The 97,077-nt window shown below is 43.7% G+C and carries 89 protein-coding genes, 1 pseudogene and 2 riboswitches; of the genes and pseudogenes, 5 read left to right on the forward strand and 85 right to left on the reverse strand.

Going from position 1 to position 97,077, the window contains the following annotated elements:
* Positions 1–14: 14 nt before the first annotated feature.
* A complete protein-coding gene (locus DSOL_RS11335) occupies positions 15–533 on the reverse strand; it encodes a hypothetical protein (RefSeq protein ID WP_075364971.1) in 519 nt (172 codons plus the stop codon).
* 148 nt (positions 534–681) lie between these two features.
* On the opposite strand from DSOL_RS11335, the gene DSOL_RS27935 reads away from it, so the two are divergent.
* The gene (locus tag DSOL_RS27935) at positions 682–858 is read left to right on the forward strand and encodes a hypothetical protein (RefSeq protein WP_170871493.1); all 177 of its coding nucleotides are present in this window, start codon (positions 682–684) and stop codon (positions 856–858) included.
* Positions 859–1,070: 212 nt separating this feature from the next.
* Here DSOL_RS27935 and DSOL_RS11340 read toward each other — a convergent pair whose 3' ends face one another.
* From DSOL_RS11340 to DSOL_RS11390, 11 genes are all read right to left on the reverse strand, one after another.
* On the reverse strand, positions 1,071–2,312 hold the full coding sequence (locus DSOL_RS11340; protein ID WP_075364972.1) for a (Fe-S)-binding protein: 1,242 nt from the start codon (positions 2,310–2,312) through the stop codon (positions 1,071–1,073).
* 26 nt (positions 2,313–2,338) lie between these two features.
* The gene (locus tag DSOL_RS11345) at positions 2,339–3,181 is read right to left on the reverse strand and encodes an FAD/NAD(P)-binding protein (RefSeq protein WP_075364973.1); all 843 of its coding nucleotides are present in this window, start codon (positions 3,179–3,181) and stop codon (positions 2,339–2,341) included.
* Entirely contained in the window at positions 3,181–4,197 is a 1,017-nt protein-coding gene (locus tag DSOL_RS11350) for a 4Fe-4S dicluster domain-containing protein (RefSeq protein ID WP_075364974.1), read from the reverse strand. The genes DSOL_RS11345 and DSOL_RS11350 overlap by 1 nt, the downstream gene beginning before the upstream one ends.
* A 10-nt stretch (positions 4,198–4,207) precedes the next feature.
* On the reverse strand, positions 4,208–5,158 hold the full coding sequence (locus DSOL_RS11355; RefSeq protein ID WP_075364975.1) for a 4Fe-4S dicluster domain-containing protein: 951 nt from the start codon (positions 5,156–5,158) through the stop codon (positions 4,208–4,210).
* Positions 5,151–5,633, reverse strand: a complete 483-nt coding sequence (locus tag DSOL_RS11360) for a hydrogenase iron-sulfur subunit (protein ID WP_427854398.1) — start codon at positions 5,631–5,633, stop codon at positions 5,151–5,153. Before DSOL_RS11360 ends, DSOL_RS11355 begins: the two co-directional genes overlap by 8 nt.
* Positions 5,634–5,656: 23 nt before the next feature.
* Positions 5,657–8,689 (reverse strand): FAD-dependent oxidoreductase, encoded by a 3,033-nt coding sequence (locus DSOL_RS11365; RefSeq protein WP_075364977.1) that lies wholly within the window; start codon positions 8,687–8,689, stop codon positions 5,657–5,659.
* A 128-nt stretch (positions 8,690–8,817) separates the two neighbouring features.
* Positions 8,818–12,975, reverse strand: a complete 4,158-nt coding sequence (locus tag DSOL_RS11370; protein ID WP_075364978.1) for a UvrD-helicase domain-containing protein — start codon at positions 12,973–12,975, stop codon at positions 8,818–8,820.
* Between the two features lie 56 nt (positions 12,976–13,031).
* A complete protein-coding gene (gene addB, locus DSOL_RS11375; protein ID WP_075364979.1) occupies positions 13,032–16,691 on the reverse strand; it encodes a helicase-exonuclease AddAB subunit AddB in 3,660 nt (1,219 codons plus the stop codon).
* Positions 16,692–16,834: 143 nt separating this feature from the next.
* A complete protein-coding gene (locus DSOL_RS11380) occupies positions 16,835–17,596 on the reverse strand; it encodes an ABC transporter permease (protein WP_075364980.1) in 762 nt (253 codons plus the stop codon).
* Entirely contained in the window at positions 17,593–18,333 is a 741-nt protein-coding gene (locus tag DSOL_RS11385) for an ABC transporter ATP-binding protein (RefSeq protein ID WP_075364981.1), read from the reverse strand. Before DSOL_RS11385 ends, DSOL_RS11380 begins: the two co-directional genes overlap by 4 nt.
* Entirely contained in the window at positions 18,330–19,238 is a 909-nt protein-coding gene (locus DSOL_RS11390) for an amidohydrolase family protein (RefSeq protein ID WP_083642490.1), read from the reverse strand. The genes DSOL_RS11385 and DSOL_RS11390 overlap by 4 nt, the downstream gene beginning before the upstream one ends.
* A 140-nt stretch (positions 19,239–19,378) precedes the next feature.
* On the opposite strand from DSOL_RS11390, the gene DSOL_RS11395 reads away from it, so the two are divergent.
* On the forward strand, positions 19,379–20,104 hold the full coding sequence (locus DSOL_RS11395) for a polysaccharide deacetylase family protein (protein ID WP_083642492.1): 726 nt from the start codon (positions 19,379–19,381) through the stop codon (positions 20,102–20,104).
* Positions 20,105–20,109: 5 nt separating this feature from the next.
* On the opposite strand, the gene DSOL_RS11400 is transcribed toward DSOL_RS11395, so the two are convergent.
* The 16 genes from DSOL_RS11400 to DSOL_RS11475 all read right to left on the reverse strand — a co-directional run bounded on the left by DSOL_RS11400 (position 20,110) and on the right by DSOL_RS11475 (position 35,673).
* A complete protein-coding gene (locus tag DSOL_RS11400) occupies positions 20,110–21,507 on the reverse strand; it encodes a sensor domain-containing diguanylate cyclase (RefSeq protein WP_075364983.1) in 1,398 nt (465 codons plus the stop codon).
* Between the two features lie 39 nt (positions 21,508–21,546).
* Positions 21,547–22,395, reverse strand: coding sequence for a YitT family protein (locus DSOL_RS11405; RefSeq protein WP_075364984.1), 849 nt, complete (start codon positions 22,393–22,395; stop codon positions 21,547–21,549).
* 215 nt (positions 22,396–22,610) lie between these two features.
* Complete coding sequence (locus DSOL_RS11410) at positions 22,611–23,747, reverse strand: pyridoxal phosphate-dependent aminotransferase (RefSeq protein ID WP_075365047.1); 1,137 nt, start codon at positions 23,745–23,747, stop codon at positions 22,611–22,613.
* A 4-nt stretch (positions 23,748–23,751) separates the two neighbouring features.
* Positions 23,752–24,669: a GHMP family kinase ATP-binding protein gene (locus DSOL_RS11415; protein WP_075364985.1), complete on the reverse strand. Its 918-nt coding sequence runs from the start codon at positions 24,667–24,669 to the stop codon at positions 23,752–23,754.
* Positions 24,669–25,226 (reverse strand): cob(I)yrinic acid a,c-diamide adenosyltransferase, encoded by a 558-nt coding sequence (locus tag DSOL_RS11420; RefSeq protein WP_075364986.1) that lies wholly within the window; start codon positions 25,224–25,226, stop codon positions 24,669–24,671. The genes DSOL_RS11415 and DSOL_RS11420 overlap by 1 nt, the downstream gene beginning before the upstream one ends.
* Positions 25,223–26,593, reverse strand: coding sequence for a cobyrinic acid a,c-diamide synthase CobB (locus DSOL_RS11425; protein ID WP_075364987.1), 1,371 nt, complete (start codon positions 26,591–26,593; stop codon positions 25,223–25,225). Before DSOL_RS11425 ends, DSOL_RS11420 begins: the two co-directional genes overlap by 4 nt.
* Positions 26,594–26,714: 121 nt before the next feature.
* Positions 26,715–27,686, reverse strand: coding sequence for an adenosylcobinamide-phosphate synthase CbiB (gene cbiB / locus DSOL_RS11430; RefSeq protein WP_075364988.1), 972 nt, complete (start codon positions 27,684–27,686; stop codon positions 26,715–26,717).
* Between the two features lies 1 nt (position 27,687).
* Complete coding sequence (locus tag DSOL_RS11435; protein ID WP_235838786.1) at positions 27,688–29,292, reverse strand: cobyric acid synthase; 1,605 nt, start codon at positions 29,290–29,292, stop codon at positions 27,688–27,690.
* Between the two features lie 91 nt (positions 29,293–29,383).
* Positions 29,384–30,022 (reverse strand): precorrin-8X methylmutase, encoded by a 639-nt coding sequence (locus DSOL_RS11440; RefSeq protein ID WP_075364990.1) that lies wholly within the window; start codon positions 30,020–30,022, stop codon positions 29,384–29,386.
* Positions 30,019–30,387 (reverse strand): sirohydrochlorin chelatase, encoded by a 369-nt coding sequence (locus DSOL_RS11445; RefSeq protein WP_075364991.1) that lies wholly within the window; start codon positions 30,385–30,387, stop codon positions 30,019–30,021. Before DSOL_RS11445 ends, DSOL_RS11440 begins: the two co-directional genes overlap by 4 nt.
* Positions 30,384–31,160, reverse strand: coding sequence for a precorrin-6A reductase (gene cobK / locus DSOL_RS11450; RefSeq protein WP_075364992.1), 777 nt, complete (start codon positions 31,158–31,160; stop codon positions 30,384–30,386). The genes DSOL_RS11445 and cobK overlap by 4 nt, the downstream gene beginning before the upstream one ends.
* A complete protein-coding gene (cobJ, locus tag DSOL_RS11455; protein ID WP_235838778.1) occupies positions 31,157–31,846 on the reverse strand; it encodes a precorrin-3B C(17)-methyltransferase in 690 nt (229 codons plus the stop codon). Before cobJ ends, cobK begins: the two co-directional genes overlap by 4 nt.
* The gene (locus tag DSOL_RS11460; protein ID WP_075364994.1) at positions 31,843–32,955 is read right to left on the reverse strand and encodes a cobalt-precorrin 5A hydrolase; all 1,113 of its coding nucleotides are present in this window, start codon (positions 32,953–32,955) and stop codon (positions 31,843–31,845) included. Before DSOL_RS11460 ends, cobJ begins: the two co-directional genes overlap by 4 nt.
* On the reverse strand, positions 32,952–33,740 hold the full coding sequence (gene cobM / locus DSOL_RS11465; RefSeq protein ID WP_075364995.1) for a precorrin-4 C(11)-methyltransferase: 789 nt from the start codon (positions 33,738–33,740) through the stop codon (positions 32,952–32,954). Before cobM ends, DSOL_RS11460 begins: the two co-directional genes overlap by 4 nt.
* Positions 33,737–34,459, reverse strand: a complete 723-nt coding sequence (cobI, locus tag DSOL_RS11470) for a precorrin-2 C(20)-methyltransferase (protein ID WP_075364996.1) — start codon at positions 34,457–34,459, stop codon at positions 33,737–33,739. Before cobI ends, cobM begins: the two co-directional genes overlap by 4 nt.
* Positions 34,456–35,673: a bifunctional cobalt-precorrin-7 (C(5))-methyltransferase/cobalt-precorrin-6B (C(15))-methyltransferase gene (locus DSOL_RS11475; protein WP_075364997.1), complete on the reverse strand. Its 1,218-nt coding sequence runs from the start codon at positions 35,671–35,673 to the stop codon at positions 34,456–34,458. Before DSOL_RS11475 ends, cobI begins: the two co-directional genes overlap by 4 nt.
* A 126-nt stretch (positions 35,674–35,799) precedes the next feature.
* Positions 35,800–35,984: riboswitch (cobalamin riboswitch) on the reverse strand.
* 497 nt (positions 35,985–36,481) lie between these two features.
* On the opposite strand from DSOL_RS11475, the gene DSOL_RS11480 reads away from it, so the two are divergent.
* Positions 36,482–37,399 (forward strand): RluA family pseudouridine synthase, encoded by a 918-nt coding sequence (locus tag DSOL_RS11480; RefSeq protein WP_075364998.1) that lies wholly within the window; start codon positions 36,482–36,484, stop codon positions 37,397–37,399.
* 1,210 nt (positions 37,400–38,609) lie between these two features.
* Positions 38,610–38,825: a small acid-soluble spore protein Tlp gene (tlp, locus tag DSOL_RS11490; protein WP_075364999.1), complete on the forward strand. Its 216-nt coding sequence runs from the start codon at positions 38,610–38,612 to the stop codon at positions 38,823–38,825.
* 702 nt (positions 38,826–39,527) lie between these two features.
* Here tlp and DSOL_RS11495 read toward each other — a convergent pair.
* The 43 genes and pseudogenes from DSOL_RS11495 to DSOL_RS11695 form a co-directional block, all read right to left on the reverse strand.
* Positions 39,528–39,815 (reverse strand): GNAT family N-acetyltransferase, encoded by a 288-nt coding sequence (locus DSOL_RS11495; protein ID WP_075365000.1) that lies wholly within the window; start codon positions 39,813–39,815, stop codon positions 39,528–39,530.
* A 32-nt stretch (positions 39,816–39,847) separates the two neighbouring features.
* Positions 39,848–40,018 (reverse strand): hypothetical protein, encoded by a 171-nt coding sequence (locus tag DSOL_RS27940; protein ID WP_170871495.1) that lies wholly within the window; start codon positions 40,016–40,018, stop codon positions 39,848–39,850.
* 100 nt (positions 40,019–40,118) lie between these two features.
* Positions 40,119–40,640, reverse strand: coding sequence for a GNAT family N-acetyltransferase (locus tag DSOL_RS11500; protein ID WP_075365001.1), 522 nt, complete (start codon positions 40,638–40,640; stop codon positions 40,119–40,121).
* A gap of 168 nt (positions 40,641–40,808) precedes the next feature.
* Positions 40,809–41,084: an aminoacyl-tRNA deacylase gene (locus tag DSOL_RS11505; RefSeq protein WP_235838779.1), complete on the reverse strand. Its 276-nt coding sequence runs from the start codon at positions 41,082–41,084 to the stop codon at positions 40,809–40,811.
* Complete coding sequence (locus DSOL_RS28815) at positions 41,074–41,352, reverse strand: hypothetical protein (RefSeq protein ID WP_235838780.1); 279 nt, start codon at positions 41,350–41,352, stop codon at positions 41,074–41,076. The genes DSOL_RS11505 and DSOL_RS28815 overlap by 11 nt, the downstream gene beginning before the upstream one ends.
* Positions 41,349–41,849, reverse strand: a complete 501-nt coding sequence (locus DSOL_RS30005) for a tyrosine-type recombinase/integrase (RefSeq protein WP_427854399.1) — start codon at positions 41,847–41,849, stop codon at positions 41,349–41,351. The genes DSOL_RS28815 and DSOL_RS30005 overlap by 4 nt, the downstream gene beginning before the upstream one ends.
* Positions 41,800–42,297: a hypothetical protein gene (locus DSOL_RS11515; RefSeq protein ID WP_075365004.1), complete on the reverse strand. Its 498-nt coding sequence runs from the start codon at positions 42,295–42,297 to the stop codon at positions 41,800–41,802. Before DSOL_RS11515 ends, DSOL_RS30005 begins: the two co-directional genes overlap by 50 nt.
* A 332-nt stretch (positions 42,298–42,629) precedes the next feature.
* Positions 42,630–43,559, reverse strand: a complete 930-nt coding sequence (locus tag DSOL_RS11520) for a recombinase zinc beta ribbon domain-containing protein (RefSeq protein ID WP_083642500.1) — start codon at positions 43,557–43,559, stop codon at positions 42,630–42,632.
* A gap of 334 nt (positions 43,560–43,893) precedes the next feature.
* A complete protein-coding gene (locus tag DSOL_RS11525) occupies positions 43,894–44,733 on the reverse strand; it encodes a hypothetical protein (RefSeq protein WP_075365005.1) in 840 nt (279 codons plus the stop codon).
* Positions 44,734–44,982: 249 nt separating this feature from the next.
* Positions 44,983–45,591, reverse strand: a complete 609-nt coding sequence (locus tag DSOL_RS11530; protein ID WP_075365006.1) for a hypothetical protein — start codon at positions 45,589–45,591, stop codon at positions 44,983–44,985.
* 281 nt (positions 45,592–45,872) lie between these two features.
* Positions 45,873–47,027: an ATP-binding protein gene (locus DSOL_RS11535; RefSeq protein ID WP_170871496.1), complete on the reverse strand. Its 1,155-nt coding sequence runs from the start codon at positions 47,025–47,027 to the stop codon at positions 45,873–45,875.
* A 583-nt stretch (positions 47,028–47,610) separates the two neighbouring features.
* Positions 47,611–47,859 carry a recombinase family protein gene (locus tag DSOL_RS11540; protein ID WP_075365008.1) on the reverse strand — a complete coding sequence of 83 codons (249 nt, stop codon included), beginning with the start codon at positions 47,857–47,859 and terminating at the stop codon, positions 47,611–47,613.
* A gap of 34 nt (positions 47,860–47,893) precedes the next feature.
* A complete protein-coding gene (locus DSOL_RS11545; RefSeq protein WP_075365009.1) occupies positions 47,894–49,471 on the reverse strand; it encodes a recombinase family protein in 1,578 nt (525 codons plus the stop codon).
* A complete protein-coding gene (locus DSOL_RS11550; protein ID WP_075365010.1) occupies positions 49,471–51,165 on the reverse strand; it encodes a recombinase family protein in 1,695 nt (564 codons plus the stop codon). The genes DSOL_RS11545 and DSOL_RS11550 overlap by 1 nt, the downstream gene beginning before the upstream one ends.
* Entirely contained in the window at positions 51,166–52,833 is a 1,668-nt protein-coding gene (locus tag DSOL_RS11555) for a recombinase family protein (protein ID WP_075365011.1), read from the reverse strand.
* Between the two features lie 279 nt (positions 52,834–53,112).
* Positions 53,113–53,370 (reverse strand): DUF6870 family protein, encoded by a 258-nt coding sequence (locus tag DSOL_RS11560; RefSeq protein ID WP_075365012.1) that lies wholly within the window; start codon positions 53,368–53,370, stop codon positions 53,113–53,115.
* A gap of 71 nt (positions 53,371–53,441) precedes the next feature.
* Entirely contained in the window at positions 53,442–53,882 is a 441-nt protein-coding gene (locus tag DSOL_RS11565) for a DUF6075 family protein (protein ID WP_075365013.1), read from the reverse strand.
* A 63-nt stretch (positions 53,883–53,945) separates the two neighbouring features.
* Positions 53,946–54,356, reverse strand: a complete 411-nt coding sequence (locus DSOL_RS11570) for a prepilin peptidase (protein WP_235838782.1) — start codon at positions 54,354–54,356, stop codon at positions 53,946–53,948.
* Positions 54,356–57,535 carry a DUF8195 domain-containing protein gene (locus DSOL_RS11575; RefSeq protein ID WP_075365015.1) on the reverse strand — a complete coding sequence of 1,060 codons (3,180 nt, stop codon included), beginning with the start codon at positions 57,533–57,535 and terminating at the stop codon, positions 54,356–54,358. Before DSOL_RS11575 ends, DSOL_RS11570 begins: the two co-directional genes overlap by 1 nt.
* A gap of 10 nt (positions 57,536–57,545) precedes the next feature.
* Complete coding sequence (locus DSOL_RS11580; protein ID WP_170871499.1) at positions 57,546–58,016, reverse strand: hypothetical protein; 471 nt, start codon at positions 58,014–58,016, stop codon at positions 57,546–57,548.
* Positions 58,017–58,046: 30 nt separating this feature from the next.
* A complete protein-coding gene (locus DSOL_RS11585) occupies positions 58,047–58,535 on the reverse strand; it encodes a DUF4320 family protein (RefSeq protein ID WP_075365016.1) in 489 nt (162 codons plus the stop codon).
* A 52-nt stretch (positions 58,536–58,587) separates the two neighbouring features.
* Positions 58,588–58,797: a hypothetical protein gene (locus tag DSOL_RS11590; protein ID WP_075365049.1), complete on the reverse strand. Its 210-nt coding sequence runs from the start codon at positions 58,795–58,797 to the stop codon at positions 58,588–58,590.
* A 160-nt stretch (positions 58,798–58,957) separates the two neighbouring features.
* Positions 58,958–59,221 (reverse strand): hypothetical protein, encoded by a 264-nt coding sequence (locus tag DSOL_RS11595; protein ID WP_235838783.1) that lies wholly within the window; start codon positions 59,219–59,221, stop codon positions 58,958–58,960.
* Between the two features lie 55 nt (positions 59,222–59,276).
* Positions 59,277–60,182 carry a hypothetical protein gene (locus DSOL_RS28820; RefSeq protein WP_235838785.1) on the reverse strand — a complete coding sequence of 302 codons (906 nt, stop codon included), beginning with the start codon at positions 60,180–60,182 and terminating at the stop codon, positions 59,277–59,279.
* A 13-nt stretch (positions 60,183–60,195) separates the two neighbouring features.
* The gene (locus tag DSOL_RS11605; RefSeq protein ID WP_075365018.1) at positions 60,196–61,110 is read right to left on the reverse strand and encodes a type II secretion system F family protein; all 915 of its coding nucleotides are present in this window, start codon (positions 61,108–61,110) and stop codon (positions 60,196–60,198) included.
* Positions 61,111–61,123: 13 nt separating this feature from the next.
* Positions 61,124–62,518 carry an ATPase, T2SS/T4P/T4SS family gene (locus DSOL_RS11610; RefSeq protein ID WP_075365019.1) on the reverse strand — a complete coding sequence of 465 codons (1,395 nt, stop codon included), beginning with the start codon at positions 62,516–62,518 and terminating at the stop codon, positions 61,124–61,126.
* Positions 62,515–63,252, reverse strand: a complete 738-nt coding sequence (locus tag DSOL_RS11615; protein WP_075365020.1) for a CpaE/TadZ family protein — start codon at positions 63,250–63,252, stop codon at positions 62,515–62,517. The genes DSOL_RS11610 and DSOL_RS11615 overlap by 4 nt, the downstream gene beginning before the upstream one ends.
* A complete protein-coding gene (gene cpaB / locus DSOL_RS11620) occupies positions 63,242–63,964 on the reverse strand; it encodes a Flp pilus assembly protein CpaB (RefSeq protein ID WP_075365021.1) in 723 nt (240 codons plus the stop codon). Before cpaB ends, DSOL_RS11615 begins: the two co-directional genes overlap by 11 nt.
* Before the next feature lie 30 nt (positions 63,965–63,994).
* Positions 63,995–66,292 carry an ATP-dependent DNA helicase gene (locus DSOL_RS11625; protein WP_075365022.1) on the reverse strand — a complete coding sequence of 766 codons (2,298 nt, stop codon included), beginning with the start codon at positions 66,290–66,292 and terminating at the stop codon, positions 63,995–63,997.
* A 575-nt stretch (positions 66,293–66,867) separates the two neighbouring features.
* Positions 66,868–67,281: an RNA polymerase sigma factor gene (locus tag DSOL_RS11630; protein ID WP_075365023.1), complete on the reverse strand. Its 414-nt coding sequence runs from the start codon at positions 67,279–67,281 to the stop codon at positions 66,868–66,870.
* Between the two features lie 534 nt (positions 67,282–67,815).
* Positions 67,816–67,905, reverse strand: a riboswitch (cyclic di-GMP riboswitch).
* A 491-nt stretch (positions 67,906–68,396) separates the two neighbouring features.
* Positions 68,397–71,240, reverse strand: coding sequence for an SIR2 family protein (locus DSOL_RS11635; protein WP_075365024.1), 2,844 nt, complete (start codon positions 71,238–71,240; stop codon positions 68,397–68,399).
* A gap of 1,007 nt (positions 71,241–72,247) precedes the next feature.
* Positions 72,248–74,485, reverse strand: coding sequence for a stalk domain-containing protein (locus tag DSOL_RS11640; RefSeq protein WP_075365025.1), 2,238 nt, complete (start codon positions 74,483–74,485; stop codon positions 72,248–72,250).
* Positions 74,482–75,258: a hypothetical protein gene (locus DSOL_RS11645; protein WP_075365026.1), complete on the reverse strand. Its 777-nt coding sequence runs from the start codon at positions 75,256–75,258 to the stop codon at positions 74,482–74,484. Before DSOL_RS11645 ends, DSOL_RS11640 begins: the two co-directional genes overlap by 4 nt.
* 342 nt (positions 75,259–75,600) lie before the next feature.
* Entirely contained in the window at positions 75,601–76,236 is a 636-nt protein-coding gene (locus DSOL_RS11650) for a zinc ribbon domain-containing protein (protein WP_075365027.1), read from the reverse strand.
* 141 nt (positions 76,237–76,377) lie between these two features.
* Positions 76,378–76,899, reverse strand: coding sequence for a zinc-ribbon domain-containing protein (locus tag DSOL_RS11655; RefSeq protein WP_083642503.1), 522 nt, complete (start codon positions 76,897–76,899; stop codon positions 76,378–76,380).
* 57 nt (positions 76,900–76,956) lie between these two features.
* Complete coding sequence (locus DSOL_RS11660) at positions 76,957–77,928, reverse strand: tetratricopeptide repeat protein (protein ID WP_170871494.1); 972 nt, start codon at positions 77,926–77,928, stop codon at positions 76,957–76,959.
* A 126-nt stretch (positions 77,929–78,054) separates the two neighbouring features.
* A pseudogene (locus DSOL_RS30010) lies at positions 78,055–78,120 on the reverse strand (zinc-ribbon domain-containing protein); the annotation flags it as partial.
* Positions 78,121–78,640: 520 nt separating this feature from the next.
* Positions 78,641–79,477 carry a DUF5050 domain-containing protein gene (locus DSOL_RS11665; protein ID WP_075365030.1) on the reverse strand — a complete coding sequence of 279 codons (837 nt, stop codon included), beginning with the start codon at positions 79,475–79,477 and terminating at the stop codon, positions 78,641–78,643.
* Between the two features lie 116 nt (positions 79,478–79,593).
* The gene (locus tag DSOL_RS11670; protein ID WP_075365031.1) at positions 79,594–79,944 is read right to left on the reverse strand and encodes a hypothetical protein; all 351 of its coding nucleotides are present in this window, start codon (positions 79,942–79,944) and stop codon (positions 79,594–79,596) included.
* Positions 79,945–79,969: 25 nt separating this feature from the next.
* The gene (locus DSOL_RS30015) at positions 79,970–80,059 is read right to left on the reverse strand and encodes a zinc-ribbon domain-containing protein (RefSeq protein WP_075365051.1); all 90 of its coding nucleotides are present in this window, start codon (positions 80,057–80,059) and stop codon (positions 79,970–79,972) included.
* A gap of 258 nt (positions 80,060–80,317) precedes the next feature.
* Positions 80,318–80,953, reverse strand: a complete 636-nt coding sequence (locus DSOL_RS11685; protein WP_075365033.1) for a zinc ribbon domain-containing protein — start codon at positions 80,951–80,953, stop codon at positions 80,318–80,320.
* A gap of 190 nt (positions 80,954–81,143) precedes the next feature.
* On the reverse strand, positions 81,144–83,729 hold the full coding sequence (locus DSOL_RS11690; RefSeq protein WP_075365034.1) for a sigma-70 family RNA polymerase sigma factor: 2,586 nt from the start codon (positions 83,727–83,729) through the stop codon (positions 81,144–81,146).
* 76 nt (positions 83,730–83,805) lie between these two features.
* Positions 83,806–84,600, reverse strand: coding sequence for a SecDF P1 head subdomain-containing protein (locus DSOL_RS11695; RefSeq protein ID WP_083642505.1), 795 nt, complete (start codon positions 84,598–84,600; stop codon positions 83,806–83,808).
* Positions 84,601–84,904: 304 nt separating this feature from the next.
* Between DSOL_RS11695 and DSOL_RS11700 the strand changes: the two genes are divergently transcribed.
* Positions 84,905–86,149: an IS110 family RNA-guided transposase gene (locus DSOL_RS11700; RefSeq protein WP_075365036.1), complete on the forward strand. Its 1,245-nt coding sequence runs from the start codon at positions 84,905–84,907 to the stop codon at positions 86,147–86,149.
* Positions 86,150–86,514: 365 nt separating this feature from the next.
* Here DSOL_RS11700 and DSOL_RS29525 read toward each other — a convergent pair whose 3' ends face one another.
* The 14 genes from DSOL_RS29525 to DSOL_RS11750 all read right to left on the reverse strand — a co-directional run.
* Positions 86,515–86,643, reverse strand: coding sequence for a hypothetical protein (locus tag DSOL_RS29525; protein WP_282433543.1), 129 nt, complete (start codon positions 86,641–86,643; stop codon positions 86,515–86,517).
* Between the two features lie 183 nt (positions 86,644–86,826).
* Positions 86,827–86,946, reverse strand: a complete 120-nt coding sequence (locus DSOL_RS30020; protein ID WP_427854400.1) for a hypothetical protein — start codon at positions 86,944–86,946, stop codon at positions 86,827–86,829.
* 172 nt (positions 86,947–87,118) lie between these two features.
* Positions 87,119–88,342, reverse strand: a complete 1,224-nt coding sequence (locus DSOL_RS11705) for a WG repeat-containing protein (RefSeq protein ID WP_075365037.1) — start codon at positions 88,340–88,342, stop codon at positions 87,119–87,121.
* A 251-nt stretch (positions 88,343–88,593) separates the two neighbouring features.
* Entirely contained in the window at positions 88,594–88,920 is a 327-nt protein-coding gene (locus DSOL_RS11710; protein ID WP_075365038.1) for a hypothetical protein, read from the reverse strand.
* 319 nt (positions 88,921–89,239) lie between these two features.
* A complete protein-coding gene (locus DSOL_RS11715; RefSeq protein WP_075365039.1) occupies positions 89,240–89,764 on the reverse strand; it encodes a hypothetical protein in 525 nt (174 codons plus the stop codon).
* 108 nt (positions 89,765–89,872) lie between these two features.
* Positions 89,873–90,187, reverse strand: coding sequence for a hypothetical protein (locus DSOL_RS11720; RefSeq protein ID WP_075365040.1), 315 nt, complete (start codon positions 90,185–90,187; stop codon positions 89,873–89,875).
* 182 nt (positions 90,188–90,369) lie between these two features.
* Positions 90,370–91,134 carry a double zinc ribbon domain-containing protein gene (locus tag DSOL_RS11725; RefSeq protein ID WP_075365041.1) on the reverse strand — a complete coding sequence of 255 codons (765 nt, stop codon included), beginning with the start codon at positions 91,132–91,134 and terminating at the stop codon, positions 90,370–90,372.
* Between the two features lie 141 nt (positions 91,135–91,275).
* Entirely contained in the window at positions 91,276–92,475 is a 1,200-nt protein-coding gene (locus tag DSOL_RS11730) for a zinc ribbon domain-containing protein (protein ID WP_075365042.1), read from the reverse strand.
* Between the two features lie 344 nt (positions 92,476–92,819).
* The gene (locus DSOL_RS27255) at positions 92,820–93,044 is read right to left on the reverse strand and encodes a hypothetical protein (protein WP_139314459.1); all 225 of its coding nucleotides are present in this window, start codon (positions 93,042–93,044) and stop codon (positions 92,820–92,822) included.
* A 64-nt stretch (positions 93,045–93,108) separates the two neighbouring features.
* Positions 93,109–93,582, reverse strand: a complete 474-nt coding sequence (locus DSOL_RS11735; protein WP_075365043.1) for a DUF5050 domain-containing protein — start codon at positions 93,580–93,582, stop codon at positions 93,109–93,111.
* A 79-nt stretch (positions 93,583–93,661) separates the two neighbouring features.
* The gene (locus DSOL_RS11740; RefSeq protein ID WP_075365044.1) at positions 93,662–95,431 is read right to left on the reverse strand and encodes a sigma-70 family RNA polymerase sigma factor; all 1,770 of its coding nucleotides are present in this window, start codon (positions 95,429–95,431) and stop codon (positions 93,662–93,664) included.
* Positions 95,432–95,507: 76 nt separating this feature from the next.
* Positions 95,508–96,302 carry a SecDF P1 head subdomain-containing protein gene (locus DSOL_RS11745; protein WP_075365045.1) on the reverse strand — a complete coding sequence of 265 codons (795 nt, stop codon included), beginning with the start codon at positions 96,300–96,302 and terminating at the stop codon, positions 95,508–95,510.
* A gap of 25 nt (positions 96,303–96,327) precedes the next feature.
* Positions 96,328–96,468: a hypothetical protein gene (locus DSOL_RS27950; RefSeq protein ID WP_170871497.1), complete on the reverse strand. Its 141-nt coding sequence runs from the start codon at positions 96,466–96,468 to the stop codon at positions 96,328–96,330.
* 116 nt (positions 96,469–96,584) lie between these two features.
* On the reverse strand, positions 96,585–97,077 hold a 493-nt coding region (locus DSOL_RS11750), incomplete at its 5' end, for a DUF5050 domain-containing protein (protein ID WP_139314460.1).

Raw genomic sequence — 97,077 nt, forward strand, 5'->3', positions numbered from 1 at the left:
GATAATTATGTTTATCAAGCGGAATTTCGCTTCGCTCTCTTTTTATCAAAATCAGCCCAACGTTCTTCCATTGACATTGCCCTAGTTTTCTTTTTCGTTGGACCTTCCGCGGAGACTTCCTGATTACTTGAAATTTGTTCTTCTTTAAGAGCTTGTTTGGAGTTATCAACTATTTGTTCTTGTGTCTCAACTGTCGTTTGGACGCCTGAAGTTTCGTCAATTTTAACGGAGGGTTCTCTTGAAGTTTGAACTATTTGGGTTCTCTTACCATTAAATTTTGAATCTAATTCTGACTCTGACTCTGACTCTGAGATCGCTGTATAATCAATTTCTGCCGCAACTCGGGCGATTCTGGATCTCCTCTCCCTCACACGTTCATCAATAATACTATCATTCCGAATAGTATTCACGAACCTTCTTACTAAAAGAACAACAACCTTAATGAGTACTAAAATGGTTAAGCCCATAAGTAATTCCAATAAATTGAGTTTGAAATTGACCTTCTGACAAATCTCAAAAATATTAGTAATCATTGATCAAGTCCCCCTCTGTTCATAAATCTATTTTCGATGAATCTCAATGAATCTCCTTCAGAGAACATGCCCAATGGCAATCTTCTCAGCAATTCCTCCTACCCTTGACTTACCTTAGCGGACATTAGATTTTAGGAGGTTAAGCCTCATGGTTGTACGGAAAGAAGATATTCATAACTTGGTTGAGCGCCTTCCTGAAGATGATCAAAAAACTGTTTTTGATTTTATGCAGTATTTATTAAACCGTTCCACAAAAAAACCGGACGGATGGGAAAAAATCGTGTACATTCAGGCCATAGATTCCCGTGGAGGGATATATAAGTAACCAAAAGCCGGTTCTCCTTAGAGTAAGGAAAGCCGGCTTTTGACTTCCAGAATATGTATTAGCGTATATTTTCGTTAAAATGTTGGCGGGACCCCTGACAATTCAAGAAACTGAAGAATCCCTGACGACGTTTTATACCGTCGTCAGGGATTCTCATTCAACTACCTACAAATTCATACTACGCTCACAAATACAACAACTTACAACTATACTTAGGATTCAGTGGTTTCTGCTGCAGCGGCTGCCTCAGCGTCCGAAACTAAGGCATTTTCGATCAAAGTACTGAGATGATGCATTTTCATGCCAAGCTTATAGAATTTATTCATGTCATTAAACTGGTCAATGCAGTTATGACAGGGAATGCAACCTATTTTTGCACCAGTAGCCACTAATTGATCCACTTTAGGTTTTGCTTTAATCATACGCTGCTGCTTGGTGGCCGCTACAGCTAAAGCTCCACCACCGGCTCCACAACAAATGTTATACTTACCATCAGGATTCATCTCGCGATAATCCATTACGACATTTTTAATAACGTAGCGTTGTGGTTCATAGACTCCTTCTTTACGAACCGTATTACAGGGATCATGAAGAGTCACTGGGAGAGGATTTTTAGTTTTATCTAGTTTTAGCCTGCCTTCTTTTATCCAATCGGCGTAAAGCTCGACTATGTGGCGTACAGGAAATTTCTTCCCTTTCCAGAAAGTACGCTCAAACATTTTACAAGAGCGGAAAGCGTGACCACATTCTGTGACGATTAGTTCTTTAGCATTCAATCGCTCCACTTCTTCAAAAAGCGGGCGTGAAATTTCCTGGAATTCATCATTTTTCCCTGTGAACAGACAGATATTTGTAGCGTCCCAGCGCTTACTACTAAGCGTGTAGTTAGCCTTAGCGGCATAGAATACATGTAAAATTGTCTGTAGTTCATTTGGATAATGTTTAACTTCTCTTGCATTGAAGCCAAACATAAAATCAGCATCAGGCTTGTCTATGGGTATCTTATAAGTAGGATCGTTCAGTTCTTTCTGAAGTTCCTCCTCAAGCCATTCTAGAGTCTCATCATAATCAATTTGTTCTACGGCCATTTGGTTACCAGTACGTATATGGTCATCGGCAATAATCTGTAAATGACCGGGAGGAACAGGCGTTTTTCCTCGGAAGGCTCTTGTTATAGCTGCAATATTCACACCCATTGGGCATTCTACAGTACACCGTTCACACATATTGCAATTCCAGACGAAAGGATCATTAGCCAATTCTTCCCGCATACCAAGTGCTACTTTGCGAATGAATTTACGAGGATCCTGATCTTCAATTAAATCGCTGTACTTACAACCAGCAGTACACATACCACACGTGAGACAATTCGAAAAGTCATAGCCTTTCAACAATCCAGCCACTTCATCACGCAAGGTTGGATCTAAACTTTTAATTCTAATGGGTTCACCCATCTTACTATCACCTCCGACGCTAAAAATTAATATTCACTAGGGAGTTCTTTTAGTTGTGCCATAGAAAAGACCGGTCCATCTTTGCAAACATATTCCGTTCCAATATTGCAACGACCGCAAATTCCTAGTCCACATTTCATTCTCATTTCCAAAGAAGTGTAGATCCGTTCAGGCGGGAAATTCAGTTTTTCTAAAACCGGCAACGTAAATTTAATCATAGCTGGTGGCCCGCACACGACGGCATAAGTGTTCACTGAAGATGGAGCTATTTGCTCGGTAATGGATGGAATAAAACCAACGTTTTTGGTCCATCCTTCTGCAGGTCGGTCAATCGTGGTTACAAGGTTAATATTTGGATTCTTCTCCCACTCTGCTAATTCATCTTTGTAGAGTAACAAGCCTGGGTTTCTGGCACCGTAAATTACTGTAATATCTCCATAGTCACCACGATGCTTTTCATCCAGCATATATTTGGCTAATGAACGCAGAGTTGTAAAAGCAAAACCTCCACCGATAATGACGAGATTTTTTCCTTTAAACTCTTCGATGGGGTAATAGTTACCCATGGGCCCTCTTACCCCTACCATAGTTCCCTCTTCCATAAGGTGTAAGGCATTTGAAACGCACCCTACTTTAGCGACCGAGAATTTCAGAATTCCAGGCTCTGTCGGAGATGTGGCGATCCCAAAAGGAGCTTCGCCATGCCCGTAAGCACTTATCTCGGCAAACTGACCAGGCATATATTTAAAGTTTTCTTCATCTTGTTTATTCAAGAACTCTAACGTGAAGGTGTTGATGTTCCGGTCTTCCGTTTCCACTAAGTTTTTAACAAGCTTCATCGTTATCGGTATATAAGGGTTCAGTTCCATTATTCCACCACCAATTCTGCTTTGTTGACACCATCAATGGCCTGCCGAATATCCAAATTAACTGGGCAACTTTTTATACAGCGACCACAGCCTACACAGGCTATATCCCCGTTGTTATGGACAAAATAATTGAACTTGTGCATCATACGCTGGCGCCAACGGGCCTTTTTGGAGTCCCTCGGATTATGCCCGGAACCGTGCAGCGTAAAGAGGGGTGCCATACAACCGTCCCAAGTTCTTACTCTGCTCCCTTCATTATTTCGTACTTCCTCAGAAATATCGAAACAATGGCAGGTAGGACAAGAGAAAGAACAAGCATTACAGCCTAAGCACTTTTCCTGGAGACTGTCCCAATAGGCATTGTTGAACATTGAGTCAAGTTTACTTGTGATCGTAGAGACGTCTACTTCAGACGTAGTTTTGGCATTTTTAATCGATTCGACCAAGGATTGATCTTCGTTCGTTAGCTCTTCAAGACCTTGTAAATTAGCAGCTAAAGCTTTCCCCTTTTCGGTAATAGCTTCGATTTGGTAAGAATCTCCTAGATCAATCAGAAAAATATCTGATCCTTCACTGCTGGCAGGGGAAAGGCCCATAGAAGAACAAAAACAAGTTGGGGCGATTTTATTACAAGCAACACCTATGATGGCGGTATTGTTTCGGCGCTCATAATAATAAGGGTCGGTGAACATATCATTTTTAAAGACTTTGTCTAGAAGCAGCATTCCTTTAGCATCACACGGTCTGATTCCAAATAAGACTGTTTTCCCTACCTTTAGCTCGTTTATAACGGTTACGTCTTTGCCCTCTTTTTTATAAGACAGAAGTTTTTCGTGTTGAGGGAAAAGAAAGGATTTAGGAGGGAGTTTGGAATTCAGATAATCCTGTTTGACTTCTGAGAAGCTCTTTGCTACCTTGTAATTTACTCCCCCTGCATCACTTATTGGAGCAATAATTTGGTATTCTTCTGCTAGAGCATCGAATGATTGGCCAAATTTTTCTTTACTTATCTTCATCTTCTTCACCTCACTCCTTTACCAAGAACGTTTCTGGATCATCAGAGCTGTATTCATTAAGAGCTGGTTTAAGGTCTTCGCTAATACCAGATTCATGGTGATACATTTCCAAAACATCTTTAGAAAGCTTACGGTTTAAAGCACGAATATCGACATTTTGGGGACAAGCACGACTGCAGGCGCCACAATCGACGCAACGACCTGCTAAATGAAGGACACGTCCTGCTTGGAACATAAGGTTTTCAGCGGGGTCAACTCCACCCGTCAGCCATTTAGGAGAATTGCAATCCACAAAACATTCTTGACAATAACACAACGGGCAAGCGTTGCGGCAAGCATAACAGCGAATACACTTACTCATTTGTTCTCGGAAGTATACTTGACGTTCACGGTCCGATTTGTTTTCCATTTCGATGACATCGGCAAAAGGTACAGCTTGCTGAGGAACCTCAACAGACCCTCCAATATGAATGTCTTCAATGATCGGATTAGGATAACGACAGGTTTTACAAGTAGCATCTTTTAGTTCAGAAAACGTAAACTCTTTATCGCAAACCATGCCTTGAGCGGATAGTTTACCGTCAGCAATGCTTGCTGAGATAATTTCTCCGGTTTCAGCTTCAACTTTCTTCTTGTCGATAACCCCTTGGCAGGAAACCCCGATGATATATAAATCATCTCGTACCAACTGGTTTTCTTGCATTAGAACAACTAATGCTCGGCTATCGCATCCTTTAGCAATAATGGCTTTTTTTCCAGGGGTCTTTTTGACATAAGCCGCTAAATTGTTTTCACAAGTTTCATCCCAGATTAATTTAGTGATATCTTGAGGAGAACGTACAAAGCAAGGCGTTGCTTTTAAAGGTAAAGAACCTTTTTCATAGCCGATAACAACGTCAACTTTCCCGTCAGCCAGTAATTGGCGGGCCGTTTCTCGGATATCATCAATCATGTTATTCATCCGTTCCCCTCCCGTCTACTACTTTAAATACGCCATTATTAGGTCCTAGAGCAGTAACTCGCTCTGTAACCCCTTTCACGACTTCAGCAAATCGACCACCCTCTGCAGCGGATACCCAAGAAAAGCTTACACGGCCATCTTCTAAACCAACATGCTTCAAGAGTGACTGGATTAGAGCAAATTTTCTACGAGCAACATAATTACCACTAATATAGTGGCAATCACCAGGGTGGCATCCAGACACCAAGACTCCGTCTGCCCCGTTGGCCATTGCTTTCAAAATATATAAGGGATTAATTCTTCCCGAACAAGGGACTCTGATCGTTCTAATTGTTGCAGGGTATTGAATTCTTCCTACACCCGCCAGATCTGCGCCTGCATAACTACACCAGTTACACAGAAAAGCAGCAATTTTAGGATTAAACGCATTCGTTTCTGGTTGGCACACATTCTCTTGACTTTCTCCCATAATCATCTACCTTCCCATCATTATTCAGTTTATAGGGAGTTCAACATCTCAACGATTTGCTCATTCGTACACCCTCTAAGACTGATGGCACCACAACGGCAGCTTGAAGCACACGCTCCACACCCTTTACACAGAGCATCGTTAACAACAGCAACGCGGTTAACCATATCGACTGCAACGGCTTTAGCCGAGCAAACAGCTTCACAAGTACCACAGGCAGTACATTTGCGTTTATCAACGAAGGCATTTAAGCCTGCTGATTCTACCTGCTCCTTAGACAAGGCTACACCAGCCCGTCCGGCTGCAGCTTTAGCTTGAGTAATGACTTCTTCCATATTCTTTGGACTATGAGCTATACCTGCCATGTATACTCCGTTAGTACTGAAATCGACAGGTCGTAATTTCATATGCGCTTCTAAGAAGAAGCCTTCAGCATTTAGGGGGATTTTAAACCATTTGGAGAGTTTCTTGCCGTCCTCTGGAGCTTTAATCGCAGCAGCCAAGCAAATGACGTCTGCTTCAATTTCAATCGGACGATCTAAGACATGATCGTTTACAGTTACGACAAGGGTGTCCCCTTCTTTAGTAACGACAGGTTTTTGATTCTCACTATAGCGGACAAAAATGATTCCAATACGTCGCGCTAATTCATAATCCTCTTCAAAGTAACCATAGGTTCTCATATCGCGATACAGAACGAAGACATTAGCCTCAGGATTTTTAGTTTTTACTTTTAAAGCGAGCTTGACGGATTTAGTACAGCAAGTACGGCTGCAATAAGGATTTTCTTCACAACGGGAGCCAACGCATTGAATAAAGACATAATTCTTAGCATTTTCGACCTTAGAATCATGACTAACCAAAGCTTCGTCCAGCTCGATTTGGGTCATGACACGAGCGTCTTGGCCGTAGAGATACTCCTTAGGCTTATATTCCTGACCGCCAATGGTAAGAAGGGCAACGCCATGCTCGATCTGTTCTCCATTTTCTAAAGTCGTTGTAAAGCTACCAAGGAAGCCCCCCACATCTTTAATGGCTACACCAACGTGGAGTTTAATGTTAGCATGGTTGCTGACACTTTCAACTAACCCGGCAACAAAGGCTTTCATATCTTCTCCTCTGAAACCGGTCGAGAATCTCCTTGCAATGCCGCCTAATTCCTTATCTTTTTCCACTAAATGAACTTCATACCCTTGATCTGCTAAAGATAGGGCGCTCGTCATTCCAGCTACCCCACCTCCGATAACCAAGGCAGCATGGTTCATAGCCATAAATATTGGCTGGACAGGCTGTTGCATAGAGGCACGGATGATGGCTAATTTGGTCAGATCTTTAGCCTTTTCAGTGGCTAGTTCAGGTTCATTCATATGAACCCAAGAGCATTGGTCACGAATATTGGCCATGTCAAACAGGTGAGCATTCAAGCCGGCTTCTTTCAATGTCTCTTGGAATAAAGGCTCATGAGTTCGTGGGCTACAAGAAGAAACAACGACTCTGTTTAACTTGTGTTCACTAATCAGAGCTTTCATTGAGGCTTGGGCATCTTGCGAACATGCATAGATCTTATCACTGGCATAGACAACCGTTGGCAAAGTCTTGGCATACTCGACGACCGATGGGACATTCACAACGCTGCCAATATTGACCCCACAGTGACAAATAAAGACTCCCGTTCTGATTACATCTCCTGCAACTTGTAGTTCAGGCGGATATTGTTTTTCACTGACGAGACTGCCGCGCTCTTCAGCTAATAAAGCGGAAGCGGCACCGGCTGCTGCGCTGGCTTGCATGACTGTTTCCGGAATATCTCTTGGACCACTAAAAGCTCCTGCTGCGAATACCCCTTCTTTGGAGGTATTCACTCCACTTAGTACTTCAAGTTCAGCAAACCCAAATTTGTTAACTTTGAGATCTAATAATTTAGCCAATTCCTTAGAACTATCCCCTGGTTCAATTCCTACAGATAGGACAACCAGATCGTATTGTTCCGTCGCTATTTGTCCATCTTCAGTGGAGTACCTTATGACGGCATCGCCCGAACCATCTTTAGCCTCTGTTACTTCATAAATACGAGAGCGAATAAAGTTGACACCATGTTGATTCTTGGCGCTATCATAATATTTTTCGAAATCTTTTCCATGGGTTCTCATATCCATATAAAAGATCGTAGTATCAACGGGAATATGGCTGTGTTCCTTAGCAATCACTGCTTCTTTGATTGCATACATACAGCAAACACCAGAACAATAATTTTTATCGATTTTGGCGTTTCTGGAACCTACGCATTGAATCCAAGCAATTCTTTGTGGTTCTTTTTGGTCAAAAGGTCTTACCAAATGCCCATCAAAAGGTCCTGAAGCACTAAGAAGGCGCTCAAACTCAAGGCTGGTAACAACACTTTTAATTTTGCCATAGCCGTAATAATCTAACTTAGAGGCATCAAATACTTTAAAGCCAGGGTTAAGAATCATCGAACCTACTTCGACGTTGATTTCTTTGTCTTCCATCATATGGTCGATAGCTCCAGCCTGACAAGCTTTGAGACACTTTTTGCATATTTCCTTGCCTTGTGCTTTACCACGTGATTGGAACAGACAATTCTTTTCGTCAATAGCATAGGCATTCGGGAAGGCCTGAGAATACTGCTTGAAAGCAGCTTTACGCTTGCCTAAACCTTGATTAAATTCATCATCAACTTTTACAGGGCAAACTGCAGCACACGCTCCACAACCCGTACATTTTTCAACATCAATATAACGAGCCTTTTGCTTAATGGTTACTTTAAAGTTACCTGCCTCACCCTCTGATTTGATAACTTGGGAATTAGTATAAATGCGAATATTAAGATGGCGACCGCATTCAACCAATTTGGGGGACAAAATACACATAGAGCAATCATTAGTCGGGAACGTCTTATCCAACATTGGCATTGTTCCGCCAATTGCCGACGACTCTTCAACCAAATGAACTAAGTATCCCGACTCTGCTAAATCAAGTGCAGCCTGAATACCAGCAATCCCTGCGCCGGCTATCAATACGGCACCGATTTTATTTTGACTCATTTTAACACCTCTTTCATCCTTACTCTTTGTAATAGTTACAACAATCACAAGGAACAAAGTATTTAGTTCGCCAAATAAGTCTAAAATCCTTTCTCAAAACGATAACTATTATAGAAAAATGCGATTATTCAATTAGGAATCTGAAGGGTAGGAATCTGAACGTCTCTGCGAAGCTCATCTGAAATCTCAATTTCCCGCCCAAGAGCAAATGAATAGAGGGTGCAACGTGAAACGCCTAATTTTAGTAAGCGTTCAATTGCTAGGGCATAAAGAGAAAGCTGAAGGGCATATCGTTTTTGTAAGATTTGCCCAAGATCAATTGGGCTATTTGTAGGGAAAGAATCTGTTTTGTAGTCAAGAATTTCTGCCTTAGTTTCCTGACGTTCGTCCTCACTAATAATTACAACATCAATCACCCCTTGAACTAAGATATTTTTTTGGTCTTGAGACGGAAACGTTAAGGTAAAAGGAACTTCTCGAAGCAGTTGCTTTGCGTTAAAAAGTCGCAGTCCTAATGGAGAACTTAGTAAATCGACAATATGCATCGGCTGGATACTCAAGTTCTGCTCGACACTGAGAATTTCAAGTCGTTCGAGCAAACTCAAAAATTTAACAACTTGATTGAATTGTTCCGGTTGCCCCAATGTAGCCCATTGGGTTGCCCATTCTTTAAACGGAATGTGTTGCATTGCCGTGTGCAAGGCAGTTCCCCGCTCTGCCGGGGTAAGTGACTGTGCTGACGATTGAAGAAATTTTGGCCGTCTCATGGCATCAGTCCGGTTCCCGGGCGTCGCAAGCGGTGATGCATCTTCAGTTGCATGCCAGTTGAATTGACGTTTCAGTTCGCTGACACTCGTTTTAGCCACCTGCCGAACAGAATTGCGGTGTGGATACTCCCAGCTTAGCCGACGGTTGACTTCAGAAAACCATGAATCAACACTCTTTACGTCAAGGCCTTTTTCAGCACTCACATCAATGTTCTTGCTACAGTCCTCCCCTGCACTATCACTTCGGGACTTTTCTATGTTTTTCTCAGTACTCTCTTCAATAATATATTCTGTAATTTTATCTGAAATTTCTTCTGTAATATCTTCTTTGAGCTTGAGGTTTGTTAAGCTTCGATGAAGGTGGATTTCCCAGCGTGAATTGACTTCAGGAAAGGATAAGGCTGATCGTTCCTCAGTCTCGCCGAAGAAATGTTGGGGATGTCGGGTCAGCGCAGGACCGATCCAATCCAAAAAGGATTTTGCACCACGGAGTTGAACTTCCGGTAGGGCAATCTCGTCCCATTCAGACGTACGATGCCATTTATGAAGGGTATTATCGAAGTTTTCTAAGTTTCCATAGAGGAATAGTCGTTCTTTGGCACGCGTTAGGGCAACGTAAAGGATACGCAACTCTTCAGCTAAAGATTCTTGAGCCAAACGCTGCTTAACCGCGTATTGGATCAAAGAGGGATAACGCACATTGTTGTCCACATCAATGATCGGCATACCCAGACCTAATTTGGAGTGGAGAAGCATTTTCCCCTTGAGGCTTTGAGTATTAAACGTACGCCCGAGACCGACAACGAACACGACCGGGAATTCCAACCCTTTGCTGGCGTGAACCGTAATCAAACGAACGACATCCTCATTTTCTCCTAAAGCGCGGGCATTTCCCATATCTTTACCTTGGCCTTGGAAACGATCTAGAAAGCGAAGAAACCGAAACAAACCGCGGTACCTTGTTGCTTCAAAGCGACTGGCGCGGTCATAAAGTACTCGAAGATTGGCCTGTCGTTGAACCCCTGACGGCAAGGTTCCAACATAAGCCAAGTACCCGGTCTCTTCATAAAGAGACCAGAGCAAATCAGCCAGTGATATTCGCCGAGATCTCGTTCGCCAAGCTTGAAGTTTAAGCCAAAATTCCGTAACTTTATCCTTCAGCCCTTCAGCAGAGTCCAATAGTTCTTGTGCGGTTTCCAACCGTTGTGGCAAGGATTCCTCGTATAGACTTAAGATTTGTTTAAACTCGCTGGCTCTCTCCGGCGTCAAACCATCGACCATACCTGCCCAGACCGCTAGGGTTAATGCCTCATAGAAGTCTCCTTCAGGGAGCATCATTCGAAGTTTACCTAATTCGCTCCCATTGAGGCCTACAAGTGGAGAGCGCAGGACTGCAGCCAAAGGAATGTCTTGGTGCGGGTTATCGATGATTTTAAGAAGAGACAACATCGTTTCCACTTCACTGGCTCCAAAATACCCAGTGGTTGTTTCAGCATAAACCGGAATGCCAGCACTTTGGAATTCTTCGACATAGATCGGTGCCACTGCTGAGTAGGAGCGCATCAAAATCACAATGTCTGAATAGCGGATTTGGCGAAAATCCTTAAGTTCATTATCATAAATCTGGAATTCCGACCCTTGCACCATGTGCTGGATCCGTTCGCTAACCAGACGCGCTTCGATTCGAGCCTTATCAAGATCTTCTGAAGATATGGTTTCTTCAGTTCCAGAGGACAATTCCGTTTCAGTCCCTGAGTTACCTTCCATAGGGGTGGGTTCTGAGTCATCTTCAATCATTCCAGGCTGGTTTCCGCTACCTGACTTGTCGTTCTCTGAGGAGAGCACGTTCAACGAGCTTTTTATACCTTTGGGGTCAATAAGGTGGACTTCAATCGGTCCTTCTGCCGTGTCAACTTGATCCTGTCCGGAAACAAAGGATGCTCCGTATTGTAAAGCCGCTTGATCGTCATACAGGATTTCGCCTGCACCTTTGGTCATGATCTGACGGAATAGAAAATTAACTCCCTCCACCACTTCACGACGACTTCGAAAGTTGCGATTCAGATCGATCACGGTTTCCAAATGAGATGTATCACCGGGCGAACCAGGGTGCCAATGTGGCAAGGTGCTATATTTGGCGAGAAATAAACTGGGGTCGGCCATACGAAAACGATAAATGCTCTGCTTGACATCTCCAACCATAAAGAGATTGGGGGACTCCTCTTGCCGTGATACTAGTTGCAAGATGCGTTCCTGTACAGGGTTGATGTCCTGATATTCGTCCACCAGGACTTCCGCAAAATACTCCTTTAACCCTTGAGCAATCAAAGAGGCCTCGTTCTCTTCTTCTAGTAAGCGAAGGGCAAAATGTTCTAAATCTGTAAAGTCTAAGACGTTTCGTCGCCCCTTTTCCTTCGCATAGAGTTGAGAAAACTCAATCACTAAAAGCCCGAGTGTCTGTGCCATAGTCCCCATCTCACGTAAGGCGGGAACCTGGCGTTCAAGGGGATAAGCAAAGACCTCATCTTTCAAAAAGTTGAGTTTCTTTTTAGCCTCATCTCTTAATTTCTTACTTTCTTCTCGCAACTCTTTTTGCAAGAACTCGTCAATTTCCAAGGCAGAGTTCTTCTTTGTTTTAGTACGGGCAGCCGGGAGTTTGGGGTAATCGACAGCGGATTGAAACTGTGCTTCGACCTGAGCCCAATCCCCTTCCATTAATGCGCGGTTTAATAATCGAACTCGGGCTAAATCGTCTTGTAAGGTCTCAGCATAGATGGCTGGTCCGTCCGGACGCTGGGCGATTTGTTTAGCTCGTTCGAGTAAGCTTATACTTTCAGACACAAGGTCCACTAGTCCTTGGCGAGCGGCTTGACCCCATTCGCTTTGCATCATAGATTCAATATCATTCCACACATAGGCCTTATCAAGCTCACTCAGCCACACTTCTGGCTGAGGTTGACTATATGCAAACACATAAAGACGCAAAACATGGTCCATCAAGGGTTGGTCATCACGATCCGTACCGAAGGCATCGACGAGTTTTAAAAAGGCGGAGTCTTCTTGTTCATAAAGGCTTTCAAAGAGTTCTTCGATCGCGTCTTGGCGCAGAAGGTCTGCCTCTGCTTGATCCGCCACCCGAAACGCAGGATCAAGTTCAAGCTGGTAGAAATACTTCCGAATTAATTCTAAACAGAACGAATGTAAGGTCGTAATGTTAGCCCTCTGAAGAAGGGAGCGCTGGCGGAGGAGACGCTCGATTTCCCCAGTTTCATGTTCAAGAAATAAGGCATTGTCTAAGGCTTTGCCGATACGATCTCTCATCTCGTTCGCTGCCGCTTTAGTGAAGGTAACCACAAGAAAACGATCGACATCCACTGCTTCTCCGGGGTCTGTGATACGGCGGATTAAACGTTCTACGAGCACGGCCGTCTTACCTGAACCAGCTGCAGCAGCAACTAAGAGTTGGCCTCGCAACGTCATGGCTGCAAGCTGTTCGGGCGTCCATTGAGGTGTACTCACGCTAGATTTCCTCCTTTCAACGTTGTTGCCTTCTCTTCTGTGAACTCTTCTTTCTCTTATTCCAGCCAGTTTAAGCTAAGGTCGTTCGAGCTCTTTGTTTCAGGTGAGGAGGCGACATTTGGCGAGGGGATTGAGACGCATTCCTCCATACCTTCGAGGCGTCTCCAGACCTCCTCTTGTTTTAAGGCAGGCAGGTCTCGGTATTGGTTTTCCTGTAGGTAGGGGTCAAAGTGGCATACAGGTTTATACGAGCAATACTGGCATCCTGTGCTTTTTCCTCGTCGATAAGGGGAGAGGGAAATATCGCCGTCTAATATTTCTTCACCTGTCTGTCGAAACCACTGATGAAGATAGTTACTGAGTAGAGAAAATTGATCTTCAGTCAGGACATTTGATCCTTTTTTGAAATTACCGTCTTTTTTCAATTTGAGCCCTAGTAAATCGGATTGCCCTGAGGAAAAGGAAGAATCCATGGCTTCCAATACTCTAGGATTGGCTAATAAATACCCGCTGACCTTGATAGCTTTGACACGGCGTTGTTCCAACTCTTCTGAACTGAGAGGGATTTTTTCTTCTAACTGGGGTTCCAGCACAGGAAAATACAGAAAGCCCGCAGGAATCTTCTGAGGTGAAGGGTTGTCTATTCCTGCTGCGATCTCATTAAGAGCGTACGGTGGACTAGTTTCGCCTAACGAAGACAAAGTCGAAGTTGTATTTAACAAGACCTCGGCTCCCTGCAAGGCGACATTTAGATATGTGAGCAATTGGAGATTTAGCCCATAATAAATTGAATCCAAACCTAAGGATAGTTCACGGGATTTGTAGTCGAGAATACGTAAATACACTTTACCATCCAAGAACGCAGCATCGACACGGTCAATTTGACCGCATAAAAGAAGGGAATCATCCTCAGTTAACGGAATCTCGACTCCAGGGAGCATTTCATTTGGGCCAAAACTCACTTCCAACTGGATAGGAATAAATACCCCTTGGCGGGCGTGCTCTGCCAGCACTCGCACAGCATGATGTACGGTCCGTTTGAGTTTACGGGTTAAATAGCGGTAGCGCGCGCTACTAAGGAGAATTTCATGCTGAAGACTTGGGACAAGCTGATCCGCCAGTTCACTGACAAGTGCCCAAGATTCTTCCTTCGTCAATTTCCCCCAAGCTAAGCCCCGTTCCTGTAATTGAAGGGCGAAATCATGCAAGAGGGCATGAAAGAATTCCCCCATATCGGGGCTTGACAACTGGTAGGTGGGCCTTTCACGCAGCTTCAGACCGTAACGTGCATAATGTCCAAAAGGACACTTGGCGAATTGTTCTAAACGGGAAATACTGGCCTTCAAGCGTTTACCGTATAGACGGCGTGCTAGGGGGCGTTGAATTCTATCTTCCTGATTTTGGGTCAGGAGACTGGACCGCAACCGCTTCGTTTGATTTTGTCGAAGGGGGTTTTGTGTAAGCCATGTTTCAGTGGCTTCCCAAAGAGGGGAAAGCGGTTCTCCCTGGCGCAAAGAGCGCAGTTGTTCGGCGTAGGCCTGAAGGGCAAAATCGGGCTGACTGATGCGGTGAATCTCCTCCTGATTCCCAAGAAACCACTCAGCGAGTGTTGGGAAAAGGTGTGAAAGCCGTGTGACGACAGGAGAAACCGTCAATCCTTTCCCCTCTTCATCGGTCAGGGGATAACAAACCACAAGTTTTTCGGTAGCCCGGGTGAGTGCCGTATAGATAAAGAATTGTTCTTCATACATTTGCGACTTTCCCTTGGGGGCAAGGGAGACACCGGCTTTTTCTAATTGTTCCCTTTCCTCCGCGTCGAGAACGCCATCCGTAGTCGGTCGGGCAGGAAGAACCCCTTCATTAGCACCAAGGAGAAAGAGGGCCCGGACTTCCGGATTCCGAGAACGATCCAATGATCCTACTAAAACCTGGTCAAGCCCAGGAGGAATTAGCCCCAGTTCGATCCCCTCGATCCCAGATGCTAGAATCAGGGCATACTCCTCAAGCTCCAAACATTCGTCTCCTAATCCAGAGACCATTTCATCCAACACTTGGATCACGGCATCCCAGATTTGTTCATGTAATTTACCTGCGCTGAGTTCGCCCTCTTCTTGGGCCTTTTGCGACCAATTCTTTAATGTCGCTGGAACCTCAAGCCTTTCTAGGAAGGCATAAAGCATTTCAGTAATTTCCCGTACTGTTAACGCCCCTGCTTTGCCGCGTGGTGAGACCCCTTGAACAAATCCGACCACAAGGTCATAAACGATTTGGCGAGAGGTATTCAGCTCAGCTTGAAGTTTGAGCTCAGTGGCCCGTTGTTCCTCGTTTTGCCCCAGAGACCACTGACGATGGTACCGCCATGTTATATTAGCATTCCAGCCTTCTCCATGTATTCCATGTTCGAGCACGTAGTTTTCCAGACAATCAATAGCATCCCTTTGAAGTGGGAAAAAGTCCGTCTTCAAACAACGAAATAAGGGTTCATAGGCCCAATGGCTCTCCGCCACTTCAGAGATGGATTGCACTAATTCAATCAACGGATGATGAAGAATGGAGCGTTTATGATCTAAAAAATGTGGGATCTCATAGGACGTGAACACTTGGGAAATCAGCTCATGATAGCCTGAGAGGTCACGAGTCATGACTGCCATTTCATTCCAGCAGAGTCCTTCATCCCTGGCTAAACTCCGTAGTTCCCGCGCAACCCCTTCCACTTCAGCACGTCGGTTTACCGCTGATAAGATCTGAATTCCGTCGCTAAGCGAACGTTCTGGTTCCGTAGGGGATTTTATTCTTTCCTCGTAATTCACGGTCGGAAAAACAGAATAATATTTTTCCAAATGCCAAAGCCAGGGATGTTTATATCGTTTTACGTTTTCTAGCACGGTGGGAGAGTGTAGACGGATACCCGTTTCCGTGACAATCCGCAGTAAATCCTGATAAGTCTGCCAAGGTCCTGTGAATAGTTCCTCACCGGCTTTAAAAATCCTTTCTTCCCGTTGACGTTCCTCTGCAAGCAAAGAAGGATCTAGTGGGGACGTAATAACCACTTCTTTGGCCGTGAGCATAATGATTTTTAAGACCTCTAATTCCTGAGGAGTAAATCCCGTAAACCCATCAACCCATACCTGTGCCCCTTGAAGAAGGGGTGCAAAAGGGATTTTTTCCGCTAGAGCCGGCAATTCATCATCAGGGTCACCAATTCCTTGTCCTAATGCTGCTTGGAATTCTTCGTAAATAAGAGCTAAGTCTTGGAGTTTATCTGTCAAAATTCCAGTTGTATGTTTAACCTGTCGTAAATCATTCGAGGTTATTCGGTACGTTTTGAATTCTCCAATCGCTTGAGCAAGAAGATCAGCCATGCCTGGTCGGGAAGCAGAGCGGGCGAAGGCTTTCAAATGAAGACGATGCTTCAAGAGGATTCGACGCAGGAGCATCCGTTTGCCTGTTGCGCCGATCAGAACTTTTTGCCCCCCTCCAGTTTCGGAAAAAACGCGCCAGCCTAGCCGCCGAAAGCTCAAAACCTGGGCCCGTAAACTTCCACCTAAATCAGGCGTATTGGCTAGGGCCATTTCCATCTGATAAGTTGCTTGCTCGGGTACGAGGAGGATCAGTGACTCTCCCCATGGCTTCATCCGCAGTTCGGCACGGATTTCTTCCAGACATAGAGTACTCTTGCCACTTCCTGCACGACCGAACACGAAACGGAAACCCAAATAAATCCCTCCATTCAAAAGGACATGTTGGTACTATTATAGCATGGGCAAACGATGAAATTGTTCATTCTCTTTATAAGTATAACAAAGCATTAAGACAAAACTATGTGAAGAATGCTTTCTAAACTAGAACAAATAAGTTCCTAGTCATTAAGGCTAGGAACTATTAGCTGCGCCGCTGGAGTGAAATAGGTGCGATAACCTTGTAATACAACGATGAGGCTGGCAATAGCTGTAGCCCCAGATATCATAAACATGACTAAAATCTGATAACGAACGGCTTGAATGGGATCGGCGCCAGCGAGAATCTGTCCTGTCATCATGCCAGGTAGTTGTACTAAACCAACTGTCTTCATAGAATCAATGGTGGGGATCATTCCAGCCTTGACAGATGCTTTGACAACGGACAGTGACGCTCTCTTGGGGTTAGCTCCTAGTGAAAGTGCTAACTCCACTTCCCCACTCCTAAGTGTAAACTCGGAGCTTAGACGGTTTAAAGTCACCCCACTGGCGACCATACTATTCCCGATAATCATTCCGCTTAAGGGAATAACGAACTGGGGTGTTCCAGGTATGATTCCAAAGAGGAGTAAAAGCGCGAGAGTAAGGGCTTCGCTGATCACAATACCTATGAGGACGATGCGAAGAGCTCCTGGAATTCCTTTGCCCCGCTTCGCGGCATTTTGTGCGGCTACCCCCATCATAAGTGCCAGCATTAGCCCCATGAAAATGAGGTGTTGGGAGGCAAACACATAGGCTAGTACATACCCTGCGATCGTCAGTTGGATTAGCGTGCGAACAATAGCAATGGCTAATTCTTTTTCTAGGCCAAGTTCTTGATACCGCGATACTATCGCAGCCAAACCCACAAAACCCAACGATAGGCTTAAGGCCATCCAACTCATAACTCGCCCCCTAATTTCCCTGCAAGAAAGCTTCTGCCTTCTTCTGTGCTAGGACCGCCGAAGAAACGCTTTGCTTGCCCCTGTTCCACTACTCTCCCACGGTAAAGGAGCGTCACATCGTTTGCTATGCGTTCAGCCTGGTGTACATCATGTGTTACCCAGATGACGGTTAGTTCCCGTTCCCGGCAAAGGTTTGTAATCAACGTTTCAAGGTGTTCACTGGCCTGGGCATCCAAGGCAGACGTTGGTTCATCAAGCAGTAGAACTTCTGGGTTATTAGCTAAGGTGCGGGCAAGGGATACGCGCTGTTGTTGCCCACCTGAGAGCGTATTCGGATCACGTGCTACCCAATCTGGATCCAGCCCGACCATCTCAAGATAATGTTTTGGATCGGCTAAAGTCAAGTGATCCTTGACCCACAATCGAGGGCCAAACAAAATATTATCTCCAACTGTTCCGGGGAAAAATCTGGGTTTTTGTATCACCAGTCCGATTCGGCGACGAAGTTCATAAACATTAATTTGCCGGATATCTTCCCCCTCGAGGGTGATTTCTCCCCGCTGAATTTCACGTAATCGATTGATAGCATAAAGCAACGTGCTCTTTCCACTGCCGGAAGGTCCAAGCAGAGCATGAATTACGCCAAGACGCACTTGCAAGCAAACTTCTTTAAGAATCTCTATAAGATGAGCGTCTTGCTGGATACTTAAACTGACATTGTTTAGCTCGACCTTCATTTTTCAAGCCCCAACAAGGTTGCCCCGTTGTGATAGAAGATAGCATTCATTTCCTCTTGGGACACACCCAGTTCAGTGCACACTTGAGTCTGTAGCTCAAAGTACTTCTTTGCCCAACCGCGTGGGAACCAACTAGAATCTGTGCCGAAAATAATTCGGTTTGGACCGACCGTATCTAAGGCTGTGGCGAAAAGATCTTTCAAGGATAACGGCTTGGGCATCCAACGGATCCAATCGTTGGATCCCGACGTGTCAATGTAGACATTGGGGCTTGACCACGCTAAATGCAGAAGGTCTTGAAAGTAGCCTGCTCCGAAATGCGGAATGATAAAAGGAATATCAGTATATTCCTGTGCTACTTCTGCCAACGTAATTGGGCTTATTCGAGGGTGACGAACGATTCCTCCTGCACCACCTAGCACGCCAAAATGAATCAAAACAGGCACTTTTCGATCCGCTAATAAGCGCCAAAAGGGTTTCAACTCTGGTGCCTCAAACGGTAGCGTGGTTAAAGGGCCGAACCATTTGTACCCTATCAAACCTAGATCATTAAGAGCATGCTGCATTTCCTCAACGGCATTTGGGGCACATAGGTCATGATGCGCAAAGCCCAAAAATTCTTGCGGATGCTGACGCACAACGTCGGCGAGAACGTTGTTCCCTCCTCCGGTCATGAAAACGACCTTTTCCAAACCGTGATTCTTTACTTCTGCAGCCCAACGTTCCCCTTGTGCTTGATTTCCACGCTGTTTTTTCTCAGGTTCGGGAAAATCGAACACTTCCCGCCAATGCTCTCTTAATTCCTTGGCGTAGGCTTTAACTTGAGGGTGAAGTTCCCGCATAGCCATGCCGGTTTTCTTTGCTGGAAAATGTGTATGAAAGTCTAAAATGTGATCCGGTTTCATGGCAAACTCCTCCTTATAATCAATGAGACGTACTTGGTAAGATCCACCTCAAGGGACTTTAGCATAGATATGTTAATTTAATAGGCATGGAACATGGAGTTCATCCATAGGTATATATAAGCAATTTGGGGGTGAATGATTTGTTCATTTATGTGTTAACACGCCGTAAGTTGGTTTTTGCGTTTTTGTTTCTTGTCTCGGTAGGAGGTCTTCTCACCATGATTCAACATTCACTAACGACTCCATCGCTGGTCCGGGCACCTGGAACCTATTATATGGCTCATACTCAGGAAAAAGTAGTCGCTCTAACCTTTGATGATGGACCTGATCCGATCGATTCACCTGCTGTTTTGGATATCCTTAAAGAAAAGGAAGTCCGGGCGACATTCTTTGTTTTGGGGCAGGCGGCTCAATCAAACCCATTCTTGTTAAAGCGCCTAGTTAAAGAAGGGCATGAAATTGGAAACCATAGTTTTAACCATGATTACCAGCAGCGCCGTCTCGTTGAGGAAATGAATCAGACAGACCGTGAGGTCTTTGCTGCAACAGGGACCCACACCTATTTCTACCGTCCACCGGGTGGTTTTTTATCCAAAAACCAATTAGAAATCATTAAAAACAATGGCCATATTGTAGCACTTTGGAGCGTAGATAGCAAAGACTGGCGTAATCCTGGTGTCAAGCAGATTGTGGATAATGTTGTGAAAAATGTATTTCCTGGAGCTATTATCCTCCTGCATGATGGCGGCTATCAACGTACACAAACCGTCAAAGCGTTGGGGCCGATTATTGACGCTCTCCGAAATCAAGGCTATCGTTTGGTCACTTTAAGTGAGCTCAAAACGATGGATTCAGACATTAAATAGCAATTTTAAGAACAAACACTTTCATAACTTGGAATATAAACGTTCAATTGGTCTTTCCCGTTTCGTTTTGAAGAATATAGAGCATCATCGGCATGTTTGATAAGTTCCTCAGCCGACTTGGCATGCTCAGGATAAGTGGCTAATCCCATTGAAACAGTGGTATGTAAGCGTGGATTATTCTCCATGATCCTTACCCTAGTCGTCTCAATTAGACGTTCCCCAACACTCTTGGCAGCTTCTAGGTTTGTATTTGGAAGGAGAATGACAAATTCATCTCCAGCATACCGGATCACCACATCTCCCTCTCGAACACCTTCCAATAATTGGCTCGCAAAGAAGCGCAAGAATTGATCCCCGACAGGATGACCAAAACAATCGTTAATTTTCTTAAAGTTATCACAATCAATAAAGAAGAGGGATACACACCCTCCGGTTGTCTGAGCATGATTTATGGCTCGTTCGGTCAAATCCAGCAAGGAGCGCGAATTTAAAAGGCCAGTTAGGCCGTCGGTTTCTGAAAGGTGCCGAACGTGTTCATACAAGCGGGAATTTGCTAAGGCCACACTGACTTGATTCGCAAATATTTGAGCTAATCGAAGGTTTTCATCACTAAAAGCGTTTAAACCAAGTTTGTAAATCCAAAGGACCCCGAAGGTTTCTCCTTCGGCTTTAAGGGGAATGCCCATCACGGACTCGTCGTCAAAAGGCGTGCCCGGGATGTGCAAGGCTCGAGCGTCATGTTCAGCATCCCCAGATATAATGGGCTCTCCAGTTGCAGCAATCCAACCGACCATTCCAAATCCCACCCGAGGTTGACTGCTTAGAACTTGGTCCAGAATTTCAGGGTCATCTTGATTTTCCCGTGCACTGATCACCCGTAACGTTTTCTTCTCTTCGTCCATCAAGAAGATTGTGCAGCCGTCTGCTAGGAAAAGAGTGAAAATATGATCGACAACCTGGCTCGTCAATTCGTTTAAATTTAACGTTTTGGTTAATGACGTTGAAATGTGAGATAACGCTGTCATTTCTTCGTTGTGACGTTGAATTTGGCGTATGGTAGCGACTTCCCGGTTTACCGCCATACCGACGCCAAGATAAACTAGGGTATTCACAAACCATTGCGAGAGGAGTAACTGATGAGTGTCTTGATACAGAACAATCCAGGTTAAGATTGAGGCGACAGTAACTTGGATGACGATTAATCTCAAGGGTAAATAAAGGGCGGCTAAAGCAACCATTAAGTAAAAAAACGACACGAAAAAGATGCTTTCATGCCCGAGGAGGATCATTAAAACAGTCAAACCCAGCATCAAGCTGATCATGCCAAAGGACCAAATTCTATGATTTGAAACAGAGGATATCGTCTTGACTTTCTCAGTTCTGGGGTTCTTATTTTCTGCCATTAATGTGCTCCTCCTTTCCCTCAATAGTCGTAAGAAAGTTTATTCATTTGACACAAACCCTCTGCCGAGAACTTCGCCAGCGTTTTGAACAATCATGAAGGCCAACGGATCGACTTCCCGTACTGCCTGTTTTAGACGACCAATTTCGGGCAGACTGACGACACAAATAATGACATTTTTGGGTTCGTTAGAGTACGCGCCTCTTCCCTGTAAAAACGTCGCTCCACGGCCTAAATCAATCATAATTCGGTCAACTAAGGCCTCGGATTGGTCTGAAATAATGGTTATCGATTTAGACGGAACTCCACTCTGTATTAAATCGAGTACACGTCCATATACGAACAGGGTAACTAAGGTATAAAGAGCAACTTTTGAACCCAGGATAGCCCAAGATATCATGATAATGACGCCGTTAATAGCAAGTGCTGAGTTCCCCATAGGTACACCATACTTTCGCTGAATGACCTTGGAGACGATGTCTGTGCCGCCTAGGCTACCACCAAAGTGGAATACAATACTTGAGGAAATCCCTGAGATGACCCCTCCATAAAGTGCACCAAGGAAAATGTCATCAAAGGCTATGGGCTGAATCCCTTTAAAAAGATCTAAAAAGGCAGAAAAAATTACCAAACCCCATATAGTTTTAAAAACAAAATGTTTATTCACTTCACGCCAACCTAGAATAAACAACGGGATATTTAAGACAAAGGTCATAAGTCCAATGGGAATGTTTAGTTTATAGTAAAGAAGCAAGGCAATCCCGCCAACCCCTCCACCGCTTAACCCAGAAGGAACAATAAAGCCCTGAACACCATATGCCGCTATGATCGCGCCGACGGCAATCCCAATGATCCCTCCTATAAACCTAAGCCTCTTTGTCAACTTCAAAAGGTTACCCCCTATTACTGATGTAACTACTTAATATCATACTTCATTATACAGACATTTGTGTTTTCAGTAAAGAATACTGCGAATGGAGGGGATGCATATTTTTGTCGATGCTCAAAAAATGGTTTCCGTTAAAAGAGAGCAGTAGACTCAAACGGTCTACTGCTCTCTTTTAGGAAACGACTTCTGGAAAGCATGTCTGGCTTCTTTGATGGTTAAGGGATTAGAGGAGGATGGTGTCCCAGTGCCGATCCAATAGGCCTCCCATCAACCTCAAGATAGAATTTCTTTAAACCCTCAATGAGCCTCTCCATGACAAGAATATCTTTAATCGCGACTCGGATAAATTCACCCGAGAGTCCTGAAAAGCTGGCACAGTTTCGTACAAGTATTCCAAGACGTCCCAAGTGTTGAATCAATTCTCCTGACGAATGGTTCAGTAGTTCGATTAAGGCAAAATTCACAGAGGTTGGCCAGAGTCTCAAATCCGAAAAGCCGCAAAGTTCAAATTCACGGTAGAAATAGGACCTACTCTCCCTCAATTTTTCTCGCACCTCATCCGGATACCTCAAATCCTGAAGGGCTGTGATCCCAGCGCGCTGAGCAAGAACATTCACGGACCAAGGATCGCGGAATTGTTCGCAGAGAGTAAGCAAGGGTTGATGCGCAAAAACAGTGCCTAAACGCAACCCTGGTAGACTGTAAAATTTCGTCAAAGAGTACAGAACAATGAGGTGTTCATTAGCCCCTAAATAAGCGCGAGTGGACTTGCGAGACTCGTCCGGAAGAAAATCTAGGAACGATTCATCGAAGAGGATGCGACATCCTGATTCTTTGGTTATGGTTAAGATTTGTTCGAACGTCCTTTTCTCAAGGACACTCCCAGTCGGATTATGGGGTGAACAAAGAAAGAGCAAATCACACCCTTCTAAGTATTCGCGCCACATTTGATCTACTTCATCAATTCTATTATACTTCGCCCAGCCCTCCGCACCCAAAGGGATATAGCTCACTTCGGCCCCTACTGAATGCGCGGCTCGTTCGTATTCACTAAATGTAGGTATAGGAATCGCAACTTTTTTAGGTTTTAACGCTTGCACGATCGTGAATATTAATTCCCCTGCTCCATTACCTACCATAATCATCTCAGCCGGAAGTCCCAAATAGCGTGAAAGTGTCTTTTTTAAGGCCTGACATTCAGGATCAGGATAGTTCACAATATCCTTCATACCCTCTTGTAAGGCAGCCCAAACTCCTGAGGGTGGTCCAAATGGGTTTATATTGGCAGAAAGGTCAATAAATGAATCCAAGCCATAGATTTCTTGGGCTCTTCGCAGATTTCCACCGTGCATAGTTTCACCCCGCATTCTCAGTTAGTTCTAATTTTGTTGCCACGATTCCTCCAGAATGACTGTGAAAGAGATCAAGGTAAGCAGGAGTAAACCGTTGCTGCGCTTCAAGACGCAAGTTCTTTTCTTCATCTTGACTGGTAAAGCTGTCTTGAGGAAATACTCCGGCTAATAGTGTACCACTATGGGCAGTTACAACACCGAGTCCGCCTTTTTGACGAACCCAAGTCAAGAAGGGCTCAAACCATGATTTTGGATTCATCTCTAAATTACATCGTGCGCTGATCGTCCCGGCATATGCCAATTTTTCTAGATCAGTTTGTTCTATTCCTTCACGGGCCAAGCTATAGGCCCGTCTAATTTCATCTTCATTGCGCCGATAGTGTTCCGCTAACCCCGGCCGAGCATTAAACACCCTTGTATCGATTGTTCCACCCCAATCAAGAGCAAGAAACAGGGCAGGGACCGAAGGGCCAAGCACGCGATGATAATGTCTTTGAACATGTTCTATCTCTGTAATACCAGGGAACATCACGCTGTCACTTGGTTCTATCCTTAAAGCAAAATCCGCTAAGCGCTCAGGAGTGGGTTCTACTCCAAGGGCTATCAGTGTGGCTGCTGCTACGGCAGTAATGTCAGCCGTAGAACTTGCCATTCCCTTTCCTTCCGGAAGTTGCTGTAGAAATTCTACCGTACCACCTAACTTGGAAACACCTAACTCCTCTTCGATTAATTTCAAGACTTGGAGAGCTTTTGTTTTCCGCAGCGGAAGGTCCCAGCCAGTGGTATGCTTGTTTAATTCCACTCTGGCTTCAGAAAATCGGTCAATGGGACAATCCACGAGAAATGGGACTCCTTTTCGGGCCCCTTGTACCCATTCTCCACACGTCCCCGGACAACGGGCCAATCCGACAGCGAAATCCATTAATATTCAATCCCCCTACGACTGCTAACCCCTTTAGTAAAAGGATGTTTTAGCAAGTTTAGGTCCCACCAATTGTCCACCAAAGGTTCCAATAGTTCAGGCATCCCTCGCCCTGTAAGAATCCAGTGCAGAGAAGAATTTGTCAAGAGAAGTTCTTTCAACTGCTCTAAACCCAGAAAACCATGGTTTAGTGCATGACTTACTTCGTCTAAAATAATCACTTGGTAGGTCTGTGCCTTAACTTCGCCAAAGACATAATCATGGGCAAGGTTAACCAAATCCAAGGCGATCTCGGGATCTCTATTTTGTCGAAAACACTCCCCACATCCGGTACAGTGTTTCAGACCCGTTCGGATCATCCCAGCCCAACGACAACCCACCCCAAATTGAATGAGCGGAATTCCAAGACGGCTAAGGCCTACAAGTTCACCGCTATAGGTACTTCCTTTGAGAAATTGTACCATAAGAACGCGCTTACCCCCAGAATGAGCAAGGAGAGCTTCCCCTATGGCTGACGTCGTTTTACCTTTACCCTGACCGGTATAGACAGTGATCATATCTGTTTTCTCCCGGAACGTGACGTAAACCAGTGTTCAAGTAACTCCGGATGTCCCGAGAAATGAAGGTGGAGGTAGGATGCGACGATGTTATCACGAGCATACCCTTCCATTCGATCGACTTGATCTCCTTTGAACAACTCATAAGCGGGAGGAAACTCTCTCTCATACGTAACACGTGAATAGTGGAATTCGTGCCCTTGAACCGTTGTCCCACGAGAACCCAGAAAATTATCCTCGCGAAAGACTCCACGACGATACCCAATGCCTTGTAAGCGTTTGGTCATTTCTGCCTTCATGGGAATTAGACCAGCCAGAGGAGCTTCTCTTCCCTCAAAATCCGTTATGGATTGCCCAAGGTACATGTATCCGCCACATTCGGCGTAGATCTGCTTACCACTTGCCGCATAAGCACGGAGTGATTCCAGAAAGGCGACATTTTCGCTCAAACGATTAAGATGAAGCTCTGGAAAACCCCCACCGAGGAAAATACCGTCGAGATCCTTGGGGAGAGCAAGATCGTGTAAAGGGCTAAACGGGACAATTTCATAATTCAAGCGTTCTGCCAGATCTAAAGCATCTTGATAGTAAAATAGGAAGGCTTCATCCCATGCCAAGCCTAACCGAAACTTTTCACCCTGGGCTAACGGTTGTTGGGCAAGTGGGGTAGAAGCGTGAAAATCTGGTGCACTATTCATAATGGCTTCGACTTGCTCCAAATCGACGTGTTTGGCGATAAGCTCTGAAAGCGTATCAATAAAGCCTTCAAGCAGACCACCCTCCCCCACAGGAACTAATCCTAAATGGCGTTCCGGAAGACGAAGTGTCCCTTCTTTCGGGAGGACTCCGACAACCGGGATCTGGAGATCATACAGAGCTTCTCTAAGTATTTTTTCCTGCGCCGCTGATTTTACGCGATTAAGGATAACCCCTTGAAGGTTGACGTGAGGGTCAAAGGAGTTAAATCCGTGAACTAAAGCCGCTACGCTGCGGGACATTGAGGATACATCGACAATAAGTAAAATTGGGGCGTGCAGGAGTTTGGCCACATCAGCCGTGCTTCCGAAACCCGCAGTTCCGCTCATGCCATCAAACATGCCCATTACACCCTCAATAACTGCCCAATTCTCCCCTGAACTTTGAGCAAAGACGGAAGGGAGATGCTCACCCAAAAGCCAGCGATCAAGATTACGGGAAGCTCTACCTGTAGCAGCTGCATGATAACTAGGATCGATATAATCTGGCCCAATCTTGTACCCCTGAATTGGTCGTCCGCGTTTTTTTAAAGCTGCCATCAATCCAGTAGCCAGGGTTGTTTTACCGACTCCACTATGCGTTCCCGCTAGGACAATCCGAGGAATAGTCATGCTGTCTCTCCCCTCCTATTTATAGGACATCTCGTTTTATAGGAGATGCTTATACCATATATTATAGCTTATAATCTTCAACGTACATTCAACGTTATAATTCAGGAATTAAGGACAACCATTAGGTAAGGTAAGCCAACATGATTGCCGGTACAAGGGATACCCAAGTTGCTGTTTGAACAAGATGGCGGCAATGAACAATGTCCAAGGCGTTTAAAGGATGAAGAATCTCTCCCATTTCTGCTCGATGATGAGTCTGACCATGATAGATATTAATCCCACCGAGCTGGATACCTAGTAAGCCAGCAACAACACTTTCTGGATTCCCACCATTCGGACTTGGATGACCTGAGGCATCTCGTTTCCACATCCGATAAGCATGCCTCACCGACATTCCCCGCAACCAACCTGCGAGAAGTAGAATGGGAACGGATAACCGTGCTGGCACGTAATTCGCCCAATCATCAGTTCGAGCTGAGAACCAACCAAACTCCTCATAACGTTCATTCCGATAGCCGACCATCGAATCCAACGTACTAACTGCTTTGAAGGCCATTGCCAGTGGAGCACCACCAAGGGCTGCGTAAAAAAGCGGAGATAATATCCCATCAACGAAATTTTCAGCGAGCGTTTCAACTGTTCCGCGGACAATTTCACCCTCGGAAAGATTCTCTGTGTCCCGGCTAACCAACCAAGAAAGCCGCTGCCGAGCCGCGCTTAAATCCCGTTGTTTTAAAGGAGCCAATACACTTTGCCCCGCATCCAAAAGAGATTTTCCAGCTAACGTAGTAAATATAAGATACGCACTTATGCCTAGGCCAAATATGGGATGGAGTTTGTTCGCCCCCCAGACCACAGCCCACGTCAGCAGATAACTTCCGCCGACCACAAGGAAGGTTAGAAGCACTCCGTTTCTGCGGCGTGCCTCAGGCGACCCCTGATTAAGATGGCGCTCCGAAAAGGCAATGATGTTTCCAATGCCCACGACAGGATGAGGCCAACTACGGGGATCGCCTAAGATTTGGTCGAGAAGAAATCCGACGAGGACTGCGATTGGGAGAGCTGCGGAAAATAACTTAAGCGTTTCCGTCATACTAATTTACCAAGTCCTGGGCTTTCCCTTCGGCTGCTTCGTTTATACTCATTCCATCGTTCGGCACCAGTTCAGCCTCTAACCCCATGATAGCCCGGACGCGTTCAAGATCTACACTCTGACGTACCAGATCTGCCAACTCATTGAACGCTGATTCGCGCAACGCTGCCTGAGAAAGCGACGCCTCAACAGGTCTGCGTTGACCCCTGCGTTCCCACAGCCAGACTAAAAGTGCTGTTCGCAAACTGTCATTATCAAAGATGCCATGCAAGTAAGTTCCATAAGCTGTTCCGGCTTGCAAACCATCCGCAATGGTTTCTCCATTCGAGGTCAAATTAAAAAGTGGGACATGTCCTTCATCAAACGTGGAGCGTCCCATATGAATCTCATAACCAACCACAGTTTCCCCTGTACATGCTTTAAAAAAGTCGGAATCCGCAAGAATAGTCCCCTTACTTTGGACTGTATGTTTTTGTGGATAAAATTCCGTCACCATTGGAAGAATCCCAAGCCCTAGAACCTCTTCGAGTTCGGACTCCGTATGAAGTGGATCTTTCACAGAACGTCCCATCATCTGGTACCCGCCACAAATCCCAATTAGGGGAACCTCTTCCTCACAAAGCTTATGAATCTGCGTCCCTAAACCGCTTTCATGCAGAAAACGCAAGTCTGCTAAGGTATTTTTACTGCCAGGAAGAATCATCAGATCGGGTTTTCCCAGATTCCCTACTTCCGTGACATAACGCACTGAGACATCGGGTTCGTCTTGAAGTGCATCGAAGTCCGTAAAGTTTGAAATATAGGGAAATCGAATCACGGCGACGTCTAATTGTTCTGCTAAGAAAATCGAGGGTTTTTCATTCGCCTCGTTCAAGGCCACGGAATCCTCATCTGGAATGCGAATTTTAAAATAAGGGACAACCCCAACGACCGGAATTCCAGTTCGTTCTTCAATAAAGTCTAAAGCAGGTTGCAGAAGCTTAATTTCACCGCGGAACTTATTGAAAATAATTCCTTTGATCATCGCTCGTTCTGCGGGTTCCACTAATTCTAAAGTTCCCACGACAGAAGCCAAGGCCCCGCCACGGTCAATGTCTGCCACAAGTAAAACGGGAGAATCGGCTTCCAGCGCGACTCTCATATTGACGATATCGTTCGATTTAAGATTCACTTCTGCCGGACTTCCTGCTCCTTCGATAACCACGATCTCATATTCGTTAATGAGTCCGTGAAGTGCTTCGGTAACATAGGGCCAAGTCATGCGTTGATATTCTCCGTGGTAACGCAGGGCTGTCACATTTCCCTGAGACTGCCCCATGATGACCACTTGAGAACCAGTGGGTCCACTGGGTTTAAGCAAAATCGGATTCATGCGCACTTCGGGTTCCACTCCAGCGGCTTGGGCCTGAACCACTTGTGCTCTCCCCATCTCCCCGCCCGCGGTCGTCACAAAGGAGTTAAGGGCCATATTCTGGGCTTTGAAAGGACTCACTCGATAGCCTTCTTGGTAAAAGATCCGGCAAAACGCCGCAGCTAAGACGCTTTTTCCAACACTTGACGAGGTCCCTTGAATCATAAGTTTGGCAGATACTGGTTTAGCTGACAATGGTTTATTTGAAGACATTTTTCGTCACCCTCTTTTTTTAAGCTGGTGCATTTACAACACTAAAGAACTTGAATGGCGATGGCTAAAAATTCTACATATTGCGTTGCCGTAAAACGGTATAAATTAAGGCATTAACAACCGTTGCGGCGAGCGGGCTTCCCCCCCGCGTTCCTAAGACTGTAATCGACGGAATATCTTGGCGTTCCCAAAGTAAATCCTTGGACTCTTTTGCCCCGATAAAACCAACAGGGATTCCGACGATCAAAGCAGGACGTGTTTCGGGATTCTCCGCTAAACGTAAGACTTCGATCAGAGCCGTTGGCGCGTTACCGATAGCAACGATCGAGCCACGTAAACGTTCTGGATTCAGGCGAAAAGCGGTCATTGAGCGCGTAATTCCCCACGCTTTGGCTTGTTCAGCAACTTCAGGGGAATTAAGAAAGCATTCCACCGTGCCACCTAATGATTTGAGTTTTCCCTTGGAAATCCCCGCACGAACCATTTCCACATCAGTAATGACGTTCGCACCCTCCTGAAGAGCCTTGAGTCCACAGGCAATCCCCTCTGGATGAATCGCAATGTCACGCTCCAGGGACGGATCGCCACTGGTATGAATGATTCGTTCTACTACTGGGATGTCAGCTTCAGTCCACGGACGGATTAGACCAGCACGTATGTGCCGCATACTTTCCGCTTCGATTTGCCCTGGGTCTAAGATAAAATCGTTCATTCGTCCATTGCCTCCTTAATGCGAAGGGTTGCCAAACTCGCAATTCCATCATCTGCACCTAGTTCTTTGGTGTAGATGATTTCGACGTTCGGATGTTGTTCGCGAATTTCGCGTAATTCCTCATGGATATCCACCGATACATGGATCCCTCTGAAGAGAAAGAGTGGCATAATAATAATTCGCAATGCGCCGCTCTGAATTTTTGCTTCCACCGCTTCTGGGAGGCTAGGGTGATCATGTGCCATATAAGCAGGCGTTACCGGTTGCCCGAGTAAGCGATTTACTTTTTCGGCGACAACCAAAAGTCCTTGATTAGCTTCCGCGCGACGGCTACCGTGTCCTAAGAGAATGATTTCTGATTTCATAAAATTTCCTCCAAATGTTTAATAAACTGGGGTATCGACCTCGCCTGTAAAGATTGATTATCTTGAATTTCAGAGGGCGGCCGTTTTAGGAGCACCAAAGGGATGTGTAAGGAGAGGCAGGCCTGCACTTTTTCTAGGGTCCCTCCTACTTTTCCACTCTCTTTGGCAATCACGACCTCAATTCCTAGTTGCTTGAACATTGCTTCATCCCACTCTTGGGAAAAAGGGCCTTGAGCAGCAATAATTTGATTGGGTTTGAACCCTAAGGATTCACAGCGCGCCAACACCTGTGACGTCGGGAGAACGCGAATGTAGAGGTATGTATTTCTCAGAGTGGGTAGAGATACCCATTCTGGCAAGGCATTACTTCCAGTGGTTAACAATATACGTTGCCCTAGCTTTGCTGCAATTTGAGCAGCAGTTGGGATATCCTCGGCCCAATGGATGAGGGGATGAACTTCTAAATCCAGAGATGAACGCTCCCAGCGCAGGTAGGGCAGTGACAGTTCTTCGCAGACCGTTTTAGCCATTTCTTTTACCCTTAGCGCGTAGGGATGGGTGGCATCCACAAGGGCTGCAAAGGAACCACTCTTTAAAAGATCTTCGAGAGATTGAGCATCCATCGCTCCCGAGCGAGCTTGAAGCCCTTGTTCTGAAGCCAAATCCGCTCCATAAGCAGTCAGAGTAGAAACTAAAACTTCATGTCCCCGCAGTTTTAAGGCTTCCGCAAGTTGGCGCCCATCTTCTGTTCCGGCTAAAACCAATAGCCTCACAGCTTATACCCTCGCGGGGTAACCATATAAGGTCCAACAATGCGAGTTTGAGAATTCCCGATAATAACGGTTGTCAGCATGTCAATGGGATGATTTGTGAAATCAGCGAGTGTGGTTATTTCAACACTTGACTCCTCACCCCGCAGTGCTTCTCGCACGAGACCAACGGGTGTATCGGGACTACGGTGGAGGAGCAAGATTTCGCGTACGGTCTCAATGTGTTGTGTGCGACCGTTACTTTTGGGGTTATAAATCGCAAAGATAAAATCGGCTTCAGCCGCCAAGCGAACTCGTTTTTCGATGACTTCCCAAGGGGTTAAGAGGTCACTTAAGCTAATCACTGCAAAATCATGCATCAGAGGAGCACCGAGCATGGAGGCAGAAGCGGAGGCTGCCGTGACTCCTGGGATGATTTCCAGTGGAAGGTCTATAAGCCCCTCTTGCTCGAGACACTCAATAATAATTCCAGCCATGCCGTAGACTCCAGCATCCCCACTACTCACGACGGCTACCCGGTGTCCTTCGGCCGCCAAACGAATCGCTTCACGACAGCGGTCAATTTCTTGGCGCATTCCTGTTGCTACTATTTGTTGGTGAGTTAAAAACGGTCGAATAAGGTTTATGTACGTTTTATACCCCACGATGTATTCAACTTCATTTAACACCGACTGAACCCTTGCGGTCATATGGTCAGGGTCTCCAGGTCCGAGGCCCACGACAAAGAGTTTTCCACGCTGATCGCCACTGTGACTCCCTGCCCCATGATCTTCGGCAGAATTAGCCGCCCCTTGTGTGCTCCCAGTAAACTCGCTGCTTCGCATACTCCGTCCACTCCTATCTTTTCGTTTACAAAGTTTGATTGACTTAAGTGTTCCTGTTCATTAACGGCTTGTAGTTCATCCGCCCGAAAGGTTCGAAACGGAACTCGCAGGTGCTTCGCCGCTTCAATCAGTCCTACTTCATCTGATTTAAGGTCAATACTATAGATTCCGGATATTGCCTTAAGCGAGGCTCCAATTTGTTCCACTGCCGCAGTGATCTTCGCCAAAATCGTTTGCGCAGAAACTCCGCGACGGCACCCAACCCCAATACTTAAGATGGAAGGAATTAAATAGAGACAATCCTCTTTGATATCTGTACTTGGAAAAGCATCTAAGATAACGTTCGCTTTAGCTTTCTCGTTTTCTGACACGAAACGGTAATGACTATCCTTAACCCAAGTGTGTTCCGGATTTAGAGGGTAACTTGTCCAGACGTTGAGAAATCCTTGCTCCAAAAGCAAGCTATTAACCACTGGTAAATGGTTTATAGGTTCCACTTTCCAGCCATACCTGCGGGCGTATTCATCTGGTGCGACCAATCCTCGCCCATCCGTGGCCGTCGTGATGATCGCTTGAGCCCCGATCTGGTGGGCGATCTTATTTGCCCAAGAGTTTGCGCCACCTAAATGCCCGGAAAGCAAAGGGATAACGAACTTTCCTTCTTCATCTAAAACAAGCACCGCCGGATCTCGATCTTTGCGTTCAATTAAGGAAGCAATTTGGCGTACCACAATCCCTGTCGCCATGACAAAAATGAGAACAGAATACTCCTGCCATAGGCTCGGGACGACATCCCCTAAACGCCGAAAGGCGTGCAGCTTTGGCTGAACATGGTTTTCTCGCTGTTTCTCGCCAAGACTGAGTGTCTTTTCATGGATGAAAAACTCTGGAGTCACGGTGTTCGGTAGCCCATCCCCAATGCGCTGGGTCGTGATCATTCCTCGATCCGTCAATGCCAAAAGTGCTATTTTCACGTTTCTGTTCCTTGACGGAATTCGTGGGTAAAGGTCGGGTCATAGAGCTTGGACCGCGCATAACCGTTTGCCGGATCTAAGAAATCTCCAACCAAAATTTGCGCCTGCTTGCGGATTCCAGCCTCTTTAACTTTTTCAACAATTGTTTCCAGGGTTCCTAACAGAACCTCTTCATCCGGCCAGCTGGCTTTAGCAACCACGGCGATGGGGGTGGAGGCAGGATAACCGCCTTCCAATAAGGCTGCGACCACAGAACCCATATCTTGAACACTTAGGAAAATCGCCATACTGGCTTGATGTTGCGCTAATTTGGCAAGTGCTTCACGTTCTGGTACAGGGGTGCGTCCAGCCAAGCGTGTAAGAATCAAGGTTTGGCTGATATCCGGCAAGGTGAATTCACGCTTGACAGCCGCTGCCGCCGCAAACACCGAACTGACCCCAGGAATTACGGAATACGGAATTCCCTGTTTATCTAAATGTTCAAATTGCTCCTTTATTGCCCCGTACATACTGGGGTCTCCGGTATGGAGACGCACAATCATTTCTCCACGCTTGGTTCCCTCGGACATCAAAGCGACGACTTCTTCGAGCGTGAGATGGGCACTGTCATGAAAAGGGGTTCCTAGACGACAAAGTTCGAGTAATGCAGGGTTGACCAAAGATCCGGCGTAAATCACGCGGTCAGCTCGTTCCAACGCACGGGATCCTTTAAGCGTGATCAGTTCGGGATCTCCCGGGCCAGCTCCAACGAAAATTACTTCTCCGTTTACTTTGTTCTCACTCAACCGTTTTCCCTCCCTAACAAATCTTTTTTAACCAGTAAAAGGCTGAGATAATCGATTTTGTCGGAAGCAAAGTCCTCTGGTTTGGGCTCCCAACGGATTTTCTCTCCGGGCTGTCCCAGACGTGTTAATAAGACGGCTTTTTTCTCTCGTTCTTCGAGAAGAGTTAATATTTCTGGAAGTCTACGAGAGACTTTCATCAAAACCAAGTTTGGAAAATCAAGGAACTGTCCCACATCGTCGGTGCTGGGCAAGATAAGGAGGGGTTCGTCCCCTGTGGCGAGGGGTAAATTAATTTTCGCTGCCGCTGCAGACATAGCCGTGATACCTGGCACAGTGGCAATACACTCTTGGGGTAGTTCCTCCTGGAGAATGTTAAGTAGGTAACTGTAAGTGCTGTAGAGCGAAGGATCACCTAGCGTTATAAAGGCCACGGATTTGCCTTGTTTTAGCTCAGCTAAAAGTGTCTGCGCTCCATCTCGCCAAGCCTTGGCTAAAACCTGCTTGTCCGATGTCATGGGCATTTCCAGTTCAATGAGGCGGACGTTAGATGGGCAGTGGATTTTGGCGATATCCCAGGCGACACTTTCCCGTTCTATCTTAGATTTTGGGATAGCTACCAGATCGACTGATTGTAAAACGTTGACCGCTTGTAAGGTCAAGAGCTGAGGATCGCCAGGGCCAACCCCCACTCCATAGAATTTTCCCCACGTTATATTCATGATTTCCCCTCTTTTCGTGCTGATAGTATAAAGACCGGATTTAAAGCTTGGGCCATATGAAGAGTTTGAACCGGCTGCCAGCGGACAGCTTGGATAGAAACGACCTCGATTTCCTGATAGTGAAGATCCTTAAGTAGTTGCAGTCCTTGAGACATCGTTTCGATGGTTACCGCCGTGATCACAATTCTACCTCCCTCAACGAGGGGGACGTTTCTTAAGATTTCTGGTAACCTCCCATTACTCCCCCCAATAATACAAACATTAACAGGAGGAAGCTCTCCAAAAACATCTGGCGCTGCTCCAGAAATCAGACGAAGATTTGAAACCCCAAATTTTTGTTGATTAGCTAGAATAAGTTCTTGTGCCTCTGGCTTATGTTCAATGGCATAAACAACCCCTTCAGAAGCAAGACCTGCGGCTTCAATACTAATGCTGCCAGTACCGGCCCCAATGTCTACAACACGGTCAGATAACGAAATCTGGGCCTTAGCGAGTACTTGCACTCGAATTTCTGCCTTAGTCATGGGAACCTTTCCCCTAAGGAACTCATGGTCTGGAATGCCAATTCTGCAGCCAGTGTTCTGCTTGGTATTTTGCTCGATTGCAGGATACAGGATAACAACGGCATTTTTTAATATTGTCTTTTCCTGAGCCAAATGCACAGCATCCATCGTGTCCCAGACTTCCTCTGGATAGGCAAGGGCATTGCCTACAGAAATATGGGGGTTAGAGTCGAGATCCAAATAAAATTGCGCAATTTTCTGAGGGGTATTTTCTCCACCCGTCAAGACTGCAGTCGGACGAGTTATCACCCGGGGCAGTATGGATAATTCTCGACCATGGACACTCACAAAGCTAGCCTCCTGCCAAGGAAGCCCAGCTCTCGCAAAGGCGAACTGAAGAGAACTGATTCCGGGGTAGACGTCGATTCTCTCCTCAGGGAATTCTTTCTTGAGCCTGGGCAAAAAACTGAAAAACCCAGGGTCGCCGGAGACGAGCACCCCAATAACTTTCTTTTCCGGAAGCGCCTTGGCAATTAGTTCAAGACTATGGGCTAGATTACCGGAAAGGGTATACTGGCGTCCCGAAAAATCTGGAAAAAGTTCAAGTGCTCTAGATCCCCCAATTAAAATGTCGCAGTTTCTTACAAGTTCAGTGATTGCAGGTGGCAACCATTCCGGCCTACCAGGACCGATACCGATCACCCGTAACATTGAAAACCTTCTTCCATTGTTTGATGAGGTATACGTTTGTTATTATAGATGGATAAATAAAAACGAGCCTGAGCGGCTCGTATGGTTTACCCTAAATAAACACACACATCTCCTATCGCTCGTAGGTCTGTGATCTTACATAAGGCAGGTTTCCTGACTTCAAATCATCATTCTCTTCCCCTATCCTAGCATTTGAGCGTAGGATAGGGGAAGAGAACTCCTTGTTTACAGTGGCGGGACCGCGTCGGATTTTCACCGACTTCCCCTGTTTGCACCTCTCTCGAAGAGGAACCTTAAGTATTCAGTATTAAATTGTGAGTCTCGCATACGACTTATGACGTAATATTCTATAAGTATATACTAAATTCCTCTTTTTCAAAAGAATTATATATAAGAAGTTACAGGTTCCCGGGCACAACTATTTCCCAAGTGATTCTTCATTCTTTGTACAATTAGCCGAAAAAATAGCCAAAAAGATAAACGGTCAAAACTTCTTCCTTATCGTCAACGTTTATCTTTTCAATCTTGCCCTTGGGTATCATCCATCTTTTAACCGGTCAGGTCCCGGATCGACATTGGGGATATAGCCAGGTTTAACAAAACTATGGAAGGAGAACGCTTCATTGAGAAGGGATGATATCTCAGAAAAAGTTCCTCTTTGGTAAGCACTACTCCCTTCCCCAACTTCGAATGATCGGGCGACTTATTTTGAAGCAACAGGGCCAGCAGATTTATAAGTCCCTGTCCCTCTGCCTGGCTTTGTGTTAATATTACATTAAAATAATTAATCATAAGCAGTGAGGGGAAATTGAATAATACACAGCTATCATACACAGCAGGTGTACAAGATGAGAATACTTTTTTGCGTGACCTACTTGCCTCAAAACTTTTGTTGTCCAATTCTTTGGTTGTTCACCTTAAACACCAGAACAAAATACAGGTGAACGGGCAGTTGGTTCATACCAACTATCGCATCCAAGCGGGAGATTTTGTCACCATAGATATTGACCTCACCGAGGAGAGTACTATCATTCCAGAGTCGATTCCTCTGGACATCGTTTACGAAGATGAGGACTTTGTGGCGGTGAACAAGCCTGCGGGTATGTCCACTCATCCATCCCACCTGGGGGGCACCGGCACCTTGGCTAATGCGGTAACTTATTACTGGCAAGGGTTGGGAAGGAACATCCTTTTCCGCCCGATTAACCGCCTTGATAAGGACACTTCCGGCTTGGTCCTCATAGGGAAAAGTCAGTTTGCCCACCAAGGCATCTTCAATCAGCTAAAGCAACACACAATTGACCGAAGGTATGTTGCTTTGGTAGAGAGATCGATGGCAAAAGATAATGGTTATATTGACCAACCAATCGCCCGGCTGGATGATAAAAAGCGCCAGCGAATTGTCCATCCAACGGGTCAGTCAGCAACAACCCATTATCAGGTACTTGACAAGTATCCTGACCACACCCTCTTGTCACTAAAGTTAGAGACAGGTCGCACCCATCAGATAAGGGTTCATCTAAGTTTTATCGGTCACCCGGTATGCGGTGACCTCCTGTACGGATTTGCTTCCCCTTTAATAAACCGACAAGCTCTGCACGCCGACAGGATACGTTTCACCCACCCTCGTAGCGGCAAAGAAGTAATTTTAGATATCCCCTTAGCTGAAGACATTCAAACAGTCGTTAACTATCTCAACACGCCATTCAACAAGCCATCATTATGACATAAAGTAAAAATCAGACCCTAAAATTACCAGCATATAATAAAGCGCAAAAGAGCAATATATGACTTTACTGCAGTCTATTTCCGATTGTTTTGAGGTTTGAACTTATCGTAAAAGGTCGAGCTAAGATTTTGCTGGGTGTTGAGTTTTCTTACTCAACCATATGTCGGTAGATGTATGCATGTGTATGAGAGTCGGTTATATACAGCCGAAAGGTTGTATGTAGCTGTGTAGATATCTTGCAAGGTCGAACGAATCATTATTATAGGTAGCGATTTGCTTGATTACGGTCGAAAGATCATAATTAGGTGATAAGTGATCTATATTGGTGTTAGGTAGATCATTACGTGCTCTTATATATACCCGCAAAAGTTACTAGAGAGTGACTTTTTTATTTGACATAATTAGTTCAGACATGTCTACTCTACGCTAACTGCCAAGACGAGTCCAGCAAGGAAAAGGAAACTTTCCTATGTATCGAAAAAAGCAAGGTTTAAGGTTATTAATACCTCGCGTAGTACCGGTTGGAGTAATAGAGTAACACTATTCCCCTCTTATCAAACAATTTTGGGTGGTATTTTTTGCTCGTACCCAAAAAATACCTCGAAAAGGGTAACAAGCTTAAAAACTGCATCAACTTCACGGTTAACACGATAGTGAGAAAAAAGATTATTAAACCTGACACCAAGAAACTTTTTATAGGATATATCTTGTTTAATTTCATCGCCACTGCTTGAAGCACAATAACATTAACAAGCTCAGGATAAGCGATTCAGCAAAGCTTGCTCCTTCCCGCCAGGCATATGCGCCAAAAATATGCTGGGCGACAACGAATACAAAGCCAATCACTCTTAGGACGTCTAATTCTTAATATGTTCTTTGTGCATAAATTAACCGCTTTCTAATAAAAAATTGAGCCTGCAGAGAGACTCTTTCCTTATATACACTTCTTTGTTAACATTGTCCACTTTCCGGCTGATTTTGTTTTTTTCGTCCAATTAATAATCATAATTGAAATCTTGTTATATCGTCAAAACCTATTTTCGCAAACTGATCAGCTGCGTATTACGGCAACAGCCGTGACACTCGAGTTGATTTATTCAATCTGGCATCTGATTGTTCAATGTCTGTTCGTCTAACAAATTGACATAAATTACACCAATTCGGGTCATCATAAATGAGTATCAATGATTTTATAGGAGGGATTCCATTGACTAAACCTGATAATAGGGCGGATAATGAGGCGCACCTGCAAGATCATATCGACCACACTTTTGCTAATTTACGGGAAGCAGAAGATTACTTGGATGAGCATGCAGATGAGATTACAGCAGATGAGAAGCATGACATTGAAGCTAAAAATGAACGGCGCAAAGAAAGCATTGATGGTTTCATAGCGGAAAAAAGAGACGAAGCCCGACGGTAAGAGTATCAGCCTATCTGTTAAGTAAAGGCACAGCTTGCAAGAGCTGTGTTCTTTATTTTTCCCTTCTTCCGAGTAATTTGCTTCCTTATAAATCAAGCCCACCCAGAAATTCACTTAAATTCCCCAGTTCCTCTTTGGTAAGCGTAACACCCTTCCCCATTTTCGAATGATCTGGCGAATTATAACTGCTTTACCTGCCAGACGTAAGTTTCTCTATCATAGCCCTAAAGTTACACTTTCATACAGGCTATTTTACTCGTCCTCATCTACCAACTCATATTTGTACTGGCATTTTTGTCAGTCCGAAAACTCCCCCGTACATTCGGAATCTTTGTCAGTAGATTTTACCTACATTCTTACCATGGGTATTTTTTAGACTTCCGCACTATAGACTACACCATCCACCTCTGGATAGGTTTCCCAAGGATTTTTCCTTAGGGTAGTTCTCACGCGACTTCACCGAGCTTTAGACGTTTCGATGCTTATTCATATACACGCCTATCGGAGTATTAAAGAAAGCCTTTCAAGGCGTTGCCCCATCATTCGACTTTTAAAGATGTTAGTTCTCTCGATATTGCTACCGATGCCTAGGCTTTTATCGACTTAGGAACGTGTCGCACAACACGTTTCGTGAGACAGCCATCCCGGCGGGATATGGGGTAAGGTAGAATATAGAAACGGGGAGGATGAGATGTGAAGACGCTATCTATCATGCACCCCAATGTTTTTCTCTAGAACCATGAACTTTTTAGATAAGTGTGGTTTTATTTCTCCGGTCTCAGCAAAACCCATCTTTTTCCAAAATTTCAGACCTTTTTCATTTCCTAATCGAACCTTATTAAATTGTTGACTAATTACCCACTTTTCCAAGAGGTGGTTTGCTTTGTTTCCGATACCTTGCCCACGGCTGGAAGGATCAATCAGCATTAAGGCTAAACTTAAGGTTCTTGGACCGGCGTAACTCTTTATTAAATCAAAGACGCCGACCAATTGTTTTTGATCATTAAATATGCCTAATATTATTAATTTAGCCTTATCTTCAATTCCAACAGGCCTATATTTAATAAATCTCGAGCAGCGCTCGGTTTTACCGCTTCCTCATCTTGGAAAATAAGATAATCAGAACATTTTTCCAGCAATACCTGAAGTGGGAGCAAATCATCTTTTGTAAGAACTTCTAATGTTACTTCCATTTCTAATCCCTCTTTTGCTTCATGTCTGGGATGCTATACACATCCCCACACACCTGGGTATGTCTTGCAGCGTGGCTTCATCGTTATTTACGTAACATCGTTAACCCCAATCACTCCTGAGCATTGAATAATGCAATTGGTCGTACCTTCTCTCCCTAATCCAGTAGTGTTCGCGCAGTCGACCATCAAGAGTAAATCTATTTCTTTCCAAAAGTCTAATTGAAGGCTCATTATTAGAAGAAGTGGTAGCATAAACCTTGTTTAAATCATGATCTTGTTCAAATACCCTCTCCAATAATAATCTCATCATATTCTGACCTATTCCCTGGCTCCGCAATTCAGCCGGTATGTAATACCCAAATTCGGCACTGCTATTTCTTAGATTAAAATCAAACAGGGTGATTCGTCCCAATGGCTTACTAATATCTTGTTCCGCTGCTATTACATAAACTTGAAGAATTCCCTGAGCAATCTCTTTCTTTAGGTTTTCCGCAAATTCGTGCTTCATCGCCAACTTGCCAACAGGACGACATGTGTACAAATCCCAGTTTGGCTCATTCATCTTCCATCCATAAAGAACATTCATATGGTCACTGGATAATGGACAAAGCAAATACGCCATAGCAACCTCCCTTGTTAACTTCATATATGCCAATAATTTAATAGTTATGGGCTTTAATCGTCCATGGCGGGATACAAGTCACCCACCATATACAAACGCACTAGTTTCCCGAGACGGCCACCCCGGCGGGTTATCGCGAGTGTAGAATTTTACTTTGCTAACGATGGCTTAATCAAGAGTTGCAACAACTCTGTTTACTTTTTCCAGCGCATTTGGGTTAATTTTCAATGTACAAGTTTCTTCTCCTGAGCCGCCATATATAGAAGTGTATTGAAACAACCGTTTGTCGACAACACACGGCAAATTATGTCCCACCATAGAGACACTTCCTATGGTGCAACCAGTTACTTTTTCAACATCTCTTGCCTCGGCTAACTTTACTTTGTTGCATCCTAAAATACTTGCAACTTCATCGAGATCTACATGACCCCGGTCACCGGACACTATTAACGCGAAGAAACCCTTGTCTGTCTTCAGAATTAGTGTCGGAGCAGTTTGTAAGCGTAGCACTATGTTCTGACGGTCGTAGCTCTGCCCAATGCATGCCGATGTCTCTCGTAAGTGTGGTTTCATTGGGATAGTTTTCAATACAGAATCTGTCGAAATTAGCAAGGATGTTCTGATTATCTATATACAAAAACCCTAATGCCTGCTTTTCTTTGATTAGCCCTTCAATTTGAATTTTGAAGTTCCCTGTGAAAGTACGTTTCATCGCATCAATTCCTCCCTTGTCACTTCGATTCCATCGAGACTCAAAGAACAGTTTTTGAGTTTCTCAAGATTCGTTGAGAGATAGGGTCTGGAGGAATTCATATGTGAATGACCAAGTACTTCTTTGATTGTGTCCAAAGGGACTTCGTTCTCTAGCATCCACGTACCAAGACTACGCCGGAAACTGTGAAAACCTTTCTTTTCACCTGGTTTATGGGAAACACCGATTGCATCCATGTACTTGCATATTATAGAATTCAAAGACGAATTACACAGTTTCTTGTGTGGTGGGCGGGTACGAAGAAATATGTAGGGTGAATCGGCGACTGGTCTACCGTGTAGAACGTAGTCGTAGATGGCATTGCCTACATTGGGTTCTAACGGAAGAATTAAAGGCCGATTCGTTTTACGCTGGATAATATGGATCTCATCATTCTTCCAGTCTATGTTAATAAACTGCAGCTTCACGATATCTCCAGAGCGTAGACCAGTTTTCATTGCCAAGAGCAAAATGGCATTGAGTGATAATTACTTTATAGACTCCCAAAGTACTGTCTGCATGACATCCAGCCCTTTTCTTCGATCTTACATAAGTATCTAATATTTCCGTGAAATAGCTATTCAGGTCACCAACTTTCCACTTGGGTAGTTCTCTCGACTCAAGTGTACCAGTCTTATAAACTTCCTCCATCATAGATGCGACTTTCCGAAGATAACTGAAACCCTGATAGTAGAGCTCACCGTCTTCGTATTTCTGGCGTGCCTGAAGAACACAGCATTCCAAGGTTTCAAGTGAAACTATTTCTGGGTTACAAGTCTCAAAATACGAACGGATTGGTCGAAATCCAATCCTTTCATAGTATTCCAAAGTTGCAGTGCTTAAACCGAATGTAACCAATGCCGCCTTAATCTGTTCGAAGAGAACCAAGGGTTCCAATTTCTGCATAGTGAATCGCTTAAAGTCAGGGGGTGTATATTTCCCCTGCTATTATAACTAAGTACCCAAGCGACAGTTGTCTCAATCATTTTGAATGTAACACGCACAATCGATTAAAAATTTCCAAATATAAGAAGAATTGATAAAATATTATCCCGAATTTCTAACGATAACATAAGAGGAAAATCCAGTAAAATAGGTCATTCTGCCGTCAGGTTTCAAAAACTTCGGGATAATAAATCCTTCGGGATAAAGGACCTTATCTCGAATTCCAGATAAGGTCCTTTAATATTGTTCTACAATTTACTCCAAAACTCCGGAACCCTTGCTACAAGCGACTTCTAGCTGTGCTTCTTTACAAGACTTACCACGGTCTCAACGTGCGTGGAGTGCTGTTGACTGCTATATTCAACATCCGCTTCCTGCCCACTTTCAAGGATGAAAAGGAAATGGCTCGGTGATTTTATTATAACCTTATCGATCAAAGCCACAAACAAGTCATCATCGAATTCAGTTAATGGCTCATCCCCGTTGTTGATAATCTTGCCAATGGCATCAAGCTTGTCCCTATATTTTACATCATCCAAATGTTCCATCTCTATTGTAGTTTTCTCTTGGCTCACTGATTCAAGCTCTTCTGTAATCTTTGCGTATTCCTTATTGTAAAACTTATCATCAATTTGCTTTCGAAGTCTCAGTTGCACCAGTTCACTCAAGTCCTGTTCTAATAGCCCTATTCTTTCAGTCAGCTTCTTGATATCAACTACCTTAGATTCCTTGGTCATAACCTTGTTAACATTTTCTAAAAACATCTTAAAGAAAAAGCCTTTATCCTTGACCATATCATTGTACAGTCGGATAAAGGCTTCTTTTAAATCAGTATCATTTACAGCTTTGGTCGGGCAATTCTCAACCCCTTTTACGTAACTATTGCATTGCCATACTATCTTTTCGGATTTCAAGCCAGAGTTCCAATGCTTTCGCTTTAACGTATTTCCGCATTTCTCACAGTAAAGCTTACCGCTGAACCCATATTTATTGGCATATTTGCGCCTATCTGGATTTTTGCCTCTTGTAATTTCAAATCGTCTCTGGCGTTCTAGTTGAACCAAATCAAACATTTCTTTGCTAATAATTGCTTCGTGATTATCCTCAATCCTATACATTGGCTCTAAGTTCTTATTGTCAACGCGTTTCTTCGTGAGGTAATCAACCGTGACCGTCTTTTGAAGCAATAACTCTCCATAATATTTCTCGTTAGCCTGTGTCAAGTCTTACATAAAAAAATAGATGACCTTCCCATGGAATCTTTTTGTGCCACAGGAGAGTCAGATAGAACGAATATCTTCTCTGGAAAGCTTCATGTTGATTCAATCGCAGAATATCTATAGTGGATAAAAGGGAAGCTGGAATCAGAATGGTTTTCTATTATATTGTAAACTCGATGGTCTCTTAAACCATTTTCTAAATGGAAGTTTAGCGAACTTGGTAATCATGAAAATGTATTAGACTTGGATCAACACTCCTAACCACATTCATATTTTCCAAATGTAGAGACTATAATAGCTGACGTACGCCCCCTACAAACCATCTATTAACACGAAGTCATACTCCCAACTTTATATATTCTTCATAGGTTATAGTGCTTTGATAGTTAACTTCACTGCCATAAACTAGGTCTTCTAGATTAATTCTATTAATCCATTCCGATATAATTTTAGCATCTCTATTAAATCTAAACACATGTTCAAGATCAGATGGGTAACACGGAACGGGAAACGTGTCAAACGTCTTCTCGTTAAGATTAACAATATAGTTTGAACCTTTATAGTAGTTAAGTCCAAAATAGTCCTCATCTTGGCTTCTCCTTGGAATCTTCCCTACAATAAGTTCGTAATGTGTATCAGGACTATCTCCAACTCCGATTTCAATAGCAATTAGTTTTCCTATTGTATTCCCGAAGTTCTTAACATCTATGAAAAAGTCTTTATAATATTTGTAACATATGTCTAGGTTATTATCCTCGGCCAAATCCAATTCGATATCATCCCAGAAAACCACGTTAACTATAAAGAGTCCTTGGTTAAGATGATCTACAGTTTTTTGTCTAACAAATTCCTGCAATCGTTGGTCTCTTGGTGCTGTTGTGGCAAAGATATATTCGCTTAATCTAGGATTAAAGGTCATTGCCTTTCGGATTTCCTCTTCCACCTCTGTTTCTGTCAACCTATCCCCCATAGACTTGACCTTGCATTGAATTCCCACCCAATTCATGCTACCGTCTCTTCTTCCAAAAATGTCAACTCCATGTTGCTCTTGCCCACGACGTCCATTTCTCTGTATGTGCTGGTCATTGATTTTTCTTTTCCATATATCCAAACAAAGATTCTCAAATCTTTCGCTTTCTCTAAGAGGAAAAACTTTTACATCCTGTAAAGTAGACATATTTTCCTCCTTCACGTGTCATTTTACGTACTGTACATTCCCGATCATCCAGACTACCTGATTAGCTATTTCTTCTGGAGACATTTAGCAACTACGATACGCATAATGGTTGACGAGCTGAGCTTACGCGCAGGCAGTTCATTTTCCAAAATACATCCAGTGCGTTATAGAAGTTTACAAAATCCTGATTCTTTATTTGTAGCGTAGCTTCCAGCAGTGTAAAATTTAACCATTATGTAGGTGTAATACTTATCTTTGCGCTTTGTAACAATATGTCGAGCTGGTCAGAGGGTCAAAAATAGTTGTCGGATGTGAATGTCCAACTATTTCCTCTGCTAATACCTCCCCATACACTCTAAATCCGCCCGAGGAATCCCGCATACATATTTGTTGATTAATTCCTGAAAGATAGGCTTCAGGAATATTTTGCAGTGGTATATCACAATGAAATATCGTAGGAATTCCCAACCGTTTTAAGTTTGGTTGGCAAAATAATTGCGCTGCCATGCCACATAAAAATTCACTGCCATAAATCAAATAGTGCCCACTACTATTAAAAAACTCATTTTCAGAATAAGTGAGCCATACTGATTTATGTGGATGCTTTAGGGCATCCCAAGATTTATTGAACCTATCAATAACTTTTTCTTCTGTAATCCATTGATCGCATATTCTAAAAATAGCTTCTCGTTTCGCAAATTCTTTTTCAATAGGCTTTATCCCATTTTGATAATAGTTATCTATAGATATCGGACGGCAACCATGATATCCCCTTATGTGAGTGTATTCTCCCGATAAATCAACATTATTTATTCGTTTCTTAATAAGTTCATCTAAAACAGCAACACGCTTATCCAAATGATTATCCACCTCTTTTGTTAAACCACTATAACGCCGATAAACATTAGATTAAAATAGCAAATAGTAGAAATCCTGTCACTGATAAAATCAAGCCGATTTTATAGTTTTTGAATTTTCGTTCTCAGTGAGCATATATAGATTTTTCATAACCCCATCGCCTGAAAATCGGCGGCTTTGGCCACCGCAATACCGAATATCCTATATGATCATACGAATGAAAGCACAATATACTTTGACCATCTTCTAAAATGCAATCCATTACAACCCCACACTTCAAGTTATACCTGTTTCCGAAATTCATTAAGCATTTGTTTTAAAGCAATTCCGGCTTTTATGTCGCCAACGATTTTTTTATGTACCCTTCCATTATTGACTTCAATCCAGCTATAATCGCAATTAATATCCTTTACAAAATTCGTAAATTTACCTTTATTACAATTTGCATACTCTATAAAAGCGTTTTTCTCATTTTCAGTATCAAATACTAAAACTACTTCTAAAAATTTAAACCTTGCATAAGCCGCTTCTTCACTATCCTCTTTAAACAAATAGTTGTGTAGCAGATAGGAAATATCGTCTTCTTCAAAATATTTAAAGGCAACAGTGTCCTGATGATATTCATCAAAATGCAGGAAACCCCATTCTGGAATAGTGGTTTTATATCTTCCGCTATCTAAAAAAACCACCCCACGGCTATATAGCATTGTGCCAAAATAGTTTGCATTAAGAATTGAATTATATGTAGAGCAATTAGTCATAACATATGCATAAAACTCTGGATCATCTTGTTTCTCATAATCTTCAAACGATAACGTAAATTCAGGATTAGTTTTATTATAGTGATGTTGTTCTTCTCTCACCCATTCGGACCTAGTCCGTAACTTGTGCTTGAGCTTTTCATAAGGTGTCATATGAAGGCCAAACCGCTTTTTCCACAGATATTCAACATGGTTGTGGTCGGCGCTTTTATCAATGTCGGTGTTTGTATCAGAAACCCTTGTATAGATATAATTAGCTCTAACTACTCTGTCTTTTCTTTCTTTGTCATGAAAATCTTCTATCAGATAATAGGGCGTATCCAGCGTATTGTTAATTATAAGCACGTCTATTTCGTGATTTTGTATTTCGAGAGTGCGCATCTCTATTTTAGGACGAACACCGCCAGCGAACTTTTTACTTTTGAGTTGATTAATTATCTCCTGCTGATTTCTGCGATTCTCGTCCGTTTCAACGCCTACTATTTCACCGGTTTTGTCGACAATGCCAAATATAATATAGGCATCGCGATCTGCGCGATTGTTCGCCATACAAATAATATCATGCAACAAATCCGCCGTATTTGCGTGGTGTGCTTGTTTAAAATCCCAATAATCATCTTCTCGCTTGGTGAGAATTATGTTTTCAATTTCCAAGCATAAATCGTTATCGTTCAATAATATCCCCTCCGACTCCATCGGTCGTTTAGCTGTAACTATTCTCCTAACTTGCCTTTTTTATCTCCCATCAGCAGGTTTTACTGCATCCTTTGGTATTGCCCAGTGTCGGTGTTGGCAAAACGGACAGCACCGGGAATTTTATCTTGAGCACATAACATCTGCGCTGGCGTGCTGTGATTTCCCATTTTTGGGCTGCCTCTTTCACAGTAAATAGTCCACAAAAACAACCTTCCGGAGGAAAATCCTGTATATTTTATTATATATCGAAAAATGAATAAAACAATGCATTCACCGGAAAAGCAAAATATCCCTCGGAAATTCCAGATAAAAGTCACATATAAATTTGTAGGCAAAGCTTTTATGCACAAAAGCTCCAATATAAGCGATAGGGCATGCTTATATTGGAGCTTTTCTACATAAATGTTCATTACAGAAATTCTTACACTGTCATCATAAAACCTATAATATCATTAGCCGGTTTAAAATTCACCTCGCCATTGTCTGCGGTAATCAGTTTCACTCCATAGCGATTCATCCACTCCACACATTCCATAGCCTTATATACATCGCGTCCAATCCGTCAAACACTTTTTGCCAGCACTATGTCTACCCGTTCAGCTTCAATCGCTTCCATAACCTCTTTTAAGCCCTTACGGTTAAAATCCAGGCCGCTTCCTTGTTCGGCAGTAATGCCAACGACCTCCCAGCCTTGTTTTCTTGCATATTCTACCATCTGCTCTTGTTGAAACATCAAAGCCATGTCATCCAGGTGAGCTACTCTGCAATATATCCAAGCTCGATTGTCCTGCTTTTTTATCCGATTTTTCATCTTATCAGCCTCTCCTTTATCCTGTATCCCGCTTTCATTGCGGGATACAGGTATTGATATAATCTTTAAAATTCCAAACAATCTCTATCGCCCCATTGTTGTAGACGCGAATGACTTGAATAAATTCATCCAGTATTTCCCTAGTCAGCTCTGTTGCAGACGCAAACCTTTGACAGCTTTGCAGTTCAGTATCTTTTTGGATTTGAAGGTTTTCCTGATTAACCGCCTTCTCCCAGCGGAGGATCAAAGCCTCCGCTGACGATATGCTTTCCGAATATTCCTCTTTTCGTTTCAGGTATTTGTCCTTCTGAATTTTCCCGTCGCAGAATTCCTCATAAGCCAGTATCTTAGCCAGCTTCCATTTGTCCAGCATGGCACGCTGTTCCTTGACCTGCTTTTGCAGCTTGGTGATAGCATCGCCGGCTTTTTCCAGACGACCTTCTTTGGAAAGGCTGCACTGGATAAGCCGGATTTGTGCGTCTATGGCCGACAGCAGCGTTTGCGTAAGTGTCTGCTCGGAGAGCTTTACCGATTGGCATTGCTCGTTCTGAACAGCCATTCCTGCTTCACAGCGATAAAAAGGTTCCTTGCGGAGCAGCTTTCTTTGCAGGCTGTGGTTGCAGTGAGCGCATTTCAGTTTCCCGTAAAAAATGTGCTTCGGCTGATTTGTCCAGCCAGTTATACTTTTTGTTTTGGAATTTGACTGCACCTTTTGGAACATTTCCTCGGATACAATGGCCTCATGGGTGTCCGGCACAACAATCCACTCGCTTTTCGGCAGTGCTACGGTTTTTTTGAGGGAAATATCCACCTTTGTCCGCTTGCGGCTGACCAGCTTTCCGGTGTAGCGTTCATCGGAAAGTATCCGTCTGATGGCCATAAATGTCCATACCACCTGTTCTCCCGCGACCTTCCAACCCCGGCTTTTGTCGGTATGGTTCGCCCTGCGGTACATTAAGGGAGAGGGCACTTTTTCCTTATTCAATGTGACTGCAATTTTCCTGAGGGGCGCGCTTTCACATGCCATGGAAAAAATCCTTCTGACCACGGCGGCGGCCAGTTCATCCACTACAAGGCTGTTTTTCTTCTCTGTTGACCTTGCATAGCCGTAAAAGGCAATGGAGCACAGGTATTCGCCCTTTTTGAATTTCGCCTGCTGGACACTGCGGATTTTCTCGGAGATGTCCCGGCTGTAGAGCTCGTAGATCAGTGCTTTGAAGGCTACATCCATTCCAATAGAGCGCCCGTTGCTCTTATTGCTGTCGTAATTTTCGTTCACGGCGATAAACCGCACACGGAGGAAAGGGAATATCTGGTCGAGGTAGTCGCATACCTCAAGAAAATTTCTGCCAAAACGGGAAAAATCCTTAACAAGTATGCAAGGGATTTCCTTCCGTTTTACCATGTCAAGAAGCCGTTTCACAGCGGGACGGTCAAAATTGGTGCCGGAAAATCCGTCGTCGCAAAATTCGAGAACCTCATACTCTGCAAATTCCGCATGGTTTGCAAGGTAGCTGTGGAGCAAGTCCCTTTGGTTTTTGATGCTGTCGCTTTCCCCTTCGTTTTCGTCTTCGGCGGAAAGGCGGATATAGAGGGCGGCTTTTTTTTCCATTACAGACACGCCCCCTCTTTATAAGGAAGGATTTTCTTATATTCGTCGCGGTAGTTCCATACAATTTCTATGCTGTTGTAGTCAGAAACCCAAATGCACTGGATCAGTTCCAAGGCCATTTCTCTGGTAATGGACGTTTTGTCCTCGTATTTTTGAAACGCCTGAATCCACTCGTTTTGAGGGGTCAGAGTTTTTTCATATCTCATGCCTTCCCGTTCCAACGCATCAAGCTTGGTTTGCAGACGTTGGATATCCTCATCATAGCTTTTTTTAGAATACAGATATTCGTCCTCGGACAGCAGATGGTCTGTGTAGGATTCAAACAACGAGCCTTTCAGGGTGCTGATCCGCTTCAGCTTCTGGCGGGCCGCGGCGATTCTTCCTTCGATTTCCTTTTTTGCGGTCTGAAAGCTGTTCTGCCGGTTGAGCCTTTCCAAAACCTTTTCCATATCCACCGTCAGGTCAATCTGCTTTTGGATGGCGCTATGTACCCATTCAAAAAGCAGCTTCTCCCGCACCGATTTATTGGTGCAGGTCAGGGAAAGGTTTTGTGCATACACCCGGCAGATAAAGGAGTAGCTTACCGATCCAGCCTTGGAAACGCCCTTATACCGCACCATTTTGGTTTTGCAGTCGTCACAGTAAAGAAGGCCCCTGAACACGTTCTCTTTATTGGAGATGTCCGCATATTTCCCGTTCAGGGAAACGCGCAGGCGGTTCTGTTCTTCTTTGATTTTCTGCACTTTGCTAAAGGTGTCCTCATCAATGATGGGCTCATGGGTATCCCTTACAACGACCCAATCAGAATGCGGAATCATGGTAGTTGGCAGCCCGTCGTACAGGGATCTTCTGCTTTTCCCCTGCGCCATGTGACCCGCATACATCAGATTGGAGGTTATCAGCTTGATGGCCTGTCCCTGCCAGATGGCGCCGCTCCCGGTGGGTTCCTTTTTGAAAATACCCGATAGATAACGGTATTTCGCAGGGGAGGAAATTCCCTTTTCGTTAAGCCTTCGGGCAATGGTGTTGATTCCTATGCCTTCCGCTTTCCAAAGGAAAATCTGACGGGCAATGTGGGCCGTATCGGGGTCGGGCACCAACCTGTGGTTATCGTCTTTGTCTTTCAGGTAGCCATAGGGAGGAAACGCCCCGATAAATTCACCGTTCCTTTGCTTTACCGCCAACGCCGAACCGGATTTCTTGGAAATGTCCTTGGCATAGATGTCGTTAATCAGATTTTTCAGCGAAACGATGAGGTCGTTCCCGTTTTGACCAGTCAGGCTATCGTAGTCGTCGTTCACGGCAATGAAGCGCACGCCGAGAAACGGAAATATCTTTTCCATATAGTGGCCGGTTTCAATGTAATTCCTGCCGAGTCGGGACAGGTCCTTCACCACAATGCAATCCACTTTTCCGGCTCTCACGTCCTCCATCAGCCGTTCAAATTCGGGCCGTTCAAAGTTGGTGCCGGTTCGTCCGTTATCGCAGTAAAGGGAGTATATACGCATGTCCGGCTGCCCATTGACGTACTTTTGCAGCATATACTTCTGCATTTCGATGGAATCGCCGTCCTCTTTGCGGTTGTTGTCCTCCACCGAAAGGCGCACGTAAATTCCCGTGCTATAGACTTTTTCGAGCTGCTGTACCGGCATGGTGTCTGCGGCAATGGCGGAGGCTCTGCTTTTCCTTGCCATTTACATCGCCTCCCTTACCGGCAGGAGCATGGGGATGGGCTGTATCCGGTCTACATTTCCGATGGTTTCCACCATCCGGTCAAAATCATACTGATACCTGAAGTGAATATCGACGCGCATCTCCTCATGGACCAGGATTCTATCAATGAGCGTGACCACGATTACCCTTGTCAGCTCGGTGATGTCCTTGTACTGCTTGAACCGCTCAATCCATTGGCATTTATCGCCCTTGTATCCTAGGATGGCATCGATCTCCTTCTGGAGCCGTGCTTCGGCGGCCTGTGCGTCCTTCCGCCTGTTTTCATACATCCCTTTCAGTTCCAAATACTCCGCCTTGTCGATCACGCCGCTGATCATGGATTCATAAAGGTTGGCCTTTAGTAAATTGCAGCGTTCGATTTCCTCCCGCTTTTTAATCAGCTGGACGTCAATCTTTTTGACTTCGTTCTGCTGAAAGGACAGGGTCTTGATATAGCGCAGGATGCGTTCCACATTGACGATATTTTCGATATGGGTTTTCAGCGATTGGAATACAGCCTGTTCCACCGTCTTTTCCCTGATGCGATGGGCAGTGCATTCCTTTGATGTTCGGTTGCTGCCGCACATGTAGTAGGTATAGGTTTTCCCGTTTTGGCAAACGCCGTTGCGCACCATATTCCGGCGGCAATCTCCGCAGAAAATCAGACCGCTGAACAAATAGACCGTTTCCTCGGCGGGTGCGACCCGTGTGTCCCGCAGGAGCAGGCGGTTAACCGTCTGAAAATCCTCCGGGGCAATGATGGCCTCATGGCTGTTTTCCACCCGTATCCAATCTTCCTGCGGCTTTAAGACCTGTGTTCGGATTTTATGGTTGGGCGTGCTCCGCTTGCCCTGCACCAGCGTTCCAATATAAAATTCATTGCGAAATATGCGTCCTACCGAAACGGCCGTCCATTTACCCTGCGGATTGGTCTGAAAACCGCTTTTGTAGTTTAGCCCGCAGGAGCGTTTGTATTCCATAGGGGACAATATCCCCATTTCATTGAGCCTGTTGGCTATACGCTGCTGGCTGATGCCTTGCAGCTTCCATTTAAAAATATCCTGCACAACCGTGGAAGCATATTCGTCCACCATCAGCCTGTGCCGATCGCTCGGCGCCTTCAGATATCCATATACGGCAAAGGAGCCGATGAAATCGCCCTTTTTGCGTTTGATTTCAAGCTGGCTCCTGATTTTGACCGATATGTCGCGGCAATAGGCGTCGTTTACCAAATTTTTAAACGGGATGAGTATTTTGTCGGAGGACGACTTGCTGCAAAAGCTGTCGTAACCGTCGTTGATGGCGATAAAACGCACACCGAGGAATGGGAATATCTGATCGATATACCGTCCGGCCTCCACAAAGTTCCTGCCGAAACGGGACAGGTCCTTGACGATGATGCAGTTAACTTTTCCCGCCCTTACGTCTTTCATCATTTTCTGAAAGTCGGGACGTTCAAAATTCACACCGGAATAACCGTCGTCCGCCCGTTCCGAGCAAACACAAATATCCGGCATACCTTTCAGGTAATCCCGGATCAAATCTTTTTGGTTTACAATGCTGTCGCTCTCAACCTTGTCGCCGTCCTCTTTGGAAAGGCGGACATAGATCGCAGCATTGAAACTTTTATTGCCTGTTAAATTTTCCATAATGGCAGCCTCCTGATTGTTGAAGTTCATCAGCAAAACTTTCAACAACCGGGCGCCACCGATTTAAGTGCCTATTTATGCTTTATGATAGCATAAATCTAACCCTGCGTCGAGATTGAATTCCAAAAGCTTTGCCATCAAATTGTAAATTTTCATCCAATCGTGTGACTCCCACTTCTACAAGTGGGAGTGGTACCCCGTACTCTGCTTCGGTGGGGGTAGACTCCCCCACCGAAGTCTCGATGTTCAACTTTAGTTGAACGAGTTCACTTCAGGCTCCTACAAAGATTTTAAATAATGCTCCAGCCGGTCTTCCAGCGTCGCGGTGGTATCCGAAAAGCTTACCTTGACAATCGCTTTGCCGCATCTGTAGCAGTAAGGATTTTTAATTTGGCGGATAAAGTCCCTGATCCTTTCGGATTGGGGCAGATTCTTGTCTATTTTCACAGCGCAGATGTCCACCAGCGTAGCCGGATCAACCGTGCGTATATCAACATTCCGCATGGCCTCCAAATCAAGCCTCGATACATTATCCATTTTCTTTGTCCCTTTCTTTTCAGCGTAAACAGTCGTTCGTCTTTTCTATTGGCAATTTAGGCATTAAGGCTTTAGTACCTCTCCATTTCTTCGTCGTCTTCTTGTTCTAGTTCAGGAACCGCCTCCACCGCAGGAAGCAAATCCCGGACATGGCAGCCGGTACGTCTTAAAAAAATGGCTTGCAGCGCCATCTGAAAATTTTCATCATCCAGCGTATTGATAAGCTCCGAGGGTGAGACCTCCATAGAAGTGTTAAAAAGATTAGCCGCCAGCTTGATAAGCTTTTTCTCGCTGCTGGGAAAATCCTGGGTGGACAGCATTTTTTCAAAGTAGATGCCCTCCCCATCGATAAAACGGCGGGTCTTTTTATCGAGGTCGTTCTTTGTGGAGAGCAAAATATATAAGGCTGACAGGTAATAGTTGTCGGCCTTTCCGTCGGGATAAATCCGGTTTTTCTTCCGCAGGCAGTGCAAAACATTCTGGCGGTGGGCTTCATCGTGAAAAAACGTCATAAAAGCTTCCTCCTTGTGAATGCTGCTGTCTGCAGCACCCATCATACTTTGAAAAACATTGTTTTATGAGAAAAGGGAAAGACCAGCATAGACGCAAAAGCCGACACACAAAAATACGGCCAGGGGTACGCTCTTTTGCTTTGTCGCTTTGGCGTAGATCCAGGCGGGAAGAAGCGCGAAAAAGAGGATGGCCGCAAGACCGCACAGTCCGAAGCAAAAGCCCATCGCCGCTGTCAGCTTGATATCGCCGCCTCCGACGCCGCCATATTTGACGGCAAGGAGCAACAGGGTCACGCCCGGCAGCAAAAGTCCTAAAATCCTTTCCAGCAGGGGAATATACGGCGTATTAAAAAGAGAAGCGGATACACCGCCGATCAGAAGGACTGCAATCCATGTCCAATCGGGGATGATCCGCTTCCTATAATCTGATACTGCCGCCCACAGGATGGGAACGGCGCAAAGCAGCATATTCATCAGCTCCCTGTCGTTACATCATCAGAATACATATTGTCTACTATGAATAATTCAAGCTCCCCTCCGGTAATCCATTTGGACAGCGTTCCTCCAGGCGTATGCACGTCGGTGACAAGAAGCTGCACAATGTAGTCCTTGTTGTCGGGGAACCACACCGGCACATACTGCTTCTTATATTTAAAGGGTGAGGTCGGGTTTTCCCGGAAGGTAAAATGATTCGTGCCGTCGGCCATCAGAGGGATAGCTGTCTCATAGCGGTACTGCGGCAGGTATACCTCCGCCGTCTGCGGGGCGGTAATCAGCTCCGGCCTGTCATAATTGGTGTCCACGGTGGTCGTGACGCTGATGGAAAAGCCATAGCCCGACTTGAGATAGCCCTTTGCCTTCGTGTCGTAGTCCAGCGTGGCGGTGACTTTCAGCTCCGCGTAATACTGCCGCCATACAAATTGACCGTTTTCATAACGCTGCTCCCACCAGGTAACTTTTGGCTGGTCGTTTCTTTGCGGCGGCGCCGGAATGGTTCTGCTTTCTTCCGGCTCATCATAAGTCACGTTTTTGATGACGGCCCGTTGGGTATAGGTGTTGTTGTCGGTAGAGCTTTCATTGCTCAAAGTCCGGTCGGGGTTGATGGTGGCAATCAGGGTGATGTTTTTGTCGGCCTGCACATTGGGAGTATCCCATTTGACCGATACGATGTTGTAGGTGTCTCTTTCCATAACAACAGCATTTACACGCCTTGCCACCGAAAGCTCCGGAATTTCAAACAGAACAGTGACTTTCTGGCCGGGAGTGAAGTCCAGGCTTCCCTTGTTTGACACCTTGATGGTGCTGATGACGGTCTGGTTTTCCTTATATTTATCCGGAGTTATCCTTTGTACATCCAGGTCATAGGGACGTTCAACCACCAGAATTTCAGCGCTGACAGTGTTATTGCTCATATTTGCATCCGTATATTCCTGTGGCGGTGAAATATCTGACTTGAGCTTGATGGTTGTGCCTTTCTCCCCCGCTTTTCCTTTGACGATAAAAGTCTTGGTTTCATGTGGTTCAAAGTTTGCTGTCGATGTCACTTCCTTCGCAGCCGTATAATCAATCAAAGAGCTTAGACTTGCTCCGGAAAGCGCTTGGTCTGTGTCATTAGTAAAATACACTGTAAAGCTGTATTCTTCCTGTTCATAGACTGTGGGTGGCGAGGATAGATTAACCCATAAATCACATAGCTTTTCTTTTGGCACATCAGTTCCAACCGGCGGCTTGTCTGGATTTACCGGCGGTTTGTCGGGTATTACCGGTGGCTTATCTGGATTTAGCGGTGGTTTATCAGGTATTACCGGAGGCTTATCCGGGTTAATTGGCGGGTTAATCGGCTTATCCGGTGGATTATCTGGGTTTGCCGGCTCTGCGGATGTTCTCTCAATGACAGTAATCTTGGAAACAGCAGTGTTATTGCTTGGATTGTCATCCTTGAAGCCTTCCGGTACACCAATATTTGCCCACAGCTTATACACCTCACCCTTGCTCCCTGCCTTGTCTGTGATTGTAAATGATTTTGTTTCCTGCGGTTTGAAGCTGCAATTTTCCGGTATTTGCATCAGAGCAACCTCGTTATTTGTTCCCCGCAAGGTTGCATTCGTTAACTCCATGTTGGAATTATTCGTGAAGTTCACTGTAAAACTGTAGGTCTGATGTTCATATACAGTAGGTGGTGCAAAAATGCTTGCCGATAGATCGCACAGCTTTTCCGGGTCAGGTTTAACACCAGGAGGGATAGTGTCATCTGGATTGTCCTTTAGCGTCGGTGTTATCGTGGGCTTGGGCGCAGGCTTGTCAACCACCTGGATTTCTGCCGCAGCTGTATTGTTTGACATATTGCCGTCGATAAACCCTTCCGGTACACCAATATTGGCCCACAGGTTTATCACGTTGGCAGAAGTGTCGGCTTGGCGTTTGATGGTGTAGGTTTTGCTCTCATTGGGTGAAAAGTCCAGTATCGCCGGGATTTCCTTTATTGTGGCATCGTCAACCTTTCCTTTGAGCGACACATCATAGGCCGGTTGATTTCCGCTATTTGTATAGGTGACATCAAAGGAATAGCTGTCACCCCGGTACACTGTCGCAGGTGCATTGATGGCTACAGAGAGATCATTGGCATCCTGCTTTTTAAACTTGAAATAAAAGTCGGCTGCCGGAATCCTGTAATTAATCTTTTGGGTGATGGATATTTGGGTCTGACTTGCACCATCTGCATACCCGGTTGTCTCAGGTGTGTAATCCCACTCCAGACCTTTATAGATAAAGTTGCGGGATAAGAGCAGATCATCCTTTAAAAAGGTGACGCTGGTAGTTTTGTATGGGTAAAGATACTCCGGCACCCCTTTATCCTTTGCCGAAAGTTTTCCGTAAACCTCCTGCTTGTTTTCACTGCACCAGGTGGCCTCAATATCAACCTTTACAGGAGCCTGATAGGAAATCGCTGCATTTCGCATAGTTCCAAAAGCCATGATGGTCTTGGGTGTCCAATTAAAGCTTGTGCTGAGACTTTCAAAATTCTCATCCACTTCATATGTCCCGATTATTTTACCCGTGGCAAAATCGTGAATCTCTACAACCAAGCTCCCTTTTAGCGTATAGGTCTTGCCATCGCTTCTGCCAATAAGCCCGGCTATACGCTCCTTCTCATATTCAGCGATGGTGTTTGCATTGACGAGATTGATACGCTGTGGGGTAGAAAAAACCTTTATCTGCTTATCGCCGTCAAAGACTTCCTTTAAATTCATTGCTACCGTGCGGTAACGGATATCATAAGTCGCTTTTACCTGAAAAACTACGTTTGCGGTAATTGTGAGTACTGCTCCGTTGTCCGTTTTGGCGGTGATTGTGTATGCGCCACTGGCTTCTTTGTTTTCGATGTTTAGAGTGTACGTTTGAGCAATCGCCTGAGTTTTGCCGTTAAATGTTGATTGAATGCTTGTAATTGCACCCACTTTTGCAGTGGTGTCAATTTTTACCTGAGCGGGAAATTGTTCTACAGCCACAACACCGCTTTCACTTACCAGGCTGTTTACCGGAGATGTTAGGTTTATCTCTATGTCGCTGTCTGGCATTGCCAAGGCATTTCCCGGCAGCAGCATAAAGCATAAAAACATCAAGGGCATGGCAAATAATGCTTTCAGCTTCATGAGAACCTCCTTAATCAATTCTGTTGTTGCTGCTGGATATGCTAAAGGGCAGCCGGATTTCTCCCGTTAAAAAGCTGAAGTTGCTGCGAGTTTTAAGCTGTCCTTCTATGGTGAGTCGGGGAGGGTCTTCCGTTGCCGTGATGCTCTGTATATCAAGCTGGTACACAAGCTTATTGTCAAAATATTTGTCAAGTTCCTGGTCAAGCTCCATGCTGTGGTTAAGATAGTCGTATAGTTCTTGTTTTGCTATGGCACTATCCATTTTTGCAGCATCATCCCTGCGGTATTGATCCAGCATGGCATATTCAACCGATGAATTTACCCCTCTTTGCAGCTCATATTCCACCTGCTGGTACAGACTGTCCATCCGGAAATATTCAATAATCATAGCTGAGAGGGTCAGGATGACAAACATGATCATAAATATGAAAAATATTGCATCACCTCTTTTGCTTTTTATAATTTGCAAGGCTTTATCCACCAAATACCCACCCCCCTGATAGTTTCTTTGTTAATCCGGAACCTTCCAGTATTTTTCCGACATGCCTGTAATGCTTGCCTCCATAGGTATGACAATCTGAACAGGCGGCGCAAAGGAAGGCGTGAAAACGGTAAATACATGATTGTATTTCATCTTTACCGTAAAAGTATCTCTTAGCTGAATTTTTTGGTTTTGTTCATCACAATAATTAACATCTTCGATGCTCATGGTCGGCGACAGCCTGGTCTGCTCCTTCAACCTGTAGAAGACATCATACACGTTGTCCGATACCTGCCCCTCAAGCTCAATGGTCCGTACTACCCGGCGGCAAATATGGTCGAGATTCAGGTAGGTGGTGAAGATGCTTAAAAACGACATCACTGTCGCCATCAGCGTAATCACCACAAAGGTCTTGATAATCAGGTCGTAATAGGTGCTGCCTTTTCTATCGGAAAGCACATTTTTTAAAAACAATGGGGGAGAAAATCTCCCCCATAAGCCCCGGCGCTGCTTGTTCATCTTATTTACACCCCTGTCCCGGCGGTGTTTTGGCAGCCCGCCGTTTGTTATATCAGCCCAAAAGCCCGGTAATCTTACTGACAATGCTGTTCCAGATTTGCGTAATGGAACTCTGATACAGGGTCATGAATACTGCACCCACTACCACCACAATCAGGACTACGATGAGCCAGCCCGTCATCTGGTCACCGGACTCGTTTGCCAATGCGTTCTTTGCCTTCAAACCTGCCAACATCATTTTGTTTTTTAAAGTTCTCATCATAGAAAATACCTCCACATATTTTTTTGAATTTGGGTTTTGTTTGTAATGCAAGCCTGCCAGTGTTAAAACAGAAATCTCAATTGTTAAACATTCCACCAAAGACAAAGGGGAGAAAATCTCCCCCTATGCTTCAGTGGTGTCTTTAGCTGCCGATAGTTTCTTAGCCCAGAAGGCTTGTAATCTTAGTGACAATACTGTTCCAAATCTGCGTAATGGAACCCTGGTACAGGGTCATAAAGACTGCACCCACTACCACTACAATCAGGACTACAATGAGCCAGCCCGTCATCTGATCACCGGACTCGTTGACCATAAGTCCTCTTGCCTTTAACAAGGCGTTTGTCATTTTGTTTCTCATACTGTTTCTCAAGTTGTTTAACCTCCCTAAATTTTTGATTTTGAGTGTACTAACCATGTTTCTCATGTTCTTCAACCTCCTGAATATTTTTTTATTTGAAAAGGGTCGCCCCGTTTTCACATTAAAAAAGGCCCCCGACCGATCTAATTAGGTGGGAGCCTATGACATATAAAAGACTTGCAAGGGTCACTACCACAAGGGGTATGGAGGCAAGCTTGATTTTGCCGGGCAGCCTGTTGAGGTTTTTCCGCAGGGCTTCCTTTGCCTTGAGGTCCATGTCCTTGGCAAGATACATCAGAGCTTCGCCCTGATGCTCTCCGCGGTATAGGCCGGTGAGGGTATTGACCAAAAAGGAGACTTCAATCAGTCCGATACGTTCATTGAAGTTCCGAAGGGCGGTCTCTATATCCTTTGCTTTCATCTCCATAATGAGGACGGCAACATCATAATAGAAAACCTCGCTGGAAACCTTCAGATAGTCCTCAAATATCTGGATCAAATCCACCTGCACAACGGACTTTTCGTTGCTGCCTCTCACATCTTCAAGCTTGTAGAGAATGGAACGGACAAAGCTCGGAAGCTCCATTTCAATTAACGCTTTTTTCTCCTTCAGCTTGTCTTTAAGGTCGGTCATAAAGTGAAAATATACAATAACCGAAAAGATAAGGGTCACAGGTGCAAGCTTTACTGCCCCGATTGCCAAAAGCAGGATTGAAAGGGGCAGGGTAAAAACAGCGCAGATGATAGCCCGTGCATAATACTCCTTTGGAGTCAGGGCAAGTCCCCCACGCCTTAGCATTGCTGCCATTTTCACTTCTTTTTCCGGTTCAATCCTGATCAACCGGGATACCGGTTTTACAAGCGGCATTACAAAGGTTTTTAAAAGCTTTGCTCCTGCTTTCTCTTTTTCGGTCTGTAAGTTTTTGAGGTTTTTTTTCATACTCAGCCTGGGGATTTTGAGTATTTGCCTGCAAATTAAAAATCCTGCCGCAGTCAGCAGGACAAAGACTATAATTTGATAGAACAAATTTCGACCTCCTCTATTTATTCACGGGTTTTGTCACCTTCAGCACATAAAACGAAGTTGCCAGAGCAGTCATAAGCATGACTACAATCAGCGTTTTCCCTATGGTGGTCCCTGTTAAAATGGCAAACCATTCGGCATTGGAAAAACGCATCATCGGGATAATGCTGAACATCATGCCCACCGTCATCAGATAATCCCGCCACACCCTGGTCATCATGCTGTCACTTTCTATCTGCATTGCTTTTGCATCATTCATCGACTTTATCACAGGAAACAGGGCGAATTTCAAACGTCTGTCGCGATAGCAAAGAATCAGCATTTTTACCCACTCGGCAAAATACCTGTTCTTAATCTTTGCCGCTAGACGGTAAAGCCCATGCTCTATGTTCGGATTGATGAGCTTTATCTCGGAGACAAACTCATCAAATGGCGTTGGCTTTCTTAACCTCACCGGGATATACCTGTTTTTCTCCTCAACATAGGTTTCCATCGCCTTGATAATGTCGTCACAGCCGGCATAGGCATTGGTGATGATCGACATGGTATTTTCAAGCCCTTCGATTTCCTCCCTCGCAGCCTTGGCACTTATTACAGTAAGGTAAAAGTAGGGAGTAGGTGTAAGGCAGACTGCCATAACCGCTGCCAATCCAGCGTTGTTAAAAAGCAGAAACCCTGCCATAAAACCCAACACCAGTGCTGCGGCAACCATCAGGATGAATTTTTTGAACGTGTATCCGGTTTGCCGAAACTGGGTTGTAAATCGGATGGTTACTCTCTCGCTGATTTTTAGCTTTGCCCCTGACAGGTACAGCCGCCGCTGTTTCAAGATATTTTTCTCCACGGTAAAAGGGTTTATCTTCAGCAGGAGGAAAAGGGACAGGCTGATAAGGACAAAGACAAAGGTAAGGGATATCTGGATACTATTCATAATCAGCCTCCCCCTAATTTTTATACTCTTTTCCTGCGAAATGGCGAACTTCCTTTAGTTCAACACCATTGATCAAGAGCCGCTCGGCCAGGGCCTGGGATACATGCCCCAGGCGTTTGTGATTTCCTACAACCTCAATAATTCTTCCGGCTTCGTCTTTTTCGTAGTGGTCTACATCATATTTAAAAAGGGTATTGCCTGTGACTTCACCGTTCTTCACCCCTGTGGCTTCGAATATTTCGATATACTTGCGGGATTTGTCGGGAAGCTGCATTTTAAAAAGCATGATCGGAAAGGCTTCCACGATGTTTTTGAGCAGTCTTTCCTCCGACAGAGAGGTTCCGGCTTCCAGGCACATGGTGAGGATTCTTTCATAGGCCGTCCGCGCGCTGTTGGCGTGGAGGGTGCTGATGATGGTATGCCCTGTCCTTCCAGCCTCCTGCACCGTCAGTGCTTCCTTTCCCCTCATCTCAGCCGGGACAAGGATTGCCGGATGAAGCCTTAAGGATAGCTTTAATAGGTCAAGCATGGTGATGGGGTTAGGTTCTTCCTTCGTCAAAAGGTGAATGACATCATTAACCATGACGTCGTTTTCATCCAGCTGTACCAAGGTGAGCTCTCTTGTGTCTTCAATGGTAACAATTCTTTTATCACTTGAAATACAGCTTAAGATATATCCCATATCGGAGGTTTTTCCGCTGCCGGTTGCTCCGGCGATGGCTAACGATATGCCGTTGTTTACGCAGAGGGTGAGAAAGTCCAGTTCCTCTGCTGTTGCTGTCCCCCAATGGATAAGGTTCTCTCTTGTGATATAGGACGGCTTTTGCTTTCTGATGGAAGCAATGGCACCTGCATCAGGGTCAACACACGGTACAATGGCACCCGACATACGGATTCCTCTGGATATGAAGCTGTCGCCGATGGGCTTTGAGCCATCTAGGATGACATTGCCGAACCGGCTCATTTTCTTGGCGATGTTTGAGCATGCGTCCGGGTTGCTGAATGTGACCGGGAGCCGTACCTTTTTATCTTTGTATAAAACCCATACTCCGTTGTACCCATTGACGTTGATCTCTTCAACCTCGCTGTCCTTCAGGTATTCCGATAAAATCCCTATGCCCGCCATATCGTTGTAAACCTGGTCTACCAGCTCGGAGATATTTTGAATCCCCTTTACCACCATCCGCTCACTGTTCAAATACTGCATGATAAGATTTTTGAGCTTTCCCTCGGCTTCCTCCGAATAGAGCACCTGGGCCAGCTCGGTAGAGTGGTTTTTAGAGATGATCCGCTGCAGCTTATCTAGAATATCGCTATAGTCCTGGGCTTCAAGATTGTTCTCCCCGCCGTCGGAGCGCTGCTTGTTTGCCTTGTAAATCAGCTCATTGACTGAAAACTTGTTAATCACTTTCCTTTACCTCCGCAGATTTCATCTGAGATTTGCTCCAGAACCTTGCTGTAGCTTCTGCATCTCCTATCCTTGAAGAAATATATCGGTGTACCGGCGTTTTCAAGCTCACTTGCCCGTTTTACAAATGGAAGCTCATGAGCAAAGGAAAGTTCTATCAGGCTTTTAAAGGTTTCGTCGCAGAAATCACCGTTAGGAGCTTGCATTATATTGATTTGCTTATCGGCTATATGCAGCTCTCTTACAAAATCCTCTACACCCTTATGCCACATTTGCGCTGCTATGGATGGTTTATACAGGGTATATATCCTTTCGGCCATCCAAAGACCTACGCCGGATACCGGATTTGCAACATCCTCAGCGCCATCAACGATCAGGATATCAAACACTAATGAAGCCGCATTAATCAGCTTTTCCACACTTTGAAGGGATACGCTGTCACAAAGAAGTCCGGTGTAGTGATTTGGCGCCGACAGGAAAAACAGGTTCTTGTTTTCCTCATACTCTGAAAACTTCTCTCCAATGTTGGGGTTATCATCATTCAACCCATGGAACAAGCCCTTGTCAGGCAGGACACTTTGACCAAAAAATATTTGCAGATTGCCGTATATCAGATTGGAGGAGATAAGCCCAACAAGGCGGTCACGGCTTGCCAAAGCACAGGCCAGGTTGACCGCAAAGGTAGTTTTTCCGCTGTTGTTCTTGCCCCAAACGGCTACTAGCTTACTGCCCATCGCCAAGCCCTCTTTTCTCAAATATGAAATGCAGTTTGCCAGTGTACTCTGCTTCAATAAGTTTTACTGCCTGTGCTTCGGTGACAATAAGGGTGACGGTCTTGGGTACAGGGTCTAAAGCTGGACTCTTGTTATCCGCCTGCTGCTGTTCCCTCACCTGTTCAGTGCTTTGTGTGCGGGAATTTTCCACACTGTAAACCTCAAGGCTTTTAAGCTCGGGGTAAACCATTACCTTTGAAGAAGTACCTTGCTCCGTATTTAAATTTTCCTTTTGATTGAGAAAGACGGCAACCGTCACAAAGTCACCGCTTTTCAGATGCGATGAAAGTCCCGCAGCAATACTCGGTACACTGACTGTAACGAGGCGTTTATTGTCCTTGACAATACGGTCCAGCTGCTCATCGGTGACAAAATTGCCTATCTTTTGGGGAAACAGGTAGTCTCCCTTAGCAATGTAGGTCTTTGCTATCTTGCCGATAATCGAGTTTTTGTCATTTATGATGTTGTCCGGCAGTCCGTATTTCCCAACTTCGACTTCAGCAAAATATTTGCTTTGTATCTTCGTGCCTGCCGGGATATCCTCTGCAGCCCGCAGCACCATCACCGTTGCGCTCTTGCCCCCATAAAACTTCGGCAGGAGCAAAAAGGAAATAGCTCCTGCCAGGACAATGCAGAGGATGCTTAAAAATATCCGGTTCTTAAGAATTTTCAATACATCTTCATCCTTTCCTAAAGGTATGTCTTATTCAAAATACTCCGCAGCCTTGACGTTTTTCACAAACTCCCCAACCTCGTCAATGGACCCGGCCAGGGTATATCCGAGGATGGAATCCAGCACCCTGCGATGGTATTTGCCGTACCTGCTGGCGCGATAATCCAGAATGGCGACCACTCCCGTATCGGTTTCGCTGCGGATCAGCCGTCCCAAACCCTGCCGGAGCCTGGCAATCATCACCGGGAAGGCATACCTGTCAATAAACTTTGAAAGAGAGGAAAAGTCCTTCTTTTTGTACTCCATGATGGGCGACGGCACAGGAAAGGGCAGATTGATCACGATGATGGAGGACAGGATATCACCGGGGAAGTCCACGCCCTCCCAAAAAGAGCCGGAAGCGAAAATGACACCGTTTCGGCTTTTTCTAAACGCCTCGGCGGTGTTCTTTGTCCCCTTGGGCATGGTAATAAGGGGGAAATGGGTGATTCTGTCCTTCAATATCTCATGCACAGCCGATAGCAATTTGTAGGAGGTGAAAAGAATAGCGGTATGGCCGTAGGTGGCCTCCACCAGCTTTTCAATTTCATCCGAAACGGTGGTTATATACCGCTCGTCGTTTTTATCGGGAAAGGGTACTTTCTCGGAGAGATAGAGCCTTGTGTTACTCTTATAGTCAAAAGGGGAAGGCATCCGTATCTCCGCCAGCAGCAAGGAGGACAGTTTGCCGATGCCTGTCTGCTCCTTGAAAAAGCCGTAGCCGGTGTCGTCGGTCAAGGTTGCCGAGGTCAGTATTTTGGAGGCCATGCCTTTCCACAGCACCTCATAGAGCAGAGCTTCCATGTTGGTGGGGATGGCGGCAAGCTGCCATAGTCCGTCGTCGCCTTTTTCCAGCCAATAGATGACATCCTTTGGCGCCAGAAAGGTTTCGATTCCGGCGTTGATTTCACGATGCAGGCGCGCAAGCTGCCGGCAGCGGGTAATATCCTGAAAACAGGCCCGGTATATCTCGTCAAGGCTGGTCTGCAAATCCTGCATGGCTCTTTTGACGGCGGTATTGATTTTCACGGTTTTCTGCCGGTTTTCCTCCGTTTCATCAGAGGGCAGGGTTTTTTCAAGCTCCATAAACAGTTTTTGATTATGAAATGCCAGGTCATCCGTCAGCTGATAGGTTTTTTTGTGGTAGGCCTTGTTGCCGGTGGTGTGATTGTGGAGAATTCGGATAAACTCGCCCGTCAGAGCGCTTGAAAAGCTCTCTCCCAAGATCTGATAGGCGGCGTCCAGGAGCTTATGGGCCTCGTCTATGATATGTACGGCGCATTTCGGTATCAGGGGTGCAAGGCCCGAATGCTCCCGCTGCACATTGGCAAGATAGTAATTGTGGTTTGTCACCTGAAAGGTATAGCCATCTGATCTGGCGCGGCTGATATAGTCGATATACCGGCACTTTTTGTAGTATGAACAATTGCGGCCGCAGTCCCTGGGCACGTTGATTTTGCGGACGACATGCTGTTTGATGTCGGGGTAGGCGTCCAGGTCAATATTGCCCTGCTCCAGTGTCTTTGCTTTCAGCTTTTGATAAAGCCTTACATCCCTCGAACTATCGCTGTTTTCGAGATAGCCCATGAAATCCGCGTAGCGTTCCTCACACAGATAATGCTCCTTTCCCTTTCGGAGTACAGCGGTAACGGGGCTTGCGATGATTTTATACTCCATTAGTATCTTTGAAAGGTCCTGGATAAACTTCCCTATGACGGCCTGCTGTAAATCAATGCTGGAGGTGGTAATGGTAATGGGGGTCGGGTTCATTGGACCGGCAAAAACATAGGGGCTCGTCCATCTTTCCTTCCCCTCGTACAGACCGTAGACGATAGCGGCCACAAGGTAGGCAAGGGTTTTACCCGTGCCCACCTCGGCTTCGCACAGGGCGACCTTTTTATGCCTCATGCTCTCGAACATCATCACCGCCAGTTCGATCTGCTTGTCCCGCACCGCATAGCCGTATTCCGGCAGGAGCTGCCTGAATATGGCTTCAATCAGAATTTGGGGCTGTGGTGGCAGCACAAACTGATATACCTTGCAGTGAAGTATCTTTTTAACAAGGCCCGGATAGTCTGCTTCGGTGAGCACAGTTCGGCTGGTTGCCACCACAACCGACTTCTCGGTGGCATAGTTCAGCACGGAGTATGTAAATCTTTTTCCCGAAAATCGCAAATAGACAATATACCTGCCGTCCAGGGTAAAGAAATAACTGCTGTCAGCCTTTATTTTTCCGGCCAGGATGTACTTTTCCAGAATGGAATAGTCTCTCGTCGTTACATCAAACATTTTTCATCTCCCTTGTATTCACGAAACTATGAAAACGCCTGGCGGCAGAATGGTGCGCCGGAGCACCACAGGTTTTGGAAAAACATCAAGGCGTCAATCGCTTTGAATTCCGGCGCAATAGTTCTGCAGTCAAACAAAAACGGCAAAAATGAAGAATGTATCATACTTGTTCACAACGTCCCTGATACCGGGGATGTACTGGGCTGCTCCTTGCTGGAAAGCAACATATCAGCCGGCATGGGTATCAGTTTCCAACCCAAACCAACATGATCCCGTCATTCGTCGCGGGCTGCCCAATGCGGTGAGGCGTTCAAGGCAGAAGTATCATTGTGTATCCCTTTCCCCGTCATCGCCATTCAGCCCGCAACAGGCTGATTCAAAGCCGGGAGTAATCGCTCGCATTCCTACGGAATGGTCATGGCGTTCCCGCTTACGTGGCTTGCCGCTGTCAACGGCGGGAAAGGTGGTTTTCCCAATACACCGAATATGCACTTGTCAAGGAACAGCGAGGGAGATAATTAAAATAACCCCTCACTTCTTTAAGGAAAAAAGTGAGGGGGTGGTCGGAATTATTTTTAAATTTGTAGTATCTTTTTTAGCTTGCCGAGTATCTTCGTTTTTCTATCATGTAGGGTCGTCTTTGCAATTCCGAGCATAGCGCACAGTTCTCTTTCGCTTTTGCCCTTGAAAAACAGCGTATAGATCAGCAGCCGTTCCTGCTCCGTCAGCATTTCCATCGCCGCAGTCAACCGGGAAAGCATCTCAGCCTTGATAAGCTTGTCCTCCGCGGATTCCTGTGTCTGCGATAATAAGTAATCTATCTGAATGCCTTTTTCCGCGCATTCTTCATAGGATAGATCATTTCGCTCGGAAAGCTTGTCCAAATAATATTCGCGCTCTTTATGCTGATAATATGCCTTGTAAACTTCCTCGGTTACGGAGATTCGCTTCTTATTGATAAGCAGGGTGTATGTTTTGTCCTCCTGCATTTTGATTCCCTCCGTTTCTGATTTGTGAATTTCTCAAAATCAGAAATGGAGGGAGGAGAGCGGCACCCTACCGACTTGGCAAGGGTGTCAAAGTATTTAATTGCAACCTGCGGTCGAAAATTTAGATTTTTTGTCAAATAAAAAACCGCAATTTGCGACAAACAAATTGCGGTTTTACGGCTTGTATGAGGTGTATTGAATTGTAAAATTGTTGAGGTCTGCGTGGAATTCCGCAGAGATCTAAGGTACCTATACGTGTCGGAGAAGCTAATCCCTGCATGATAAGTGCCTTTATACCTTTTTAGTTCAGCTACTTGAACCTTTCTATTTTTATTAAAATCCCATTTTTCATTTGCCAGCACCTCACTCACATGAAATGAAAAATATAAATCTATGATGATGACATTTTTGGTGCTACGGTCATATTTTGTTGAAATATGTCATTGTATTACTGGCATCAAATTATGAAATTCCCTCGTTACGTCTAAAACGCAAAAAGCCTGCCACTGAGGGCAGGTTTAGACCTGTTGTCTCTGCGGTAGCCAGGCTATCATAGTGCTGGTAAGCACCTTAGACCCTATGGCTTTGCGTCCCTGTCTTTTGACAGGTTTGCCCTTAGCGCGGATAATTCAATTGTTATTTATAAAAGGCCGGGTTGTTCCTATTCCAATTTGGCTCTTCAACATCAAACACTCTGTGCAGGCAGCTTTGTTTCATGTTGGGTTTAGTAATAAGATATAGTTATCCGCATACTGTCATTTTGGATAGATGTGAGTCCAAGTTCATGATTTTAGTTCACTTAACCTTTTTTGTAAAATTCTTATATTTTGGCGACAAAAAAAGTAAAAGATTCCAATTTAATATTCTTTCAATGGCCAAGTAAGACAACATAGATTAAAACCCCTCTCAATATTGGAGTGAGATAAAATGGAAATTATCCCTATATATATAATATTACATTAACTTGTAAAAATCACGTATTTTTCTAAACTTTTTTTAAGATGTACTGGGATGTGTCATTTATATATCAAAAATCGTTATAGAGTCTTTATAATTATCGTTTATTCCACAAGACAAAAAATTGGCGGAAGATACCGCCAATTAAATAATTTCTTCTAGTGAATATCGTTAGCATTTCTCTTCTTTATTTTCTCTTTTGTAGAAGATTGCGTACCACTGATTCGATTAGATAAAGCCAGTGCATAAGCCCCAACAATTTCAGAGCTTTCAGGAAAGATAGTTGCCAATTCCTCTAATGCACTAATCCATATCTTGAAGTCACTCCATGATTTTTCTTCTCCAAAGCGAAAGCATGTACGCCTTAAACAATAAACATAGATCTCCGCATTATCTCTATCCATAGGAAATTTTTTGCAAACTTTCTGGATTGCTTTTAACTTAACTAGTGCATCATCCCAATCGCCGTCTTCCGTATAACATATAAAGGCCGCTTTCTGGACCTCTGCAATTTCCGTAGATAATCCGCCGTCATTTCTATAAGCTTCAACTTCCTGCAATTCAACCAAATAGTCAATACACCGTTCAGCCACATCGTACTGGCGCTTATTGAGAAATGCATTGGTAAACTGGTTCAAATGCTCTATACAAAGCTCAATACCCAGCTTTCGATTTTTTGCAGCCTCATATTTTAGTGTTTCAGTACAGAGAGCCATAATCTGATCAGCGCACTGTTCCAATTTTCTATAATCGTCTTTAGTTGTGTACACATAGCCCAACTGAAACCACGCTTCTATAAGATTCGCAGTAATAAGCTCATCGTCCATACTGACTTTTGATAGGTTGTTCTCGATCTGCTGAAGATTGCGTATATCAGGCATGGTTCGTATCAACACAGCCAGATAAAAATAGTGGTAGTTAGCCTCCGGCAAATACTCGATCATCTTCTGAAAGGAATCATATTCAGCAAAATCTTCAAGTGCCTTTGACAAGAATAAAGTAAATGGCAAAAAGCCATCCAGGCCATAATCCCACGCAGTTTTTGCGAACGTAATATATTCTTCATTATCAAGGTAAAAATGCACTATAAAAGCTTTAATTACATCTAGATATTGCGGACTTAATATATTGGGAGCTAACGATTCCTGTTGAGATAGTTCACGTAAAACAACTGCTATTCTTTGCCTTCGTTGTTCTCCAGATTTTAAGGATAATACTTTTTGAATGTTTTCCCAATAGCTTTTGTAAGTTTCAGGCAAATCAAGCAGGTCAATATAGTTTACAGCACAAGCCAAACTAATCAATTTCGTTAAATATTTTAGTGCCTCTTGATTCTGATCAATGAGTCCCAGCCATCTATCCTCTTCTTTTATGATAAGGTAGCCAAATAACCCTTCCTTATCCATAGGTTTAATATCGCCTTCTTTATCCAACCATATTTCTATGAATATCTCTAAAAATAAAGGGCGATGACAAGTTTCCGGGATATTTTTTAAATAGGATTCATAAATCCGTCTAGCCTTCTCCTGGTTGATTTGATCCCCAAGCAATCGACAAAAGCCCGAGATAATACTTAATGAGGCAGTTTCATTAAGGGGTTTGAGATTCAGGAATGCTTTTGATGGTTTAGGCTTATCTCCAAACTGTACCTCTTCAGGTAACCGATAAGCATTCGCACGGAACTTCATCTTTTCATGTTCTGACATTTTATTAATCAGTTCATGATACCATCCCCTAAATTGGATGATATTATCCCGTTCCAGCAGGATAATGCGCAACTTAAACTTGCTCTTATCAAACACAGTCATCAGAGCCGTTATAATATTTGCAGTGAGAAGGGATCGGGCATTATCTATAACAATTATCGTATGATTGAAAGGTTCAAACCGCTCAATGTCAGCTATATTTACCTTTTCTTTAGTAAAGAAACCAAACCAGTCTGTGGAAAGGTGTCGCAGCACTTCTAAAGCCAATCGACTTTTTCCCATACCAGCTGCTCCTGTTATGGCCCACCACATAAAATCTTCCGAAGAATGAACAAAATCTTTTATTTGCTTTAATTCATCCTCACGTCCAGCAAAATCAATGCTTTGTTGATTAGCGTAATAATATAAGTCTAGCCCACGTCTGGTCAAAGATGGTAAAGAATATGGCGTAATTTCAATGATCTTGCTATCTTTAAATCTTTGCTGCAATCTGTAATCAACCATTTCAGTAAAAAATAAAGGTAAATCACTGTAAGAATCACCATAAATGACGGGTTCAATATGACTACCCAGTTCAGAAATATCATCATCATTTTTACACAAGTAGAAATATGGTACGTCAATGTTTAAATGATCTTTAGCAAATGATATAAGTTTGCTTATATTGGGGTCATCCATGGTCTGCCCACATCCGACAAATATAATCGGATTAATAGACAACAAATTTTGTAAAAACTGTGCTCCAATATTTCCAATGATTTTATCATACTGTGTATTATCGGCTATGATATCATCTATACTTTCAGTTTGATTATATGCTCCGTGGATATGAATTATTTTGGGTTCACCATCTTGACGTATAACATCCAGAATCTTGTTAGGTTGATTATACGTCAGTGTTCCCGTAACAGTTGCCTCTTCTAGGAGCATGTCATAATTCGTCGTGGCAACGATATCTCCTAAATGTTGTAACTTTTGAAAGCATTCAGCGAATGGTACATTCTTGATACTGAGGCCTAAAAAGGAATCATTCATCCATTTTCCATATTGGTTTTTATCTTTGCTAAACCTAATTAAGTCCCCAGCTACATCCAGTAGATTACCATGAGCCAGTTTTTCCTCCACGTGTCTTTTTTTATTATCATCTATGTATTCAAGTCCTCTCTTCAACCAGCTGTACCATGTAACCATACTGTCGGATAAGGAACAGGACACACCAGCACCACAAAAAATGGTGACTCTCTGCGCTTCTCTTAACACTTTTTGAAGTGTTGGATATTCTTTTAATTCACGCATGTGGTGTGCCCCTATCTTGATATTTATCTATCATCATAATCTGAGGAAATCTTGTGTCGACACTTACTATCCTCTGCATTTTATAGGCGAGTAAATCAACTCCCCAATAATAATTATTGTCACTACACAACCCAGTTCAGGGCGTTGAGTTAGAGTAGAGAGTATTACACCCCTTCTCAAACCGCCAAGCATCCCGGCACATATCCACCAAATCTCGTTTAGCAGTCCAACCTACAATAACCACAACATAGACAAAGTAATCCGCTATTGGATTTCCTTCTACGGACTCCCAGCTTATTGCTAGTATGGTTGTTATATAATCCACAATGTTTAATGTCGGTTCTATCCCTCGCTCAATTCACCCTCCTAATTTTACCATGGTCCAAGTTTTCCATCTACTACAAATGTGTGTAGTGGCTTCAATAACCGATAACTAAAGACAAAACTTAGGAAATGTCGAATTATAAGAGAAAAGAGAGGTACCTGGAACCTACGAGTATTAATTGAATCGAAAATTATTCTTTGTTGCATCTGTACCTAGAAAATTTATAGCCAAATAGAAAAGATTGAATTCCCATATACCAAGGATCGTTCGGCAGCGGTTCAGTACAACGAGAGATTCATGAGGTTCTGTATTCTGTATCAAATTATTATGTCCCTTTAAGCCATTGAGATAATCAATGGCTTATTTTCTATCTACTCACCCCATAAATCTCTAAACATTACGTGAAGTAAGAGCCCCTTCGTTCACGTTTCAAGGCAGGTTCATGGTTGTACCGAGGTATTGTCGAATTTTCCAAGAAAACAAAGGTTCCATGACCCTTTCCGGAACGGTGACCAGCGGGAGCCGTTCCGGCGAGTACAACTTCCAGACGTTGATTAGAAACTTCCTCCGAAGCTTGGGAAATTGATTTATACGACCAATGTGTTGAAGGATTATTTTTCGCCCTCTTTTGTACGAGTAAAACTTTAACATTGTGACACAACAAAAGTCGAACTGTTCCAAGTTAATAATCTTTAATTATATTTACTATTTTTTCAACAGAACTATTATCTAAATATTTATTTCCATCAATTGCTTTAGTCGTGTCATAGATAGAATTTAAAAGTTGGTAATATTGTTTTTCTGTTACCGTCTTGTTTTCCCATTTATACTTGTAAATTGGATTTCCTGTTTCATCAACTGGAACATTGGCAGAAGTATATCCCCAGAAACCTGCAGCGATCTGTGAAAGCACTCCATCTTTAATAGTAAATACTTTATGGTAATAATCACCCATATTTCCTGCTGCGTTACAAAGCAAGTTTCCTTTTTTAATATAGGTAAAAGAATTTCTTGATAGCTGAGTAGAATTTATGACTCCGTTATGATAAACACAAATCAAATTTCCTTGTGCCTCACAATTTCCTATTGCTACAAGTTCTGGAATCTCATCATCATCGATAAAGATGAGTTTATAACCCATCCATGCATCTTGAAAATATCCAGTCCCATTTTTTGCGAGGGTATTTTGAATATAATTAATATAAGCGTTTTTCCATTTTCCATCATTTATTACAGTTATATTCATTAATAATTGTTTCAATGATTCATCAAAAGTGACACATTGACTATTTAGATCTGACAAATTTGGTATTGGTGCTGGGTTGCAATGGTTGAGTTCATCGATCGTTTTTGCAATGGCTTCGGCTCTTTGCTCTTGATTTGCTTTTACAGCCGAGTCAATGTTTTGATATTCAGCATACTTGATTAGGCTTTCGTAGTGAATAAGTGAAAATCTCAGCAGAAGCATATAGGAGTCATACAGCAATTTCATTGTTTCGGCGTTGTGCAATTTTTCGCTTTCGGCCTTTTTCGCCAGTCCAGCCATGACAAGACGAGCCTGCTCATAATAACCAGATGATAAAATTGCCATCAGGTCGGCTTCAGATGCGGGAATCATTGAGAAGGGTGTGTATTTGCCAACTGGGGAATACGCCAGTAGATTATCAACTATTCCACCAATCTCAACCGATAGAAGGAGTGGCGTTCCTGGGGATGCGCCAAAGGCTACCACTACATTTTTTAGCCCGAATTCGATGCTTTTATCTGCAGCAAGATCCGTTGCTTTTTCGAAGAATGTTCCTGTTACGGTGTTGGTTGAGGAGGACAGCGTTTTTGAGGTGCTTCGTGCTGCAGAGAGGTAATTGCCATTCAAAGCCGGATTCCCAGCAACCTCCAAAGTATCAGCTGAAAAGGTATTACTAAAAGCATCCTTTGCTGTGCTGTCAATCTGCATTCGGTCATAAACAGCTGTAAAAGTATCAACCAACAAAAGTGAAGCATCAATCGAGTAGCCGACTCCTTTATATGCATTCTTGAAGCTGTCACGGTTCTTTATTGTATCTTGGAAATTTTTATAGCTTTGAAGTTGATCCGAGCGCCTGCTGAAAGAATAAATTGCGTCATAGGCTTGCTTCCTGTTTGCATCGTCTAACAAGAACAAGAGGTCAAAGCCTGCATTCTGTGTTTTTTCCAGAGTTGAAAGGGTTCTTGTTACATCATTAAACTTTTTAGCACGCGCTTGAGTTGCAGACTTTACAGACTGATATTTATTAATGTCCGCTTCGAGAGCCGCGTAAACCGCACTGGATTCGTCCACTCCATCAATAATGATAGACCCCATGCTTTGACCGCTAGACGTAGCCAAAAAGTCGACAATTAGGTCGCAAACAACCCTGATGTTTTTTGTGGTATCACTATAGTTTGTTACATTCATTTTCTGTTCAGAGGTAAACGCATATGCTTCCCAGAATGTCTGCAACGGCATACAAACTATCAGGCTTGCGTTTGCACTGTCGGTGGAGCAATATGCCCCCAGATAGGTTAATATTGAATAGACGGGGACTAAAATTGTGTTGTCATGCCTTACTATGTATATTTTATATTCCTCGCCATTTTCGGTTAAGGTTTGCTTGCCTACATCCAGCTTTATCGTTCGTAAGCCTTTGGCGTGTTTTAGTGTAAATACATCGCCCTGTGAGTTTAATTCACATCGGGTAATTTTCGCCACGTCTTTGATAGACATCATCATTCTGCCATTCGCCTGGAACACCGAAACGTTCTCATCTGAAATGCTTGTTCCAATAAGTTTTAAGCTATATTCTTTCAGTTCTTCGTCGGCATTTGTCGGAAAGGCAGGGAAACCCACGATGAATAAAGCAAAAATTAATAAAATGGAAACTACCTTGCTGTAGATTCTCATTTCAAATCCTCCTTGATAATTTTGGCATAGTATTCACGTAAAATCTCCGCCATATTGCTAGTAATGACGTTGGTCCATTCCTTGTTAGGGACAATCTTCCATTTTCCGTCGATACGCTTCAATGGAACCTCTATTGTAGTGGTTATTTTCTCGCTGTCCTGTTTGAGTAACAATTCAATGCGATTTTTCGCTTGTTCTGCCAATTCCTCATCAGAAAGGCTGCCCCTGACACTGAGGCTGCTTAGAACCTTTTCAAGAATAATCCGCATATTCGGCGTTGTTACTGTAACTTTTGCCGTTCCTATCCCGTCATCGTTTAGAACTTGTTCTTCAATCACAAACGTCACCTGCTCATAATAGAGCTTCACAAAGCCACTATAATCGGGTCTTTGCGCGTCAATGACAATATTCCAATCATTCAAATAAGACATAGGCTTTTTACTATTATGCGAAGAAACCAGAATCGAAATGGCAATCCCGATTGAAGTGATGGCCACTAGAATAATGGCAACAAGTAGGATTATTTTTTTGGAAGGCTTTCCGCTTTTATCAGGTTTTCCGCCTTTCTGAGTCGTTTGCGCTGAAAGAGGTTGAGTAGGATTCTGGATTTCAGGATGTTTGCACTGCTCTTGTATTGCTGGTGGCGTTTGGGCAGCACCCAGCGAGTCTTCATCAGTGGACTGTGTCATATTCGACGCATCCTGCCTTTCGCCGCAATCTTTACAAAATACTCCTTTGCCAACAATCTCTTTCCCGCAATTTTTACAAATCATATTGCTATCTCCTTATTCATATCAAAAAGTCTTCCTTGGTCGTCGCATTTCAGTATTGAACAGTCGCGGCAATATCTCCAAGCGCTGGCAGACCACAAAATCCCAATAAGCTTAATGTAAACGATTCCTGTGCTGAATCTTAAACCGCGAACATTTAACCTCGTTGGCGACTAGTCGTAATCTGTTTATCTATCGTCGAATTTTTCCCTAATATGATAATTTGCTCCCGCATTTTGTGCAGAATTATCTGTTTCCGGTGATTTCCGCTCCACAGGAGAGGCACAGCTTTTTCTCCCCTCCCGCTTCAAGTTGGACCTCGTTTGTCTCTGCTTTTGGCCCATTTTATTCCGATTCGACTTTGGCTCCGCATATCACACAGAAGCTTGGGTTCTCCGGCAGCGGACTTTCGCACTGTTTACAACGCTTTAATTCGGGAATTTTGTTCCCGCAATGCGGGCAAAATTTTGTGTTCAGCCCGATGGTCCCGTCGCACTTGGGGCACCGGATCATTCCTTGTTCAGGCTCCTGTGCCTTTGGGGCCCTTTGTGCTAACAGCAGTAATGCTTTTTTCTGCTCCAGATATTGTTGATAATATTCAGATTCTCGGACGGACAGGCTCAGGAAAAACAAAGCCACAATCACATTGCACAGAGGGGAGAAGCCGTAAAATCCGCCATATCCTCCAGCTGAATGAACGCAGGCAATGATAAATTTCACCAGATAAAGAAGCGCGTACAGACCCAGCCCGATGCTAAGGCTGACGTCACTTTTTTTAATATAGCTAAGGACAATTCCAATCCAGAAGAACCAAAATCCCAGTGCAAAAAATACATCCGAATTCAAGGTTATGATGGAAAACTCATGGAACAGCAAAAACAACAAACCTACGCTAAATAAGATAATATCAGCCATAAACAGATTACGCATTAACGGCTGGCTTTCAAAATGGTCCTTAAGGGCACGACGATAATCTTGCATATGCTCTACCTCCTAATAAAATAATCATAAAATATGGAAATGATTGCTTATTTATTCACTTATCATTCAAGCGTCCTATTGCTTAAATGTCAACACGGTACCCCATAAAAGAAGACAAACTGCTAGTTCGCAAAGTGGTTATTATTGGAAGCATTCCCATTGTTTTCTTACAAGTAGCCAAACGATGACCGGAGAGGCAAGCCCAAAAAATGAAGCCAGCCAGGAGCCTGAAAATATATTGATAAAGAACGCAACGCCAGCACAGATACAGACGATGTAAAATCCATGTTTATATCCTTTTAACAAACGGAATGCCCCAAGTATATTCACGATATTTATTGGCACGTAAACGAATAACTTAGTAGCGATCCGGGAGTATTGACTTCCTAAATTACTTTGCAACGCGGACTGAACTCTGAATGTTTCTGCCATTTTAAGGTAATAAATCCCATATACTATACTGGCTATAACTCCTATTAGACCTCCTACTATCATGAGCCACAGCCATACTTTCAGACCGCCAGTCGCCTGTGCAGGCCCACCTGTCAGATTCTGCGGCATCTCCCCTGGGCCTTCCAGATATGCATCCTGTACGCGAGTCCCGCAATTCTGGCAAAATCCGTGATCCTCCGCGAGTTTTGTTCCACAATTTGGGCAAAACATAAAACCACCTCTTCTCATAACATCAGATCTTTAAATGTTTAGGAAATTAAGCCAATCCTAATGTATTCGACTTATTTGCGTCTTTTCAGCGATATCAGCATTGGCTTGATTTTTTAACAGGGTCACTATAGCATCAGGGCCGCCAATTTTTCTCCAAAAATCGCTATCCCCCCATAAGTCTATTACTATTCTAGATTCTCCTATTTGATAGATTGCCGTTCCCTCATATACTAATTGAGCTAAATATTCCCGTAAAGATCTTATTATCTTTTCAATACTTGCTGTTTGATCATTTACCTGAAGAACCAAACGTAACCCTCCTTTAATATTTATTTCATCTGGCAGATTGTTTTCATCATACTGCGGGGGTATCATCTTAATTCTTGTCCATATTGGGTCTATGGGACGTTGTATATTGATTAGATCAAATACTTGATTATTATTAGGTTCTTCTCCAATTATATCCACATAAAAATCATTTCCTCCATAATAAATTAAGGTGTCTTTATACCCTAATTGCACCGCTCGGTCTTTCAGTATTCCAATTACATTCCGAATATCTCCTTCAGTTTGAATATTTTCTTTAAATTGGAACTGTACTCGTTCGCCCCCAGCTATATTTATGAAGGATGCCTGAAGCTTTTTGAGTTGTGTTTGGATATTTTGGGATTTCACCGCGCTATAACCTTTCGTTAGAGTCTGAACGGCCTTCCCAGGTTTTCCGTTATTGTTGTATAGTTCCGCCAGTTTTAAGTATAATACGTCGGCCTTGGGCGAGGCTTCGATACCGTTTTGCAGACTTTCCTCCGCTTTTTTAGTATCTTGCAGCCCGACATAAGCATCGGCAAGTCCGGTATAGGCCTTTGCGGTTTTTTTGTCGGTTGAAATCGCCTGTTCAAAAGCCCCAATAGCTTGATAATACTGTTTCCCCGCCAGGTATTTTTCTCCTTGAATCGCCTGCTTGTTGGCTAGCCTCGCACCAGTGTTTAGATAAACAAACACACCGGCAATGACCACTACCGCTGCCAATATACCGATCAGCAGCCGCTTCCTTTTACGCTTTATAGGGACTAAAGGATTAATTTGAGACGGCTGTTCCGACTGGGTCTCCTCTTTTTGTGAATTTTTGGGCCCGCTCTGGGCCGTGTCGATGGGCGCGCCGCACTCCCCGCAAAATAAGACTTCGTCGGCGTTTTTTGCGCCGCATTTTGTGCAAAACATTTAAAGCACCTCTTCCATATTGTTTTTAAATTTTCCTTTTTGTGTGTACAAATTACCCTGCATGATGGCTTATGGGATTTTGAAAAGCAAGGGTCTTACTTTAATTTCTGCCGATCCGTGCCATTTGTACGGATTTTATAGAGAGCATAATTGTATTTACTGTAGTAGATTTTGTAGATATACCGGAACCCGCAGAACCACTCATATTTATGGTCACTGCAATTGGGATTGCAACCGCCGTGGCGATATCAGCTGGCATTTTTTCGCTTCTTAAACTCATGTTGAACAAGATCGAACACCTCGGAGCTTACGATTGCAGGGTAGTGGAGGCGAGCCGCATTATCAGAAAGCCACACTTAATTTGGGGGAAGAAATGGACAATCCGCTGCTTTACATTTCTACGATTAGCAAATTTGAGTCGAAAGAATGGTTCATATCGTGCTGATTTTGGAGAAACTCTAATTCAGGAATATCCGATTTATCGTGAAAAGGTCATTGCCAACGTTTTAAAAAGGCGTGCCTATTCTACTTTTTGGTTCTCAGTGCTATCCGTGCGGATTTTATAGATAAAACCATTGCCACTTACTTGGGGTGTCGCCAACATTTCCGATAATTTGAGATAATATATCCAGTCGCCCACGATATTGGGCTTAACATGTCCATCGTTTATTATCTTTGTTTTGCCTGTGCCGTCCGTGCGGATTTTATAGAGAGAATAATTATCGCTTCCATTTGTATAATATATCCAGTCGCCCACGACATTGATGGAAAAAGCGTAATCACTAGTTATCTTTGTTTCAGTGGTGCCGTCCGTCCTGACTTTATAGAGAGTGACTAAAATATCGAGAGAATCGTTGCTACTTTTTGTATAATAAATCCAGTCGCCCACAACATTGATGCTACCAGCTGTATCGTTCTTTATCTTTGTTTTGCCCGTGCCATCTGTCCTGACTTTATAGAGATAATTTTCGTCGTTTGAATTTGAATAATAAATCCAGTCGCCGACTACATTGATGTAAAGAGCTAGATCGTCGTTTATCTTTGTTGTGCTGGTGCCGTTCATGCGGACTTTATTGAGGGAACCCTTTTTGATTCCATCAATATGTGTATAATAAATCCAGTCGCCCTGCTGAGCCGCAATACCCAAATTAGCAATATTGCCCGGTGTATTGCCGCTCGTGTTTGCGACTTTGTTAGCAATATTACCTTGTGTATTACCACTTGTGTTAATATCTGCAGTTTTTGAAGGTGTCACTTCATTTGTTGATTTATTTGTGTTTCCACATCCAACCAGCAAAAGAATTGTACTGAAACACAGAATGCCAACAAGTAATAATTTATTTGAAAATTTTCTCATAAATATCCTTCTTTCAATTCATATTTACCCAATATATTCCTTATCCTCTTATAAAATTGAGTTGAGTATTGTATTCATTTAATGTATTATCTTGTTATCCCAATAAGAGTATTGTGTTATTGCCTCTTCAAACTGTAAAGTGCTTTTGTTGCACCCGCGTTTTCAAAAATCTGAATTTCATCGTTATTGGTTACTTTTACATAAAATGTCGTTTCATTATAGCCACTTTGTGATACTTGTAATAAGTAGTAGCCATTAGAGTCTACCTTCTCCGAGATACTATAGACAGGCGATGGTCCCCCGATATCAATTTTTGCTACATTCTTACAGGATCCGTTGTCACTGAACGAACGGATAGTTCCGCGATCATCTTTCCACATTCCGACAATATTAAACCGGGCTGAGGAACATCCTACAACTAATATGCATACAAGCAATAATAATCCGATTGAAACTTTATGCTTCAAAATATTTCCATCCCTTCTTGAATAATCATGCATCTATTTGATGCGACCCGCATACAAAACAATATTTATCATTGATATCGAGTTTATTTCCGCAACTCGAGCAATATACTGAAATAACTTTTTATGCCTTTATTTCTACTGTTTCCTCCAAATCATCGTCGCTGTGATTCTTCATCTTAGAAACTATATACAGACATGTGCCGCCCGCAATAAGGATTCCAAAGTAAAAAGGATCAAATCTGCTGTGAAAGCCTATTAATCTTAATTTGACGATGCCAACTAAAACTAGAATGATACCGATTATCTGTAGGATGTTTTTAGATTGTTTCATAAACCTCATTTCTCTTGAATGCCGTATATGTAAATTCCTTTTTTAGAGTCCCGAAGAGCCATGCGATGGCGTACCGCATTCACCACAAAATTCATCATCAATTTCAAGTTCTTTTCCGCAATCTGAGCAAAACACCGATGTCCCTTTTTTTACATTTGTTTGTTCTCCCGTCTCGTTTATGATTTTGCCCGATGCATCAGCAGCTTTAAAGGCTGCAAGGACTTGTTGGCGTAATTTCTTTATTTCATCTTGCCCTGTGACAATACCGGAATTTTCTACCCATGAAAGAACTCTAAATACACATTTTGTTGTAGTTCCACTACGAGTGAGAACTACTTCAGCTTCGAAACTCTTCGGCCTCAATTTATGGCCAAACGCATAAGTTATACGATTTGGACTGATCGATGATTGGTAAAGAACACCTTTGAAAGCTATTGGAAGCGATTCATTTGAAACCTTAATTTGACTTTTGAGCTTGTCCATAACGACTAGTATAGATGCCGGCGTCTCGAAGTCGAGTTGTTCATTAACTTGACTTTGGCCCTCCTTATGCATTGATCTTAGAAAGACCTTCGTCATTAAAGCTTTACTTGCAGCTGATTGCACCTTATACATCAAGTAGTAGAAACCTAGACCGAGTACGCCTAAGAGTAGCAATAATAATATACTTCTGTCCAATTGAAATCCCCCTTTTCCATTTCACCAAAAATGCGGTTTATTTTGAGTTCGCCAGACTGTATTCAATCGCAAATAAAAAATAAGGAAGCGGCTCTGAGTTTAGAACACTCGCAATTTCCTGGGCATCAACGATTCTATTTGTTATGACTTGACTTCTCCTAAAGTATTTGACTTGACACTATACTAGATATTATAAAATATTAACAGAAATTCCGTTGGTATTTGCATACCTTTCAGCGTAAGAGTTCTTATAGCAGTTTATTATAAGACTTGTGCACCCCGCAAATGCACCCTGCTCAATACTCGTTACACTGTTTGGAATTGTTATGTTTTTAAGGTTTGTGCAACCACCAAACATACTATCCGGAATGTTTGTGAGGCTGGATGGAATGGTTATGCTTTCAAGGCTTGTGCATTTATAAAAGGCACCGGCACCAAAATATGTAACGTTATTTGAAATTGTAACCTTTCTCAGACTTGTGCACCCCATAAATGCACCCTTGCCAATGTCTGTAACACTATTGGGAATAGTTGTTGTTTTGAGATTTGTGCAGTTCATAAACGCTGCTACACCAATTGTTTTTATGCTGTTCGGCAGTGTGATGCTTGTTAGATCCGAAAGACCTAAGAACACATTGTTATCGATACTATTTATCCCATCAGGAATAACTACGCTTCCTCCCTTGCCCGTGTATTTAGTTAACATTCTAGTTTGGTCTATTACAAAATCACTGTTTGACTTAGAATCAAAAGTTTCTATTATTTGCTTAGGTGTTGTGCTATCTGCCACTGTTCCGTCGCCAAGTTGACCCTTTTCATTCCATCCCCAAGCCCAAAGCGAACCATCTGTTTTTATGGCAAAGCTACAAAAATCACTTGCCTCTACTACTGTTACTCCACTTGCCATTATTTGCTTTGGTGTATAAATGTTAGATTCAGTTCCATCGCCAAGTTGACCATAAGTATTTAAACCCCAAGCCCAAAGTGAACCATCTTTTTTTATGGCTAAAGTATAATCTGCCCCCGCCGCTATTGCTGTTACTTCACTTGCGATTATTTTCTCTGGCAATGCAAAATATTTTTCCCCGCCAGATGTTCCATTGCCAAACTGGCCATATTGATTAAAACCCCAAGCCCATAATGATCCATCTGTTTTTAAAGCGATTACATGAGCCCCTCCTGATGCTATTGCTTTAATGCCACTTTCTATTATCTTCTTAGGTGTATAACTAATCGTTCTAGTTCCATTGTTAAGTTGATCACCATAATTAGCTCCCCAAGCCCAAAGTGAACCATCTTTTTTTAGGGCTAGGGTGTATCCTACACCTGCTGCTATTGATTGTACTCCACTCGCTATTATTTGCTTTGGTACGACGCTTGTTATTTCAGTTCCGTCGCCAAGTTGACCATATAAATTATCTCCCCAAACCCAAAGTGAGCCGTCTTTTTTCAGTGCTAGGGTATATTCAGAACCTGCCGCTATTGATGTTACTTCACTTGCGATTATTTGTTTTGGAATTCTGCTATCTGCTCTAGTACCGTCGCCAAGTTGACCATAATAGTTCCATCCCCAGGCCCAAAGTGAACCATCTTTTTTTAAGGCTATGGTATGAGAAATACCTGCCGCTATTGCTATTACTTCACTTGTTATTATTTGCTTAGGAATATTGCTATTTGCCGTAGTTCCGTCGCCAAGTTGACCTCTATCATTATTTCCCCAAGCCCAAAGTGAACCGTCTTTTTTTATGCCTACGGTATGATCCCAACATGCAGTTATTTTTACAAATGGATTTTGTGCGGTAGTTTGTATGTTTGCTTCCGGAGTTTCGTTATTTATACTAATTTTTGCTGCTGACTGGTTTAAAGTACCGAAACTCGCTGGACTGCTCCTGTTGGCATTCATCACCATGGGAATTGTAACCGCTGAGATTGCCACAGCGCCCGCAACGATTCCGGCCACAATCTTCGTGCGAACCGAAAGTGTGGAAATTTTGTGCAGCAGATGAAATTTTGAAGTCTGCGCCGCTGTTTGCGCTACCGTTTGCGTCGTGGAGACAACTATATGCACCCCTGCGTTGACGGTTGAGAGTATTTTCGCCGCAGCTTCCGGCCCAAGAGCATTCTCTTTGGCATATGCTTCCATAATAAAGATGATCAACGGTACGACAGCAACATTGTAAAGCTTCACGCCTTGCTTCTCATAGCCTTCCACGCCTGTCTTAATCTGACGTCTTGCATATATCAGGCGGCTCTTGACGGTGGCTACGGGGCATTCTATAATCGCCGCAATTTCTTCAACGTTCAGTTCCTGATAATAATGGAGCAGAAGGGTGGTTCGCTGAGCTTCCGGCAGGTTGTCTATCAGCGCCATAATCATGTTGCGGGTTTCAGACTTATCGAGCACCTCATGCGGGATGAAATCACCCGAGGTATCCTCGATTGCATCGCTGGCATCTTTATCTTCTAACTCTTCCTTTTCAGTCAGAAGAACTTCTTTCTGTTTGCCAAGAAAATCCTTGCATTTGTTGACGACGATTTTGGAAAGCCATGCGTTGAACACTTCAGGGTTTATAAGCTTGTCAATAGATTTATAAACGGATATGTAGGTCTCCTGAACAATATCCAGTGCATTTTCATGGTTACGCACCATTTTCAATGCCAGAAAATAGACTTTGTTGTGCGTAAGCTCATAAAGCTCCTCAAATGCCTGCTGATCTCCGCTTTTAAGTTTTGTGACAATATTAATTATCCTGACTTTGGTGCTTTCATCATCCATTTTTTGACACCTCGATTTAATCTATTCTAGTATTCTGAATTCGAGATAAGGCGCTATTTATCGCTTACCTCGGTATTTATCTTTTCTCGATAATAGTCAAACTTACCGGTAAGGAACCTGAACGCATCAGCACGGCATCATCAGTAGCCGCCTCCATGGTTTCATAACCGGTAATCTCCGCTTGGCCGTTGAGGATCGGTGTATTAACTGTTGGATTAGTCCGGAGTTTATCATCTAAATATATACCTATCCGTTGACCTATGTATTTGCTTGTTAAATCTCCGAACTTCTTGGCCCCGTCAGAAGTAAAGGTCAGGCTCACAACGAATTGTCCTGATTGCCCTATACTGGCTTTGGCATCACTAATTTGGTCACCCCCCAAAACCACATATCCCTGAGGATCCCTGAAAGTCAGCTTGGCAGTCGTCCTGATAACCTCTACGGCATTATCCAGTTCTTTAATTCCAGCGATATCTACAACAATCTGTTTTTTATCATAATCAGTCTTAATTACAGGTTCTGAGACTCCCAGTCCATTAAGCCGTTTAGCGATAGTCGTATTGGCTTTGTCCATGTCATTGTTAGTAATTGTTTTCCCCTCTTTATCCGGCTCCGCTTGAAACACCAGATGAACTCCCTTTTGGGCAACGATTCTCCAACCCCAGAAGCCCCCTGCTACCAGTATTACTGCAATCAGAGTACCTATGATAATCTTGAATTTCATTCCCTTTCCCGGATTCTGGCTGGGTAAGCCCACATTCCCACCTGGCTCCTGAATCCCCTCACCTAGTTGAGTAATCATACTTCCACAAGCCACACAGAATTTTGAGTCAACTGGTAATTGTGCTCCACACTTTGAGCAGTATTTCATCTTTATAGCCATTCCTTTCGCTACGTTCAAGGCACAAAACGTTATGAAACGTATTGGCTTTGAGCGTTATTTTTGTTTATTCTACAAACATAGGGCTAGCAGTTAACTACAAATCACGAGGAGGTGAGTGGGCTACTCCAAACACGGAGTGACCGCATTTTTATATGTGTAGATTGCCTTTACAAGCACAAATAAGTGTGACTTTGAGCACGCAGACTTATCTTTGTATAAACATTACTCGTTTATAGCTAGGCAATCAGTCAATGCTGTCTATCCCTTCAACTCTAAGAAAGGAGATTTTCCTATGGCTTTGAAAATTGTCCATCAAATTTGTTGTGGCATTGACGTCCACAAAACCTTTGTGGTTGCCTGTATTGCTTCAACAAACAGCAAGGGGGTTACTGGTTACAAACGCCATCGCTTTTCTACCTTTACAAAAGGCCTAAAAGAGCTGTCACAATGGCTTTGTGAAAACAACTGTTACGAAGTTTGCATGGAGTCTACCGGAAAATACTGGATTCCGATCTTCAATATTCTTGAGGATTCCTGCAACATCACCCTCGCCCACCCAAAGTACGTCAAAGCGATTCGCGGTAAAAAAACGGATAATAAAGATGCTCAGTGGATTGCCGACTTATTCAAGCACGACCTCGTTGCAGGTAGCTTTATGCCACCGCTTGCAATCAGACAGCTTAGAGACTTGATGCGCTATCGCTCTAAGCTGACCAACTTTATGTCCAGCGAAAAAAACAGACTACAGAATTGCTTGACAGTATCCAATATTCAACTTGGTAACGTCGTTTCGGACACATTTGGCAAGAGTTCTATGAAGATTATTGACAAGATCCTTGAGAACCCTCTGGATACCACATTTGACTTAGAATCCCTAGTACATTGTTCTCTGCATAAAAAACTTCCTGAACTTGAGCTTGCCGTTGATGGGTTTATCACACCCGAACAAGCAGATAAACTTAAAGTCATTAAGCGCCACTATGAAGATCTCACTGAGCGCAGATCAGATCTCGAAAGAATTATCCTTTCTCTTTCCGCGCCCTACTCAGAAGAAATAAATTTGATTTTAACTGTTCCGTCCTTTAAAAACATCTTTTCTGCCATTACCGTGGTTTCCGAAATAGGTGTCAATATGGACGTGTTCTCGACAGCTAAGCATTTATGCTCCTGGGCAGGGCTTACACCTACGAATAACGAAAGTGCCGGAAAGAAAAAGTCTGTTAGGATTTCAAGAGCTGGTTGTTACATCAAGCCACTTCTTGTCCAATGCGCTACTGCTGTGGTAAAGAGTGAAAAGCATCCTGAAATCCGTAACCGCTACTTAAACCTCAAAAAGCGTCGTGGACACAAACGGGCCATCATTACTATTGCACGTATGCTTCTTACTGCGATCTATATGATTCTTAAAAAGAAAGAGCCCTACAATCCTGAATTGTACAAAAAATCCGATGTTCTTCCAGTAGACCGTGAAATCACGGTTGAACAAGCAATCTTGATTGCTAAGCATCAAGGATATCGAATAAAAGCTACAGCCTGACTCAGTACGTTAATTCAATTTTAATTCATCGCTTGATGGCTTGTTTGCTATGCGCAAAAATTGATATGCGTTATCCTACAAATGTTTCAGACTTCCCCTCCAGTAATAAATTTTATACTATAATTTGTATATCAGTAAACTTATACCAACAAGTCTTATGGAGCCGATATAATCCTTAACATTCTTCGTATGGAGATAAATAAACATACCAATAATGCCGTGCTTAACAATCCCAATGACCCTGCCATCGGTGCTTTCATCCATCTTTTTCCACCTATATTTATCCATTTCAGTATAGTATGTCATAAACGTTATTTCAAGAATTTTTATTATTCGACATATTTTTCCGTTTTCGATTTATCCTCTTATTTCCGACCTTTCCATTGATCAATTTTGAAAAGAATAATCCGCAGAATCCGTTTTGCTTCTTCTAAGGGCAGCCGGTTATCTTCCGCAATCCGATCTAACAAAAGAGTTAAAGTATTTTTCGCCATACATTCATCGAACCCTCTTCTTTTTTTATTTACACCCTATAGACGTCTTCAAATTGATTTAGGATTTAAAAAAGGTAAAGAATTTAAAAAATCATAGGCACGTAGATTGATTCAATCTTCGTACCTATGATTAATTGAGTATAGGTGTTGTCTTTAACCCCATCCCCGTATCACGTCTGAGTGTCAACTTATTTGCTTTGTTTCCCAGCTGCTTTTTGTTGTTCCGTCACCAGTATTCGTACCCCATGTCCAAAGTGACCCATCTGTTTTTATGACGATAGTATCTTCCTCACCTGCCGCTATTGTTGTAACGCATGAGCTCCAATACTGGTAACACTTTTGGGATTATGCAGCATCCTGTTTTGCAACTGGGATACTGAATTGAAATTCATTTGTCTTTGTAGAACAATACACCGCCTTCGGTTAAATATGACAAGTTATTGTCATCGACATATATTTTGATAAAAATTATAAATTAGAATGCGATATTCCCATCGGTATCAATATAGTTTATGCCGTTCGTCCCGTTATTAGTACTACCAACTTTCGCTAAACCGTTTTCACTGAAATCAGAGCCGTATTTAATATTCGGAATAACTGTTTTACCATTAACATCAATATAATATCCTGTGTCCTTTCCTGATGTTACAAAAATGCGCCCACACGATATGTTACCCAGCGACTGTGAGATGGGCTCAAACATCCGATCTCCTTTTTTATCGATGACACTATAAAAGTAATTACCCTGTGGATTTTTTAATTTAACGCTGCAATATCCGCCTGAAAATCCGCCAATTGGATTAATCTCTTTGTAAGAAGATAAGTCAATCACCAAATTATGGTTTCGATCATAAAAACCAGTACCCGTATTATGAAATCCTATATTTGCAAGATCGGTATAATGACTGATATAAAACTGAAGACTACCATAAGTCTCCAGTCGATTGTCCTCCTTAACTAGAAATACCAAGTCTTCCTGATAAAAATATTCTATAATACAGCGCAAATATGCTAAATAATAATTATTACCAGGCTCAATCTCCGATTTAAAAAATTTATTAGAAATGGAGTCATAAAAATTATTGCCATGATAACTAACCTTGAAAATACCATGTACTATTACTTCTTCTCTACTTGTCCCATAAAATGATTCTACCTTTAAATCAGAAGTAGGTTCGAGTATCCATTTCCCCGCGTTATCGACAATTCCTGTCTGATCCTCAGTTTTTTCAAATGTATTGATGTGTCTTTGTACAAAATTACAGTTACCATATGAATTTATGAATTGGTATTTATAGCCATCGTCTTTTGGGAAAACAACGGTGCCAATTTTATCAACAATCTTTTTCTCCTTCTCATTTTTTGAATTCGTAGTCTCAATGATAGCGCCACCGTCTGTAAAATCAGTCAGAGGCACACTGCCTGCCCCAAGAGAAAATAGCGTCTTCCCCTTATTATCAATACATTCCCATTGTGAAGAATCGCGCTGAACCCACGCCACATCATTTGAAAAATTTTTTCCATTATAAAAATAAGTCTGCGTTTTAGTAGGTGCCGCCGTCTTTGGGCTTTCAATGGGCTGAGATTGTGCTCTGTCGGAAGTGTTCTTTACAGTTTTATTCTCACCTCCACTGGAACAACCTGCCAACACGAAGCAAACTAGTATCAATAACCAAATAAGACTTTTTATACTTTTCAATTTTCACTTCCTCCTCCACCTCTTTTTTTACGAAACCGAAGCGCCTTTTGAAAAAACGCATACTTACTATGACACTTCAATTTGCTAATCGGTATTATCAACTTGGTGACGGAACTATGGCTGATTGCATTATTCCAAAGCAAATAAATAATTGTGAGTGGAGTAACGGGAACTAACGGTAGGTCATTCTTGTAGCTTTGTCCTAATAACAGCTACCCGTCCCCCTCAGTCTGCCGGATCTGCGAAACGGATCACCAGCGCTTTGCCGACCAGTCGACAGCCTTGTCGATCGATGAGCTGTTGTTCTTCGTCGCTCGGGTGGAGCTGGGCAGACCGGCAATGATATTGTCGGAACATCCACAAAAGTTGTCAATGCTTTTCGTTACCCCTAGAGCGTTCCCTAGATTTACGTCTTCCAGATTGTGAGATTGAAGCAGTTGTTTTTCGACGTCTCTGCGTGCCGCGCTCGGCATGGCGGCGTACTGGTCGCACGTCGTGGCGCCCGGGTTGGAGCAAGAGATAAGCATGGGAGCCGCGATCAGCAACGCCAGGACTGCGGCAGTTGTTGCTTTGTTCATTGTTTTTCCTTCTTTCGAGGGCGCTCCGATGAGGAGGCTCTATTTTTTCGTCATAATCCAGAGGAGTTTTCCGCCGTCGTCATAAATCTTCACTTTGCCTCCACCGGAATCCTTCACGTACAAGATCCGCTCGTTCGACGGCTGTGACACTAGGAGAGTGTAGGGCCGTTGCTGCCATTGCTGTCTTTACCGCTGGAGAGTGCATAGGGCTGCGAGCCGCCACATCATGTTCTTGTGCCTGATATCATCTTTGTTAATTTTGATCTGTTTTTTGGCGTTCTAATCAGTTTATCGGCTCCTCACATCATTCCTACGCGGTCTAATTGCTTTTTACCGGGGTTCCGATAACCCTGACCGAGGGGTCGGCTGCAGTGAAGGCAGTATACACCTTTTCGCGTACTCTCTTCATGACCTCATCGCAGACAACCATCCCTTCTTTTTCCTTCCATCTCAGAAATTTAAAGACGCCTTGCGTTGTTGAGCCACTGTTTGTGAAACTCACTGCGGCAACAAAGATTTGAGGCTGCAATTTGCTGCCATACGCGTAGACGATATGGTCAGGGCTACTGGATATTTGGTATATGGCACCTCTGATTGCAGGAATGGTTTCCTCTGGAGCCACTTGCGCTATCAGCTGACGTATGATATCCGGCACGGACGCCGTACTCTCGAAGGAAAGAGATTCTGAAACGAGCTGCTGCCCCTCAATATATTCGGAACGGAACAGGATATGTTTGTTCGCTGTTTTGGCTACCGCGTTAACTCCCTTTGATATCAGAAATCTTATCAGAATTACACCTCCTACGATTGCAATAACGAGAAGAATTGCATAGAATGTATCCATTTATATACATCTCCTTACATAGTCATAAATTTAATAATCATTATCCTGATTACAGGCTGGCTGTACCAAACGACAGGTTGCGTACAACTGGGGCTAACCTGTCAGCGGCTATAGCGCCTGCGACGCGGGCCTTTTGACGCCGCAGTTCCCGCAAAAAGCCTCATCTTTGCCATTATAGGAGCCACAGCTGCATTTCCATTTGTCGGGCAAGGAAAGACCTGCACTATCATCGCCATCCTTAACGATTTTGATCTTCTTGGCAAGATAAAAACAGATCATGGCAGCAATCAACATGCCAAAGTATAAAGGCGCTTCACGAGGATAGATGCCGATAACCCGCATTTTTATTAAAGCGATCAGGGCAAGTATACCGCCGATTACCATAAAGACTATTCTCATCTGTTCTTTTGGGTTTTGTTCCATTCTTAAGACTCCTTTCATATCCGTGGCACAGATGAATTTTATCCGTGTCACCTTTGGCACTCTTTTTAAACCTGTCTGCGAAGCTTTTTAGGCCATCCCGTACCGTACAGTTCAAGCAAGTTCAACGTCGAGGCGACCGACTGGTTGCGAATTGGTGATCCGTCGTCAGGGTTGGCCCTGAATTATAATTTACTCCCGCATTTTGTGCAGAATTTTCTGTTTCCTGTGATTTCAGCTCCACAGGAGGGGCACAGTTTTTTCTCCCCGCCCGCTTCAAGTTGGACCCCGTTTGTCTCTGCTTTTGGTCCGTCTTCTTCCGATTCAACTTTGGCTCCGCATATCACACAGAAGCTTGAGTTCTCCGGCAGCGGACTTTCGCACTGCTTACAGCGGTTCACTTCTGGTATTTTGTTCCCGCAGTGTGGACAAAACTTGGTGTTCTGCCCGATGGTCCCGTCGCACTTGGGGCACCGGATCATTCCTTGTTCAGGCTCCTGTGCCTTTGGGGCCCTTTGTGCTAACAGCAGTAAGGCCTTCTTCTGCTCCAGATATTGTTGATAATATTCCGTTTCTCGGACGGACATAGTCAGCAAATATGAAGCCACTATCAGATTGCACAGTGGAGTTAACCCGTAAAATCCACCGTATCCACCTGCGGAATGGACGCAGGCAATGATAAATTTCACCAGATAAAGAAGCGCGTACACACCCAGCCCGATACTAAGGCTAACATCGCTTTTTTTAATATAGCTAAGGACAATTCCAATCCAGAAGAACCAAAATCCCAGCGCAAAAAATACATCCGAATTCAAGGTTATGATGGAAAACTCATGGAACAGCAAAAACAACAACCCTACGCTAAACAAGATAACATCAGCCATGAACAGATTACGCATTAACGGCTGGCTTTCAAAATGGTCCTTAAGGGCACGACGATAATCTTGCATATGCTCTACCTCCCAATAAAATAATCATAAAATATGAAATGATTGCTTATTTATTCACTTATCATTCAAGCGTCCTATTGTTTAATATGTCAACACGGTACCCCACAAAAGAAGACAAAATGTTGGATCGTAAAGCTGAGGCTATTGGAAATATTTCCATTGTTCTCTTGCAAACAGCCAAACGATGACAGGTGAGGTAAGCCCAACAAATGCAGCCAGCACAGAGCCTGCGAGTATAGTGATAATGAACGAAATGACAACACAGATACAGATGATGTAAAATCCATGTTTATATCCTTTTAGTAAACGAAATTCCCCAAATATACACACAATATTTATGGGCACGGAAACGAATAACATAGTAGCGATCCGGGAATATTGACTTCCTAAATTACTTAGCAACGCGGACTGATCTCTGAATGTTTCCGCTATTTTAAGGAAATAAATACCATATGCTATACTGGCTATAACTCCTATTAGACCTCCTACTATCATGAGCCACAGCCATACTTTCAGACCGCCAGTCGCCTGTGTAGGCCCACCTGTCAGATTCTGCGGCATCTCCACTGGGCCTTCCAGATATGCATCCTGTACGCGAGTCCCGCAATTCGGGCAAAATCCATAATCATCCATGAGTTTTGTTCCACAATTTGGGCAAAACTGCATAACGAGCAACCTCAGGGGCTGCTGGTAGTATCCGCTCTGCTGCGACACATGGTTGTCCTGAAGTTGCTGATAACTACAGTTTCCGCAGAATTGCACGCTAGGGTCACATACATTTCCGCAATTTTGGCAAACATTTGTTCCCTTGTTCAGTTTCCCCGCACGGAAGTCCTTATTCGTCATTTTTAATAGGCAGAGCGCCACGACAAACTCTCTACCGTTAGTCAATAAGTATGCCTTTTTGATGTGAGCGGCAAGCCACTCGTTATAATGGAAATTTTCGATGTTTAACCTATCCCCACCGTCCATGCTGGAGCTAAAGACCTCGATAGCGCCGGTCTTTGATTTCACAAAATTGATAAGCACACCGCCGTCCTGAGCAGGAGCGGTCTGCAAGTGGCGGACGAGCAGCTCATTATAAAAGGTCGTTTCAGCTTTTTTGTTTAGCCTTTTCAGTTCGGCAATGCACTCATCAAAATCGAGCCTGTCTATCACCTCTTTGAGCGTCACAGTGTCCCCGTCACCGAGCTCGAAAATATCCCTGTTGCGCAGGTCAAGCTCGGCCCGTGCCGCCTCTATCGCTTCGGGCAGATAGTCCTCAATTTCTTCATAGATCATTTGGCGCAGCTCCGCATCGCACAATTCTGCCACCCTTTGCCTGTATTCTTGCGCACTCATTGTCAAAACCTCTTTCTGAAAATCTCAGTAAGCCCGCCTGAACCGGTTTATAATCAATGTTAACAACCTAAGTTTCAATAAAATAATAATTTTGCATTAAAAGGATGTATGAAACGGGAAGGGAATTTTGAGTGGGTATCTGACGACCCAGACGCTTGAGCATCAAGTATGCTCTCGTTTAAGATGTCGTACAATGTGCTTGTTCTTGCAGTTACGGTGCACCCACAGAAACACCAAATTACGAATAAAGCTCCGACGTATTGTCTTATGCATTTCAGCACGGACTCAAGGTAATCATATAGACAAACGTACCCACCGTTACACAGCAATAACCAGCACCGTCGTCAATATTTCGATGAAAAGTCCCCTTCTTTTACGCCGCACCGGGCCAGTCGTTCCTCGCCGGGGCAGATACTGTGAGGTCTGAACTGCTTGTCCGAACAGATGTTGCGCTCAATCGGGGGGTTGTTGAGTGGATGAAACATCCAGTGCACATTGGCTGCAGCTAGCCGTGCTGCACTCTTTTGCAACATATTTTGTACAAAATATAAAAAGCACCTCTTTCTCATTTTAATAACATCTTTCTATGTTCAAATTACCCTGCATTATGGCCAGCGTTTTAAAGTGTTGTGCCTATTTCACCTGTTGATCCTCTGTGCCATCCGTGCGAATTTTATAGTTAGACCAAGCATTGCTATTGGAACTAACCTTTGAATAATAAATCCAGTCGTCTACAACATTGATACTTGCGGAATGTTCGCTGTTTAACTTTGTTCTTCCTGTGCCGTCGGTTTTCATTTTATAAAGATAATTTTTATCGCTGGTATTACAGTAATAAACCCAGTCGCCTTGTTGCACAACAAGTCCAACATTCACAATGTTCCCAACAGTATTACCACGAGCATTAATAATTGTTGATGCCTGTGATTTTGAAGGTGAATTAGAAGCTATTTTGGATAACTGAGAGCTTGATGAAGATGCATTAGTAGATGTATGAGACGAATTAGTGCTTTGCAAAATATTATTCGCCCCACACCCACCCAATAAAAAAGTTGCAATGATAAATAATGTGCTAAGCAGTGCTATTTTTTTTGATAGTTTTTTCATGAAAATTTCCTCTTGTTTTTATTTTCGATGTGAATAGAGCCTTTGGAAAGGATGAAGAAGAAATCAAGATATTCTATCCTCACTCAACATTGATACTTGTAACACCACCCTCATGACTTAATAGCGTTCTTGTCGTGCCGTCTGTTTTAATCTTGCAAAAGTAGCCAACATCTGCACCAGTCCAGAGTGAAGTATAATAAACCCAATCCCCCGAAACATATACAGAACAAGATGCCTCACTGTTTAGCTGTGTTTTGTTTGAGCCGTCTGTTTTAATCTTATATAGATAAAAATTGTCGCCACTATTGCAATAATAAATCCAGTCTCCAGACACATAGAAAGAATTTACTTCATCGGTCGAAATAATTGTTATGCCAGTCCCGTCCGTTTTCATCTTAAGTAGCTCAAAGTTATCTCCAAGGAAATATATACTGTCTCCAACGAATTCTTGAAATAGAACAGTCTGATTATTTAGATACGTTTTTTCTGTACCATCTGTGCGAATTTTATATAAGCCTTTATTGTAATTAGATGACCCTCTGTAAAATATCCAATCTCCAACGATGCTGAAATCGCCTGTGCTTTCACTGTTAAGTTTTGTTCTGCTCGAACCATCGGTTCGAATCTTGAAAAGATTATTATTTTCGGAGACATTTTGATAATAAATCCAACCTCCTAAAACAATTAAGCTATCTGAATTGTCAGAATTTAGTTTTGTCCTCTCTGTCCCATCTGTATTTATTTTATAAAGAGAATCGTTATCATTTTGATTAGAATAGTATAACCAATCCCCCGAGGCGACGAGGTCGGAGCCAAAGTCGTTGCATATTTTTGTTTTTTGTGTACCATCGGTGCGCATTTTAAAGATTGCACGCGTTTTCGCTCCATTATAGTAACCCCAGACATAATAAATCCAATTGCCCTGTTGTATAGCTGGCATGCTACTGCTGCTCATAACTTGATTTGCATTGGCATTTACCATCACCGCAATTGGAGTGACAATCGCCGTAACCGCCACAGCTACTGCAACGATTCCTGCAATAATCTTCGAACGAATAGACAGGGTGGTAAATTTGTGCAGAAGCCGAAATTTCGAAGCACTGGCGGCTGTTTGCGCCGTGACCGCATGGGCAATATGCACCCCTGCGTTGACGGTTGAAAGTATTTTTGCCGCAGCTTCCGGCCCAAGCGCATTCTCTTTGGCATATGCTTCCAGAATAAAGATAATCAGCGGTACGACAGCAACATTGTAAAGCTTCACGCCTTGCTTCTCATAGCCTTCCACGCCTGTCTTAATCTGACGTCTTGAATATATCAAGCGGCTCTTAACCGTGGCTGCGGGACATTCCATAATCGCCGCAATTTCTTCAACGTTCAGTCCCTGATAATAATGGAGCAAAAGGGTGGTTCGCTGAGCTTCCGGCAGGTTGTCAATCAGCGCCATAATCATGTTGCGTGTTTCAGACTTGTCGAGTACCTCGTGCGGGATGAAATCGTCCGAGGTATCTTCGATGGCTTCGCTCGCATCGTTATCTTCATATTCTTCCTTTTCAGGCAGCAGGACATCTTTCTTTTTGCCCAGAAAGTCCTTGCATTTGTTGACGACGATTTTGGAAAGCCATGCGTTGAACACTTCAGGGTTTATAAGCTTGTCAATAGATTTATAAACGGATATGTAGATCTCCTGAACAATATCCAGTGCATTTTCATGGTTGCGCACCATTTTCAATGCAAGAAAATAGACTTTGTTGTGCGTAAGCTCATAAAGCTCCTCAAATGCCTGCTGATCTCCGCTTTTAAGTTTTGTGACAATATTAATTATCCTGCCTTTGGTGCTTCCATCATCCATCTGTTGACACCTCGATTTAATCCATTTTAGTATTCTGAATTCGAGATAAGGCGCTATTTATCGCTTACCTCGGTATTTATCTTTTCTCGATAATACTCAACCTTACCGGTAAGGAACCTGAACGCATCAGCACGGCATCATTAGTAGCCGCCTCCATGGTTTCATAACCGGTAATCTCCGCTTGGCCGTTGAGGATCGGTGTATTAACTGTTGGATTAGTCCGGAGTTTATCATCTAAATATATACCTATCCGTTGACCTATGTATTTGCTTGTTAAATCGCCGAACTTCTTGACCCCGTCAGAAGTAAAGGTCAGGCTCACAATGAATTGTCCTGATTGCACTATACTGGCTTTGGCATCACTAATTTGGTCACCCCCCAAAACCACATTTCCCAGAGGATCCCTGAAAGTCAGCTTGGCTGTCGTCCTGATAACCTCTACGGCATTATCCAGGTCTTTAATTCCAGCGATATCTACAACAATCTGTTTTTTATCATAATCAGTCTTAATTACAGGTTCTGAGACTCCCAGTCCATTAAGCCGTTTAGCGATAGTCGTATTGGCTTTGTCCATGTCATTGTTAGTAATTGTTTTCCCCTCTTTATCCGACTCCGCTTGAAACACCAGATGAACTCCCTTTTGGGCAACGATTCTCCAACCCCAGAAGCCCCCTGCTACCAGTATTACTGCAATCAGAGTACCTATGATAATCTTGAATTTCATTCCCTTTCCCGGATTCTGGCTGGGTAAGCCCACATTCCCACCTGGCTCCTGAATCCCCTCACCTGATTGATTAATCATACTTCCACAAGGCACACAGAATTTTGAGTCAACTGATAATTGTGCTCCACACTTTGAGCAGTATTTCATCTTTCTTTCCCCTCCAGCAATAGTTTTATACTATACGCAGGTCAAGCTCGGCCCGTGCCGCCTCTATAGCTTCGGGCAGATAGTCCTCAACTTCTTCATAGATCATTTGGCGCAGCTCCGCATCGCACAATTCTGCCGCTCTTTGCCTATATTCTTTCACGCTCATTGTCAAAACCTCTTTCTGAAGATCTCAGTAAGCCCGCCTGAACCGGTTTATAATCAATGTTAACAACCTGAGTTTCAATAAATTAAAATAATAATTTTGCATTAAAAGGATGCTACCTATTTCACCTGTTGGTTCTCAGTGCCGTCTGTGCGGATTTTATAGTGAATACCGGAAGTATTGCTGGGTTTAGTGAAATAATAAATCCAGTCGCCCACTACGCTGATAGACTGGGACTTGTCATTGTTCAATTTTGTTTCGCCCGTGCCGTCCGTACGGATTTTGTAGAGATACATATTGTCGCTTACATTGGAATAATAAATCCAGTCTCCTACTACGTTGATATCATAGGACTGGTCACTGTTTAATTTTGTTTTACCGGTGCCGTCCGTGCGGATTTTATAGAGATACATACCGTCGCTATCATTTATATAATAAATCCAGTCGCCCACTACGTTGATAGACTGGGACTTGTCATTGTTTAATTTTGTTTTACCGGTGCCGTCCGTGCAGATTTTATAGAGATAATCCTTGTCGCTATCATTTATATAATAAATCCAGTCGCCCACTACGTTGATAGACTGGGACTTGTCATTGTTTAATTTTGTTTCG

This window comes from Desulfosporosinus metallidurans (assembly GCF_001936615.1).
Classification (GTDB): Bacteria; Bacillota; Desulfitobacteriia; order Desulfitobacteriales; family Desulfitobacteriaceae; genus Desulfosporosinus; species Desulfosporosinus metallidurans.

Coding starts and splice junctions, on each gene's coding strand:
- DSOL_RS11335 (WP_075364971.1), bottom strand. CDS start 533: ATGATTACTAATATTTTTGAGATTTGTCAGAAGGTCAATTTCAAACTC.
- DSOL_RS27935 (WP_170871493.1), top strand. CDS start 682: ATGGTTGTACGGAAAGAAGATATTCATAACTTGGTTGAGCGCCTTCCT.
- DSOL_RS11340 (WP_075364972.1), bottom strand. CDS start 2,312: ATGGGTGAACCCATTAGAATTAAAAGTTTAGATCCAACCTTGCGTGAT.
- DSOL_RS11345 (WP_075364973.1), bottom strand. CDS start 3,181: ATGGAACTGAACCCTTATATACCGATAACGATGAAGCTTGTTAAAAAC.
- DSOL_RS11350 (WP_075364974.1), bottom strand. CDS start 4,197: ATGAAGATAAGTAAAGAAAAATTTGGCCAATCATTCGATGCTCTAGCA.
- DSOL_RS11355 (WP_075364975.1), bottom strand. CDS start 5,158: ATGAATAACATGATTGATGATATCCGAGAAACGGCCCGCCAATTACTG.
- DSOL_RS11360 (WP_427854398.1), bottom strand. CDS start 5,633: ATGATTATGGGAGAAAGTCAAGAGAATGTGTGCCAACCAGAAACGAAT.
- DSOL_RS11365 (WP_075364977.1), bottom strand. CDS start 8,689: ATGAGTCAAAATAAAATCGGTGCCGTATTGATAGCCGGCGCAGGGATT.
- DSOL_RS11380 (WP_075364980.1), bottom strand. CDS start 17,596: ATGAGTTGGATGGCCTTAAGCCTATCGTTGGGTTTTGTGGGTTTGGCT.
- DSOL_RS11385 (WP_075364981.1), bottom strand. CDS start 18,333: ATGAAGGTCGAGCTAAACAATGTCAGTTTAAGTATCCAGCAAGACGCT.
- DSOL_RS11390 (WP_083642490.1), bottom strand. CDS start 19,238: ATGAAACCGGATCACATTTTAGACTTTCATACACATTTTCCAGCAAAG.
- DSOL_RS11400 (WP_075364983.1), bottom strand. CDS start 21,507: ATGGCAGAAAATAAGAACCCCAGAACTGAGAAAGTCAAGACGATATCC.
- DSOL_RS11410 (WP_075365047.1), bottom strand. CDS start 23,747: ATGCACGGTGGAAATCTGCGAAGAGCCCAAGAAATCTATGGCTTGGAT.
- DSOL_RS11415 (WP_075364985.1), bottom strand. CDS start 24,669: ATGGATTTCGCTGTCGGATTGGCCCGTTGTCCGGGGACGTGTGGAGAA.
- DSOL_RS11420 (WP_075364986.1), bottom strand. CDS start 25,226: ATGATCACTGTCTATACCGGTCAGGGTAAAGGTAAAACGACGTCAGCC.
- DSOL_RS11425 (WP_075364987.1), bottom strand. CDS start 26,593: ATGACTATTCCTCGGATTGTCCTAGCGGGAACGCATAGTGGAGTCGGT.
- cbiB (WP_075364988.1), bottom strand. CDS start 27,686: ATGACGGAAACGCTTAAGTTATTTTCCGCAGCTCTCCCAATCGCAGTC.
- DSOL_RS11440 (WP_075364990.1), bottom strand. CDS start 30,022: ATGAACGATTTTATCTTAGACCCAGGGCAAATCGAAGCGGAAAGTATG.
- DSOL_RS11445 (WP_075364991.1), bottom strand. CDS start 30,387: ATGAAATCAGAAATCATTCTCTTAGGACACGGTAGCCGTCGCGCGGAA.
- cobJ (WP_235838778.1), bottom strand. CDS start 31,846: ATGACCGCAAGGGTTCAGTCGGTGTTAAATGAAGTTGAATACATCGTG.
- cobI (WP_075364996.1), bottom strand. CDS start 34,459: ATGAATATAACGTGGGGAAAATTCTATGGAGTGGGGGTTGGCCCTGGC.
- DSOL_RS11475 (WP_075364997.1), bottom strand. CDS start 35,673: ATGTTACGGGTGATCGGTATCGGTCCTGGTAGGCCGGAATGGTTGCCA.
- DSOL_RS27940 (WP_170871495.1), bottom strand. CDS start 40,018: ATGGAAGTAACATTAGAAGTTCTTACAAAAGATGATTTGCTCCCACTT.
- DSOL_RS11500 (WP_075365001.1), bottom strand. CDS start 40,640: ATGGCGTATTTGCTTTGTCCATTATCCAGTGACCATATGAATGTTCTT.
- DSOL_RS28815 (WP_235838780.1), bottom strand. CDS start 41,352: ATGAAACGTACTTTCACAGGGAACTTCAAAATTCAAATTGAAGGGCTA.
- DSOL_RS30005 (WP_427854399.1), bottom strand. CDS start 41,849: ATGAAAACTGGTCTACGCTCTGGAGATATCGTGAAGCTGCAGTTTATT.
- DSOL_RS11515 (WP_075365004.1), bottom strand. CDS start 42,297: ATGCAGAAATTGGAACCCTTGGTTCTCTTCGAACAGATTAAGGCGGCA.
- DSOL_RS11525 (WP_075365005.1), bottom strand. CDS start 44,733: ATGTCTACTTTACAGGATGTAAAAGTTTTTCCTCTTAGAGAAAGCGAA.
- DSOL_RS11540 (WP_075365008.1), bottom strand. CDS start 47,859: ATGAAAAATCGGATAAAAAAGCAGGACAATCGAGCTTGGATATATTGC.
- DSOL_RS11545 (WP_075365009.1), bottom strand. CDS start 49,471: ATGGAAAAAAAAGCCGCCCTCTATATCCGCCTTTCCGCCGAAGACGAA.
- DSOL_RS11550 (WP_075365010.1), bottom strand. CDS start 51,165: ATGGCAAGGAAAAGCAGAGCCTCCGCCATTGCCGCAGACACCATGCCG.
- DSOL_RS11555 (WP_075365011.1), bottom strand. CDS start 52,833: ATGGAAAATTTAACAGGCAATAAAAGTTTCAATGCTGCGATCTATGTC.
- DSOL_RS11560 (WP_075365012.1), bottom strand. CDS start 53,370: ATGGATAATGTATCGAGGCTTGATTTGGAGGCCATGCGGAATGTTGAT.
- DSOL_RS11565 (WP_075365013.1), bottom strand. CDS start 53,882: ATGACGTTTTTTCACGATGAAGCCCACCGCCAGAATGTTTTGCACTGC.
- DSOL_RS11570 (WP_235838782.1), bottom strand. CDS start 54,356: ATGAATATGCTGCTTTGCGCCGTTCCCATCCTGTGGGCGGCAGTATCA.
- DSOL_RS11575 (WP_075365015.1), bottom strand. CDS start 57,535: ATGAAGCTGAAAGCATTATTTGCCATGCCCTTGATGTTTTTATGCTTT.
- DSOL_RS11585 (WP_075365016.1), bottom strand. CDS start 58,535: ATGAACAAGCAGCGCCGGGGCTTATGGGGGAGATTTTCTCCCCCATTG.
- DSOL_RS11590 (WP_075365049.1), bottom strand. CDS start 58,797: ATGATGAGAACTTTAAAAAACAAAATGATGTTGGCAGGTTTGAAGGCA.
- DSOL_RS11595 (WP_235838783.1), bottom strand. CDS start 59,221: ATGAGAAACATGGTTAGTACACTCAAAATCAAAAATTTAGGGAGGTTA.
- DSOL_RS11605 (WP_075365018.1), bottom strand. CDS start 61,110: ATGAATAGTATCCAGATATCCCTTACCTTTGTCTTTGTCCTTATCAGC.
- DSOL_RS11615 (WP_075365020.1), bottom strand. CDS start 63,252: ATGGGCAGTAAGCTAGTAGCCGTTTGGGGCAAGAACAACAGCGGAAAA.
- DSOL_RS11625 (WP_075365022.1), bottom strand. CDS start 66,292: ATGTTTGATGTAACGACGAGAGACTATTCCATTCTGGAAAAGTACATC.
- DSOL_RS11630 (WP_075365023.1), bottom strand. CDS start 67,281: ATGCAGGAGGACAAAACATACACCCTGCTTATCAATAAGAAGCGAATC.
- DSOL_RS11635 (WP_075365024.1), bottom strand. CDS start 71,240: ATGCGTGAATTAAAAGAATATCCAACACTTCAAAAAGTGTTAAGAGAA.
- DSOL_RS11640 (WP_075365025.1), bottom strand. CDS start 74,485: ATGAGAATCTACAGCAAGGTAGTTTCCATTTTATTAATTTTTGCTTTA.
- DSOL_RS11645 (WP_075365026.1), bottom strand. CDS start 75,258: ATGATTTGTAAAAATTGCGGGAAAGAGATTGTTGGCAAAGGAGTATTT.
- DSOL_RS11650 (WP_075365027.1), bottom strand. CDS start 76,236: ATGCAAGATTATCGTCGTGCCCTTAAGGACCATTTTGAAAGCCAGCCG.
- DSOL_RS11655 (WP_083642503.1), bottom strand. CDS start 76,899: ATGTTTTGCCCAAATTGTGGAACAAAACTCGCGGAGGATCACGGATTT.
- DSOL_RS11665 (WP_075365030.1), bottom strand. CDS start 79,477: ATGAGAAAATTTTCAAATAAATTATTACTTGTTGGCATTCTGTGTTTC.
- DSOL_RS11690 (WP_075365034.1), bottom strand. CDS start 83,729: ATGGATGATGAAAGCACCAAAGTCAGGATAATTAATATTGTCACAAAA.
- DSOL_RS11695 (WP_083642505.1), bottom strand. CDS start 84,600: ATGAAATACTGCTCAAAGTGTGGAGCACAATTACCAGTTGACTCAAAA.
- DSOL_RS11700 (WP_075365036.1), top strand. CDS start 84,905: ATGGCTTTGAAAATTGTCCATCAAATTTGTTGTGGCATTGACGTCCAC.
- DSOL_RS29525 (WP_282433543.1), bottom strand. CDS start 86,643: ATGGCGAAAAATACTTTAACTCTTTTGTTAGATCGGATTGCGGAAGAT.
- DSOL_RS11710 (WP_075365038.1), bottom strand. CDS start 88,920: ATGAACAAAGCAACAACTGCCGCAGTCCTGGCGTTGCTGATCGCGGCT.
- DSOL_RS11715 (WP_075365039.1), bottom strand. CDS start 89,764: ATGGATACATTCTATGCAATTCTTCTCGTTATTGCAATCGTAGGAGGT.
- DSOL_RS11720 (WP_075365040.1), bottom strand. CDS start 90,187: ATGGAACAAAACCCAAAAGAACAGATGAGAATAGTCTTTATGGTAATC.
- DSOL_RS11725 (WP_075365041.1), bottom strand. CDS start 91,134: ATGCAAGATTATCGTCGTGCCCTTAAGGACCATTTTGAAAGCCAGCCG.
- DSOL_RS11730 (WP_075365042.1), bottom strand. CDS start 92,475: ATGAGTGCGCAAGAATACAGGCAAAGGGTGGCAGAATTGTGCGATGCG.
- DSOL_RS27255 (WP_139314459.1), bottom strand. CDS start 93,044: ATGAGAAAGAGGTGCTTTTTATATTTTGTACAAAATATGTTGCAAAAG.
- DSOL_RS11735 (WP_075365043.1), bottom strand. CDS start 93,582: ATGAAAAAACTATCAAAAAAAATAGCACTGCTTAGCACATTATTTATC.
- DSOL_RS11740 (WP_075365044.1), bottom strand. CDS start 95,431: ATGGATGATGGAAGCACCAAAGGCAGGATAATTAATATTGTCACAAAA.
- DSOL_RS11745 (WP_075365045.1), bottom strand. CDS start 96,302: ATGAAATACTGCTCAAAGTGTGGAGCACAATTATCAGTTGACTCAAAA.
- DSOL_RS27950 (WP_170871497.1), bottom strand. CDS start 96,468: ATGAGCGTGAAAGAATATAGGCAAAGAGCGGCAGAATTGTGCGATGCG.